Origin of the sequence: Methylomonas paludis, assembly GCF_018734325.1 — a bacterium.
Classification (GTDB): Bacteria; Pseudomonadota; Gammaproteobacteria; order Methylococcales; family Methylomonadaceae; genus Methylomonas; species Methylomonas paludis.
This window is the reverse complement of the sequence record NZ_CP073754.1, coordinates 2,766,025-2,881,367: the sequence shown is the minus strand read 5'-3', so window position 1 is coordinate 2,881,367 and position 115,343 is coordinate 2,766,025. Positions and strand designations below refer to the sequence as shown.

The 115,343-nt window shown below is 47.7% G+C and carries 107 protein-coding genes (2 of these 107 only partly in view); 56 read left to right on the top strand and 51 right to left on the bottom strand.

Annotation, left to right across the window (positions count from 1 at the left end; translation table 11 throughout):
- The 3 genes in view from hemH to dusA are tightly spaced (at most 37 nt apart) and all read right to left on the bottom strand, a layout consistent with a single transcriptional unit that may run on beyond the window.
- Nucleotides 1-919: the 5' portion of a ferrochelatase gene (gene hemH / locus KEF85_RS12915; RefSeq protein ID WP_215581199.1), read on the bottom strand. The gene continues 59 nt to the left of window position 1, outside the view; the window shows 919 of its 978 coding nt (coding positions 1-919); it begins with the start codon at nt 917-919; the stop codon falls past the left edge of the window.
- Nucleotides 920-921: 2 nt separating this feature from the next.
- On the bottom strand, nt 922-1,464 hold the full coding sequence (gene folE / locus KEF85_RS12910) for a GTP cyclohydrolase I FolE (RefSeq protein ID WP_215581197.1): 543 nt from the start codon (nt 1,462-1,464) through the stop codon (nt 922-924).
- A 37-nt stretch (nt 1,465-1,501) separates the two neighbouring features.
- Nucleotides 1,502-2,491 (bottom strand): tRNA dihydrouridine(20/20a) synthase DusA, encoded by a 990-nt coding sequence (gene dusA / locus KEF85_RS12905; RefSeq protein ID WP_215581195.1) that lies wholly within the window; start codon nt 2,489-2,491, stop codon nt 1,502-1,504.
- A 300-nt stretch (nt 2,492-2,791) separates the two neighbouring features.
- Here dusA and KEF85_RS12900 point away from each other — a divergent pair, with 300 nt between their 5' ends.
- From KEF85_RS12900 to KEF85_RS12875, 6 genes are all read left to right on the top strand, one after another.
- Nucleotides 2,792-4,123, top strand: coding sequence for a DUF5623 domain-containing protein (locus tag KEF85_RS12900; RefSeq protein WP_215581193.1), 1,332 nt, complete (start codon nt 2,792-2,794; stop codon nt 4,121-4,123).
- 175 nt (nt 4,124-4,298) lie between these two features.
- Nucleotides 4,299-4,961 carry a hypothetical protein gene (locus tag KEF85_RS12895; RefSeq protein ID WP_215581191.1) on the top strand — a complete coding sequence of 221 codons (663 nt, stop codon included), beginning with the start codon at nt 4,299-4,301 and terminating at the stop codon, nt 4,959-4,961.
- Nucleotides 4,958-5,317 carry a hypothetical protein gene (locus KEF85_RS12890; RefSeq protein WP_215581190.1) on the top strand — a complete coding sequence of 120 codons (360 nt, stop codon included), beginning with the start codon at nt 4,958-4,960 and terminating at the stop codon, nt 5,315-5,317. The genes KEF85_RS12895 and KEF85_RS12890 overlap by 4 nt, the downstream gene beginning before the upstream one ends.
- Nucleotides 5,318-5,358: 41 nt before the next feature.
- Nucleotides 5,359-6,447, top strand: coding sequence for an IS5 family transposase (locus KEF85_RS12885; protein ID WP_215581187.1), 1,089 nt, complete (start codon nt 5,359-5,361; stop codon nt 6,445-6,447).
- A gap of 932 nt (nt 6,448-7,379) precedes the next feature.
- A complete protein-coding gene (locus KEF85_RS12880) occupies nt 7,380-8,744 on the top strand; it encodes an IS1380 family transposase (RefSeq protein ID WP_215580104.1) in 1,365 nt (454 codons plus the stop codon).
- Nucleotides 8,745-9,018: 274 nt separating this feature from the next.
- Entirely contained in the window at nt 9,019-9,282 is a 264-nt protein-coding gene (locus KEF85_RS12875) for a pyocin activator PrtN family protein (protein ID WP_215581185.1), read from the top strand.
- Nucleotides 9,283-9,310: 28 nt separating this feature from the next.
- Here KEF85_RS12875 and KEF85_RS12870 read toward each other — a convergent pair whose 3' ends face one another.
- The 6 genes from KEF85_RS12870 to KEF85_RS12845 all read right to left on the bottom strand — a co-directional run bounded on the left by KEF85_RS12870 (nt 9,311) and on the right by KEF85_RS12845 (nt 13,300).
- Entirely contained in the window at nt 9,311-9,787 is a 477-nt protein-coding gene (locus tag KEF85_RS12870) for a PIN domain-containing protein (RefSeq protein WP_485020543.1), read from the bottom strand.
- Nucleotides 9,784-10,038, bottom strand: coding sequence for a UPF0175 family protein (locus tag KEF85_RS12865; protein WP_215581182.1), 255 nt, complete (start codon nt 10,036-10,038; stop codon nt 9,784-9,786). Before KEF85_RS12865 ends, KEF85_RS12870 begins: the two co-directional genes overlap by 4 nt.
- A gap of 88 nt (nt 10,039-10,126) precedes the next feature.
- A complete protein-coding gene (locus KEF85_RS12860) occupies nt 10,127-10,453 on the bottom strand; it encodes a helix-turn-helix domain-containing protein (RefSeq protein WP_215581180.1) in 327 nt (108 codons plus the stop codon).
- Nucleotides 10,454-10,785: 332 nt separating this feature from the next.
- A complete protein-coding gene (locus KEF85_RS12855; RefSeq protein ID WP_215581178.1) occupies nt 10,786-11,130 on the bottom strand; it encodes a HigA family addiction module antitoxin in 345 nt (114 codons plus the stop codon).
- A gap of 27 nt (nt 11,131-11,157) precedes the next feature.
- Complete coding sequence (locus tag KEF85_RS12850) at nt 11,158-11,424, bottom strand: type II toxin-antitoxin system RelE/ParE family toxin (RefSeq protein WP_281413640.1); 267 nt, start codon at nt 11,422-11,424, stop codon at nt 11,158-11,160.
- Between the two features lie 229 nt (nt 11,425-11,653).
- Nucleotides 11,654-13,300, bottom strand: a complete 1,647-nt coding sequence (locus KEF85_RS12845; RefSeq protein ID WP_215581176.1) for an FAD-dependent oxidoreductase — start codon at nt 13,298-13,300, stop codon at nt 11,654-11,656.
- 455 nt (nt 13,301-13,755) lie between these two features.
- On the opposite strand from KEF85_RS12845, the gene hypF reads away from it, so the two are divergent.
- A complete protein-coding gene (gene hypF / locus KEF85_RS12840; protein ID WP_246534943.1) occupies nt 13,756-16,107 on the top strand; it encodes a carbamoyltransferase HypF in 2,352 nt (783 codons plus the stop codon).
- On the opposite strand, the gene dapB is transcribed toward hypF, so the two are convergent.
- From dapB to KEF85_RS12765, 15 genes are all read right to left on the bottom strand, one after another.
- Complete coding sequence (dapB, locus tag KEF85_RS12835; protein ID WP_215581174.1) at nt 16,104-16,910, bottom strand: 4-hydroxy-tetrahydrodipicolinate reductase; 807 nt, start codon at nt 16,908-16,910, stop codon at nt 16,104-16,106. The two genes, hypF and dapB, sit on opposite strands and share 4 nt — an antisense overlap.
- 3 nt (nt 16,911-16,913) lie before the next feature.
- Entirely contained in the window at nt 16,914-18,041 is a 1,128-nt protein-coding gene (gene dnaJ / locus KEF85_RS12830; RefSeq protein WP_215581171.1) for a molecular chaperone DnaJ, read from the bottom strand.
- A gap of 115 nt (nt 18,042-18,156) precedes the next feature.
- Nucleotides 18,157-20,088, bottom strand: coding sequence for a molecular chaperone DnaK (gene dnaK, locus KEF85_RS12825; protein WP_215581169.1), 1,932 nt, complete (start codon nt 20,086-20,088; stop codon nt 18,157-18,159).
- 71 nt (nt 20,089-20,159) lie between these two features.
- The gene (gene grpE, locus KEF85_RS12820; RefSeq protein ID WP_215581167.1) at nt 20,160-20,795 is read right to left on the bottom strand and encodes a nucleotide exchange factor GrpE; all 636 of its coding nucleotides are present in this window, start codon (nt 20,793-20,795) and stop codon (nt 20,160-20,162) included.
- A gap of 50 nt (nt 20,796-20,845) precedes the next feature.
- Entirely contained in the window at nt 20,846-21,886 is a 1,041-nt protein-coding gene (hrcA, locus tag KEF85_RS12815; RefSeq protein ID WP_215581165.1) for a heat-inducible transcriptional repressor HrcA, read from the bottom strand.
- Between the two features lie 299 nt (nt 21,887-22,185).
- Complete coding sequence (locus tag KEF85_RS12810; RefSeq protein WP_215581163.1) at nt 22,186-22,767, bottom strand: hypothetical protein; 582 nt, start codon at nt 22,765-22,767, stop codon at nt 22,186-22,188.
- 251 nt (nt 22,768-23,018) lie between these two features.
- Nucleotides 23,019-24,098 (bottom strand): class II fructose-bisphosphate aldolase, encoded by a 1,080-nt coding sequence (fbaA, locus tag KEF85_RS12805; RefSeq protein ID WP_215581162.1) that lies wholly within the window; start codon nt 24,096-24,098, stop codon nt 23,019-23,021.
- A 100-nt stretch (nt 24,099-24,198) separates the two neighbouring features.
- Entirely contained in the window at nt 24,199-25,185 is a 987-nt protein-coding gene (locus KEF85_RS12800; RefSeq protein ID WP_215581160.1) for a transaldolase, read from the bottom strand.
- Nucleotides 25,186-25,567: 382 nt separating this feature from the next.
- On the bottom strand, nt 25,568-26,230 hold the full coding sequence (locus KEF85_RS12795) for a hypothetical protein (protein WP_215581158.1): 663 nt from the start codon (nt 26,228-26,230) through the stop codon (nt 25,568-25,570).
- A gap of 69 nt (nt 26,231-26,299) precedes the next feature.
- Nucleotides 26,300-28,312, bottom strand: a complete 2,013-nt coding sequence (gene tkt / locus KEF85_RS12790) for a transketolase (protein WP_215581156.1) — start codon at nt 28,310-28,312, stop codon at nt 26,300-26,302.
- 203 nt (nt 28,313-28,515) lie between these two features.
- Nucleotides 28,516-29,049: a 6-phospho-3-hexuloisomerase gene (gene hxlB, locus KEF85_RS12785; protein ID WP_215581154.1), complete on the bottom strand. Its 534-nt coding sequence runs from the start codon at nt 29,047-29,049 to the stop codon at nt 28,516-28,518.
- A gap of 3 nt (nt 29,050-29,052) precedes the next feature.
- Nucleotides 29,053-29,697, bottom strand: coding sequence for a 3-hexulose-6-phosphate synthase (hxlA, locus tag KEF85_RS12780; RefSeq protein WP_215585167.1), 645 nt, complete (start codon nt 29,695-29,697; stop codon nt 29,053-29,055).
- Nucleotides 29,698-30,023: 326 nt separating this feature from the next.
- Nucleotides 30,024-30,995: a tRNA 5-methoxyuridine(34)/uridine 5-oxyacetic acid(34) synthase CmoB gene (gene cmoB / locus KEF85_RS12775; protein WP_215581152.1), complete on the bottom strand. Its 972-nt coding sequence runs from the start codon at nt 30,993-30,995 to the stop codon at nt 30,024-30,026.
- A complete protein-coding gene (cmoA, locus tag KEF85_RS12770; RefSeq protein ID WP_215581150.1) occupies nt 30,992-31,723 on the bottom strand; it encodes a carboxy-S-adenosyl-L-methionine synthase CmoA in 732 nt (243 codons plus the stop codon). The genes cmoB and cmoA overlap by 4 nt, the downstream gene beginning before the upstream one ends.
- Before the next feature lie 94 nt (nt 31,724-31,817).
- Nucleotides 31,818-32,465 carry an MlaC/ttg2D family ABC transporter substrate-binding protein gene (locus KEF85_RS12765; RefSeq protein ID WP_246534934.1) on the bottom strand — a complete coding sequence of 216 codons (648 nt, stop codon included), beginning with the start codon at nt 32,463-32,465 and terminating at the stop codon, nt 31,818-31,820.
- 305 nt (nt 32,466-32,770) lie between these two features.
- Between KEF85_RS12765 and KEF85_RS12760 the strand changes: the two genes are divergently transcribed.
- The 6 genes from KEF85_RS12760 to ald all read left to right on the top strand — a co-directional run bounded on the left by KEF85_RS12760 (nt 32,771) and on the right by ald (nt 38,646).
- Nucleotides 32,771-33,250, top strand: coding sequence for a glutathione peroxidase (locus tag KEF85_RS12760; protein WP_215581148.1), 480 nt, complete (start codon nt 32,771-32,773; stop codon nt 33,248-33,250).
- A 357-nt stretch (nt 33,251-33,607) separates the two neighbouring features.
- Complete coding sequence (cysT, locus tag KEF85_RS12755; RefSeq protein ID WP_215581146.1) at nt 33,608-34,435, top strand: sulfate ABC transporter permease subunit CysT; 828 nt, start codon at nt 33,608-33,610, stop codon at nt 34,433-34,435.
- A gap of 15 nt (nt 34,436-34,450) precedes the next feature.
- Entirely contained in the window at nt 34,451-35,308 is an 858-nt protein-coding gene (gene cysW / locus KEF85_RS12750; RefSeq protein WP_215581144.1) for a sulfate ABC transporter permease subunit CysW, read from the top strand.
- 48 nt (nt 35,309-35,356) lie between these two features.
- A complete protein-coding gene (locus KEF85_RS12745) occupies nt 35,357-36,400 on the top strand; it encodes a sulfate/molybdate ABC transporter ATP-binding protein (RefSeq protein ID WP_215581142.1) in 1,044 nt (347 codons plus the stop codon).
- Between the two features lie 20 nt (nt 36,401-36,420).
- Nucleotides 36,421-37,323 carry a LysR substrate-binding domain-containing protein gene (locus KEF85_RS12740; RefSeq protein ID WP_215581139.1) on the top strand — a complete coding sequence of 301 codons (903 nt, stop codon included), beginning with the start codon at nt 36,421-36,423 and terminating at the stop codon, nt 37,321-37,323.
- Nucleotides 37,324-37,533: 210 nt separating this feature from the next.
- Nucleotides 37,534-38,646 carry an alanine dehydrogenase gene (gene ald / locus KEF85_RS12735; RefSeq protein WP_215581138.1) on the top strand — a complete coding sequence of 371 codons (1,113 nt, stop codon included), beginning with the start codon at nt 37,534-37,536 and terminating at the stop codon, nt 38,644-38,646.
- Nucleotides 38,647-38,685: 39 nt separating this feature from the next.
- Here ald and KEF85_RS12730 read toward each other — a convergent pair whose 3' ends face one another.
- The 3 genes from KEF85_RS12730 to KEF85_RS12720 all read right to left on the bottom strand — a co-directional run bounded on the left by KEF85_RS12730 (nt 38,686) and on the right by KEF85_RS12720 (nt 41,100).
- On the bottom strand, nt 38,686-39,108 hold the full coding sequence (locus tag KEF85_RS12730; protein ID WP_215581136.1) for a DUF6691 family protein: 423 nt from the start codon (nt 39,106-39,108) through the stop codon (nt 38,686-38,688).
- Nucleotides 39,108-39,536: a YeeE/YedE family protein gene (locus tag KEF85_RS12725; RefSeq protein ID WP_215581134.1), complete on the bottom strand. Its 429-nt coding sequence runs from the start codon at nt 39,534-39,536 to the stop codon at nt 39,108-39,110. Before KEF85_RS12725 ends, KEF85_RS12730 begins: the two co-directional genes overlap by 1 nt.
- A gap of 277 nt (nt 39,537-39,813) precedes the next feature.
- The gene (locus KEF85_RS12720; protein WP_215581131.1) at nt 39,814-41,100 is read right to left on the bottom strand and encodes an OmpP1/FadL family transporter; all 1,287 of its coding nucleotides are present in this window, start codon (nt 41,098-41,100) and stop codon (nt 39,814-39,816) included.
- A gap of 390 nt (nt 41,101-41,490) precedes the next feature.
- Between KEF85_RS12720 and cysK the strand changes: the two genes are divergently transcribed.
- From cysK to KEF85_RS12695, 5 genes are all read left to right on the top strand, one after another.
- Nucleotides 41,491-42,468, top strand: a complete 978-nt coding sequence (gene cysK, locus KEF85_RS12715) for a cysteine synthase A (protein WP_215581129.1) — start codon at nt 41,491-41,493, stop codon at nt 42,466-42,468.
- Nucleotides 42,465-43,400, top strand: a complete 936-nt coding sequence (epsC, locus tag KEF85_RS12710) for a serine O-acetyltransferase EpsC (RefSeq protein WP_215581127.1) — start codon at nt 42,465-42,467, stop codon at nt 43,398-43,400. The genes cysK and epsC overlap by 4 nt, the downstream gene beginning before the upstream one ends.
- Before the next feature lie 141 nt (nt 43,401-43,541).
- Nucleotides 43,542-44,459, top strand: a complete 918-nt coding sequence (locus KEF85_RS12705; protein ID WP_215581125.1) for a family 2A encapsulin nanocompartment shell protein — start codon at nt 43,542-43,544, stop codon at nt 44,457-44,459.
- Nucleotides 44,446-46,101, top strand: a complete 1,656-nt coding sequence (locus KEF85_RS12700; protein WP_215581123.1) for a family 2A encapsulin nanocompartment cargo protein cysteine desulfurase — start codon at nt 44,446-44,448, stop codon at nt 46,099-46,101. Before KEF85_RS12705 ends, KEF85_RS12700 begins: the two co-directional genes overlap by 14 nt.
- 399 nt (nt 46,102-46,500) lie before the next feature.
- Nucleotides 46,501-46,830: a hypothetical protein gene (locus tag KEF85_RS12695; protein WP_215581121.1), complete on the top strand. Its 330-nt coding sequence runs from the start codon at nt 46,501-46,503 to the stop codon at nt 46,828-46,830.
- Nucleotides 46,831-46,947: 117 nt separating this feature from the next.
- Here KEF85_RS12695 and KEF85_RS12690 read toward each other — a convergent pair whose 3' ends face one another.
- From KEF85_RS12690 to rplU, 5 genes are all read right to left on the bottom strand, one after another.
- Nucleotides 46,948-48,021 carry a sigma-54 interaction domain-containing protein gene (locus KEF85_RS12690; protein ID WP_215581118.1) on the bottom strand — a complete coding sequence of 358 codons (1,074 nt, stop codon included), beginning with the start codon at nt 48,019-48,021 and terminating at the stop codon, nt 46,948-46,950.
- A 648-nt stretch (nt 48,022-48,669) separates the two neighbouring features.
- Complete coding sequence (gene proB / locus KEF85_RS12685) at nt 48,670-49,791, bottom strand: glutamate 5-kinase (RefSeq protein WP_215581116.1); 1,122 nt, start codon at nt 49,789-49,791, stop codon at nt 48,670-48,672.
- The gene (cgtA, locus tag KEF85_RS12680) at nt 49,778-50,827 is read right to left on the bottom strand and encodes an Obg family GTPase CgtA (protein WP_215581114.1); all 1,050 of its coding nucleotides are present in this window, start codon (nt 50,825-50,827) and stop codon (nt 49,778-49,780) included. Before cgtA ends, proB begins: the two co-directional genes overlap by 14 nt.
- Nucleotides 50,828-51,074: 247 nt before the next feature.
- Nucleotides 51,075-51,332 (bottom strand): 50S ribosomal protein L27, encoded by a 258-nt coding sequence (gene rpmA / locus KEF85_RS12675; RefSeq protein ID WP_215581112.1) that lies wholly within the window; start codon nt 51,330-51,332, stop codon nt 51,075-51,077.
- 17 nt (nt 51,333-51,349) lie between these two features.
- Nucleotides 51,350-51,661, bottom strand: a complete 312-nt coding sequence (gene rplU / locus KEF85_RS12670; RefSeq protein WP_215585165.1) for a 50S ribosomal protein L21 — start codon at nt 51,659-51,661, stop codon at nt 51,350-51,352.
- 668 nt (nt 51,662-52,329) lie between these two features.
- Here rplU and KEF85_RS12665 point away from each other — a divergent pair.
- The 6 genes from KEF85_RS12665 (at nt 52,330) to KEF85_RS12640 (ending at nt 60,622) form a co-directional block, all read left to right on the top strand.
- Nucleotides 52,330-53,469 carry a PEP-CTERM sorting domain-containing protein gene (locus KEF85_RS12665; protein WP_215581110.1) on the top strand — a complete coding sequence of 380 codons (1,140 nt, stop codon included), beginning with the start codon at nt 52,330-52,332 and terminating at the stop codon, nt 53,467-53,469.
- 331 nt (nt 53,470-53,800) lie between these two features.
- Nucleotides 53,801-54,856, top strand: coding sequence for a VPLPA-CTERM sorting domain-containing protein (locus KEF85_RS12660; protein ID WP_215581108.1), 1,056 nt, complete (start codon nt 53,801-53,803; stop codon nt 54,854-54,856).
- A 69-nt stretch (nt 54,857-54,925) separates the two neighbouring features.
- The gene (locus KEF85_RS12655; protein ID WP_215581106.1) at nt 54,926-55,786 is read left to right on the top strand and encodes a VPLPA-CTERM sorting domain-containing protein; all 861 of its coding nucleotides are present in this window, start codon (nt 54,926-54,928) and stop codon (nt 55,784-55,786) included.
- A 218-nt stretch (nt 55,787-56,004) separates the two neighbouring features.
- On the top strand, nt 56,005-56,232 hold the full coding sequence (locus tag KEF85_RS12650; RefSeq protein WP_246534933.1) for a DUF4266 domain-containing protein: 228 nt from the start codon (nt 56,005-56,007) through the stop codon (nt 56,230-56,232).
- On the top strand, nt 56,219-59,008 hold the full coding sequence (locus tag KEF85_RS12645) for a DUF3570 domain-containing protein (protein WP_215581104.1): 2,790 nt from the start codon (nt 56,219-56,221) through the stop codon (nt 59,006-59,008). The genes KEF85_RS12650 and KEF85_RS12645 overlap by 14 nt, the downstream gene beginning before the upstream one ends.
- Nucleotides 59,009-59,056: 48 nt before the next feature.
- On the top strand, nt 59,057-60,622 hold the full coding sequence (locus tag KEF85_RS12640) for a fused MFS/spermidine synthase (RefSeq protein ID WP_215581102.1): 1,566 nt from the start codon (nt 59,057-59,059) through the stop codon (nt 60,620-60,622).
- Nucleotides 60,623-60,806: 184 nt separating this feature from the next.
- Here the strand turns inward: KEF85_RS12640 and KEF85_RS12635 are convergent, their stop codons facing one another.
- Together KEF85_RS12635 and KEF85_RS12630 are read right to left on the bottom strand one after the other, a co-directional pair.
- Nucleotides 60,807-65,042 carry an amino acid adenylation domain-containing protein gene (locus tag KEF85_RS12635; RefSeq protein WP_215581100.1) on the bottom strand — a complete coding sequence of 1,412 codons (4,236 nt, stop codon included), beginning with the start codon at nt 65,040-65,042 and terminating at the stop codon, nt 60,807-60,809.
- Nucleotides 65,043-65,756: 714 nt separating this feature from the next.
- Nucleotides 65,757-68,087, bottom strand: coding sequence for a TonB-dependent receptor (locus KEF85_RS12630; protein WP_215581098.1), 2,331 nt, complete (start codon nt 68,085-68,087; stop codon nt 65,757-65,759).
- Between the two features lie 337 nt (nt 68,088-68,424).
- On the opposite strand from KEF85_RS12630, the gene KEF85_RS12625 reads away from it, so the two are divergent.
- Genes KEF85_RS12625 through KEF85_RS12610 form a run of 4 tightly spaced genes read left to right on the top strand, consistent with a single transcriptional unit; the run spans nt 68,425 to nt 73,146 of the window.
- On the top strand, nt 68,425-70,251 hold the full coding sequence (locus KEF85_RS12625; protein WP_215581096.1) for a phospholipid carrier-dependent glycosyltransferase: 1,827 nt from the start codon (nt 68,425-68,427) through the stop codon (nt 70,249-70,251).
- A gap of 2 nt (nt 70,252-70,253) precedes the next feature.
- Entirely contained in the window at nt 70,254-71,084 is an 831-nt protein-coding gene (locus KEF85_RS12620) for a carbohydrate deacetylase (RefSeq protein ID WP_215581093.1), read from the top strand.
- A 10-nt stretch (nt 71,085-71,094) separates the two neighbouring features.
- On the top strand, nt 71,095-72,063 hold the full coding sequence (locus tag KEF85_RS12615; RefSeq protein ID WP_215581091.1) for a glycosyltransferase family 2 protein: 969 nt from the start codon (nt 71,095-71,097) through the stop codon (nt 72,061-72,063).
- 33 nt (nt 72,064-72,096) lie between these two features.
- Nucleotides 72,097-73,146, top strand: coding sequence for a PIG-L deacetylase family protein (locus tag KEF85_RS12610; protein WP_215581089.1), 1,050 nt, complete (start codon nt 72,097-72,099; stop codon nt 73,144-73,146).
- 36 nt (nt 73,147-73,182) lie between these two features.
- Here the strand turns inward: KEF85_RS12610 and KEF85_RS12605 are convergent, their stop codons facing one another.
- A complete protein-coding gene (locus KEF85_RS12605) occupies nt 73,183-73,518 on the bottom strand; it encodes a cupin domain-containing protein (RefSeq protein WP_215581087.1) in 336 nt (111 codons plus the stop codon).
- Nucleotides 73,519-73,760: 242 nt separating this feature from the next.
- Between KEF85_RS12605 and KEF85_RS12600 the strand changes: the two genes are divergently transcribed.
- Nucleotides 73,761-74,363 carry a hypothetical protein gene (locus tag KEF85_RS12600; RefSeq protein WP_215581085.1) on the top strand — a complete coding sequence of 201 codons (603 nt, stop codon included), beginning with the start codon at nt 73,761-73,763 and terminating at the stop codon, nt 74,361-74,363.
- A 296-nt stretch (nt 74,364-74,659) separates the two neighbouring features.
- Here the strand turns inward: KEF85_RS12600 and KEF85_RS12595 are convergent, their stop codons facing one another.
- Together KEF85_RS12595 and KEF85_RS12590 are read right to left on the bottom strand one after the other, a co-directional pair.
- Nucleotides 74,660-74,995 (bottom strand): c-type cytochrome, encoded by a 336-nt coding sequence (locus KEF85_RS12595; protein ID WP_215581083.1) that lies wholly within the window; start codon nt 74,993-74,995, stop codon nt 74,660-74,662.
- 184 nt (nt 74,996-75,179) lie between these two features.
- Nucleotides 75,180-75,746, bottom strand: coding sequence for a Smr/MutS family protein (locus KEF85_RS12590; RefSeq protein ID WP_215581081.1), 567 nt, complete (start codon nt 75,744-75,746; stop codon nt 75,180-75,182).
- Between the two features lie 63 nt (nt 75,747-75,809).
- On the opposite strand from KEF85_RS12590, the gene surE reads away from it, so the two are divergent.
- The 3 genes from surE (at nt 75,810) to KEF85_RS12575 (ending at nt 78,100) form a co-directional block, all read left to right on the top strand.
- Entirely contained in the window at nt 75,810-76,565 is a 756-nt protein-coding gene (gene surE / locus KEF85_RS12585; RefSeq protein ID WP_215581079.1) for a 5'/3'-nucleotidase SurE, read from the top strand.
- Nucleotides 76,562-77,224, top strand: coding sequence for a protein-L-isoaspartate(D-aspartate) O-methyltransferase (locus KEF85_RS12580; RefSeq protein ID WP_215581077.1), 663 nt, complete (start codon nt 76,562-76,564; stop codon nt 77,222-77,224). The genes surE and KEF85_RS12580 overlap by 4 nt, the downstream gene beginning before the upstream one ends.
- A 156-nt stretch (nt 77,225-77,380) precedes the next feature.
- Nucleotides 77,381-78,100 (top strand): DUF5765 domain-containing protein, encoded by a 720-nt coding sequence (locus tag KEF85_RS12575; RefSeq protein WP_215581075.1) that lies wholly within the window; start codon nt 77,381-77,383, stop codon nt 78,098-78,100.
- Between the two features lie 11 nt (nt 78,101-78,111).
- Here the strand turns inward: KEF85_RS12575 and KEF85_RS12570 are convergent, their stop codons facing one another.
- Nucleotides 78,112-79,359: an ABC transporter ATP-binding protein gene (locus KEF85_RS12570; RefSeq protein WP_215581073.1), complete on the bottom strand. Its 1,248-nt coding sequence runs from the start codon at nt 79,357-79,359 to the stop codon at nt 78,112-78,114.
- Between the two features lie 60 nt (nt 79,360-79,419).
- Here KEF85_RS12570 and tnpA point away from each other — a divergent pair, with 60 nt between their 5' ends.
- The 3 genes from tnpA (at nt 79,420) to tnpC (ending at nt 81,850) form a co-directional block, all read left to right on the top strand.
- A complete protein-coding gene (tnpA, locus tag KEF85_RS12565; protein ID WP_215579380.1) occupies nt 79,420-79,803 on the top strand; it encodes an IS66 family insertion sequence element accessory protein TnpA in 384 nt (127 codons plus the stop codon).
- A complete protein-coding gene (tnpB, locus tag KEF85_RS12560; RefSeq protein WP_215579383.1) occupies nt 79,800-80,159 on the top strand; it encodes an IS66 family insertion sequence element accessory protein TnpB in 360 nt (119 codons plus the stop codon). Before tnpA ends, tnpB begins: the two co-directional genes overlap by 4 nt.
- A 77-nt stretch (nt 80,160-80,236) precedes the next feature.
- Complete coding sequence (gene tnpC / locus KEF85_RS12555) at nt 80,237-81,850, top strand: IS66 family transposase (RefSeq protein ID WP_215579386.1); 1,614 nt, start codon at nt 80,237-80,239, stop codon at nt 81,848-81,850.
- Here the strand turns inward: tnpC and KEF85_RS12550 are convergent.
- The 4 genes from KEF85_RS12550 to KEF85_RS12535 form a co-directional block, all read right to left on the bottom strand.
- Nucleotides 81,825-82,367 (bottom strand): ABC transporter transmembrane domain-containing protein, encoded by a 543-nt coding sequence (locus tag KEF85_RS12550; RefSeq protein ID WP_215581071.1) that lies wholly within the window; start codon nt 82,365-82,367, stop codon nt 81,825-81,827. The two genes, tnpC and KEF85_RS12550, sit on opposite strands and share 26 nt — an antisense overlap.
- Nucleotides 82,368-82,904: 537 nt before the next feature.
- Entirely contained in the window at nt 82,905-84,425 is a 1,521-nt protein-coding gene (locus KEF85_RS12545) for a beta strand repeat-containing protein (RefSeq protein ID WP_215581069.1), read from the bottom strand.
- Nucleotides 84,426-84,454: 29 nt separating this feature from the next.
- On the bottom strand, nt 84,455-85,213 hold the full coding sequence (locus tag KEF85_RS12540; RefSeq protein WP_215581066.1) for a hypothetical protein: 759 nt from the start codon (nt 85,211-85,213) through the stop codon (nt 84,455-84,457).
- 783 nt (nt 85,214-85,996) lie between these two features.
- Nucleotides 85,997-86,425 carry a desulfoferrodoxin family protein gene (locus KEF85_RS12535; RefSeq protein ID WP_215581064.1) on the bottom strand — a complete coding sequence of 143 codons (429 nt, stop codon included), beginning with the start codon at nt 86,423-86,425 and terminating at the stop codon, nt 85,997-85,999.
- 192 nt (nt 86,426-86,617) lie between these two features.
- Between KEF85_RS12535 and KEF85_RS12530 the strand changes: the two genes are divergently transcribed.
- Both KEF85_RS12530 and KEF85_RS12525 read left to right on the top strand, forming a co-directional pair.
- Nucleotides 86,618-87,241: an inorganic pyrophosphatase gene (locus KEF85_RS12530; RefSeq protein WP_215581063.1), complete on the top strand. Its 624-nt coding sequence runs from the start codon at nt 86,618-86,620 to the stop codon at nt 87,239-87,241.
- Nucleotides 87,242-87,368: 127 nt separating this feature from the next.
- On the top strand, nt 87,369-88,091 hold the full coding sequence (locus KEF85_RS12525) for a hypothetical protein (RefSeq protein WP_215581061.1): 723 nt from the start codon (nt 87,369-87,371) through the stop codon (nt 88,089-88,091).
- 85 nt (nt 88,092-88,176) lie between these two features.
- Here the strand turns inward: KEF85_RS12525 and htpG are convergent, their stop codons facing one another.
- Both htpG and uvrD read right to left on the bottom strand, forming a co-directional pair.
- Entirely contained in the window at nt 88,177-90,111 is a 1,935-nt protein-coding gene (gene htpG / locus KEF85_RS12520; RefSeq protein WP_215581059.1) for a molecular chaperone HtpG, read from the bottom strand.
- Between the two features lie 188 nt (nt 90,112-90,299).
- The gene (gene uvrD / locus KEF85_RS12515) at nt 90,300-92,471 is read right to left on the bottom strand and encodes a DNA helicase II (protein ID WP_215581057.1); all 2,172 of its coding nucleotides are present in this window, start codon (nt 92,469-92,471) and stop codon (nt 90,300-90,302) included.
- Nucleotides 92,472-92,566: 95 nt separating this feature from the next.
- Between uvrD and KEF85_RS12510 the strand changes: the two genes are divergently transcribed.
- Nucleotides 92,567-92,818, top strand: a complete 252-nt coding sequence (locus KEF85_RS12510) for a YgaP family membrane protein (protein ID WP_215581055.1) — start codon at nt 92,567-92,569, stop codon at nt 92,816-92,818.
- Between the two features lie 61 nt (nt 92,819-92,879).
- Here KEF85_RS12510 and KEF85_RS12505 read toward each other — a convergent pair whose 3' ends face one another.
- On the bottom strand, nt 92,880-93,314 hold the full coding sequence (locus tag KEF85_RS12505; protein WP_215581053.1) for an FxsA family protein: 435 nt from the start codon (nt 93,312-93,314) through the stop codon (nt 92,880-92,882).
- 263 nt (nt 93,315-93,577) lie between these two features.
- On the opposite strand from KEF85_RS12505, the gene KEF85_RS12500 reads away from it, so the two are divergent.
- Nucleotides 93,578-95,806 carry a protein-disulfide reductase DsbD gene (locus tag KEF85_RS12500; RefSeq protein ID WP_215581051.1) on the top strand — a complete coding sequence of 743 codons (2,229 nt, stop codon included), beginning with the start codon at nt 93,578-93,580 and terminating at the stop codon, nt 95,804-95,806.
- A gap of 96 nt (nt 95,807-95,902) precedes the next feature.
- On the opposite strand, the gene KEF85_RS12495 is transcribed toward KEF85_RS12500, so the two are convergent.
- From KEF85_RS12495 to KEF85_RS12480, 4 genes are read right to left on the bottom strand one after another with little or no spacing between them, the layout of a single operon-like run.
- Complete coding sequence (locus tag KEF85_RS12495) at nt 95,903-96,673, bottom strand: CpsD/CapB family tyrosine-protein kinase (protein ID WP_215581049.1); 771 nt, start codon at nt 96,671-96,673, stop codon at nt 95,903-95,905.
- A gap of 21 nt (nt 96,674-96,694) precedes the next feature.
- Nucleotides 96,695-98,440, bottom strand: coding sequence for a GumC family protein (locus KEF85_RS12490; protein WP_215581047.1), 1,746 nt, complete (start codon nt 98,438-98,440; stop codon nt 96,695-96,697).
- Nucleotide 98,441: 1 nt separating this feature from the next.
- Nucleotides 98,442-99,722, bottom strand: a complete 1,281-nt coding sequence (locus KEF85_RS12485) for a porin family protein (protein WP_215581045.1) — start codon at nt 99,720-99,722, stop codon at nt 98,442-98,444.
- A 27-nt stretch (nt 99,723-99,749) separates the two neighbouring features.
- Entirely contained in the window at nt 99,750-100,454 is a 705-nt protein-coding gene (locus KEF85_RS12480) for a polysaccharide biosynthesis/export family protein (RefSeq protein WP_246534931.1), read from the bottom strand.
- A gap of 189 nt (nt 100,455-100,643) precedes the next feature.
- Between KEF85_RS12480 and KEF85_RS12475 the strand changes: the two genes are divergently transcribed.
- Nucleotides 100,644-101,000 carry a HopJ type III effector protein gene (locus tag KEF85_RS12475; protein ID WP_215581043.1) on the top strand — a complete coding sequence of 119 codons (357 nt, stop codon included), beginning with the start codon at nt 100,644-100,646 and terminating at the stop codon, nt 100,998-101,000.
- A gap of 238 nt (nt 101,001-101,238) precedes the next feature.
- Nucleotides 101,239-101,730, top strand: a complete 492-nt coding sequence (locus KEF85_RS12470; RefSeq protein WP_343222089.1) for an SRPBCC family protein — start codon at nt 101,239-101,241, stop codon at nt 101,728-101,730.
- A gap of 42 nt (nt 101,731-101,772) precedes the next feature.
- On the opposite strand, the gene KEF85_RS12465 is transcribed toward KEF85_RS12470, so the two are convergent.
- A complete protein-coding gene (locus tag KEF85_RS12465; RefSeq protein ID WP_215581041.1) occupies nt 101,773-102,420 on the bottom strand; it encodes a response regulator in 648 nt (215 codons plus the stop codon).
- A gap of 467 nt (nt 102,421-102,887) precedes the next feature.
- Here KEF85_RS12465 and KEF85_RS12460 point away from each other — a divergent pair, with 467 nt between their 5' ends.
- The 15 genes from KEF85_RS12460 to KEF85_RS12390 all read left to right on the top strand — a co-directional run bounded on the left by KEF85_RS12460 (nt 102,888) and on the right by KEF85_RS12390 (nt 115,054).
- A complete protein-coding gene (locus KEF85_RS12460) occupies nt 102,888-104,696 on the top strand; it encodes a methanol/ethanol family PQQ-dependent dehydrogenase (RefSeq protein ID WP_215581039.1) in 1,809 nt (602 codons plus the stop codon).
- 67 nt (nt 104,697-104,763) lie between these two features.
- On the top strand, nt 104,764-105,648 hold the full coding sequence (moxJ, locus tag KEF85_RS12455) for a methanol oxidation system protein MoxJ (RefSeq protein ID WP_215581037.1): 885 nt from the start codon (nt 104,764-104,766) through the stop codon (nt 105,646-105,648).
- A gap of 10 nt (nt 105,649-105,658) precedes the next feature.
- Nucleotides 105,659-106,105, top strand: a complete 447-nt coding sequence (gene moxG / locus KEF85_RS12450) for a cytochrome c(L), periplasmic (RefSeq protein WP_425515602.1) — start codon at nt 105,659-105,661, stop codon at nt 106,103-106,105.
- A 13-nt stretch (nt 106,106-106,118) separates the two neighbouring features.
- The gene (locus KEF85_RS12445) at nt 106,119-106,400 is read left to right on the top strand and encodes a methanol dehydrogenase [cytochrome c] subunit (RefSeq protein WP_215581034.1); all 282 of its coding nucleotides are present in this window, start codon (nt 106,119-106,121) and stop codon (nt 106,398-106,400) included.
- 215 nt (nt 106,401-106,615) lie between these two features.
- Nucleotides 106,616-107,638, top strand: a complete 1,023-nt coding sequence (locus KEF85_RS12440) for an AAA family ATPase (RefSeq protein ID WP_215581032.1) — start codon at nt 106,616-106,618, stop codon at nt 107,636-107,638.
- A 42-nt stretch (nt 107,639-107,680) separates the two neighbouring features.
- Complete coding sequence (locus KEF85_RS12435; RefSeq protein ID WP_215581031.1) at nt 107,681-108,307, top strand: MxaP protein; 627 nt, start codon at nt 107,681-107,683, stop codon at nt 108,305-108,307.
- Nucleotides 108,308-108,313: 6 nt separating this feature from the next.
- Nucleotides 108,314-109,168 carry a DUF58 domain-containing protein gene (locus tag KEF85_RS12430; RefSeq protein ID WP_215581030.1) on the top strand — a complete coding sequence of 285 codons (855 nt, stop codon included), beginning with the start codon at nt 108,314-108,316 and terminating at the stop codon, nt 109,166-109,168.
- Complete coding sequence (locus KEF85_RS12425) at nt 109,165-110,052, top strand: nonribosomal peptide synthetase MxaA (RefSeq protein WP_215581029.1); 888 nt, start codon at nt 109,165-109,167, stop codon at nt 110,050-110,052. The genes KEF85_RS12430 and KEF85_RS12425 overlap by 4 nt, the downstream gene beginning before the upstream one ends.
- A complete protein-coding gene (locus tag KEF85_RS12420) occupies nt 110,049-111,032 on the top strand; it encodes a vWA domain-containing protein (RefSeq protein WP_215581028.1) in 984 nt (327 codons plus the stop codon). The genes KEF85_RS12425 and KEF85_RS12420 overlap by 4 nt, the downstream gene beginning before the upstream one ends.
- Nucleotides 111,029-111,592 (top strand): MxaK protein, encoded by a 564-nt coding sequence (locus KEF85_RS12415; RefSeq protein ID WP_215581027.1) that lies wholly within the window; start codon nt 111,029-111,031, stop codon nt 111,590-111,592. Before KEF85_RS12420 ends, KEF85_RS12415 begins: the two co-directional genes overlap by 4 nt.
- A 94-nt stretch (nt 111,593-111,686) precedes the next feature.
- Nucleotides 111,687-112,544 carry a vWA domain-containing protein gene (locus KEF85_RS12410; protein WP_215581025.1) on the top strand — a complete coding sequence of 286 codons (858 nt, stop codon included), beginning with the start codon at nt 111,687-111,689 and terminating at the stop codon, nt 112,542-112,544.
- 105 nt (nt 112,545-112,649) lie between these two features.
- Nucleotides 112,650-113,705, top strand: a complete 1,056-nt coding sequence (locus KEF85_RS12405; protein ID WP_215581023.1) for an NAD(P)/FAD-dependent oxidoreductase — start codon at nt 112,650-112,652, stop codon at nt 113,703-113,705.
- Nucleotides 113,683-114,258, top strand: a complete 576-nt coding sequence (mnmM, locus tag KEF85_RS12400) for a tRNA 5-(aminomethyl)-2-thiouridylate-methyltransferase MnmM (protein WP_215581021.1) — start codon at nt 113,683-113,685, stop codon at nt 114,256-114,258. The genes KEF85_RS12405 and mnmM overlap by 23 nt, the downstream gene beginning before the upstream one ends.
- A gap of 31 nt (nt 114,259-114,289) precedes the next feature.
- Nucleotides 114,290-114,604: a pyrimidine/purine nucleoside phosphorylase gene (gene ppnP / locus KEF85_RS12395; RefSeq protein ID WP_215581019.1), complete on the top strand. Its 315-nt coding sequence runs from the start codon at nt 114,290-114,292 to the stop codon at nt 114,602-114,604.
- A gap of 144 nt (nt 114,605-114,748) precedes the next feature.
- Nucleotides 114,749-115,054 (top strand): hypothetical protein, encoded by a 306-nt coding sequence (locus KEF85_RS12390; protein ID WP_215581018.1) that lies wholly within the window; start codon nt 114,749-114,751, stop codon nt 115,052-115,054.
- Between the two features lie 232 nt (nt 115,055-115,286).
- Here KEF85_RS12390 and KEF85_RS12385 read toward each other — a convergent pair whose 3' ends face one another.
- On the bottom strand, nt 115,287-115,343 hold the 3' portion of the coding sequence (locus KEF85_RS12385) for a carbon starvation CstA family protein (protein ID WP_215581015.1). It continues 2,025 nt past the right edge of the window; only the last 57 of its 2,082 coding nucleotides appear in the window; its start codon lies off the right edge, out of view; its stop codon occupies nt 115,287-115,289.

Here is a 115,343-nt window from a genome sequence, read left to right as displayed (position 1 = left end):
GGGCCGGAATATAGCGGTAACTTTCGCCCCCGGCCTGCAGAAAAATGTCCTGATTGGTCAGGGCTATCTCTTCCAGGGTTTCCAGGCAATCCACAGCAAACCCCGGGCAAACCACATCAATGTGTTTAATGCCCTGTTTGGGTAAATTCCCCAGCACTTCCACACAATAGGGCTGTAACCATTCGGCACGGCCGAAGCGAGATTGGAACACCAGTTGCCACTGATTATCGGCCAAGCCCAGCGCCTTGGCAATGGCTAAAGCGGTGGCCTGACTGTGATAAAAATACGGATCGCCCAGCTCGGTTAATTTGGCCGGCAGACCATGAAAAGACATCAGCAACAATTCGGCCTGACCATGATTTTGCCAATGTAGGCGGATGCTGTCTGCCACAGCATTGATATAGGCGGGCTGCCGATAATAATCACTGATGAAACGCAAACTGGGGATATGCCGCCAGCTGGCCAGTTCCGCAGCGAACACATCAAAAATCGAGGCCGTGGTGGTGGACGAATATTGCGGATACAGTGGCAGCACGATAATTTCATCAACCTGCTGTTGTTTGAACGCTTGCAGTTTATCGCTGAGTTTGGGTTGGCCATAGCGCATGGCGTAATCAAAAAATAGGCCCTCATGCCCATATCTGGCCTTGAGTTTGGCGCTTAAATCGCGGGTAAACACCACCAGCGGAGACCCTTGCTCAGTCCAGATGCTTTGATAGGCATGGGCCGATTTGCGGGGCCGAAACGGCAGGATAAACAGATTCAGGATCAGCCACCAAATCAGGCGCGGAATATTCACGACTCTGGGGTCTCCCAGAAACTCGCGAAGAAACCGGCGCACATCGGCGGTTTTAGGCGAAGCCGGAGAACCTAGATTGACAATCAAGATGCCTGTTTTTTTGCCGGTGGGCTGGTTCATGGTTAGCGATTGATCAGATTTAAAAATTCGGAACGGGTGCTGATTTCTTCACGAAAAATCCCGGTCATTACCGAGGTGGTCATCACCGAGTTTTGTTTTTCCACGCCGCGCATCATCATGCATAAATGTTTGGCTTCAATCACCACGGCCACGCCGCGCGCATCAATTGCCGTTTCTACCGCAGTGGCGATCTGGCGGGTGAGCTGCTCCTGAATCTGCAGACGGCGGCCATACATATCCACAATACGCGCCAGCTTGGATAAACCCAGCACTTTGCCTTGTGGCAAATAGCCGATATGACATTTGCCAATGAACGGCAGCAAATGATGCTCACACAAGGAATACAGCTCAATGTCCTTCACAATCACCATGTCTTCAGTATCAGCCTGAAATATTGCCCCATTTAATACCTGTTCCAGGGTTTTTTCATAACCATTGGTTAAAAAGGTAAAGGCTTTGGCTGCCCGTTTAGGCGTGTCACGCAAACCATCACGTGTTAAGTCTTCGCCTATCGATTCTATAATCTTGGAAAAATATTCTTCCATCGCCGCCCCCCGGATAAAATTGGGTGAGTATACAACATCAAGCGGTAAATTCTAATGCATCCAATAATACTTGCGGATCGGCTGCGTATTTACTGGCCTGTTCGCTTAAATGCCGCCGCCAGGCCCGTGCGCCATTTTCCCCATGAAACAGCCCCAGCAAATGCCGGGTGATACTGTGCAGTCTGACCCCTTGTTGTAACTGGCTTTCCACATAAGGCAGCAGCGCCAGTATCAGTTCGCGCCGGCTCGGTACAGGGTGCGGGTCATTAAAAATTAGCTTATCCACCTCGGCCAGTACATAGGGGTTGTGATAGGCCTCGCGGCCTACCATCACCCCATCCAGTTGCTGTAGATGAACAAGCGCGGCGCTTAAATCGGTAATGCCGCCATTGATGATAATTTCCAAATCCGGAAAATCTTGCTTTAACTGTACCACCACATCGTATCTTAACGGCGGAATCTCCCGGTTTTGTTTGGGCGATAGACCAGACAGCCACGCTTTCCGGGCATGGACAATAAAAGTCCGGCAACCGCCATCCCGTACCGTGGCAATAAAATGCTGCAATTCCGGATAGGAATCTCGGTCATCAATACCAATCCGGGATTTCACCGTCACCGGAATACTCACTGCCTCGCGCATCGCCGCCACACCATCAGCCACCAGCTGCGGTTCTGCCATCAGGCAAGCCCCAAACCGACCATTTTGCACCCGATCACTGGGACAGCCGACATTAAGATTAATCTGGTTATAACCAAATTCCGCGCCGATTTTGGCGCAAGCCGCCAGATCAAGCGGATTGCTGCCACCCAATTGCAAAGCCACCGGCTGTTCAGCCGGGCTGAATTGCAAATGTTGCTGCTGATTACCATACAAAATCGCCCCGGTAGTCACCATTTCGGTATACAACAAAGCATGGCGCGTCAGCAAACGGTGAAAATAACGACAGTGCCTATCAGTCCAATCTAACATAGGCGCAACAGAAAATCGGGATGCCGCCGACGTGGCGGGTTTAGCTGTTTGTATCATTTATATAGGTTGTAGTTTTTGGGTATGGCGTGGTGTTTTAGTTATAGGATACCGTTAAATTTGCGGATTAGGTTTTTTAAGAAAGGTAAGGAATTTAAGGGTAGGCAAAACTGACTTTTCATTCAGAAATTTATTTGATATTATTTTCAATGAGGTTCTAGGCAGGAGCCTGCCACCCGTCAGAGCAAAGCTGTTGACAGCACTGCCACTTATTTTCATAACTTTCCCGCACATGTCAAATTCGGGTTCGTGAGGTTACGGTAGACGGGTGACGTTTCGCTATGAACTAGGAGAATTGTCATGTCGAATGAAATCATTTCCCCATCCTCATTGGAGGGGATTAAGCGTCTTGCCAAAACAATCAAGCATGAACAAGGCATAAAACATCATCAAGCTTTGGAAGAAGCCGCCAAGCTAGGCGGGTTCCAGAATTTCCGTCACGCTAATAATATTTTGGTTACCAACCACTCTTCCGAGAAACAGCAAGAGAGTCATACTGTTTTTATCACTGCGTATTGGAAGGATCTTAATACGGATATCCGAGGTCGCGAAACCTTGATCATCAGACTTTCCATGCCATGGGGCGAACTCATCAAGCCCGCCCAATTCCAGAATCATCGCGCATTTATCAATGTTCGCGCCGAAGGACCTGATCATTTGGCACGAATTGATATGTCGTCCTCTCAATCGGGAGCTCGTCGTCTGGTTTGTGCTACGGCGCGTACACTAAACTTCATGGACGCCACAAAGCTGCATCCGTCGAAGAGTCACAACAAGGCCTACCCAGGCGGCAGTTGGACTAATGCTGTACCTGGAAAGGATCATCATAGCGTTTGGTATGACCGAGTATCTAAACGGTATCTTTTCGTGGATGAACCCTATGAGAAGGCCGCAGAAAATCGAGCCTCTGAGCGCGCCGAGTGGGCCAAGCGCCACGGCTATATGATTCAGAAACCTGATTGGCCCGGTATGTATAACCCAGATGGAGGTTCCAGGCTTTATCTGATTGCCGATGTCAAAAAAGGTATCCCGTTAGAACCGATCATTGCAGTTCTGAACATGTTGCCAGCACCAATTACTGAAGAAAATTGGAACGGTGAATCTGCGCCGATGTCGCCATATTTCGTCAGTCCAGGCACTATTGCCAAGGCTGAGGAATCTACTAAAAAAGAGAAAGCTAAACAAGCGTCCCGAAAGTCAGTCGGAAAGAACAATACGGTCAGTTATAACGGGACGTTTGTTGGTCCACAGCGCCGTCCGAATGCTCGCATGCCTATTGAGACGCATGCTGAGGTTGGCCGTCAACTGAAGTCTGTATTGGCGGTAAGCTATCATCGCAAGGGCGTATACAACCGTGTCGATGCCGTCCGCAGTGAGTTGGATGAATGGACTCAACGCGAGTACAACCATGAGGAATTACCAAATGAACAGTTCTTTGACCTCTACTATCACGGAACTGAACATGCGAAGTATGACCGTTCTATGCCTGCCGAGGAACGGGGTCGGCATATAGAAAGTCTTACCCTGGTCAAAATTATGCTTGCCAAGTATTATCCAGACTGTACGCCGTTGCGAGCCATGCTAAAGCGGATAGATGCCGCCATCAATTCGCTTCAAAGTTGGACTTCATAAGATAACTTCCAGAGAAGGTGCCAGCAAATGGTACCTTCTTACTATTATCCTAGCTTGATTCCGTGCTAGTTACATGGACAGCATGAAAAGGAGGCTCTAAAACAGCCTTTTTTGTACAGCTAGGCCGTTCAAAAAACTCATAAGATAGGAGATTGTCAAAACCACACAGTTACCTATGTTAGACAAGATGCCGGTCGCTAGCATATTAAGGCCACCAAGTTTAGAAGCCTTTCAAGCTATCCAGGTCAATATCTTCAATGATTTTCTGCATAATACTTATGAAGAATGGCTTTCGCTATCTAATTTGGTGAAATTTTGGGACTGCTTACCAAAATATTCGCTATCTCAAGTTGAACAAAACCGAATGCGGTCAAAAGATGGACAACTGCCGGTATATCGTAAAGAATTCAGATTCATGGAAAGCGATTACTGTATGTTTATTACACCGGCGTTCTTAAGCATTGAGAATGGACGCACATATGCTTTTTATCCCAGTGCAAACGAAGAACTAGTCGAGGATGCACTTAGAAGAATTGCGACGCTACAAAATCAATGCTTTTTTGACAAAAAGGAAGCTAACTGCGGAATTACTTTCACCATCCACCAATTGCGGAATGAGCTTAAAAAACAAGGTCACTCGCGCTCATGCCAGGAGGTTGTCAAATCGCTGCTTATTTTGGCTAGGGCTGGTATCGAAATTCACGCCAAAAACGCTGGTGGCAAGGGTTTTACAATAGAAAAATATATACGCCTGGAAGGCTTTATTAGCAATACTGATTTAAACAATTCTGAATCCTGGTTTGTAGCGTATTTCATCCCCTTGTTTATAAAGCCATGAACGATATCGAATACCGGCAATTCAATTATCGGCAAATGATGCAGCTAAAAACCCATTTGGCGCGTTGGCTGTATAAGCGGCTTGCATATTATTACAGTAATGCTGGCCATACCGCGCCTATAAGATTGTCGTTTGCGCGTATGCGGGATGAAAGCGGGATGTTAGATAGGGTAAGAACCAACGATGCGATCAAGGAATTGGAAGCAGTTTTTGAGGTTTTCAAGACCATTAGGGTTTTCAACTCAGTTCAGCGTATCAAAGATATTAGCAGGCTGTCGATTTTATCTACCCCTGCAAGCCGCATAAATTCATTGAGCCAAAGAGTTTATAATATCGCAAGCAATTGTTATATATGATAAAATAGTTCCATTATTATATATTCCAACGGAATGATTTTATGCGCGGCGCTGACATCACCCAAGATGTACTCTTTAGCTATCGGACATTGGAAGAACGGATTCCCAAAGACCATCCCTTACGGAAATTCCGTGCCATCGTCGATATCCTTTTGAAAACCATGGATACTGAATTTAACGCGCTTTATGCCCGCCGGGGCCGGGATTCAATCCCACCAGAGCGCCTATTGCGCGCCAGCTTGCTGCAAGTGATTTTCACCATTCGTTCCGAAAGACAGTTGGTGGAGCAGATTGATTTCAATCTGCTGTATCGCTGGTTTGTGGGGCTGACGCTGGATGATGAGGTCTGGCATCACTCCACCTTCAGCGCCAATCGTGACCGCTTGCTGAATGAACGTATTTGCCGCTTGTTTTTTGATCGCATCTTGTTGCTTGCCGAATGGCAAGAATTGGTCTCCAGCGAGCATTTTTCCGTGGATGGCACCCTGATTAAAGGCTGGGCTTCCATGAAAAGCTTTGTCAAGAAAGACGGTTCAAGCTCACCTCCGGAAGATGATACGCGTAACCCGACTGTCAACTTCAAAGGCGAAAAGCGCAGCAATGATACACACGCCTCGACCACCGACCCGGATGTCCGGCTATACAAAAAAAGTGAAGGCGACAAATCACAGCTCTGTTACCTGGGCCATGCCCTGATGGAGAACCGGAACGGTCTGGTGGTTGATGTTGAAGTCACTCACGCCACCGGCACAGCAGAGCGGGAAGCGGCGAAGACCATGATCAAACGGACTGTGAAGAAACCGGGTACAACAGTGGGCGCAGACAAAGGCTACGATGTTGAAAGCTTCGTGACCGACATTCGCGTTCTCAAAGTCACCCCGCATGTGGCACAGAAGAACAAAGGCTCTGCCATTGACCACCGCACCACCCGCCATCCCGGATACAAGACCAGCCTCAAAATCCGTAAACGGGTTGAAGAAGTGTTTGGCTGGAGCAAGACCATAGGTGGTCTGCATCAAACCAAATTCCGTCGCTTAAAAAAAGTAGCGGCACAAACTGTCTTCACCTTCGCCGCCTATAATCTGACCCGAATGGGCAATATTTTTGGCTGGCGGTGTTCGACCGCCTAGGCAGACGTGCGCCTAACCACCGCCAAAAGGCGGAAATGAAGCCCCGAAAAGGGCCATTTAGAACAGCCAGACCTGAAGTTTTGGGCTAGAAACGGAAATTCAGGTCTGATAAGGCTTCCAGCCGAAAAATTAACCCTATATTAAGGGTTTAAACCGAAGGCATGGGAGTAAATTTCAACATCCTGTTAGAGGCGAGCGGAATAAAATCATCGACATTATTTATGAGGGAAACCCGCATAGCGATTTCATCAAAAGCGTTAAAGCCGCCAACAAAAGGCAAGCTGATGGCCGGGAAAAGCGCCTGGGTCAAGCGGTAGGTTTAACCCGCAAGTGATGGAATAATCCGCAACTATCGGTAGGTATAGCCCGCATCAACAAAACACGCGATTTTTTCTTTAAATATTTCTCCGAAGAACGGTAGGTATAACCCGCAGGTCGGCAATTAGGCAGTAGGTTTAACCCGCAACTGAATTGGCAAAGGAGGTATAGCCCGCAATACATGGTAGGTATGATCCGCATCTGGTTATTTAAGGCATTGAAAATATGCAAGAAATTCTCCTTTCCTTTTTATCCTTCCTTTAATCCTTTTATTCCGTGTCTAAATGAAATTTCTCCGGTGGCATTCCAACTAAAAAACAGGAGATCGTCAATCAATCTGGCTTGCAAAAGAGGCGGGTTTTTGCATTCTTTTGAATGGATAGTATTTTATAGATCATGCGATCATTTGGTCGTGATTTTGCCGGTTCAAAGTTAGTACGTGAGAAAGAACCGGCAATTGCTACCTAACGCCGGATGTGAAATTAGCGGTTTTTTTTCCGTTGAACGTCGCGGTATATAAATACCTGAATCCGTGTTCGTTTTTTTTATAAATAGTCATAAGTCAATGATAAAAAAGGTATAATATAGTTTTTCTATAGTCACCCGTTTTGATTATGGCACGTTTTAAGCTTAAAGAATCCAAAAAGGAACTTACCTCCTATGCCGGACTATCCTTGATCGGCCAGTGCCTGGAAGCGGTCAATGTCGAAGTGATGGTGGACGGTAGAATACCTGTTTCACAGGGTATCAAAACCTCGGATTTAGTCAAAACCACTGTTGGCCTTTTAAGTATAGGCAAAAGCGACTTCGAGGCTGTTGAGCCGTTTCGTGAAGATCGTTTTTTCAAGAAGGCATTGGATGTACGTAAGGTTCCCGGCAGCGTGTGGCTGCGGCAACGTCTTGATCGTGTCAGCGGCAGCCTGCTGGAGCCGGTGGATGATCTATCGATACGACTCATCGAACGAACAGAAGCCCCAATTACGCCGCATAAAGGCTACGTCTGTCTGGACATGGACACCTTCGTCATGGATCAGAGCGGTACCAAGAAGGAAGAGGTGAGTCGAACCTATCAGGGAGTGGATGGCTATACGCCTGTCGCGGCTTATTTGGGCAATGAAGGCTGGTGTATAGGATTGGAACTGCGTCCAGGCCGCTGGCATTCATCGCTGGAGATTGATTATTTTCTAGAAAGGCTGTTTCCTCGAGTTGAGCGCTTGGTTGCACCGGGTTTGCCGTTGTTATTACGCAAAGACTCAGGGTTTGATAGCGCCAAACTGTTATTTACGGTTGCGGCTGAGAAAGAACGCTGGGCAGCCATGAACAGGCGCTTTGAATACTTGATCAAGTGGAATCCAAGACGGCAAGATAAGACATCCTGGTTAGAAAAAGCGGAAGCGGCCGGCGCCTTTGTTGAAAAACGCCCCGGTAAACGGGAAGCGTTAATGACACTGACGGTGGAACGTGCTTGGAAAAAACAGACTCGCCCCTTCAGACTGGTCGTGCGGATCATTGAACGCACGAGCAATAAGCACGGCCAGATGCTATTACTGCCGGACATTCAACTGGAAGGCTGGTGGACGAGTCTGGAGGAACCCGAAGAAACCGTCATTGAACGCTACCGCGACCACGGCACCCATGAACAATTTCATTCGGAATTCAAAACTGACCTGGATATGGAACGCTTACCATCTGGAAAGTTTGAGACCAACGACTGTCTATTGAGAATGGGTATGTTTGCCTATAATTGCTTGCGACTGATTGGTCAACTGGGCTTGACTGGCGACTTGGCGCCAATACGTCATCCGGCAAAACGACGGCGGTTACGAACGGTGCTGCAAGAAGTCATGTATCGAGCAGCCCAGGTGATCCACAAAGCCCGGCAATGGTGGCTGGACTTAGGGTGCGCCTCACCCGTGGCAAAAGTATTCGCTTATTTACAAGAGCGATTGGTGGTGCAGCCTGGCTTTGCATCAGGATAAGCGGCGCGAAAGCTGAGATGCTGGTTACGAGCTGATTCTCCGGGTAGAGAAGAAGATTGCTTGTCTTGGCGTCAGGTTTTTCATCTGGCGATGCCGGCAATACCATGGAAACGATTGATTTTTGCGACTGAGGGCTTGATGAACGGCAGTTAAATTTCGATTGGTGGTAGATTTTTTTAAAAAACGCGTCTGAAACGCGACTGCCCTCACTTAAACCGAAAGGAACACGGATTCAGGAAATACTTTAAGAACTTACCAAATCCGGATAATATCCATGCAACATAAAGTTTCAACTTACTTTGCCCTGCTTGCAGAATTCGGTAGCGCACACATACCACTGGATTCGATTGCGCAGAAGTTTCTAGATATTGATGTGCAAACAGCTAAAAACAAAGCCGCCAAACAACAGCTACCCTTTCCATGTATACGCATAAACGGCCAAAAATCGCCCTGGTTTGTTGATGCCGGTGTGCTGGCGATATTTCTTGACCAAAAGATGGAGGAAGCCCAGAAAACTTGGAAAAAGATGAATGAATAGTTTTGTTTCTACGCGGCTATTGGGTTGTTCATGATTCGCCAATATGTATCAGCAGTTTTTTTATCAAATTAGGGTGGTGATAAATACCCTGATTTTGCATAGTCGTAACGGCTTCCTTAAAAGAAGAAATTAAACCTTGTTGCTTAGCTTTAAGTAATATTCCCAGTGTGCCGGTAACTCGTAATCCTAAATACTCTGCCATGTTTCGACCAAATTTTTCATCAATCAACACCCAGTCCGCCTGATACTTTTGTGCCATATCCAGGGTATGTTTTTCACCTTTATCCAAGGCCAATAATAAACTGGGGCAACTGATGGGAGTTGAGGTGACAATGGTTAACCATTCAAGCTTTCTAAGTTCCGGTAAGCTTATGAAGCCACCTACCTCGCATTCCTCAACAACTTCAGAAACCAAGTGGATCTGCCCAAATAATTTGGGTAACAAATCCAGTCTTTGGATACTGCCTAAGGCAATAATGGGTGTTGTATTGGAAAAAACGATCATAACAAGGCGGTTTCTCTTTGGAAGTCATCATTGCTATCTTCCAATAAGGTTGCGCCGGCATCAAAAGCCATGCGTAGAAAAGCTACGCGGTTTATTCCTAGCCATGCGGCGGCGCTACCCGATGATAGCTTGCCTTCTTTAAATAGACTAACGGCAGCTTGTTTTTTTAAGTAATCTGCAAAGTCTTCGGCATTGAGATGGATGCCCATTAATAATTCTGCCGGACAATCGATAGTTACTGTTTGTTGCATGTTGACCCTCGCAAATTGTTGGTTAATGCATTAAGCTAAACTGTACAGTCATTCCGAAAATAAAGCATCCATCACGTCAATCCATGTTTCAAAGGCATGAAACATAAATTGACGCAGGCGTTGCCTCAGTAACGCGGTGTCTTTTAAGCGTAATCTCAACATCCATATCCAGGGCCGATAGGCAGCGGTATAAGCGGTCAAAGGTGAAGCCTGAAAGTCGCCCTGTGGCAAGATTGGAAACGTCTGGTTGAGTTATGCCAAGCAATTCTGCCGCCTCACGTTGTTTTAAACCACGTTCTTCGAGCAAAAGATTGATCTGGTGCGCCAATTGGACTTTGGCGAAACGTTCTTCCCCATTAGGCAATCCTGCAAAAGGATGCAAAGTTTTTACGATGCTTTCATCGTCATTGTGCATAGTTTTTGTCACTCATGGGACGATCCGATCCAGATGACGGGTTTGTTGGGTGATGGTATCATGGGGGTGTTTATATGGTATTTCATATAAAATGTCAACGACAGAAAGAAAGCGGTATTTGCAATTCCTTTATGATTAGTGACTGTAAAATAGCAGAGATTGATTGCCATCGTATTTGCCGAAAACAAACAGCTGACCAAACGCTCGAATTTTGCTAAAAAAAATAAAATTTTTTAACTTATTGTAATTAAATAATTTTTACAGTTTGTGCGTCCAATTCAGGATAGGCGCAACAGAAAATCTGGGTGCCGCCAGCGTGGCGGGTTTAGCATTTATATAGGTTGTAGTTTTTGGGTATGGCGTGGTGTTTTAGCAATAGGATACCGTTGAAAAACACGTATCCTAGGCGCAATGGTTTCGCGCATAGTCCGGGTAGCAACACGCATGTCATACTCGCTTTGCAGATTTAGCCAGAATCGCGGATCCATACTAAAAAACAAGCCAAGCCGTAAGGCCGTATCCGCAGTGATGGGGCGATTCCCATGCACCAAATCACTGATGCGGCTGGGCGAAACATCAATGTCTGCGGCAAGCTGACGGGCGGAAATTCCCAACGGTTTCATAAAGTCTTCCAGCAGGATTTCGCCAGGGTGTATTTCATCAAGTAGTTCAACCATGTTTGCTCTTAGTGGTAGTCAATAATTTCAACCTGGTGGGCACCATCTTCGCGCCAGATAAAACAAATTCGCCATTGGCCATTGGCCATTGATGCAGATGCTATGTTGCTCACTACGGTCACCTTTTAATGGTTCGAGTCTGTTTCCTGGCGGAATCCGTAAGCTGGCTAATTCGGTAGCCGCATGTAGTTGCAAAAGCTTTCGTCGCGCCACACGTTCAATGTTTTTGAACCTCGACACATTTTGGCTATGGAAAAGTGCCTCAGTATCGAGACAAGTAAACGAATGAATCATATAGCTTATGGTATTCCGTTAAACAGAATCTGTAAAGCGGAAATTCTGGTGTCGGTGACTCGAAAATCATTGTTTTTGCGAGGAGCCAACGGATAATTCCAGCGAACTGAATTGTTGCTACATAGGATATTCAAATGCCGGTGAGGACGTAACGGTTTTAAACAACGCAGAAATGCGCAATTTTTAGTTTAATGCGGGGCGCATCACCGCGCCCCGCTTTGTACAGGATTTAGCTATCGGATTTCCCGAATGCGCCGGCTTGAATATCCGCCAGAATTTCACCCGCTACGCGTTCGCCTTCCTGAGCGCCGCCTTCCATGAAACCTTGGAAGTTGGTGGAGCAATGCTCGCCGGCAAAATGAATATTGCCCTGTCTCACCCCTTCGTAGCCGCTGAACGTAGTGTATTGCCCAACTTTCCAATAGGAATAGCTGCCCAGCAGATTAGGATCATCTTTCGGCGAATGCAGCGCGGCAAGGCCGGTGTATTCGTCGCTCAGGCCGGGGAACACCGGTTCTATTTGCTTCAGAAATTGCGCGGCGTATTTACGCACCGCGGGCGATGTGGTGGAAAACGCTTCGTCGCCTTGATCAGGCGTAATTGTTAAGCCTTTTGAGCCCAGGTAATTGACCAGAATACCGGTTTCGCCAGGTTGAGCGCGGGTGATGTCCCAAGCAGTTTGATACCCAGTGTCTGAGTATGAGGTGCCGTTTGAGTGTCCCCATTTACCTTTATCCAGCCAGACCCGCTCATTGAATTGCAGCATCACTTTAGCGTTAGTGCCATAGCCTAGTTGGGTGATAGCGGTTTGCTTTAGGTGGTCGAAGCCGGCTTTACTGTAATCAACCTTACGCAAGGTACTGAACGGCAGGGTTAGAATCACGCTATCGAAGTTGGCTTGCTTGGTACTTACTGAGCCAGTGGCGTCGGTAACGCTGAATGTCAGTTGAATTTTGCCGTTTGAGAGTTTGCTGATGGCGGTCAGTTTGTGACTGACATTAATAGCGTTAGCCGGCAAGGCGTTAGCGATGGCCGTGATGACTTGTTGATTGCCGCCGCGAATATGGTATTGTTCATCCGAATAGCCAAATAAATTCAAGTCGTTGGTAGGGCCAGGCAACAAATACACTATATTTAAGCTGCTTTGCAGTTTAGTAGAGGCGCCGTACTCAATGTCGTAAGCGCCGTCCAGTAATTGGCCCAGTTTGGAGCTATGGCCGCCCGGCACGTATTTTTCTATCCAGTCATAGACGCTGATCGAGTCCAGATATTCGCCGGTAGGTGTGGATGAGTTGTATACCGTCGGATAGGACGCGGCGGTGTTTTGGTCTTGCAGAATTTGCACCAGTGCTTGGAAATCAGCATTGGCTTGTTTTGCAGGGTAATACTTACCGCCAAAGTAATAGGTCTCGGTGGCGTTTTTAGGTTCAGCGGCCAATAAATCGTCAAGTTCCAGACCAAAACGTTGCGCCAGCGCCTGCAGGGTGGTGTGACCTGAGTCGATGAATTCGCCACACCATTCAGACACCTGGCCGTTTTGCCATGCCGTGGTGATGGATTGGATTCGGCCACCAATATGATCGTCGGATTCATACAAGATGCTGGCTATGCCAGCGTCTTGCAGAGTCAGCGCAGCGTTCAAACCGGCGATACCGGCGCCGATAATGGCAATTTTAGGTTGGCGGGAACCTGCCAACAGCGGTTTGCCGAATGGGATGATCGCTGCAGCGGTGGCTACTGCGGACAATTTTAAAAAGTCGCGTCGTTGCATTCCTGTTTGCTGGCGAATGGTTTCAACGGAAACACCTTGTTGTAGTGCGGCGTGGTGTTCGCTGACCAGATTGCGCAGCATACGCATTAATGGAGTGCGGGCCATGTTATTACTCCTTGTTGTTTAAAAAATGAGTAAAACTGGGGGCAGACCACCGTTTAACTCTTATTAAGAAATTTATTATATCCAAATAGGGACACAGGGCCGGAGGCTGGGTTGAACAATGGGATACCCAGCACATGCTTTGAAAAAACCATTTTAACTGCCTTTGGATTACAAAACTTAGTCAGCTTCAATGCCGGGTTTAATTATCACTGCTTCTAGTTCCAATTAAGCCTATCATCAATATCGGTTGATTGTAAACAATGGGCCGTTTGGAAATCATCATTGGTGGCCTGATAAGCTCAGCCATACGAAAACGGAATGTCTCTGATAACTCGTCGTGGTAGTCAACCATTTCAACCTGGTCTACTCGGTTATTGATGTTTGTCTCAACCGACAGCAATTGCCAGCAAAAAGTCAGGTTTGCTTCTATACTGGCGGTTTTATCTTCGTCCGGAATGATGTCTAGTTCTGACCTGCCCATCACCGCACTAACCATCCGCCTCCAGGGCAGTGTCCAGGGGGTAGGCATGCGGCCAGCCATCTGCCGCCTGGCCCGACAATTGGGCTTATCCGGGCAGGTCTGGAATGATGCCGCCGGCGTTACTATCCAGGCCTGGGGCATAGCCCCGGCGCTAGCCGAATTTATTCGCCAGATTCCCTTGCAGGCCCCGCCGCTGGCGCAAATCAGCCGGTTAGACAGCAACGAGCTGGATGCGCCTGTCTCCAGTCGGGAATTTGACATAGTCACCAGTCAGGCTGGGGCGGTGCAAACCAGTGTGGCTGCCGATGCGGCACTCTGTCCCGCCTGTCTGGCAGAGATCAATGATCCGGCAAACCGCCGCTATCGTTACCCTTTCACGCATTGCACCGATTGCGGCCCACGCCTGTCCATAGTCACAGCCTTGCCCTATGACCGGCATCACACCAGGATGGCAGCTTTCAAGCCTTGTCCGGCCTGTCAGGCAGAATATGAAAATCCCGCTGATCGCCGCTTTCATGCCCAGGCCAATGCCTGTCCAGTCTGCGGCCCCAGGCTGGAGCTGGTTGACCAGCAAGGCAAAGCGCTGATCGATCTTGACGCAGATGTTTTAACGGCTACAGCCGCTTTAATCCGGGGCGGCCACATAATCGCCATCAAAGGCGTGGGCGGCTTTCATCTGGCCTGCGATGCCGGTAATGAGACTGCAGTGAATCGCTTGCGCCAACGCAAACAGCGGTACGCCAAGCCGTTTGCTATTATGGCGCGCGATCTGGTCATGCTGGCTGAATATGTGGCTATTTCGGCACTGGAACAGCAATTATTACAAAGCAGCGCCGCACCGATAGTGCTGCTGCCCCAGCAGGGCAAAGCCCTGGCCGGCGCCGTGGCCCCGGCTGATGACAAATTGGGCTGTATGCTGCCCTATACACCTGCGCAGCACATCCTGTTACAGGACTTGTCCGAGCCTATCGTGTTAACTTCCGCCAATGTGCATGAAGCGCCGCCCTGCATCACAAATCAGGTCGCCCTGGAGCAATTGCAGGGCATAGCCGATTACTACTTATGGCACGACAGAGACATCAGCCGGCGTCTGGATGATTCGGTACTCAGAGTGATGGCCGGTCAGCCGCGTTTACTGCGCCGGGCGCGCGGCTATGTGCCGCAAACGCTGCCGCTGCCCGCCGGCTTTGCCGCCGCCCCGCCGGTGTTGGCGCTGGGCGGCCAATTGAAAAATACTTTCTGTCTGTTGCAACGCGGCCAAGCCATAATGTCCGCGCATATCGGCGATCTGGAAAATGCCGCCGTATTCACCGACTACCGGCAACAGTTGGATAATTATCAGCGGTTATTTGGTTTTCAGCCCGGCTTGCTGGCCGTAGATCAGCATGAAGCCTATCTTTCCACCCAGTTGGGCCGGCAAATGCAGCTGGATTTAGCCTTGCCTCTGCTCAGCGTTCAGCATCACCATGCCCATATTGCCGCCTGTTTGGCTGAACAGGGTTTTGATCTGGGTGCCGCGCCGGTACTGGCGGTGGTGCTGGATGGCCTGGGGCAGGGCGCCACCGGTGAATTATGGGGTGGGGAATTTATGCTGGCCGATTATTTTGGCTATCAACGGCTGGCCGCGTTTCAAGCCATCGCCATGCCCGGCGGAGCTCAGGCCATGCGTCAGCCCTGGCGCAATACTTATGCGTATTTACAAAACTATTTCGATTGGCGGCAGTTGCAGCGTGATTATGCCCAACTGGAGATCATGACCTTTTTAAACCAGCAGAATTTGGCGGTGCTGGATACGATGCTGGCCCAACAGCTCAATGCGCCATTAAGCAGTTCCTGCGGACGCTGGTTTGATGCCTTAGCCGCCGCTTTGGGGATTTGTCCAGCCGCCGTCAGTTATGAAGGGCAGGCGGCAGTTGGTCTGGAAATACTGGCAACGCCAGTGTTTGGCGCCCAGCGTGGTCAGGGTTATCCCTATCAGCGCATAGACACAGCCGATAAGCTGGTATTGAGCTGGCGACCGTTTTGGCTAGCAGTGCTGAATGATTTAAACTTGGGGGTGGCTAAGCCAGTGATTGCCGCGCGTATTCATCATGGTCTGGCCGTGGCGATTGCCGAAACTGTGATCAGTTTGGGCAATATCGGTGCTGATACCGTGGTACTTAGTGGCGGAGTGTTTCAGAATCGGTTATTGCTGGAAGAGCTTAGTGGCTTATTACGATCTGCCGGCAAGCAAGTGCTGTCGCCCTCCCTCTTACCCGCCAATGATGGTGGGCTGGCCTTAGGGCAGGCGGCGGTAGCCGCTGCCCAGTATCTGGCCGGTGCTTAGTTTTTCAAGCCCAGCACATCCTGCATATCAAACAGGCCGACCGGCTGATCGGTCAGCCATAAAGCGGCTCTGACTGCGCCATTGGCAAAAGTCATGCGGCTGCTGGCCTTATGGGTAATTTCCACCCGCTCACCCTCGTCGGCAAACATTACCGTGTGCTCACCGACGATATCACCGGCGCGGATAGTGGAAAAACCTATGGTTTTCCGGTCTCGCGCACCGGTGTCGCCTTCACGACCATAAACAGCACAGTCCTTCAAGTCGCGGCCTAGCGCTGCCGCTACGACTTCACCCATGCGTAAGGCTGTGCCGGACGGGGCATCGACTTTGTGCCTATGATGAGCTTCTATCACTTCAATATCGGTATAGTCACCCATCACCTTGGCGGTCATTTCCAATAACTTTAGCGACAAATTAACACCCACGCTCATATTGGGTGCAATGACGATGGCTATATCCTTGGCCGCAGCCGCTATTTCAGCTTTTTGGGTTTCAGTATAGCCGGTAGTGCCGATCACCACTTTTTTACCGGCTTGTCGGCAAATTTCAACGTATCGCAGCGAAGGTTCCGGGCGGGTGAAATCGATCAAAACATCAAAATCATCCACCACGGCACCCAGATCATTGCTGACTGTAACCCCTAGCGCGGCAATGCCGGCCAGTTCGCCGGCATCCTTGCCGATAGCCAGACTGTCCGGGCGAGAAATAGCGACACTAAGTTCCGCTGTTTTGGCTAAGGCAACCGCTTTGATCAGGCTTAAACCCATGCGGCCGGATACGCCGACTATGGCTATTCGTAACATGGTTTATCCCGTCAATTTGTCAAAAAAGTTTTTAACGCCATCCATCCAGCCGTGTTCTTGTGGGCTATGGTGTTTACCACCACCGCTTAAAGACTCAGCCAGTTGTTCGATCAGGGCTTTCTGGTCTTTGGTCAGATGTACAGGAGTTTCCAGTTGCACCCTGCACAATAAATCCCCCACTGCCCCACCGCGCACCGGTTTTACACCTTTGCCGCGTAAACGGAACAGTTTACCGGTTTGGGTTTCCGCCGGGATCTTCAGTTTTACCTTGCCATCCAGGGTTGGTACTTCTATTTCGCCGCCCAGACAGGCGGTAGGGAAACTGATAGGCACTTCACAATACAGATGAGCGCCGTCGCGGGTGAAAATATTATGGTCTTTAACCTGCACCTGCACATATAAATCGCCGGAAGGTCCGCCGTTTACCCCAGCTTCGCCTTCACCCGCCAAACGGATTCGGTCGCCGGTATCCACGCCTGCTGGTACTTTGACCGACAGCGTTTTGGTTTCCTGTACCCGGCCCTGACCATAACATTTGGGGCAAGGGTCTTTGATTTGTTTACCCGCTCCGCGACAGGTCGGACAGGTCTGCTGCACTGAGAAAAAACCTTGCTGCATTCTAACCTGACCATGACCATGACAGGTGCTGCAAGTGACCGGGCTGCTGCCTGGTTTAGCCCCGGAACCGCTACATTCTCCGCAAATAACCAGCACAGGCACCTTAATGGTGGTTTCTGTACCGCCTACGGCTTCTTCCAGCGTCAGTTCCAGGTTGTAGCGCAAATCGGCACCACGCTGCACACTGCTGCGCTGTTGCCGACCACCGCCGAAAATGTCGCCAAACACATCGCCGAAAATATCGCTAAAGCTTTCCGCTCCGCCGCGCCCGCCGCCCATGGATGGGTCCACGCCGGCATGACCAAACTGGTCATAAGCCGCCCGCTTTTTAGCATCGGATAATATCTCGTAGGCTTCCTTGATTTCCTTGAACTTTTTTTCGGCTTCTTCAGGATTGTCGTTATTTCTATCAGGATGGTATTTCATGGCCATGCGCCGATAGCTTTTCTTGATTTCGGCTTCGCTGGCGTTTTTCTCAACACCCAATAGTTTGTAAAAGTCTTCTTTTGCCATAAGTTCAGAAAACCGCCGGTTGCTACAGGCGGTTATATAGGTTTGGTTAATGATGTGAAATTATAACAGCTGACATGAAAATCCCGCCGACTCGCGGCGGGATTGGTCATGGCGCTTATTTTTTGTCGTCCTTAACTTCTTCAAATTCGGCATCAACCACGTCATGATCGGCTTCTGCTGCGTGTTCGGCATGGCTGTCATGGCCACCGGCACCCGCTTCGGCTGCACCTTTTTGGGCATAGACGCGCTCAGCCAGTTTACCGGATAACTCGGTTAAAGCGTTAGTTTTTGCCTCAATGGCATCTTTATCTTCGCCTTTCAGAACAGCATGTAAATCACTGATTGCGGATTCAATCGCACTGCGTTCTTCACTGCCGACCTGATCGCCCAAGTCTTTCAGCGACTTCTCCGTGGCATGGATGATACCTTCTGCACTATTGCGTGCCGAAACCAGTTGCGCCAATTTACGGTCTTCATCAGCATGAGCTTCGGCATCCTTAATCATGCGTTCCACTTCATCATCCGATAAACCGCTGGAAGCCTTAATCACAATAGACTGTTTCTTGCCGGTGGCTTTGTCTTTGGCCGAGACATTCAGGATACCATTGGCATCAATGTCAAACGATACCTCAATTTGCGGGATACCGCGCGGTGCAGGTGGAATATCCTGTAAATCAAAACGACCCAGCGATTTATTGCCGGCGGCAATTTCCCGCTCACCTTGCAACACATGGATAGTCACGGCTGTTTGGCTGTCTTCTGCAGTAGAGAAAACCTGAGACGCATTGGTCGGGATGGTAGTGTTTTTTTCGATCAATTTGGTCATCACGCCGCCCATGGTTTCAATACCCAAGGATAGTGGAGAGACATCCAGCAATAATACGTCTTTCACGTCACCGCCCAGTACGCCAGCTTGAACCGCAGCACCTAACGCGACCGCTTCATCCGGGTTAACGTCTTTACGCGGCTCTTTGCCAAACAGGCTTTTTACAAAAGCCTGCACTTTCGGCATCCGGGTTTGACCGCCGACCAGAATCACATCGTTAATTGAACTGGTGGATACACCGGCATCCTTAATAGCTTGCAGGCAAGGGCCTTTGGTTCTCTCGATCAGTTCGTCAACCAGTGATTCCAGTTTGGCGCGGGTCAGCTTCACATTCAAATGTTTAGGACCGGTGGCATCGGCAGTAATATACGGCAGGTTGACATCAGTTTGTTCGGCAGACGACAGCTCGATTTTGGCCTTTTCGGCAGCTTCTTTCAAACGTTGCAAGGCCAAAGGATCATTATGCAGATCTATACCCTGATCGCGTTTAAATTCACCGGCCAGAAAATCGATAATCCGCATGTCAAAGTCTTCACCACCCAGGAAAGTGTCGCCATTGGTGGCCAATACTTCAAACTGGTGTTCACCTTCAATTTCAGCAATTTCAATAATGGATATATCAAAAGTACCGCCGCCCAAGTCATAAACTGCAATCGTGGTATCGCCTTTGGGTTTGTCCATGCCGAACGCCAGCGCTGCGGCTGTCGGTTCGTTAATGATACGTTTTACGTCCAGACCGGCGATACGGCCAGCGTCTTTAGTGGCCTGACGTTGCGAGTCATTAAAATAAGCCGGTACGGTGATGACCGCTTCGGTAACTTCCTCACCCAAAAAGGCTTCGGCATCTTTTTTCAGTTTCATCAAAACCCGTGAAGACACTTCAGGTGGTGCCATTTTACGGCCATGGCATTCTACCCAGGCATCACCGTTGGTGGCTTCAATAATTTTATAAGGCACCATTTTAATGTCTTTTTGTACCGCATCTTCTTTGTAACGGCGGCCTATCAGACGCTTGATAGCGAACAAAGTATTTTCCGGGTTCGTCACGGCCTGGCGTTTGGCGGATTGGCCAACCAGGACTTCGTTGTCGCCGCTAAATGCGATAATGGAAGGCGTGGTACGTGCGCCTTCGCTATTTTCGATGACACGCGCCACTCCGTTCTCTAGCACAGCAACGCAGGAGTTGGTGGTTCCTAAGTCAATACCGATCATTTTAGCCATTTGATTATTGCTCCAGACTTGAATTTGTAAGGTTTAAAGTTGTAAGTGATATGCGGGTGATCGTGGAATTTTCAAGCCTGCTCATCATTTTTTGTCGAATTAGCCGGTTTATCTTCAGCTTTGGCAACCACCACCATGGCCGGACGCAATAAACGGCCGTGGATGGTATAGCCTTTTTGGAATACTGTGATGACGGTGCCTGGTGCCAGATCGGCACTGGGTTGCATGGCCATGGCCTGATGCAGTTCCGGATTAAAAGGTTGACCAGTCGGATCCAGAATTTCAATATTGAATTTGGCAAAAACCGTTTCAAATTGTTTAATGGTTAGTTCGCTGCCTTCTTTGAATTTAAGCACTTCCGGGCTATCGCCGCTGACAGCTTGCAGACCCAGTTCCAGGCTATCAATGACGCTGAGCATTTCTTTAGCGAATTTGGATAAACCGTATTTGCGTTCGTCATCCAGATCTTTCTGCACCCGTTTCTTCAGATTTTCCATTTCCGCCTGGGTGCGTATTGCCTTGTCAAGATTGGCGGCGGCCTGAATTTGGGCTTGTTCCAGAGCCAATTGCAAAGTGGCGATGTCGGTCAATTGGTCTGTGCCAGTTTCGTGGTCGGTTGATGCTGCGGGACTGACGGATTCTTCAAGCACTTCAGCCAGTATTTCAGTTTCTGGTTTGATTTCGTGGCTTGATTGTTGATGACTCATGGTTAACTCCATTATTCAAAATTTGGTTTGTCCTTAATGTTGGGGGCAGTTTATTTAGGATTCAAGGCTGCACCCAATAATTTTGCCGTGACATCCACAAACGGAATCACTTTTTGATAATTCATTCGGGTGGGGCCTATCACGCCCAGTACGCCAACCACTTGATCATTAACAGAATAGGGCGCCGTCACCAAGCTGCATTGATCAAAGGCCCGATATCCGGACTCTTCACCAATAAAAATCTGTACGCCATCCGAAGCCAAACATTGATCCAGCAAATGAATTACGCCGCGTTTATGGTTAAAGGCCTCAAACAACTGCTTAAGCCTGTCCATATCCGATAATTCCGAAAATCCCATTAAATTAGTTTCGCCACTTAACACATAATCGTCTTTCGGTTGTTGGGCAAAAGTCAGCTGAGCAATATTGACCGCGTCCAGCATAGCCTGATTGACAGCAACGCGGTCATTTTCCAGATCGCTGACCAATAATTGCCGAATGAGTGTCAGGCTGCGGCCGGCGTAAACCGAATTCAAATAGTTGGCAGCTTGCTGCAATTCCGCAGGACTGAACAATTTGCCGGTATGAATGATTTTATTATGCACTTCATCGCCATCGGTGACAAAAATCACCAATACTCTGGTATTGGACATCGGCAAAAATTCAATATGCTGCAAAGTCACATTTTCACGGCGCGGCAAAGTGACCACGCCCGCCATTTGCGTTACCTCAGATAATAAACGCGAGGCTTTGCCAACAACGTCGGTGATTTTTTCAGCTTCTATACATAAACCATGTTGCAATTGATCCAGTTCGGCAGAAGCTAGTGGTTTTACTGTCAGCAAGCTATCCACAAACATCCGGTAGCCACTGGCAGTGGGTATTCGTCCGGCTGAAGTATGCGGCGAATGGATCAGCCCCATATCTTCCAGGTCGGCCATCACATTGCGGATACTGGCCGGGCTTAAATGGATTTGTGGATCTTTGGACAGCGCTCTGGAGCCTACAGGCTGGCCGTCATGGATATAACGTTCCACCAGGGCTTTTAACAGATAGAGCGATCGCTCGTTTAATTCATGACTTTTTATCACACTTATACCCAACCATAGCAATTGGCACTCTAAATACTGGAGTGCTAGGCAAAGCTAACAGTTCGGCAAAATCTTGTCAATATGACAAAGCAGGGAATTGAGCATAGAAGGGTCGTGTGCCACGCGCCAAGCAAAGAGGCCGTGTGCTTGGCGCGGGTTCGGCACTATTTTTAGCAAAATCAAACAGACACGAATGTGTCGGTCATAAAAAAATACCGCTAGCATGATTTGCATCATGCCAGCAGTTAATCTTGCTGTCAGACAGTTAAATCAACTGTGTGGTGCAATATACCAAATGCTTATGCCGCAACCACTGATGATTTCACAGCAGATTTACGACCAGATGCCCAAGCAATCAAAGGTAAGCCCAACAACAGCATCGCCCATTCTTCTGCTTCTGGAACAGCTGCAGCATTGATGGCTATGTTACCTTGAAAAGGAAAGTTGGCGAAAGAAGTACCAAAAATTTCAACTGTATAGGTAGTGGAAGGTTCTAATTTTACGTCGCCAACAATAGCGCTGTAATCATAGGAGTTTGGACCAATTAAGGTTTTGGTTGCGGTAACCGTATCAATCAAAGTGCTACCTTTAAATACTTCAACAGAGCTTAATTCATAGCCCACTGTAGTATCAGAAATGATTTGACCATTAAGATTAAGGATAGTTTCGAATGTGAAAGAATAAGTCGATGTGCCGCTTAAAGTAGAGGCTAATGACGGTGAAGTAAAGATATATTTGGTATCTGAGTCTGCACTACTGATATATGTATTGCTAGGTATACCTGACAAAGTACCTAGGTTATGAGTGGTTGTAGCGTTTGCCAGCGGTGAAAAAGCAAATGCCATAATGGCTAGGGATAGAGCGATTTTCTTGGCTTTCATGATGCGTCTCCGTGTATTGAAAGGTTTTTTTGCCAACTAAGGCACTTTTAAGGTACACCGTTTTTATAAAAATATCAATATTTAAATTAAGGGGACCTTAATTGTTTTTAATCGACCAATGCCTTTGAAAATAAGCCGACCGATAATTTTTTGCAGCCCAATTATTAGGTATATATACCTAAAAAGGGGTGACATTAGTCACCCCTAGGTAATAGCATTCTTTATTCAGGCTGTGTCAACCAGTCATGGAATTACAGCGTATTAACCGCGTTCAATTCCTGAAACGCCTGTTCCAAACGAGTTACCATGCCAACCTGGCCGGCACGTTGCCAAACCCGTGGATCATAGTATTTTTTATTTGGTTTGTCAGGGCCGTCAGGATTACCGATCTGGCCTTGTAAATAACCTTCATTTTTCAGATAGAAATCTTTAATACCGGCCCAGGTTGCCCATTGGGTATCGGTGTCGATATTCATTTTTACCACACCGTAACTGATGGATTCCTTGATTTCTTCTGGCGATGAGCCTGAACCACCATGGAAAACGAAATTCAGGGTGTTGTGTGGCACGCCAAATTTTTCAGAGACATAGGCCTGTGAATTGGCCAGAATGGATGGAGTCAATTTCACATTACCTGGCGAGTAGACACCATGTACGTTACCAAAAGAAGCTGCGATAGTAAAACGATGACTGATTTTACTTAATTGCTCATAAGCATAAGCCACATCTTCGGGTTGGGTATACAGTGATGAGTGATCCACACCGCTGTTATCCACACCATCTTCTTCACCACCGGTGACGCCCAGTTCAATTTCCAGAGTCATGCCCAATTTGGACATGCGTTCCAGATAATGACCGCAGATTTCAATATTTTCTACCAGACTTTCTTCAGATAAATCCAGCATGTGTGAGCTGAACAGCGGTTTACCGGTAGCCGCAAAATGTTTTTCGCCGGCATCGAGCAGGCCGTCTATCCAGGGTAATAATTTTTTTGCAGCATGGTCGGTGTGTAAAATCACCGGTACGCCATAATATTCAGCCAGAGCGTGGACATGCTGAGCACCGGAAATGGCGCCGAGAATGGACGGCAGTTGACCTTCCAGTTTTAAACCCTTACCGGCGACAAAAGCGGCGCCGCCGTTTGAAAATTGCACAAATACCGCAGATTTTGCTTTAGCAGCGGCTTCCAGTACCGAGTTAATGGTATCAGTACTGATTACATTCACTGCCGGTAAGGCAAATTTGTTTTCTTTGCAGATAGCAAAGATTTTTTGAACATCTTCACCGGTAACAACACCGGGTTTAACTACGTCTAATATTTTTTGAGACATGCATTCACCTTAAGCTTAGGGATGGGATTGCCGAGCTAGGCAATCCCCATTTGAATAAAGCCTGTACCAGGCCGTGAAACGTTCAGTACAGGCGGAGCTGTTAAGCTTCCAAACTAGCCAGGCGATCCGACAGCAGTTTTTCCAGAGTTTCCAACGCTTTGGTAAAGCCGTCAATACCTTCAGCCAATTTTTCTTTGGCCATACGGTTGGCTTCGTGCATAGCGTCAAAAGTGGCTTTATCAACAACGATTTTTTCAATATCAGCCGCAGCCGCTTTCACTGGATCCAGTTTACGCGGTAAATCACCTTCCACAGCTTGTAATTCAGCCAGCAATGAAGGCGCAATGGTCAGCAAATCGCTGCCCGCCAGTTCGGTGATTTCGCCGATGTTTCTGAAGCTGGCACCCATTACTTCGGTTTTATAACCGAATTTTTTATAATAATTGTAAACTTCAGTTACAGACAATACGCCTGGATCTTCAGCTGCTGGGTAAGAATCACGACCGGTATCTTTTTTATACCAGTCCAGAATCCGGCCGACAAACGGCGAAATCAAAGTGATGCCGTTTTCAGCGCAGGCAATCGCTTGGTGTAAGCCAAACAACAGGGTCAAATTACAGGCAATGCCTTCTTTTTCCAGAACGGCTGCTGCTTGAATACCTTCCCAGGTTGCCGCAATTTTGATCAGAATTCTCGATTTTGAAATGCCCGCTGCTTCGTACTGAGCAATCAATTCCCGGCCTTTGGCGATGGTGGCATCAGTGTCATAAGACAAACGCGCATCAACTTCAGTAGATACCCGGCCTGGAATGATTTCCAGAATTTTCAGACCAAAGGAAACCGCCAGTCGGTCAAAAGCCAGTGATACTACATCAGCTGCAGCAGCATCTGCACCCAAAGTAGCTCTGGCCGCTTTCAGGGTATCGTCAACAATACCCTGATATTGCGGCATTTGTGCAGCAGCGGTAATCAAGGAAGGGTTGGTGGTGGCATCTTGTGGCTTGAACGTTTCAATCGCCTGGATATCGCCAGTATCAGCAACAACAACAGTGACTTCGCGGAGTTGTTCAAGTAAGTTTTTTGCCATAAATATATCCTCAAGGTAATAAAATTTAAAAATTCCTTTAAAAGCCATGCGGCCTGTCAGAAACAGGCCGCATCAACTAATAAGGCATTAGTATCAATAATCAATGTAACTATGCAGAGTTAAAGTTGCCCATAATCCACTTTGATTAGGCGCGTATTATTTTCAGCTACGTACTGATTTAAATGGCTATCAGGCAATGTTTCCCTGAATAGTTACCAATCAACTAATTCAAATTCTGCTACACGCAGAATCGCCACTCATTGCAATATCCTTTAGCAAGCCAGATAAGGATACTGCAAGTTTGTGGCGATTTGTTAAAACCGTTAATAGCGATGGTGGTGACAACTAAGCGTCAATAAGCTCGGTAGTCAACAATTAACCATCAACCTTTATCGCGCAGATATCTTTCTACACCAGTGGTTTTGGCGGCAGCAGCGCTACGATCCTTAACAATTTGTTTTGCTACATATTTGGCAACACCCGTGGCAGGATTGGCGCCTTGTTTTTCCAGATATTTAGCAACGCCTGTTTTGTTCAGGCCTTGTTTCTCCAGGTATTTTTCAACGCCGGTGGCACTTTGATCTGTACTGGAGGCAGCAGGCGCGCTGCTGGAACCGGTGCTGACTGCAGAGTTCTTTTTGTACAAGAAAAATCCTACTGCTGCCAGGGCCAATAAACCAATCAGCGTATTGTTATTAGAAGCAGTTGGCTCGGCTGCGCTGCTTTCCGCACTGGAAGCTGCTGCGCTGGATGTGGCGGCAGAGCTTGCTGCACCGCTGTTTGGAGCGGCTGCAGAGTGTTTATATTCAGCATCATTAAATAATACTTTAGGCTGATAGTTGGCGGCAGGAAAGTTGGGGTCAGCTTCAACAGGCTCAGCGGTTTTTTTAGTCGTACTAGAGCCTGCGGCAGATGTGGCGCTGCTGTCACTAAACAATACCTTAGGTTGAAAATCTGATGCCGGGTAATCGTTAGCGGCTATTGCCGACGAGCTTGCCAGCACTAATGCAGTCAATACAGCTGTTGTTAATTTATTTTTATTCACGTTTTTCACCTATCATTTCGTTGAAAACGCATTGAGGCCGGGCGATAGCCGACCTCAACTCGTTGGTTATTAAAGCACTGCTTCGACATTAGCGACAACATTTTCGACGGTAAAGCCGAATTCTTTGAACAGCAGAGGCGCAGGAGCGGATTCACCGAAGCGATCCAAACCGACAACTTTGCCGTTGCTGCCGGCATATTTCCACCAGGTGTCGGTGACACCAGCCTCGACAACAACGCGTTTGCTGATGCTAGGCGGCAATACGCTGTCCCGATAAGCTTGATCCTGCGCTTCGAAAACGTTGGTCGACGGCAGGGACACCACGCGGATGTTTTTGCCTTTGGCGGTCAGTGCTTCTGCGGCTTTGACAGCCAGTTCGACTTCGGAACCGGTCGCGATGATGATGGCATCCGGGGTGCCGGCGCTGTCTTTCAGGATGTAGCCGCCTTTGCTGATGGCTTCGATTTGCGCGGCTGTCCGCGGGATGTGCGGCAGGTTTTGGCGCGAGAAGATCAGGGTGCTAGGGCCATCTTGTCTTTCCAGCGCGGCTTTCCAACTGACGGCTGATTCAACGGCATCACAGGGCCGCCAGACTTGCATGTTGGGGATCAGTCGCAAGGTGGCGGTTTGTTCGACCGGTTGATGAGTCGGGCCGTCTTCGCCCAGACCGATGGAGTCGTGGGTGTAGACGAAGATGGTGGGGATTTTCATCAGGGCTGCCATCCGCAGGGCGTTACGGGCATATTCTGAGAACATCAGGAAGGTGGCGCCGTAAGGTTTGAAGCCGCCGTGCAATACTAGGCCGTTCATGATGGCTGACATGCCGAATTCGCGCACGCCGTAGTAGATGTAGTTGCCGTTGTAGCCGTCGACGTTGACATCTTTGCAGCCTGACCACAGGGTCAGGTTGGAGCCGGCCAGGTCAGCTGAGCCGCCGAGCAGTTCAGGCAACAGCGGGCCGAAACCGTTCAGGCTGTTTTGTGAAGCTTTACGGGTGGCGATGGTTTCGGCTTTGGCATCGACGGCGGCAATGAAGGCGTTGGCTTTTTCGGTCCAGTCGCTAGGCAGCTGACCTACGATGCGGCGTTCGAATTCGGCAGCCAGTTCTGGATAGGCGGCACGGTATTTTTCGAATTTTTCGTTCCATTCGCTTTCCAGACGGGCGCCTTTATTGTTGGCATCCCAGCCGGATTTGATGTCAGCCGGTATTTCGAAAGCAGGGTAAGGCCAGCCGATACGTTCACGGGTAGCCGCGACTTCGGCTTCGCCCAGGGCCGCACCGTGGCAGTCTTCTTTGCCTTCTTTGTTGGGTGAACCCCAGCCGATAATGGTTTGGGCGCAGATAATGCTCGGTCTGTCGGTGACTTGACGCGCTTCGGCAATGGCCGCTTGAATCGCGGCGGCATCGTGGCCATCCACTTTAGGGATGACGTGCCAGCCATAGGCTTCAAAGCGTTTTGGGGTGTTGTCCAGGAACCAGCCGCTGACGTTGCCGTGACCACGGACTTCACCGTCAATGGAAATGTTGTTGTCGTCGTAGATGGCAATCAGTTTACCCAGGCCCAGTGAGCCTGCCAAAGAGGCGGCTTCGTGAGAAATGCCTTCCATTAAGCAACCGTCGCCTAAAAACACGTAGGTGTAATGATCGACGATCTCATGGCCGGGTTTGTTAAACTGGCCGCCCAGGGTGCGTTCTGCCAGCGCAAAACCGACGGCATTGGTGATGCCTTGGCCTAAAGGGCCAGTGGTGGTTTCGACGCCCGGTGCATAGCCGTATTCAGGGTGACCGGCGGTGCGAGAGTGCAGTTGGCGGAAGTTTTTCAGTTCTTCTATCGGCAGGTCGTAGCCGCTCAGGTGCAGTAACGAGTACAGCAGCATAGAGCCGTGGCCGTTGGATAATATGAAACGGTCACGGTCTGGCCATTTCGGATTAGCCGGGTTGTGGTGCAAAAAATCGTTCCACAGCACTTCGGCAATATCAGCCATCCCCATCGGCGCTCCGGGGTGGCCTGAGTTGGCTTTTTGCACGGCATCCATACTGAGTGCGCGTATGGCGTTCGCTAAATCTCGACGCGAAGGCATTGTTGGTCTCCTTTTATTTGTTATTTTAAAGGCGATGCTTGACTTTTCAAGCCATCACTCTGGCTGAGGCTTTGTTAACTCCCGGCGACGACAAAACCAATAGGCTATTGTTAGGGTTGTGGCCTGCGTCATCACTACGACAGCAAATATTTAGAAGGCCTGCGTATCCTTGGATTAGGTGCAGGCCTCTAGTTACAGTGAGATTATTCCAGATTGGCGTGTCTGGATCTCATTTCTTCTTCAGGAATACCTTTATCGTGTATCAAATGCGATACGGTGGCTTCCAGGAAAAACAGGGTAGACAGTTCGAAAACAGTACCCATAGGCATACCTTTGACTTTACCGTACAGCTCGTCTTGGCCGATCTGCAAAGTCAGATCAGCCAAGTCGCCAATCGTTGAGTCGGCTTTGGCTGAAATCAGCAAAATTCTGGCACCGATTGATTTGGCTTTTTTGGTAAAAGCAATTAATTGCTCGGTTTCACCGGAACCAGAAATAATGACCAATAAGTCACCCTCTTTGATGCTGGGGGTGACGATTTCGCCGACTACGCTGACATCATAACCACTGTGCATCAGGCGCATGGCAAAAAACCGGCCTATCAGGCCTGAGCGACCAGCACCGGATATAAAAATCCGTTTTGCGCCATCCAGATAATCAGTTAACAGCTTATCGTAAGAGTCGCTGGTAGCTTCAAGTATGCTGGAAATTTTGTTAATAATGAGTTCTTGATGCATGATTTATACCGCCGCATCAACCAATTCACGGATTTCACGCGCAGCTTCAGCTGGTGATGGTGCGCCGTAGATAGCCGCACCAACTACGATGATGGTGGCACCAGAAGCAACTACTTGTTGTACAGTAGATTGTTTGATACCGCCGGCAACGGAAATTCTGACGTTCAGGCCCAGAGCCGCGATGTCTTGCAAGTCCGCAAATGGGGTTTGGCCGGCTGCTTGCGCATCCAGACCGGTGTGAATACCGACGATTTGTGCGCCCAGTTTCACAGATTCTTTGGCAACAAAAGCTTTGTCGTCAACATTGATCAAGTCAACCTGTACTTCCGCACCGTGTTTTTTAGCTGCTTTGATAACGCCGCCAATGGTGGCCAGGCCGGATACGCCCAGTACGGTCACGATGTCTGCGCCAGCTGCATAGAATGCACCGGCTTCGTATTCACCTGCGTCCATAGTTTTCAGGTCAACCAGCAACAGTTTGTCTGGGAAACGTTGTTTTAATTCTTTGACCAGGTTAACGCCGTTATATTTGATGCAAGGGGTACCGATTTCAAAAATATCGACGTATGGCGCTACTTGATCAGCCAGGCCAACTGTTTGGTTGAAATCTAAGGAATCCAATGCAATTTGAATTAATGGTCTTGCCATGTGAAGTGCTCCGAAAGTTTTTAATTTTAGTAATAGCCGATTTTTGCAAATAGCTACGCTTGCCACATACTTGTGATGCATCTGTAACTGTAAGATAGAAATGGGATGCATGTCAATGCCCCCGTTATCGCATTCCCGGCAAAAACGGCTTAGGATGCTTCCTGCAACAGATAAGCTAAGTATATCTGCAATAATTAACTTAAATATGTAGCTAATGTCAAGTGTTGATTCAATATAGTCCGTCAAGTCGGTTCAGCGCAGGCGGACAGTCATCTAATGATGAGGTAAATAAAAAGCTATGCCAGGTATTATATTAGTAGTGAATGCTAATCTATATTGGCGACCAACATTGCTCTAACCGGGGCCGGCAAGCCTTCGCAGGTCAGGTCTGGATTATCGGCATCCAGAAAATCAGCCAAAGAGTGAAAACGCATCCAGGTGGTGCTGCGCTGTTCAGCGCTAGTAGTTTTGCTGATGTCAAGAAGCCTGATATTACGGTAGCCGCAACGCCGCATCCAGCCCATTAAGGCTTCACAACTCGGTAAAAACCAGACATTCCGCATTTGCGCGTAACGTTGTGCCGGTACCAACACGCTATCACTACCGCCCAGGATAACCAGGGTTTCCAGAATCAGTTCGCCGCCAGGCCGCAAGCAGGCTTTCAATTCCAGTAAATGATCGATAGGGGAGCGGCGGTGATACAACACGCCCATTGAAAACACCGTATCAAATAATTTCAAATTGGCTGGCATATCTTCAACAGCCAGAGGTAGCACATGGATAGCCGCTGCACCATAGAGTTTTTTAATAGCCTGAAATTGCATGACACTCAGCAGAGTCGGGTCTATGCCGATTACCAGTTTAGCGCCGGCCCCCAGCATACGCCAGCAATGATAGCCGTTGCCGCAGCCTACATCCAGAACCAGCCGATTTTGCAAAGGACTGATATGGTCTTTGCAGCGCTCCCACTTCCAGTCGGAGCGCCATTCGCTGTCAATGTTGATACCATATACATTGAACGGGCCTTTGCGCCAGGGGTGCAGCTTGGTTAAATTGGTCAGCAATGCCCGGGCCTGCTCAGGAGTCAAGTCATTGGTGGTGCCAATGCGCACTTCATTAAGCAGATCGGTAGTGATAGTCGGTAGTTCTGGGAGTTGGTCAATCGCCGCCTGCCAGCCCGGCAAATCACCGTGTGAGTCGGAGGCAAAAGCATTTTGCAACTGTGCCGGCAAAGTCTGCAGCCATTCAGCGCCGCCAACTTTGGCTAGTTCAGCATACAAAGACTGATACCCAGTCATTTCAAGGCTATCATCGAGGCAAAATTAAAATATTGAAACCAGATTTCTGCACTGCTGAATCCAGCTTTGAGTAAACGATTTTGATGAACTTCAAAAGACTCCGGTACCAGCACATTTTCCAATGCCGAACGCTTCTGGCTGATTTCCAATGTACTATAACCCTGCGCCTGTTTGAACAAATGATGCATATCTGCTTGTAACACCTGTTGGCGCGGATCAGCGAAAGCCAGTTTTTCCGATAAAATCAGGATCCCGCCGGGCAATAAGCCCTGGTAAATTCGGCTCAATAATGCTGCCCGGTCGTCAATCGGGATAAATTGCAGCGTAAAATTCAATACCACTACCGAAGCCTGACTAATTGCTACTTCGCGAATATCCGCGCAGACCAAGTCTATTTTGTTATCCGTGCGAGTCAGTTGCAAATTATTCGCCAAGCGCTCGATCATGGCCGGTGAATTATCCACTGCAACTATCCGGAAATCTTGAGCCTGGATTTGGTGCTGCATAGCAAGGCTGGCGGCTCCCAACGAGCAACCTAGATCATAACAAGTGCTGTGTTCCTGACAAAACCGCCCGGCCAGCAAACCTATCGCCGAAATAATGGCTTGATAGCCGGGTACCGAGCGCTGGATCATGTCCGGAAATACATTGACCACCGGATCATCAAAATTAAAAGCAGCTATCTGACCTAGTGGCTGCGCATACAGTTGGTCTTTCCCGGAAGTCATATCAAAAACGCAAAGAGTCTAAAGACTCAATCCGACAACAGGGCAAAACGTACAGACGACAAAATCAAAGTGTTGAACCATTAAACAGGCTTAATCAGGTCTTGTCGGCGCGATTGTTCAGTGCCTCAGTATTTTTTTTGGCCAATTGATTAATAACTTCCTGCAGAGAGCCAGAACGTTCCATGTCATTTTTAAAGCCAGTGCGGTAATTGGTGACCAGACTTACACCTTCAATGATAATGTCATAAACTTTCCAGTCATCATTAATATGCAACATGCGGTAATTAATTGAAATGGGTTGCAGGCCGGGTTGGAGAATTTCGGTTTTCACCATCACCTTGCGTTCATCCTCTTCCTTGTTGATCGGTAAAAACCGTACTGACCAATCTTTTAATTCGAACAAGGCGCGCGAATAGGTTCTAATCAGTAGAACCTGGAATTCCTTTTTAAAGCTGTCTTTCTGATTTGGGGTGGCGTCTTTCCACATTTTTCCCAATACCAGAGACGAAATCAGGTCAAAATCTACATGTGGATAAATAACCTGATTAACAAATTCGTTGATTTTTTGGAAGTCTTTGACAAACCCAGGATCCTGCAAGCGCTGTTTCAGACGATTAGATGCATCCTCAATGGTCACTTGCGGGTCAATCAAGTCAGGCGCAGCTACCGCAGCAGCAGACCAGAAATTTACCATTAGACTAAAAACCAAAATCTGTAAAAAATACATATAACCTTTAATCATTACCGTGCTCTAAAAGATATTTTTTAGCTCAATTGCAAAATTCCACAGCTATTCAGCCGAAAACTGGCAGACCGATGTATAAAATGCGGCTATATTGCCGCTGACCCGCATATTATACATCACAATCCAGACTCTTACTAAAAACGATTTCCATATAAAATCATAATGTTATGCTGGTAAATCCAGAAACATGCCAAGCCGGTAACGACCGCTACCGCACTTGGCTTCTTAGTTATCAGCCCCATCATGTCATTAATTAGCGATAACATAGTTAACCCGCTAATGATTGCCCAGGAGATCCCGTCATGTCCAACATATATGCTTACAGTGCCAACGATATCAACGGAGAAACAGTAAATCTTGATCGCTATCGTAATCAAGTGGTATTGATCGTCAATACCGCCAGTCAGTGCGGATTCACCCCGCAATATCAGGGATTGCAAACCTTATATCAGGCTTATCAGGTGCGGGGTTTTGTGGTGCTGGGCTTCCCATGCAATCAATTTGGCGGCCAGGAGCCCGGAACTCATCAGCAAATTGGGCAGTATTGCCGCAGTAATTATGGTGTCAGTTTTCCGCTGTTTGAAAAAATAGCCGTAAACGGAACTAACACTCATCCACTCTACCAATATCTAAAAAATGCCGCCCCAGGTTGTTTTGGCAGTCGCGCCATTAAATGGAATTTCACAAAATTCCTGGTTCAGCGTAATGGCGAAGTAGCGGCCCGGTGTGGCTCGTTGATTTCCCCGCTGCAACTCTGCAGCAAAATTGAGCGCTTGTTATAATTTTGTCTTATAAATGTGCTGTAGTACATTCGTATTATTTGGTTAGGGGCAATCCCTTATCGGTGCCTGATTGCCTGAATCGGGCAATGTTTTTAGCATAGACATAAATTAATATCCTATAATGTAATATACATTTCAATATATATCATTTCACCTGGTTTTCAACATTCTCTATTATCTCTAACAGTTATATACCATTGCATTCATCCCAACTCCTATGATGTTGGTCGCCAGGCAATCAGGATGCCATTATGCAGCAAAGGCCGCTATGGATGGCGTTCCCGTCCCGTCCCCGGCCCAGCCAGCTTCAAGGTAATGCAAATAGCGCTTAATTCTTATTCAGCATAGACATATAAAATGAGTCAAAGCTTCATCATGCCCGGATTCCGGTTAACCCTGGCCTTCACATTGTTCTACCTGGGCTTAGTGGTATTGATTCCGCTAAGCACCCTGGTCTTCAAAAGTTTGCAACTCGGCTGGAGTGACTATATCAGTATTATCACTCATGAACGTGTTCTGACTGCCTTCCGGGTGAGTTTTGTAACTTCACTAATTGCCGCACTCGTAGCTGGGTTGTTTGGCTTTATCATTGCCTGGGTTATGGTGCGTTACTCATTAACCGGAAAGCGATTTTTGGATGCGCTGATCGATCTGCCTTTTGCTTTGCCAACAGCCGTTGCCGGAGTGGTGTTAGCCACCATCTATCAACCTAGCGGTATGCTCGGTAAATGGCTGATAGACAATTTCGGCATTAAAGTAGCCTATACCCCGCTCGGCATAGTCGTAGCGCTGATCTTTATCGGTATCCCGTTTGTGGTTCGTACCATAGAGCCGGTATTACAGGAATTTGACACTTCCATGGAAGAGGCTGCTTCCAGTTTAGGGGCCACCCGCTGGCAAGTGTTTGTCAAAATTATATTCCCCAATATATTTCCGGCTATGTTAACTGGAGTGTCATTAGCATTTGCTCGTGGAGTTGGAGAATATGGATCAGTGATTTTCATAGCCGGTAATCTACCCTATGTTTCAGAAATCGTACCCTTACTCATTGTCACCAAGCTAGAGCAATATCAATACGCCGGCGCCACAGCAATTGCCCTGACCATGCTGGTACTGTCTTTCATACTGCTACTGTTCATCAACCTGCTGCAACGCTGGGTGCGAACCCGTTCAGGACAACTTTAACAAAGGATTAAGCACATGCATGTTGTATCGCATCCTATTACAAATCATGGTCAAGCCTATCGTCAGGCCCTCAACGATCCCACTTGGGTAAAATGGTTACTGATAGGTATTGCCGTCAGTTTCATCGGCCTGTTTATTTGTGTGCCCTTGGGCTTGGTGTTGTATCAGGCCTTGGCAAAAGGCTGGCAGGCTTATTTTCACGCCTTATCCCAACCGGATGCCCTGGCGGCTTTGAGGTTAACGCTAATCGTAGCCATCGCCACCGTGCCGCTTAATACTGTATTTGGTGTTGCTGCGGCTTGGGCCATCGCCCGCTTTGAGTTTCGCGGCAAAAGCCTGTTGACCACCTTAATAGACTTGCCGTTTTCAGTTTCCCCGGTTATCTCCGGGATGATCTTTGTATTGATGTTTGGCAGCCAGGGTTGGTTCGGCAGCTGGTTGGCGGCGCACGATATCAAAGTCATTTTTGCCACACCCGGTATTATTCTGGCTACCCTGTTTATCACTTTTCCCTTTGTAGCGCGTGAACTCATCCCTTTGATGCAGGAAATGGGCAATGAAGAAGAAGAAGCCGCCCTATCCCTAGGGGCTAGTGGCTGGAAAACCTTTTTTCAAGTCACTCTGCCCAATATCAAATGGGCATTGTTATATGGTGTGTTGCTGTGCAACGCCCGGGCAATGGGCGAATTCGGTGCGGTGTCCGTGGTTTCCGGGCATATCCGTGGCTTAACCAACACCCTGCCGCTGCATGTAGAAGTCAGCTATAACGATTACGATGCCGTGGGAGCCTTTGCCAGCGCTTCGATTTTAGCCGGACTGGCCATAGTCACTCTGGTGTTAAAAAGCTTTCTGGAATGGAAACAAAGCCGCTAGCCATAGGCACAGCCAGAAAATGAAACAAATTTATTTAGAGAAAAAGTCATGAGCATTGTACTAGAGAATATCAGCAAAAATTTCGGCAAATTTGCCGCACTGCACAATGTCGATCTAGAAATTCCCGAAGGTGAGCTGGTGGCCTTACTCGGTCCCTCTGGTTGCGGTAAAACCACGCTGTTGCGCATCATTGCCGGTTTGGAAAGGCCCGATCAAGGTCGCATATTGCTGAATGGTGAAGACAAGACCCAATTGCATACCAGTCGCCGCGGCATTGGTTTCGTATTTCAGCATTATGCCCTGTTTCGCCATATGACCGTGTTTGATAATGTCGCCTTCGGTTTGCGGGTAAAACCGCGCCGGGACAGACCTAGCGAAGCCGAGATCGCAGAAAAAGTCCATAGCTTATTAAAATTGGTACAGCTGGAATGGTTGGCTGAGCGCTTTCCCGACCAACTTTCCGGTGGTCAGCGCCAAAGAATCGCCTTGGCTCGAGCCTTGGCTGTGGAACCCAGTGTATTACTGCTGGATGAACCATTTGGTGCGCTGGATGCCAGCGTTCGCAAAGATTTACGCCAATGGTTGCGCAATTTGCATCAAGAATTGCACATTACCAGCATTTTCGTTACCCATGACCAGGAAGAGGCCATGGAAGTAGCCAGTCAAGTCGTGGTATTAAATCATGGCCGTATCGAGCAACAAGGCGCTCCCGCCGAAATATACGAAAACCCCAGCAACGCCTTCGTATCAAAATTTATCGGCCAAACCAATATTCTCAATCTATCCCAACATGATGCCGACTGGCTAAGCGATGCCGGGATTTTAAGCGGAGCACCTCAGGGCAACATCGCTCATATCCGCCCGCATAATATTGGTATCGAAAAAGCTGAAGCCGACTCCCGTTCCCCATTGACATTAAAAGACTGGCAACATCTCGGCTCAATTATTCGCATCGAACTATACAATTCACAACTGCATGAACAGGGCACCAGTCTATATGCGGAAATGCCCACCGAGCGTTTCAAGCATTTGAATCTCAACAAAGGTGACAAGGTGGTGGTGCACATCAAGCATGCGCACTGGTTTAATTAAATAATCAATCTGCCAAAACTATGAACCTCAACCAAATCGAATTGCTGCGCATTCTGCAGGAAACAAACTTTAACCAGTCCAAGGCCGCAGAAAAACTCAATGTTGTGCAATCTGCCGCCAGTCGGCAATTACAGCTATTTGAAGAAGAACTTGGTTCCCCAATTTTTGAACGCCATGGTAAAAAACTATTGGGATTAACCCCCTTAGGTGAACGCGTGATGGAACAGGTCGAACGAATCAACCAGGCCAAAAAAAATATTCATGCCATTGCCGACGACTTTCGCGACAACCGCAACGGCTCCCTGCACATCGCCACCACCCACACCCAGGCCAAATATTTGCTGCCGACCCCAGTACAAAAGTTTCGGGAAAAATATCCAGGTATCACCATTTATATGGTGCAATCTTCGCCTGACGATCTGATTCAGCACTTGCACCATCATCGTGCCGATATCGCCATCTGCACTGAAAAACTCGATGAAGACGAAAAATTGGTAGTTAAACCCTGTTACGAATGGCAACATATTGCCGTTGTTCCGCGTCATCATCCCTTGGCTCAAGGTGACATCACCCTGGGTCGGTTGGCCTCATTTCCGATACTGACTTATTCCCCTGGATTCACTGGTCGTTCCAACATAGAAAAAGCCTTTAAAAATGCCGGTAAAGAACTGGACATCACCCTGGCTGCCGCTGACTCCGATATCATCAAAACCTATGTCCGATTGGGCTTGGGTGTGGGCATTATTGCCGGTACTTCCTATGAGCCAGGTAATGACAATGATCTGGTCGCATTAGACTTATCGCACCTGATACCGCGATCCGTCACTAAAATTGCATATCTGAAACATTTATATCTGCCGTCCTATCTGAAATATTTTATTAGTGAGTTATTATCCAGATCAGGATCAGTGCAGCAACGTTAAACCCTAGGGTAGTAGATCCCGTAACAACCGCCAGGGCTGAATCTGTAGAAACATGAGTATAATGTTCAGGTAACGCTCCAGTTAATAAGCAAGACTAAGGCTGGCGCATAATCTGCATGATACTTAGCCAGAAAATCTTCTAAGCAGGTTATATAATCTTCCTGCTGTAGAACTTTAAGCCCAGCAGCCCCACTCTCCAGGAACAACACGATGAAAATTGGTCTGATCAAAGAAATTAAAACCAAAGAAAACCGTGTCGGCTTAACGCCAAGCGGTGTCGCAAAACTCACAGCTGCTGGTCATCAAGTTGCCGTCGAACAAGATGCCGGGCTTGGTTCAGGTTTTACAGATCAGGCCTATCTGCAGGTGGGTGCAGTGATTGTCGATACCCGCACTGCCTGGGAACAGGAATTGGTCATCAAAGTCAAAGAACCGGTTGCCCAAGAATACCCTTATCTGCAACAGCAAATCGTCTTTACTTATTTCCATCTGGCCGGGGTGCCTTGGGAGCTTACCCAAGCGCTGCTGGACGGTAAAACCAGCGCCGTAGCCTACGAAACCCTAGAAGATGCCAATGGCAGACTACCCCTGCTGGCTCCCATGAGTGCCGTTGCCGGCAACATGGCCGTACAAATGGGCTGCCATTATCTGGCTGCCCATAATGGCGGCAAAGGCGTAATGCTGGGTTCGGTATTGGGTAAACGTTATGGTAAGGTTCTGATCATCGGCGATGGCGTAGTGGGCAGTCATGCCGCCAGCACCGCAATTGGATTGGGGGCCAACGTCACCGTAGCCGGTCTGTTTCCGGAAAGTGCAGCCCGCCTGAAACGGGAAATTTCCACCGATATCGACTTCATAATTTCCACGCCGGAAGCGATTGCCGCTCAATTAGTCGATACCGATTTATTAGTAGGTGCTGTGCTGGTACATGGTGCGCGTGCCACGCATGTCATCACAGAAGCCATGGTAAAAACCTTGCAGCCTGGTTCAGTACTGGTTGATGTCAGTATAGATCAGGGTGGCTGCATTGAAACCGCACATGCCACCACCCATGATCAGCCCGTGTATCGGAAACATGACGTAATCCATTACTGTGTCAGCAATATGCCGGGAGCATACCCGCGCACCTCAACCCAGGCATTAACCACCGCCACATTCCCCTATGTGCAGAAACTGGCTGATCATGGCCTGCAAGCCCTGTCCAGCGACTCAGGTTTTGCCAAAGCCCTAAATACCTACCAAGGCCATATCACCTATCGTCCAGTTGCTGAGGCTTATGCCGCCCTGGATCGCTACCAGGAACTTCCGGCCAGCTTTGGCTAAGGCTCGGAGTTGAAAGCAGTGAGGGCTTGCCCGCCACCGTTAGCGTCGGCCATGTAATAAATAAAACAGCCAAAATCCGGCAAACATGGCCGCGCCAAACACATAAAAACCAGTTAAGCCGCTACTCAGTCCAACCAGTGCCGGTCCCGGACAAATCCCGGATAAACCCCAGCCTATGCCAAAAATTGCCGCACCTATTACCAGTTTAGTATCCACAGCGGCATTAGATCCGCCACAGACAGTTTGCTCCGGCTCCAGAATGGGCTTAATCGTTGGTATCAACCAGCGTTGTGCACCGCCCAATATCAGCAAAGCACTAGCCATTACCAGTGCCAAACTCGGATCCCAGTCCCCGGCCACATCCAGAAATGCCAGCACCTTACCCGGATTCGACATCTGCGCCACAATCAAACCCAGGCCAAAAATCAGCCCAATCACAAATACAGAAAAACTTTTCAGCATCACCATACCCCACTCAATACATGCCGTACCAGATAAACCGTGATCCCGGCAGTAGTCATAAACACCAGCGTAGCAATCAGAGAGCGTAACGATAAACGGGCAATACCACATACCCCATGCCCGCTGGTACAGCCGCCGCCCAAACGACTGCCGTAACCTACCAGCAGGCCGGCTATCGCTAGCACAGGCCAGGATGCCTGTAACTCAACAGGAACCACCAAGCCGATCAAACGATACAGCGGGCCACTTATGATCAATCCTGCCAGAAACCAGAAACGCCAGATGCTTTCCTTGCCCCAGGGCGGTAAAACACCCGCAGCGATACCGGAAATCCCCGCTACCCGGCGATGACCGGCCAGCAGCAAAGCTGATGCTGCGCCAATAATTCCACCGCCTGTCAGCGCAGCCAGCACTGTTATATCTGCCATAACTATACCTAGTAAAAATAAAGCTATATTTGTTGTAACTATTCAGCGTCAAACTACCACTTTAAAAAACAAGTATTTGTAGGATGTGCTAAACGCAGTGCAGCGCATCATTTCGAGCTAACTATTTGTTTGAAAATGATAATCCAAAATTTACGCTGAATAATTACTATTTGTTAATAAAGGTTGAAAACCACCTTGTACCCTCAGCTAATTACCCGTTTATTATATAGGGTTAACAGAAGGCTGTTTCAGTCTCACGATTTTTAGGCCAAATTGATTAAAACTTATGCGACCAACCCAGGCTCAAAGAATATTGCGTCATGGTTAAACCAATATTTTGGCTGGGTAATAGTGGGTTAGATCCAGATACGGTATTTTCCGGCGAATACATAAAAGCAAAGGTCAGTTCATCCAGCGTGGTCAGTTTGTGGCTAAAACCGCCGGTCAAATGCCATTGCTGCACTGCCGGAGCCAGAATATTGAACAAGACCTGAGAACTGGGAATCGGCTGATTGCCGTAACTAAACCCGGCCCGCCAGATCCAGCTATCATTTTGCTGCCACTGACCACCGAATTTATAAACCGTCACATCTTTCCAGCCAAAACCGGAACCATTCCCGGAGCCCAGTGCTGTACTCGGCGAAAGCACCAAAGGATTGCCCACCGAATTTACTTCACTGTAAAAAATTTGCTGAACATCAAAAGCCGTGGTGATTCGTTCATTAATCGCCCAGGACAAACCGGTATCCAGGCTGGAAGGAATATCAAAACTGCCTTGTCCGGCAAACAGGCCGGCATAATCACTCAGCTGTGACATATAAGTACGGCTTTTGTAAGAAATGCCTAAGCGCACATTTTTCACCAGTTCAGCCTGAGTGCCGACTTTAAAGCCCACCCCGAACGAATAATCGCGACCATTATTGCTTAGCTTGCTTGCATCACTGGACAAGCCGCTAAAGGAAGATAGCCCCTGGCCCTCAAAATATTGAATGGCAAAAATTGGAGAAATACCCAGCGCATAACGACCGTTGGCGAAGGAGCGGGCATAAGTGGCTTCCAGAAAGCCCTGCGCCATGTCCACCCCGGTGCGGCCGGCGTAAAACACGCCGGTCGAACCATTGCCGTTCTGTACGTGGGCATAATCAGTGTTCATGCCACCGTTACCATATAGCGCCAAGCCCACACTTTGATCTTCGCTCAGCTTGTGACTCCAGCCTATGGTCGGAATCAGATAATAATTTTTCCGGCTTTCGTGGCTGCCGGCGGTCAACGGTAGCTGTCCCTGTCCTGTCGGAACGCCGGCATGATCCACCGAATATTCACGCAACGGACTGAAAAACTCCCCCTCCACATCCAGACGATTCCCCACAAACACCAAACCAGCCGGGTTCAGCGCCGCAGAAATAGCATCCTGCGAAAATGCCACATCGGCACCGGCCAGCGCTTTACTGCGGGCACCGTAAGCATTTTCAAAATAACCGCTAGTGGCAAGGGCAATCTGAGTCTGCGCCGTCAGGCCTAGCAAGGTCGCAGTTAACAAGATTCTCGAGTTTAGCCGTGTCATATTCATATCCTATGATAGTAAGTATTTTTCAAGTCCTTACATGTTATAAACCAGCCAACTATCCATCAAAACGATATTATTAGAATAACATATCGAAAATTACCATAATAAACCTAAAAATTAATTTTTATCTAAAAAAATATCAATATAAACAATATGATATATTTTTTTAGGGTATGTGGAAGGGGGGGATTTCAAACTATATATGAATTAATTAGATTTATATATCTAAAAATATCATATACAAGATGTGGTTATAATTGCCCAGCCTTGACAGTCCTTGGCAAAACCAAGTAACTTAACAACAGCAGTGATGCTGACCGGACTGCCGGAGGCCAACCAGCCCTTAGGGGCGCAATTTTTTGGCTAATCATTAAGGACTAACCCACTATGGCACATTGGTATCCAGACAACTCACAATCCATTGGCAACACGCCGCTGGTTCGATTGAATCGCATCACAGAAGGTGCGCCAGTCACCCTACTCGCAAAAGTTGAAGGCCGTAATCCGGCTTACTCGGTCAAATGCCGGATAGGCGCGGCCATGATCAACGATGCCCAGCAACGCGGCCTGCTCGGTCCCGGCAAAGAAATCATCGAACCTACCAGCGGTAATACCGGTATTGCCCTGGCTTTTGTGGCAGCGGCGCGCGGCATCCCCTTAACGCTCACCATGCCTGAAACCATGAGTGTCGAGCGGCGTAAACTTCTGGTCGCCTATGGAGCCAAACTGGTGCTGACTGAAGGTGCCAAAGGCATGAAAGGTGCAATTGCCAAAGCTGAGGAAATCGCCGCGTCCGATCCCGAACGTTACGTATTATTACAACAATTCCGTAACCCGGCCAATCCTGCCATTCACGAACAAACCACTGGCCCGGAAATCTGGAACGATAGCGAAGGTGCCATAGACATCCTGGTTTCCGGGGTCGGCACCGGCGGCACCATCACCGGTGTTTCCCGCTACATCAAACTCACCCAGGGCAAGCCCATCATCTCCATCGCTGTAGAACCTGAAACCAGTCCGGTATTGACTCAGTTTCGCGCCGGAGAGGAATTAAAGCCTGCGCCGCATAAAATTCAAGGCATAGGTGCCGGTTTCGTACCGGATGTGCTGGACTTGTCTCTGGTCGATGAAATTGTCCAGGTCAGCAATGAAGAAGCCATAGACTATGCCCGGCGTTTAGCCCGTGAAGAAGGTATTCTGTCAGGTATCTCCTGTGGTGCTGCCGTTGCGGTAGCCGTGCGCATCGCCAAGCGTCCTGAACATGCCGGTAAAACCATCGTGGTGATACTGCCCGATTCCGGCGAACGTTATTTAAGCTCTGCCTTGTTCGAAGGCTTGTTCGATACTCAGGGTGTGGCCCTATGATCCAGCTTGTCCATGGCGGACATGTCGAGTGGGGCATAGAGTCGCTGGTCACCGAATTGCACACTTTGCGTGTGCAATCTTTGGAAAACCGCCAGCGCCGCGAGCATCCACCCAAATTGCCGTCCAAAAAAATCCTCAGCCAGATCGTGGAAAACCTGGGCTCAGTATTGTTTCCCAATCGACTGGGCTTACCGGATCTGAATGAGGAAGGCATAGACTATTTTGTCGGACATACCCTGGACGGAATCTTGCGCCAGTTAAACCGCCAAATTGGTCTGGAATTGCAATTCGTTGCTCAGCAGGAAGGCCGTGATGACGACATGCATGCCCAGGCTATTGCCATTACTCGCCAATTTGCCGCCGAACTACCTAAGATCAGAACCTTGATCGAAACCGATATACAAGCGGCTTACGAAGGTGATCCGGCAGCCAGAAGTGCTGATGAAGTATTGCTGTGCTATCCAGGTATTACGGCGGTGATACACCACAGGCTAGCTCATCCCTTATATCTATTGGGGGCGCCTTTGGTGGCGCGAGTGATTAGTGAACTGGCCCATTCCGCCACCGGCATAGATATTCATCCAGGTGCCCAGATTGCAGACAGCTTTTTCATCGATCATGGTACTGGCGTAGTAATAGGCGAAACCGCTGTTATCGGCCGTTATGTCAGGCTATATCAGGCCGTGACCTTAGGGGCAAAACGTTTTGCCAAAGACGACAGCGGTATGCTGGTAAAAGGCAATGCCCGCCATCCCATCGTAGAAGACCATGTGGTTATTTATGCCGGCGCCACCATCTTGGGTCGTATCACCATAGGCAGAGGCTCTACCATCGGCGGCAACGTATGGTTGACTCACAGCGTCCCGCCCGGAAGTCATGTTAGTCAGGCTCTGGTGCGCAGCGAACTCTTTGAAAACGGAGGTGGAATTTAATTCAGGAGTGCCGGATTCCAGTGAATTCGGCCTTCCCAAACGGCACCAGGAGAATCCGCCGTCAAATAACACAAGGACACAAACCAAACCATCGTCACAGCGACAATTATTAATAACTTAAATATATAGCAGGAACCTACCATGTCAGATATTCATGATGCTCATACCGCGTTAGGCGACGTCGCCGCGCGTACCCTATCGAACGCAACCAAAACCGTGCCTATGATGAGCACGATCACACCGCGCTGGCTGGTACACCTGTTGCAATGGGTGCCAGTAGAAGCCGGTATCTATCGTGTTAACAAAGTCAAAAGCGATACCAGTATTACCGTAGATTGCTCCAGCCTGGACGAAAAAGTGCTGCCGCAAACCTTCGTTGATTACGAAGAATGGGGTCGCGAATACCGTCTGAATGCCGTCAATACCGTACTGGATGTTCATACCCGCGTTGCCGATTTATACAGCAGCCCACACAACCAAATTCACGAACAATTACGCCTGACCATCGAAACCGTTAAAGAGCGTCAAGAAAGTGAATTAATCAATAATGCTGAATACGGTTTGCTCAATAATGTAGCATCCAGCCAAAAAGTTCAAACTCGCAATGGTGCTCCTACCCCGGATGATCTGGACGAACTGATTGCCAAAGTCTGGAAAGAACCTGCATTCTTCCTGGCTCATCCGTCAGCCATTGCCGCTTTTGGCCGTGAATGTACCTGGCGTGGTACTCCACCGCCAACAGTTTCATTGTTTGGTTCACAGTTCATTACCTGGCGCGGTCTGCCTTTGATTCCTACCGACAAACTGAAAGTGGTCGATGGTAAAACCAATATTCTGTTGTTGCGCACCGGCGAAAGCCGTCAGGGCGTGGTCGGCTTGTATCAGCCTAATCTGACCGATGAACTCAGCATGGGCTTGTCCGTGCGTTTTATGGGCATTAACCATAAAGCCATCGCCTCCTATCTGGTTTCATTATACTGTTCATTAGCCGTATTAACCGACGATGCCATTGCAGTACTGGAAAACGTCGAAGTAGGCCAGTACCATGAGTATAAATAATCCGGATTTATCAGCATTGGCGCAACAAGCTCTGGGCAGTAGCCCGGAGCAGTTGCCGGGCCTGCCCGATACTGCGGAACTGAGCAGATTGGCAAGCCAGTTTTTTTCCGAACTGCCCAATCAGAGCAGCATCAGCCAGCTTGCCCCATCGGCAGTGCCGACTGCTGCCTTGAATCTGCCAGCGGCTGGCAGCTTAAGCAGTCTGCCGCTGAGCGATGACAGTGCCTTATCGGCGCTGGCGCAGCACAGTTTTGGTCTGCCTGGGGTCGCTGATCTGAGCAAGTTGAGCAGTGTCGGTGGCTTTGGCCGTAATCCGCTGGCTACGCCGGTGGCAGACACTTCATTTTACTATGTTAAAGATCTGGGTGAATTGGGTCGTAACCCGCAACTACCGGGTTTGGCTGCCGCGCATCCACCGTTTGATGTCCATGCCGTACGCCGGGATTTTCCCATCCTCAGCGAACGGGTCAATGGCCACCAGTTGGCCTGGTTGGATAATGCCGCTACCACCCAAAAACCCCAAGTAGTGATCGACCGGCTCTCGGAATTTTACAAACATGAAAATTCCAATATCCACCGGGCGGCTCACGAATTGGCGGCACGGGCGACAGATGCTTATGAAGGCGCCAGAAACATTGTGGCACGGTTTATTAACGCCCCATCTTCGGATGAAATCGTTTTTGTCCGCGGTTCCACAGAAGCCATCAATCTGGTCGCAAAAAGCTGGGGTAAACAAAACATCGGTGCAGGTGATGAAATTATCATCAGCTGGCTGGAGCACCATGCCAACATCGTGCCCTGGCAGCAGCTATGTGTTGAAACAGGCGCAGTTTTACGGGTGATTCCGGTTGATGATCATGGTCAGGTTATCCTGTCCGAATTCAGTAAACTGCTGAATGCACGTACCAAACTGGTTTCGTTTACCCATGTTTCCAACGCCTTGGGTACCGTTACCCCGGCCCAGGAAATAATAGCCATGGCCCACCAGGCCGGTGCTAAAGTATTACTGGACGGCGCCCAGTCAGTCTCACATTTACGGGTCGATGTTCAGGCCCTGGATTGCGACTGGCTGGTGTTTTCCGGACACAAAATCTTTGGCCCTACCGGTATTGGTGTGCTGTACGGCAAACCGGAAATATTGGCGGCTACTCAGCCTTGGCAGGGCGGCGGCAATATGATAGAAGATGTTACTTTCGAGAAAACCGTCTATCAACCGGCTCCCGCCAAATTTGAGGCCGGTACCGGGAATATTGCCGATGCGGTCGGTTTGGGTGCGGCTCTGGAGTATTTGAGCCGTATCGGCCTGGAAAATGTTGCCCGTTACGAGCACGAATTGCTGGTATACGGCATGCACGCCCTGCAAGCTGTACCTGGGGTACGTCTGATCGGTACTGCGCCCGATAAAGCCAGTGTCATGTCATTCGTATTGGCCGGTCACAGTACCCAGGATGTCGGCAAAGCTCTGAATAAAGTTGGGGTAGCCGTCCGTGCCGGACATCATTGTGCCCAGCCTATCCTGCGTCGTTTTGGTCTGGAAACCACTGTTCGGCCATCTCTGGCATTTTATAATACCTATGAAGAAATTGATCGTGTCGTCGCAGTATTAAAACAACTGCAATGCAGTAAACGCAGCTTCGTGTGATCACCGCTCCAGCCTTTCCCGGCTAGCCGGGAAAGGCTTTTTCTCCAGCCGTCTGGCAAAACAGTCCTTACCTATCCTACCCGAACTGCCATTTTGACAAAAATGACTTGTCAAAAATGGCATTTGCACCACAGTTTGTCATCGTGCACCGGTTTTTAACAATAAACTAGTCAGATTTATCAAGCAGTAAATTTAATAACTGTCTAGATTACAGCAATAACTGGCTGAAACATGTTGAAATAACAACATAATTTGTTTGCTAAGCCTCTTGTAAGCCCTGATAGCTCAGTAAAATAAAGTTGGCATATAAAGTGCTTTATAAAAGATAGAAGTTGGGGCGGTTAATCTTAAAAATTGCTTCCGGCTTGACGATTGTTTAATTAAGGCATGGAGAATATTATGAAAGCAATGCAAGTTTTACTGAAGCAAGCAATAGGCGTGGCGTTTTTGTTTGCCATCGCTAGTATGGCAAGCGCAACGGTTAGCCTGGATCAAACCGGCAATCGGCATGAAATTTCAGTCAGTGCGGCTATCAATTCCCCTTTGCAGCTGGCATCTGTGTTGCATGCACCGGATTTGACGACTTTTAAGCAGCTAAGTCCTGAAGTTCTGCGTCAGGCTGAGCAATTAAGCTCTCAGCTTGCCCCCAATTTACCGGTTGCTGCGTGGGTTGGTTTGACTGGGTTATTGGGTTTCCTGCGCTTCAAAAAAGCTAAAACCATTGATTAAATCAGACTATTAAATCAGACTAATTTAGTTAAAAATTATTGAGCTAACCGCCAAAATTTGGCGGTTAAAGCTGCGCAAATGCCCCAAATTGGGCCAATCTTAGGGTAAATGCCCCAATTAGGCCAGTAACTCAGTGTCATCACTGAGTTTTTTATGTCCATTGGGTAGCATGCCATACATTCCCAGCTTATGCCGTAACACATTACGGCTAATATCCAGCAATTTTGCTGTTTGCACCTGATTCTCTTCGCAAAACTCAAAAGCTGTGCGTATTACAGTCTCTTCAATAATTTCAAATAATTTTGGCGGAGCCTGTTCACACAGTCTTTGCAAAGCGCTTTCCAAAGAACTGGTTGAGACCACCGGTCCGCTTTCAGAAATCCTTACCCCGGATAATTTAAAATCTTCCGGACGCAAGCGATTGCCTGGGCATACTAACAAAGCCCGGTGAATGGCATTCTCCAGTTCCCGAATATTGCCCGGCCAGTCATAGTTCAGCAAAGTAAGTTCGGTCGCTGGAGACAATTTCACTTCACCATATCCCAGGCGGTCGCCATAGGTTTTCAAGAAATGCCGGGTCAAAGGTAAAATATCGCCCGGTCGTTCCCGTAACGGCGATAATTGGATGGCGGCCACATTAAAACGATAATACAAATCGGCGCGAAAATGCGAGGCAGCAACAGCCTCTTCCAGATTAACATTGGTGGCGGCAATAATTCGCACATCCACCGGTACCGGTTGCCGAGAGCCCACCTTGACCACTTCACGCTCTTGCAGCACCCGTAATAATTTGGCTTGTAAGCCCAGCGGCAAGTCACCGACTTCATCCAAAAACAGGCTGCCCTTATTCGCCGTTTCAAACCAACCGGTTTTAGTGGCCACTGCACCGGTAAAAGCGCCTTTTTCGTGACCAAATAATTCGCTTTCGATCAGGTTTTCGCTCAGCGCCGCACAGTTTAATGCGCCAAAAGTGCCCTGGCTGCGTTTGCTCAATGCATGAATATGCCGGGCTACCAGCTCCTTGCCGGTACCGGTCTCGCCTATAATCAAAACCGTAGCGTCACTAGGCGCAATACGTTCAATCTGTTCCAGTAAGCGTTTTGAAACCGGATCTTCAAACACCAGCGCCGTTGCTCGGACTGAGTGCGAGAGAGAGCGTGATTGCGACTCATCAAAAGCCAGTAATGTCATGCTTAGACCCCTGTGTTAGTCAGCTAAATGCTGTCTGAAAAATATCAAAAAAGTATGGCTGGAGAGCAGCGTACTTGTCCATTTTTATAATGATGTACTCTAAATCCTGGAAATAAGTTTATGTCACGTAGTGACAGAATACTTTATTAAGAACCAAAGCATAGAATCTGCAGAGCAATAGTAATGCGCAGTTTTTCGATGCTTTAAGATGTGTAAATACTGGTTAGCCTTAATTCATGCAGGTGCAGCATCTTTACAAAAGACACCCTGCTAGCAGGTGTGCTGTGTATGCCTGTGCTGAATATCTAAGTCGGTATCCTGATCTTCCTGCGCTCATGTCTGCAAAGCAAAAAAAAAGCCAGTGGTCATGGTAAAGACGCACTGGCTTCCGGTGATCCGGTCAGCATGGACAAAGATAAAGCGAAGTCGCACATCGCAGCCATTATATCGGCTCGATAAGTTAAAAGCATTAATCGTGCCACGATAAAAATGCAGTAGTTACGGCATTTGCAGCCGGTATCTGTTATGCGGGTGTTGTTAAATCAGCAGTTATTGCTGGTTGTATGTTTGTATATCAACAGTTATTGCTTGACTGCAATCACCCTGAACGGTATTGCTGCATTACAGTGCGGCAAGGTCGAAGCTAATTTACACCAAAACCAGGTTATCCCGATGTATCAATTCATCTTCATCGGCATAACCCAGTAATGCTTCAAAATCACTGCTCGGTTTACCGGCAATTGTCCCGGCGTCTTCTGCTCCGTAATTGATCAGGCCGCGGGCAATCTCGCAACCTTGGGTATCCAGGCAAGATACCAGGTCGCCTCGCTTGAAAGCGCCTTTTACCGATGTTACTCCAACGGCCAACAGGCTTTTACCAGCGGATTGCAGAATTTTTACCGCACCTTCATCCAGGCTGACGCTGCCTTTAATTTGTAACTGGCCGGCCAGCCATTGCTTTCTGGCGGCTAATGGGGCAATATTCGGAATTAAATAAGTACCCAGTTCCTCGCCCTGAAATACCGAATTAATCACATTAGGGATTTTTCCAGAGACTATGACTGTTGCAGCGCCGGAGCGCGCCGCTAGGCGCGCGGCGCGTACCTTGGTAAACATGCCGCCCCGCCCCAGGCCGCTAATACTGTCGCCGGCTACCTCATCCAGCAGTTCAGCGTTAACGCTGATATCGGTAATCAATTTCGCATCAGGGTGCAAGCTTGGGTTGGCGTCAAACAAACCGGTCTGGTCGGTCAAAAGAATCAATAAGTCCGCTTCAACCAGATTTGCTACCAAAGCGCCCAGGGTATCGTTATCACCAAAGCGGATTTCCTCGGTTGCTACCGCATCATTCTCATTAATCACCGGTACCACGCCAAAATCCAGCAGAGTCAGCAAGGTACTGCGGGCATTCAAATAGCGTTGCCGATCAGACAAGTCATCATGGGTCAGCAGCACCTGAGCCGCCAGTAAGCCATGCACCTGAAACTCATCTTCGAAGCGCCGTATCAGACCCATTTGGCCAACCGAAGCCGCCGCCTGCAATTCATGCAAGGTTTTTGGTCGCGACTTCAGTTTTAAGCGCGACATGCCTTCCGCCACTGAGCCTGAGGCCACCAGCACCACATCCAGGCCTTGGCGCTTCAAAGCAGCCATTTGCGCTACCCAGCTGCCTATCGCTTCAGTATTCAGGCCTCTGCCGCCGTCGGTCAGCATAGAGCTGCCGATTTTTATCACTATGCGGCTGGCTTGACAAAACTCAGAGCGGCTCATGACTAGGCTCCTGCTCAGACGGCAATTTTTGTTGATCCAGAAAATCCATGATCGCAAACATCAAAGCTTGAGTGCCTTGGTTTTTCAGAGCTGAAATCAGAAACACCGGTCCGGTCCAGCCCAATTCGTCGACAATGGCCTGACAGTGCTGTTCAAGTTCTTCTCCAGCCAAATGATCAATTTTATTCAACACCAACCAGCGGGGTTTTTGAGCCAGATCCTCGCTCCATTTGCCCACTTCGTGGATGATCTTGCGGGCAGCCGAAACCGGAGTTTCCTCGCTCTCATAAGGGGCGATATCCACCACATGCAATAATAATCGGGTTCTGGATAAATGTTTCAAAAACACCAGGCCCAGACCGGCGCCATCGGCGGCGCCTTCAATTACCCCCGGAATATCGGCAATCACAAAGCTGCGCAAATTGTCTACACTCACCACGCCCAAATTAGGATGTAAAGTGGTAAACGGATAATCTGCCACCTTGGGTCTGGCGGATGATACCGCACGAATCAGGCTGGATTTGCCGGCATTCGGCATGCCCAGCAGTCCCACATCGGCAATCACCATCAATTCCAGGCGCAACATCCGGTGTTCTCCAGGTGAGCCTTTGCTGAATTGCTGAGGTGCTCGGTTGACACTGCTTTTAAAGCGGGTGTTGCCCAAGCCGTGAAAACCGCCTTTTGCCACCAGTAATTGTTGACCAGGCTGAGTCAGGTCGCCGATTTTTTCCCCGGTTTCGGCTTCATAGACTATCGTTCCCGGTGGTACGGCGACAAAACAGTCATCGCCTTTTTTGCCGGTGCAGTCCTTGCTTCCGCCGTTTTCACCACGTTGTGCTCTGTGGGTAGAGTGATAGCGAAAATCCACCAGGGTGTTGATGTTTTCGACTGCTACCAGATAAACACTGCCGCCATCGCCGCCATCGCCGCCGTTCGGTCCGCCCAGGGGGATGTATTTTTCCCGCCGGAATGACACCTTACCGCTACCGCCATCTCCAGCTTCAACCCGGATTTCCGCTTCGTCAACAAATCTCATAATGATTTAGATATCTACTTAAATTGCACAGCAAAATACAAAGCTATGTATGCGTTAATAGTTGTCTGACTTCTGAGATCCAATTTTTTAATAAAGGGCAGGGCTTGTAACAGCTGAGCTGCTTTTGTCAAATCACTATTAATGCGTATAAAGCCAAACACAATAGGCCGCAAGGCCTATAAACAAAAAAGCCCCGCTAAAAAACGAGGCTTTTTCAGGTGGATGCGCTCACCGGCGCAAGCCAAAATTACGCAGCGGCAATGCTGACGAATTTACGGTTTTTCGGGCCTTTGATTTCAAAAACCACTTTGCCGTCACTGGTGGCAAACAAAGTGTGATCTTTGCCGATGCCAACATTGTCGCCGGCATGAAATACTGTGCCGCGTTGGCGAACCAGAATATTGCCTGCTTTAACCACTTGACCGCCAAAGCGTTTGACGCCCAGGCGTTGGGCATTAGAGTCGCGGCCGTTACGGGTGCTGCCGCCTGCCTTCTTATGAGCCATTTTCCAACCTCGTTAAATTAAGCAGAAATGCCAGTGATCTGGACTTCTGTATAGTATTGACGATGACCAGCACGCTTCATATGGTGCTTACGTCTTCTAAATTTTATGATATTAACTTTTTTGTGTCTGCCCTGGGAAACCACAGTAGCCGTGACTTTGCCGCCTTCCAGAAAAGGCTGGCCGATTTTGACATCGTCACCGGACTGCACCAGCAGCACATGATTGAACTCAACGCTGTCGCCGGCGCCTAATTCGAGTTTTTCGATTTTTAAGGTAGTACCTTCTGCGACCTTATATTGTTTACCACCCGTTTGAATTACCGCATACATCAGCGTCAGCTCCATTAAGCATAATCTGTTAATAGTGAACAGTCGATTATACTGCCTGGTTTAAAGTCGGTCAAGTTCAAATTAAAACACACCGGCTTATTATAAAGCATGGCTATAAAAACACTACTTTCACCATTTAGCAAAGAGCCTGCGTGAGTTGGTTTGATAGAACGGCCAAATCTAAAGCCGCTTTAGTCCTCAGCATGCTCCGGTAACGACCCGGCCTGAATGCGATAGCACTCACTCTGCAGTGCCTGGTAGTCAATCGATCTTATTTTGATGGATACGGCGCCTTCAGAGTCGGCACATCCTCTGGTGCTGCCGTCATAAAGTAATGTTGGTCAACCGCTAGCCTTGCTTGCCCCTAAAACCCAAAAACTCAGCTCAGATGAGTCGCAACAAAAACCAGTGATATGCCGTATTCAAAATATGTCAAATAACACAGTTTAGTTTAAAAAAAGCCTTATATTTGGTAGGTTTTTAAGCAAATTATTCGTTAACATATTGACTTAAAATAATATAAATAATTTGGCACGGCTGCTGCTTAATAAGTCTTGGCTTAGTATCGCAACATGGTTTGCTGCAAAGATCAACTCTAGCAGAAGTAGTTGTGATTAGAGTAGTCAGGCAAACACTTAGTGATCAAATTCAAATAAATGGAGAACGGTATGTTACATAAACAACAGCCGGCGCTTTTTGGCAATCCTAAAATCGGAATGCTGAAAACCGCCACGATAAGCACGCTGCTGATGCTGGGCTATAGCCAGCAGGCTGCTGCGCATGTCGAATATTATGACTTAAACCAGGGCGCGCAAATCAGCGATTTGACCGCTGCCGGTAAAACGGCATCCACCAGTCAATATGGTGCTAATCCAACTGTCAGTGGTTTGTCGGGTTTAAATACAACTTCAGACCGGGCCCTAAACAACACGGCACTCTGGAACGCCGGTAACCAAGTTTACACCGGCGTAGGCACTTTCAGCAATGCGGCGGCCAATACCACTAGCCAAACCTATACAGGCAATCAGTTCTATAACTCAAACACCGTAAGCGTGAATGATGTAACCGATTGGGGCTGGGGTGGTGGTACCTGGGGTACTGCTTCTCATACCTCAGGTACTGGTACTGGTTTGCTGGAAGATACCCATAAAGTCGATTTCTTCAATTTTCGAGTCACTCAGGACTCTACGGTGACCATTACCTGGAACGTGGATGACGGTGCAGGCGATTATATCGACAACGGCTTTAGTCTTTACAAAGGCCTTGCCAGTTATCAGGCGCATGATGCCGCCACCGATCCATTGAATCCAACTTCGGGTTTGTCGCATAAAATCCAGGATCCGTTGGACGGTTCTGCGCCAAATAACCCTGGTATAGCTGATGCTCAGGGTATTGCTTCCGACTATCGTAACACCCTGACCAATACCAGCGCATATTTAGGCCAGTTCAATGCCTTGGGCAATTGGGGTGACGGTAATGCAGCGGGTAACTGGAGTAATTTACAGTTCATCACCTCGGAACATAGTGCTTTGGCTAATACCAATGGTACCGGCACTTCTACCACTGCGACCGATACCCTGGAAACTTTAACCATTCAGTTGGCTGCCGGCAATTACACCATCGCTGCTGCAGGTGCTTTGGGTTCCGCTTTTGGTAATGCCGGAACCTATAACCTGTCCAATCTGCATGGGGTATTGACTTACAACTCAGTACCAGCAGCTGCCGCTGTGCCCGTGCCTGGTAGCGTCTGGTTGTTTGGTAGCGCTATAGTTGGTTTGTTAGGCATGCGACGCCGTCAGGGCCAGTAATCAGGATTTTTAAGTCGATCGGTTTGCCGCCAAGCTTGATCACAACAGCCAGGGATGGCTGGAAGCAGGGACGCTTCAACTCTTTAAATTCATGTTCAGGCCCATGCTGCGGTCTGCATGGCAAAAGCTTAACCCGGTCAGAATAAATCTGTCCGGTAACCGCAAAAATCAGTCGGGGTTAATGATTAACCAGGCAAACCAGGGGCAATCTGCATGGATAGACAGATTACAGGTTAACTCGACCGATTATTTAGCGGGTTCAGGGAAGAAATTTGGGGGTATATCAGCTGTCACGCTTTATCAAAATAATTAACAAACAATGGAAACTAAAATGATGAAAAAAATAGCACTCTCAGCCGCGGTAGCCGGGCTACTGGCAGCGGGTCAGGTATCTGCCCATCAAACTTATAACATTACTGGTGCTGGTCTAGGGATTGGCGCCAGTGTCAACAATACTGACGGTATTTCCAACTTCGGTGGTTACAGCCAGGGTGGCGGTACCGCTGCGGCTAACCACTGGATTCCAGGTACTGGTGGTCTGCCGGCTGATTATGTCGGTGCTTTGCCGTTCAACTGGTATTCCGGTCATCATGATACTACCCTGGCTGCGACCACCACTCGCCACCAGTTTACCGGTGCAACAGCAACGGATGCCAACAGTTTGTGGAAAGCAGCGCTGACCGATACCGCCAATACCTGGGCGCCTTACGCACCAGCTACCACCAGTTCCACTACTGATCCCAATGCTCATCCATATCTGGCGGTGGGCGGAAACTCCTGGCAAGTTGGCAGTACCTCTGGTGGTCTGGATTACGGCTTGATTCATGCGGATTGCGGTGCCAATACCTCCACTTTTAACTGCACTACTCCGTCGACTTCATTGACCCCGGACGGCTATTATAATATCGATATCACTATAAAACGTGATACCACTTATAACAACCTTAACGATCCCAATGCATTGTTAAGCGTTGCCTTGTATCGTGGCGCAGATACTTCCACAACAGCCAGCCGTACTGCAGCATTTGATCCTAGCGCCAACGGTGTACAGGGTTCCAGTCTGGGAACCGGTGGTGCCAATGGTTTTGCCGAATTGTGGACAGCCACCCAAACCACCACCAGCGATGTATTGCATTACGATCTGAAAATCACCGCTGCTGAATGGGCTCTGACTGATGCCCTGAATGGTACCGGCACTAATGATGGTGTTGCCGGCTACTACACCCTGGTTATCGGTGCCAGTGGCGGTGCTGCCGGTTCTGCAGTTGCTTATGATGTGACCTCTATCTCCACCAGTGTGGTGCCGGTACCAGGCGCATTCTGGCTGTTCATGTCAGCTATCGGCGGCTTGGGCGTATTTGGTCGTAAAAAAGCAGTTAAAGCTTAATTTTAGGCCATAGGAGCAGGGTAAAATGGATTTTTACCCTGTCCGCATTTTTTCTTACAGGAATTCCTTATGAATTATTTCAAGCGATTGTTGATGATAGGGGTATTGGCGCTAGCAGCCGGCCCGGTTGTTGCTCATGTGGCCTATTTCGATTTAAGCGCCAATCTGTTTGTCAATGGCGCCGGGCAGTCCTACGATGATGAAACTTTCTACAATTATGGTTGGTATAACGGCACCCAGCCTACCCTGGGCGACAGTCACGAATTGGCTGGTGGGGTATTCTTCAAGTTTCATTTGACAGAAGCCTCCTATGTCAACATCAATTTCAGCGACACTGAAAACACCGGTCAATTAAATCCTGCTTTCAGCGTCTATTCAGGTCTGCTGCCTGAAGATGCTCATGATGATACCAAGACCGATCCATTAAACCCGGCTCATCTCAATCTAGCGACTCACACCACAGTAAAAGACGCCTCTTTGACCGATAACGGTGTGGCTACCGATGCCAACGGCAATATCTCACCGCTCAGAGATACCCAGAATATTACCTATCATGGCCAATTCAATGCCCTGGGTGACTGGAGTATGGCCAATGCCAATGCCGATACCTTTTGCGTATCCCAGCCTGGCGGAGTCTGTAACGCTACTTCCTTAGCCGAAGCCATCGCTGCTGGTGACTGGAGTGTCATTAAATATATCACCCATGTCGACCCAACAAACGGCAATTCTGTCAGCTTGTCACATTATCTGCTGCCGGCCGGTGATTACACCATAGCCGCTGGCGGCGGCACTGCCGGCGGTACAACCTCCGATATATTAGGCACCGTTGCTTTCAGCAGTGTTGTTGCCGCAGTGCCTTTACCTTCCGCCACCTGGCTTTTCCTCAGCGGCTTGGTAGGGATGCTCGGTTTGAATCGCCGCAAAATCTGAACAAATCGACAAATGAAAATAATTGTTTTGTTCGGTAGGGTGGGCTTACTTTATGTGTTCACCCAACCCAGCGGGATTTTGGTCAAATCAAACGGTTAATCCAGTCATAAAAATATAGATCAAACCTTAAATGGCCGGTGTTTTTAGCAATCCAGGTATAGCCTGGATTTTGCATTTCCGGTTGGTGGCATGATGCACAAGCGATAGAGGAACAAATCTTGCGAGTTTACCCCTGCCTGATAAAGGCTTTAATACTGATCAGTATCACCTGCATCTTACCGGGTTGCAGTGAAGTTGCGCCTTGGCAACGGGGCAATTTGGCCAAACCGAACATGGCCCTGGATCCCAATCCCAATTTAACCCATATTCGCGACCATATCTTTACCAGCCGTGAGGCGGCACAAGGCAGCCGGGTCAGCAGTGGGGGTGGCTGTGGCTGTAACTAAGCAGGATAAAAGTCGTACCTTGTATGCGCTAACCTCAGCAGCACTATGCCTGCCGGGTATGGATGTGCGGGCCGCTACTCCCAGTCTGCTTGCCACCGGCAGTACTGCCTATGGTTATTATCAGGAAAGCGATCAGCGTATGCAGGTGCAGATCTATCATGCCGATGGACTGGTACCGCTGACCGAAAGGTTGGAATTTGCTTTCAGCCTGGATAGGGATACCTATTCCGGTGCCTCTCCGGCCTGGAATGTCCCGCAAACCATGACTAACCAAACCTTGGCCAATGGTGGCGGTGTGGCCGATTTAATCTCGGCGGCTTCTGCTGTATCCGCCCAGTCGATTACCGGTGAAGGCCTGGAAAAATTTCAGACTTATCAGGATGCTCTGAACGCCAGCGGTGGTGATAAAGTCAAAGCTTATACCACCTTGCTGGATAGTATGGTACCCGCCGGCACTGCTACAGTGCAGCGCTTCCAGACTCAACCACTGGAAACCCGTACTCAGCCGGTGTTATCCATGAAATATTATATGGATAATTCCACACTAGGCATCTCCGGTGGTTTGTCTGATGAGCCGGATTATTTATCCAATTTTGGGGCGATTAATTTCAGCCACGAATTCAATAATAAACAAACCACACTTAGTGCCGGGTATAACATTACCCGCAATGCTATTTTTCGCAATCAGGGTCATAACCACAGTCCGGCGGATGTCGGTCTCGGCCATATTCATCCGGCGGATTGCACTATCAGCGATTGCACCAATTATGCTCTGCTTAATGCCAATAGCGTGTTTAACGGCTTAAACCTTGGCGTGAGTCAGGTATTGGGTAAAAACACCTTATACAACCTTAGTACCAACTATACCAATCAATCCGGATTTTTGAGTAATCCCTATAAAACCGTATATGTCAGAGGCGAGATTACCCCGACCGAATATGCTTATATCAGTGATAACCAGAACAATCTCGGCTCGATAAACTGGAACGCCATCACTCCGCTGGAGATTGTTGGTCCGGAACTGTTCAGAGAAAATCGCCCCGATCAGCGTAACCAGTTTTCGGTGGTGAATGGCCTCAACCATTACCTGCCGAACTTGGATGCCTCATTACATTTTGATTACCGGTTTTATCACGACGACTGGAATATCAATGCCCACACCTTTGAATTCAAATGGTATCAAGGGCTGCCATTTGGTATTACCGCCATTCCCAGCATTCGCTATTACTCACAATCTCAGGCCGATTTTTTTGCCCCGTATTTCCTGGCGCCGCGTGCCGACCATCATTATTCCAGTGATTACCGTCTGTCAGCCTTTGGTGCCATCAACGGCGGCATCAGCTTTGCCAAACAAATCAGCAAAGGTGTCAAACTGGATGCCGGCATTGAATATTACAGCCATCAGGGTGATCTGAAACTGGGTGGCGGCGGCAGCGGCAACTATGCCGATTACAGCTATTATCTGGCGCATGCCGGGGTTAATATCGATCTGTCTGCGCCCGGTAGCTTACTGGAAGGTGAGGGCAATGTGCTGGATAGCCTGTTTGGCGACAATCCGCACCAGCATCACCACCAGCATCAGCATCAGCACACTCCGCTACCGGCAGGAGTGATGTTCGGTCACATGCTCGAACAAACCGGCCAGATTATGCTGGGCTACCGTTATATGTATAGTGGTCAGGAAGGCACTATGCTGCACGGCAGCGATGCAGTCAGCGATGCCCAACTCGCCCACCAGTATATTATCCGCTTACCCAAAGGCGCTACGGCACCAACGGCCCAACAAGTGTTGGGCGATGCCTGTCCCGGTTACGGTCACATCACCGGCCCACACAAATTCACCGAATCCGGTTGTCTGGTCAAACCCACCAATATGTTTATGGGCATGCACATGCTGGATATCATGTATGCGCCTACCGACTGGCTGAATCTGATGGTCATGCCGCAATTGGTGGATATGCAAATGAATATGAGTACTGATTTGCGCACCCCGTATTACACCATGAACGGTGACTATACAGAAAAACACAATGCGACAGACACCGCCTCTATCTATTCGCAAATGCACCACAGCGTGTTTGATCTGGGTGATACCTTTATGACTGCACTGATTAAACTTTATGATGATCCTAATCATCACCTGCATATTGGTCTGGGCGGCAGTGCGCCCACCGGCAGTGTTTCTGAAGTGCATAATCGTATTACTACAGCGGTCGTTGGCAGCGGTGGTCAGGTCTATAACGTCAACCTGAATATTCTCCAGGATATCGGCATGATGCCCGGCAGCGGCACCTGGGATTTCAAGCCCAGCCTCACCTATACCGGCCGGTTCGATCAGGCTTTCTGGGGTCTGCAGCTTAGTTCGGTGAATCGATTGCAAAACCGCAACAGCTCTGGCTATGCCTTGGGTGACCAATACCAATCCACTGCCTGGGGTGGCTATAAGCTGTTTGACTGGTTATCCACCAGTGTGCGCGGTGTTTACACCCAGCAAAACAAAATACGCGGCGACTTATACCAGATTATCGCCAGCGAAATACCCACCGGCAACATCAACCAGAATGGTCACATGAACGTCTCCACCGTCGATTATGCCCAAAATTACGGTGGACATTACTGGGATATCGGTATCGGCATGAATATCATGGTGCCTCGCGGCAACTTTGCCGGCCATAGTTTAAATATTGAATGGTTACAACCGGTCAAAGATTATGTCAACGGTTACCAGCTTGAACGCACTGGTGCCTTCTCTGCTACCTGGAATTATATGTTTTAAGTTCCGGTCTATGCAGACCGGTATTTCCGCCTTAACAAAATATAGATTATGAAAAAATCCCCGGTTAATCCGCTTGTGCTTTCCCGTCCCGTGGCCTACCAAACCCTCTTATTATTTGTTACCGTCAGCATCAGCGGCGGTGCAGTGATGATCCTGGAATTGCTGGGTACCCGCATCATTGCCCCGTATTACGGTGTCAGTCTTTATGTGTGGACCGCATTGATTTCCGTGACCATGATTGCCCTGGCCATAGGCTATTATTTTGGAGGATTCAGTGCCGATCGTTATCCGCAATTACGCTTGGTACATATCATCTTAATCGCGGCGCTAAGTACCGCTGGTCTGCCCTTTATCAGCAGCCCGATCCTGGAACTCACCAATCCGCTGGGAATGCGGCTGGGTGCTTTTGTCAGTGCGCTACTGATATTCAGCTTGCCGCTTACGGCCTTGGCCATGGTCGGGCCGTTTGCCATCAAATTGGCTGCCGGCGACTTGCGGGGTATAGGCCGGGCCGTAGGCTCCGTGTACGCAGTCAGCACTGCCGGCAGTGTGGCCGCTACCTTATTACTGGCTTTTTATTTACTGCCCCAGTTCGGCACCCGTGCCATCATCTTTTACCTAAGCCTGTTGTTATTGTTGTTGGCTGTATTCTTGTTGCTCAATGATAAAGCCGGCTTTGCCAAACCCTGGTCTACCTTGCCGGTTTGTATTGCCGTTGTGTTGACCAGCATTCTTGCCGCTAACGGTTATGCCGCACCGGTTCGTCCGGCCAATGGTTTCAAAGTTTTGCTGCAGCAGGAAAGTATCTACGGTTGGGTGCGGGTAGTCGATGATCAACGCAAAGGTTTCCGGCTGCTGCTATCCGACTCATCCGTGCTTAGCGCCATGGAAATTGCTCACGGCTATAGTTTGTTGGGGTACCAGGCCATTCTGGGTATGGTGCCGGCCTTGTTTCGTCCCGCCGCCAAGCAGGCATTATTGATAGGTTTGGGTGGCGGTCATGTGGCGCGCGATCTAAAAGCCAAAGGTCTGGCTACCGATACCATAGAGATCGACCCGGTGGTGGCCGATGCTGCCGTCCGTTATTTTAATTTCCAGCCCACCGGTGATTTCATGGTTGGCGATGCCCGTTACGAAATTAAAAAAATCCACAAACACTACGACTTCATCATTCATGACTGCTTTACCGGCGGCACTGAACCGGTACACATGTTAACCGTGGAAATGCTCAGGGATTTAAGTAATATGCTCAGCGACGATGGCATTCTGGCCTTAAATTATGTCGGTTTTACTCAAGGCGAAGGGGCAAACGCCGTTACCTCCGTCTATAAAACCCTGGCTAGCCTGTTGCCGAATATCCGGGTGTTTGTCACCGAAAAAAGTGAATTTACCGATTTCATCTTCCTGGCCTCCCGTCAGCCCTTGACCTTGGATAAAGATCGCCCCGACAAACGCATAACCTGGTTGTTGGACCACGAATACGCTATGACCGACACCAACGGCATCATCATTACCGACGATTACAACCCGCTGGAAAGCCTGCAGGTCCGCAAAGCCGAAGCCTACCGAAAAATATTCATGCAACGCATCCCCCCAGAACTAGTCGTGCTATAAAATGGGGGCAGGTTACATTTTTGCGTTCCAATCCGGGTAGGATGGGTTAGCTCGGTAGCGTGTAACCCATCAATCTAAGTCTATAGCTGCTTGAATAAGCAGAATATTTTGATATTCAGCTACTTAAGGCCCCAATTCAGGATTGTTACATCCAGGCCATAATGGATAAATTCCCGCTGCTAAGTTAAGCCATCTCGTCATCATCCATCACAGGGATGAGCTGAGATAATGGTTTTTTTTGACCAAGTTTTAATGTTTTCGAAATCACCTTGGCCAGCAATTGGCTGCCATCCTCCAGAATAGAATAGTGATTGCCTTGAATCTCATATAAATCAACAGATGGGCATATTTTTCGCCATCCGTTTTCAAAAGGCTGTATAGGTCGGGTCAGACTATCACTGATCAATGCCTTGACAAACGTAATCCGGCCTGGATACTCCTTGATAACATAGGCTTTAATTAAAGGGTTTATTAATTCAGGCGAAAAATGATAGGGATCGTAAACCGGATGAATAAAAAAATACTTCAAACGCTTCACCAATGTCAGCAGCCATTGGCTTGACTGTTTGCACTGCTGATTAAAAGGAGCTTTGCGTAGATTAGCCAACTTGGTTTTAAAGCTGACGTGCAGCGATGCCAGATTGTTTGGTTTGGTATCGATCATGCATAGCCATGCCACAGTTTCGCCGCGCCTTATCAATTGTTGGGCAATTTCAAATCCGACCAGCCCGCCGAAAGAATGTCCCACCAAATGATATGGGCCAATTGGTTGAACCAGCAATATCTGCTCAAGATAATGAGCCGCCAAAGCCTCGACAGAGGTGGGTAGGCTTAGGTTGTTGCTTTGAGCTGCCCCTATCCCGTAACGTAAACCGAAAACCGGTAATTTCAAATCCAGATCTCTGATGACTTTATAGCAGCCCTTGAAATATTCGATCCAGAAAATAACCGGGTCAGAATCGGCTTTTTGAACCGGTACAATCGAAAAAAAACTGCTTGGTTGCTGTTGACCATTTAGCACTTCCGCCATTTCAGCAAGAGTGGGGGAATGAAATACCGTCGCTACCGGAAGCTTGAATTGGAAAACTCTTTCAATTTTGCTTAGCATACTAATAGCCATCAATGAATGGCCGCCCAGTTCAAAAAAGTTGTCATGCCTGCTTACCTTGTCCACTTTCAACAACTTGCACCAGATTTGTTCAAGCAGAATTTCAGTTTCGCCGGCCGGCATTTGGTAATGATCAACAGCATGGCTCGTGCTGCTTGGTGCAGGCAAAGCGTTGCGGTCAAGCTTGCCGTTGGGCGTAGACGGCATTGTTGCCAGTTCTACATAAACAGCCGGCACCATGTATTCCGGCAGCATAGAGGACAGATGCTGGCGTAATATTTCGGTGGTGATGTTTTTGCTGCTACAAAAATAAGCGATAAGCTGCGTGCCGGCCTCATCTGTTCGTGTCATCACCAAAGCTTCCCTCACATCAGGATGTTGCAATAAGGCGCTTTCAACTTCGCCCAATTCAATGCGGAAGCCCCGAATTTTCACCTGATGATCGTTGCGGCCCAGAAATTCGATATTACCGTCGGCTTGCCAACGGCCCAAGTCACCTGATTTATAAAGGCGAGCATCCGCTGTTTCGCTAAAGGGGTCTGGTAAAAATTGCTGTGCAGTCAGATCTGGTCGGTTCAGATAACCCCGTGCAACTCCAATGCCGGCTATATAAAGCTCACCAGTCATACCTGTAGGTACCGGTTGCTGATGCTCATCAAGGATATAGATACGCATATTTGCCGTGGGGCGGCCTATCATATAAGCGCTGTTGGTGTTGATTTCGGGTTCGAAAATCGCTGTATTGATACAGGTTTCTGTTGGCCCATAACAACTGATCAAGCGTGGCCTGGCATCCTGTTTGAACCAGTTTTGCAGGGCGTCAGGGGTAATGGCTTCGCCGCCGATGATGATGCAGCGCAAGGGTGCAGGAAACTGCCTGTCAATTTCACTGACTAATTTCCGCCAGTACAGGGTAGGTAAAACCGCCACCGTAATTTGATACTCCTGGCACAAATTCCAAAATTCATCGGCGCCGGGCAGCCAGTAGGGCGGTAGTAGCACTAATGCTGAGCCGGACAATAATGCAGCAAAGATTTCCTGTGCCGAGACATCGAAATTGATAGAAGTAAACTGTAATATCCGGTTTTCGGCTATCGGCAGGTATTCGTAATAGGGTCGCATGTAATGAATATGATTACAAAGGCTGCGGTGTTCAATCATTACGCCTTTGGGTCTGCCGGTGGACCCGGAGGTATAGATGATATAAGCCAGATTTTCCGGCTTAAGGCCTGTTTCAGACCTAGGCAGATTAGCGTCATCCAGATCATCCCAGGCTGAGGCCGCAGCACCAATGTCGACCAGCGGCAGCGTACCACTTAGTCCGGAAATGACGGCATTGTTAGCGGTTTCGCTGAGCAATACCAGAGGCTGACTATCCCGTAACATGAACTCAATCCGATCATGCGGATAATTTGGATCTAGCGGTACATAGGCACCACCCGCTTTAAGTATAGCCAAAATGCCAACAATCAAGTTCAAGCCGCGTTCTGCGCAAATGGCAACACGGGTATCAGGGCAGACGCCCATTGTCCTCAGGTAGCGGGCAATGCGATTGGCTCGCGTATTCAAATCCCGATAGCTTAGCTGTTGATGGCCTGAAATCACGGCGATGCTATCCGGTGTGGCGGCTACTTGGGCTTCAAAACACTCATGAATACAAAGATGTGCAGGGTAGGGCTGATCAGTGGTGTTCCATTGCTTGAGGATTTTCTGGCGTTCCTGCTCGGTTTGTAAGGGCAGTTCGGCAACAGATAATTGCGGTGCAATGGCCAAATTAGTCAAAAACGCCTGTAAACGCCCAACAATATTCTCAGCTTCCGGCTCAGCAATTCTGGCCGGATCAAAGTACACCGCGGCAAATGTCGAGTTCGGCTGATACTGTTCCAGAGGCACGACTAACGCCAGTCCATTATCCTGAATAGCTGTCGGATTGCTTTCAATTATAGCGGCAAATGATTTGAAATCATCCTGGCCGGCTTGCTGGGCCAAATCGGGATGCCGGCCAACTAAATCCAGGGGATATGTCAGACTATGGTTTAGCTTTTGTCGGACCATAGCCAAATCTTGGTAAACATCAGCAAACATTGCTTCAGGCCGGCAGTTGATGCGCCAAGGCAATTGTTGTGAAAAAAAGTTGCCCATCCCGGTTGTCATTTCCGTCAATCCGGCAGGGACATAGGCCAAATCGAAACAGGGTTTGCCGGTTATTCGCCAAAGGTAAATCACAAACGCGCTCTCTAATACCAGCCGGAGGCTATATCCTTGGGTTTTGACGTATTCCAGTACGGTAGCAGGAATTGCCAACGGTATGCTGGCTAAGGGGCTGGCAATAAACTGGGTGCTAGATAGCGCCGGGAAGTACAAAGGCTGATGCCTGTGCAAACGCGCCAGCCAAAATTTTTCGTATCTGGCTGTTTTTGTCTGCAATGCATTGAGTAATGCCATGGTTTCAGGCTGGAGGCCGGCCAGACGCAGGCCGCTGTCCAGATGATGTTGGGCGACGAGCTCATTGATGACCAAAGGCTGCCCTTGCAAGGTTTTCAGTTTGCCTATGTACACCTCGGCGTCCAGACAGCTTATTCTTAATTTATCCTCAGCAATCTCAAGCAGTGTTCCTGGTTTGGCTGTCGTGTCTATTTGGCTAATCTTTAAACTATGTACTGTGTACAAAGTATTGCCGATACTTAGTTTAGGCATACCAATAGGATTTGGATAAACACCAAAATCCAGTCCTCGCACCAAGGCATCTATTTCTTGTGCAGGCCGACTCCAGTCTATGATTGCCCCATACTCGGGTTTTTGTTCTGCTGTATAAAACCGGCGCCTGCCTAAGTCTTGCTCAATTGCTTGGAGTTGACCATTCAGTAATTCATTGATTAAGGAGGAGAAAGCGGTTATGCCCTCGCCATAGCATTTCCCGTTTAGAGAAAAGGCCGTTTCGTCGGCCTCTACAGCAAAGCGGGTTTGTTTGAGAATTGCTCCGGCGTTGATCCGAGCTTCCAACACATGCCAGCAAATACTCCAGGTTTTCTCGCCATTAAGAATGCCCCACGATGTCGTGTTGACACCGGCATATTCGGGCAGTGGCGCATCATGAAAGTTAATTGCCAGGCATCCAGTCATCCTAAGTTGATCCACTGAAATCGTGTCGGCGTTATTAATACTAAACAAATAGTCGAAAGGCTGCTGAGCCAGGATTGAATTCAGACCGTCCTTGATATCGAATAGTGGAATATGATGCCGGTTTGCCCAGACACACACAGCGTTGTCACTAGAAATAATACCCAAAATCTGCATGTTATTGTTTAACAAGCTTTCAGCACATTGAATCAAAAATGACCCATTGCCAATGATATAGCAAAGTGGGGGGCTATCTGCAGAAATGTACATGGCGGCTATGTATTAAAAGTAGCTCCATCGAGCAAAAATAGGTGATTATGTTGTTATTTCATTGTTAAATCATATGGCTAAGCCGTTTCAAGCCTTGTTTTGAGCATGAGCCAAATTATGCGTATGCCTGCTTAGTTCCTAACATAAAAACAGATTCATTTGCTATTTTATGTCAATAAAAACCATAAAGCCCATCAGGATAAGCGTTGAATTATTTATTGCTTATGTTAATCTAAATGATTATGAATATCAATTAGATTTAATAGAGTTTTCTATCGACTAAAGTTAAAAAAGGCCAATTTGTTGCGTTAGTCAAATTTGCCGAGCTTGTAGAACTTAGGTTCATGCTCGGCTCAGTAACTGAGTGGAGTAAGCATGGCAAACTAGTTTAAAAGATCGGTTGCCAAAATTTGAAGGGTGAGTTGGCTCGATAGCGCGTAACCCACCAATTTAAGCGATAGTCACTTGTCTAGCTAGGGTATTGAAATTACAGCCAGCCTAAAAAAGGACAGAGTAAGTTTTTGCGCCCAAGAGTCTAGCGCTAAAACTCAGCAAGCAATCAGCGCACAACACTTTTAGGAGGATGAACGCTAGCGAAAAGCCTAAATCGCGAAACCATGAGCTTCCTGTTCAGTTTTAATCCCAGTGCACACGAATCCCGGCGTACCCGGTCGCCACAGCCCCGGGCCCGACAAACTGGCTATTCTGACCATTAAAGAAGTTCTGCCCCATTTGCCCAAACGACAAATAATGGTTGTCCAGCACGTTACGCCCCATCGCAAACAATTCAAGGTAGCGATTGAACACATAACGGCCATTCAGATTCACCACCGTATAATCAGGCAACGCCTGATAAACATTCTGATCATCACCGCGGGCATATTGACCACCGGTATACTGCACATCACTGCCCAGAAACAGGTTTTTAAAAAACTCATACTCGGCGCCGAACTTCAAGGTATTTTGCGGAATACTGGGGATTTTATTACCTGCAATCACGTTCTCCTGATTGAGGCCATTAAACAGCAGAGCACTGGACTGATAAGTAGCGTCCACGAAGCCATAACTCAAATACCAGTTCAGGCTGTCCAGCGCCAGACCGCTTAAACCAAACTCCACACCCTGGCGGCGAGTTTTGCCGACATTGGCAAAATAGCCCTGAGTGCCGGTGAAGTTGGTACTTTCAAACAAAATATCGTTGGTATTGATGGTCTGGTATACCGCCGCATTCCATTTCAGCGCTTTACTGAACTTGCCACGCAAACCAGCTTCCAGCGTATGCGAAACCACTGGTTTTAGCGTAGGCGGATCAGAAATCATGCTGTTGGGCAAATTGCACGGTACTAGCGGATTACTGCAGCCCATCTCCACCGCTGTCGGGGCGCGAAAACCCTCGTTATAGTTAAAATAAGTGGTGAACTCCTGCAACGGTGTCTGTAAAGCCAGCGCATCCAAAGGATTAAGCGTAACGCCCGCCGACGGATTCAGGCGTTGATAATGTGTATTGGAACTCAATGAATTCTGCGAATTGGTCGGATTCATTTGATCGACATTACGCACCTCAGCCTGAATCCAATTAAGCGCCGAATTGATATGCATCCAGTCAAATACTGAAAAAGTGTCCGTGACAAACAGATTTGAGTAAGCGTTCTGCGCGTGTAACTGGGCTTGTGGCGCAAACGGTGTGGTGCCTGTTTCAAAATAACTGGCATTAATCACAGCATCCTGAGTGGCCTCGTAAAAATGGGTGTTACCATAATTAAAGCCGCCGCCGGTGACAAACTGATTGTCGTGATTTTTGATCTTGTAATCCGAGGTCAGCTGCAAATTGGCGCCGGCGCCGTTGGTGCGGGTTTGGGTGGCCTGAAATGAGCCGGGGGCTGCCCCATTCTGGCAGGACAAAGTTGCCTGCACCCAAACATCGCAGTTATTCCCGGTATTGCTGTTCAAGCTGCTGGTGTTATTATTACGAAAATAGGTGTTACCGCTTAACTGCAATTCATCGGTAAAGCGGTGACTGCCTTTTAAGTTAACAAAATACATGGTATTTTTGGTTATATCCGGCGCGGTAAAAATCGCCGCCCAGTTCTGCTGCAACATGGATTGTGGAGTAGGTCCCACCCCTTGCATATTATTATCGGCAAAGGTAAAGCTCAAATCCAGGTCGGTTTTTTCGTTCTCCCAGCCGATTTTGCCAAAGCCTTGGTTGACTGATGTCGGCGAAAATGGCCGCCAGCCATCGTCGCCAAATATGTTTCCGGCAAAATACCAGTCCAAATTGTCTTTCGAGCCGCCCAGCTCGGCCTGATAAGCCTGCCGGCCATATGAGCCGCCGTAGGATTGGGCATGAAAGCCCGGATGACTGAAACCGCTCTTGGTGCGCACCGACAAAGCCCCGCCTAAGGTGTTCAAACCAAACAAAGGATTGGAACCCGGCATCATCTCCATATTGGCAATTGCTATCTGTGGAATCAAATCCCAGTTCACTGTATCGCCAAAGGCTTCATTTACCCTTACTCCATCCTGATACACCGAAATGCCGATCGGCGTACCCAGCAGCGGTGAAGCGGTAAAACCGCGATAGCTGATATCAGGTTGATAGGGGTTGTTCTGAGTGTCGTTAACATTCACACTTTCCATGCGCCGGTTCAGAAAATCCGGTATCGCCAACGCCTCATGGCGCTGAATGTCTTCGTCTTCTGCTGATTGCACATTGCCGGAAACTTTCTTCAAGGCCAGACCTGTGGAACCGAGAGGTGTGGTGCTGACCACCGCTACTTCCGGCAGCTCAAACGCGTCGACCGGATGTTCGGCAGATTTAGCCTCGATATCTGTTTTGGCTGGGGCTGGGGTGTCGTCCTGACTCTGCGGTTTGAGTATTTCCTGCCACCACGAGCCAGCGGCAGCTTCATTGGCAGTGACCATTAGCGCCAACACCAGCCAAGTCCGAAAATATAAAGATTGCATGATTAATACCATTAAATTAGACCTAAGGGCTATTTTCCCAACAAACCCGCCAGACTGACTATAGGAAAAATTCCCGAAACCGCAGTCGGCGAGTATTGCATCAATGTCTGCTCTGGCTGTAAGTCGATTGCTCGCCAGCCCAGTAATTAAGCCAAAACCAGCAAATTGTGTCGCAAGCCCATAGCAATACACTATAAATTTTGCGAAAATAAAGCCTATTCAATGGATAGCGCCCAAATTTAGCCCATGCCGGTTTTCTGTGCAGCAAAATATTACCCAGCCCGCTTTCAACCAGCTCGGGGTTGCCGGATCAAGCAATTGAGCATTTGTGAATCGTGTGGGAACTAAGTTCATCTATTTTGCCTTGGTTGGCAGTATCGGCACGCTGGCCCACTATGCCGTCCTCTATAGTCTGGTAACTTGGGCCGGCTCCAGTCCGGTAGCCGCTTCCGGTTACGGTTCAATTGCCGGTCTGCTGATAAACTACAGCTTAAATTTTAAATTCACCTATAAATCAAACCAGTCGCACACCCGGACTTTTCCGAAATTTGCCACGATAGCCGGACTAGGTATGATGCTTAACCTGGCTTTGATGGCATTATTTACCCCCAGACTGTTTTATCTTTATGCCCAATTATTAAGTACCTTACTGGTATTGATCTGGAATTTTTTAGCGAATACTTTTTGGACTTTTAAAATGCATAAACCAGCCGCCGCTGCCAAAACCGACTGGGCAAAGCTCATCAACACACCGTGGCCCGCCTCCGTCTTGCTGATCACCATCTTACTGATCCGCACCTTTAGTTCCGGCCTGTATCCGCTCTATGACCCTTCCGAATCCCGCTATGCGGAAATGGCCAGAAAAATGCTGGAAACCGCTAACTGGGTAACGCCGATGATAGAATACGGCGTACCATTTTGGGGTAAGCCGCCGCTGACCATCTGGTTAACCGCTACCAGCATGGGCGTGGTGGGTGTCAATGACTTTGGTGCGCGGTTGCCGTCTTTGCTGCTCGGTATTGGTATCGTCTTAATTCTGTACCGCTTGGTGAAGACGCGTAACGAAATTGCCGACCCTTGGTCAGCCAGCTTGATTCTGGCTTCCAGCGTCCTGTTTTTTGTCATGTCCGGCACCGTAGCCATGGATCAATGCATGAGCTTTGGCGTGACTCTGGCCCTGGCGGCATTCTGGCTGGCCTTGCGTGAAGATCAATCGCGCTGGTGGGGCTATGTGTTTTTCCTTGGCCTTAGTATCGGCTTAATGGCTAAAGGCCCCATTACCGTGGTATTAACTGGCGTCAGCCTGTTTTTCTGGACCTTGCTGACCGGTAACTGGCTGCTGATCTGGCGGCGTATCCCCTGGCTGAGTGGTACTCTGCTGATGTTGTGTTTGTGTGTCCCCTGGTATATCCTGGCCGAACAGCGCACCCCCGGTTTTTTGGAATATTTTTTTATCGGCGAACATTGGAAACGCTTTACTGAAAGCGGTTGGAAAGGTGATTTATACGGTGTAGGCCGCGCACATCCGCGCGGTATGATCTGGGTCTACTGGCTGCTGGCCGGCTTTCCCTGGAGCTTGATCTTGCTACACAAACTTGGCCGCGCCTTATGGCACCGGCAGGCTGCAGGGTTGCTCCGGGATCAGGACAACTGGCAGCTCTACTGCTTATTATGGATGTTGGCGCCTTTGCTATTCTTCAGTTTCTCTGCCAACATTATTTGGACTTATGTACTGCCTGGCTTGCCGGGACTGGCCTTATTGCTCAGCAGTTGGCAAGCTCCCTTAAAAAAATCGCTCAACGCCCTGATTTTAAGTGTGCCGTTAATATTTTTTAGTCTGGTGATTTATTACCAACTGGCTGATGCTGATTTTCTCAGATCCCAAAAACGCTTGGTCAGTGATTACCGGCAGCTGGCAAGTCCAGATGAGCGGCTGATTTATCTCAAGGAAAAAGTTTATTCAGCCCAATTCTACCTACAGGGTAAAGTCGTGGAATTGCCGGACATCCCTGCTCTGGAAAACCATTTAAGCACGGGGGCACACGATTATTACGTGTTGCGTAACGTCATTTATCAGGATTTGCCGGATACATTAAAAGCCCAGTTACAGCCAGTCACGGCTTATGGCCAATATCAGATGTATCATGCCCACACGGGAAATTAATCATGTCAGACCAGCCCAGTATTCGCCTGATCGTTAATGCTGATGACTATGGCTATTTTCCTCATGTCAGCCGAGGCATAATGGCTGCAGCCCAATCCGGCAGCATCACTGCCACCGGCATCATGGCCAACGCCGCCGATCTGCCCAGCCAACTGGCCGAGTTGACGGCTGTACCCGAACTGGATTTGGGCGTACACCTTAATTTAACCAGCGGTTGCCCACTCACGGCGGCACTGAGGGCAAAACTGGCGCCTTGGCATGGCCAGTTTCCGGGGGCTTATCGAATGAGTCTGTTGATTATGAGCGGTAAAATCAGCCTTGATCTGGTGCGCGATGAATGGCATGCCCAAATTCAAGCCTGTCAGTCGCACCGGCTACGCTTCCTGAATTCTCACGAACACATCCACATGCTGCCGGTGCTGTTTCCTCTAGTGCTGGAATTGGCCACTGCATACCGGATTACTCACGTCCGCCTGACCAGTGCCGACTGGCTTTGGCCAACTAGCCTGGCCGGTTTGATTCGCAATAGTTTGATGCAGTTTATGTATTTGCTCAACCGGCACCGGTTGAGGGTATCCGCACCGTTGTTTTTGGGTTTAAGCCAAAGCGGGAAGCTCGATATCGCTTATTTGGCCAAAATAATGTCCAGTTTACACCCTGGTCAAACCTACGAACTCATGTGTCATCCCGGTTATCAGCCGGAGCCTGAATGCATCCAGCCACGTTTGCTGGCTTATCACGCCTGGGCTACAGAACTGGCCGTCTTGCAAAGTCGAGACTTGGCGCAGCTATACCAAAACCACAGAATTATCCTCAGCTCTTATCCAGACTAAACCAAAAAACATGACCGCCATCAGCAATACCAACCCACTCATCAGTGTTGTGGTTCCCGCCTATAACGAAAGCCAGGGCATCAGCCATGCCTTAAGCCAAATCAGCGGCATACTTAGCGCTACAGGTTTGGACTGGGAAATTATTGCCGTTGATGACGGCAGCAGCGATACCACTTTTCAAAAACTCAGTGAATTATCCAGCAGCGAACCACGTATCAAAGCCCTGGCTTTGAGTCGCAATTTCGGCAAAGAAAGTGCCATGTTGGCAGGTCTGGAATACGCGGAAGGCGATGCCGTCATCATTATTGATGCCGATCTGCAACACCCGCCCAAGTTAATCCCAGCCATGCTGGATCAATGGCGGCAGGGGGCGCAAATTGTTCACGCAGTCAAACGCAGTCGCAATCAGGACTCCCTGGCCAAAAAAGCCACTGCTCATGCCATTAATAAGATGATCTCTAAACTCGGCGGTATTAATACCAACAACTCCTCCGATTTCAAATTACTGGACAGAGAAATTGTGGATATTATTGTGTATCAATTACCTGAGCGCCAACGTTTCTTTCGCGGTTTGACCAGTTGGCTGGGCTTTAACGAGGTCAGTCTTTATTTTGATGTCGATAATCGTCTGGACGGTGCCAGCAAATGGTCATTCTGGTCGTTACTGGAATTATCCATCACCGCCTTGACCTCATTCACTTCTTTACCGCTGCGCATCGTCACTTTTCTGGGCATAGCCACCTTAATTCTCGGTTTCGGTGTCGCCACCGATGCTGTGATTTCCCTGAGTAACGGCAAAGCCGTCTCCGGCTTTGCCACCACCATCATCAGCCTGTTAATGATAGGCAGCTTCATCATGATCAGTTTGGGCATTATCGGCGAATACATTGCTAAAATTTACGAAGAAGTCAAAGCTAGACCCCACTATTTGATTAAAGCCAGCGCCGGTATACGCAAAAAAAACCGTCCCCCCTTATAACTTTAAGTCCAAGCCGCACATTGCGCCATCTTTATGACCCGAGTCCTATGTCTGTTTCGTAAGCCACTATTATGGGCAGTCTGGCTAAGTTTAACGCTTTACACCACCAGCGTCTCGGCCCAGCAAGTGCCGCAAACTTTGACAATAAGCCGCGGTGAGCGCCTGCTGATACTCGCCCCGCATCCCGATGACGAAACCCTTAGTGCTGCCGGCCTGCAGCAAATCGTCCAGGCCCAGGGCGGGAGTGTCAGAAGTGTAGTAGTCACCGCTGGTGACGCCTATGTTGAAGCTATTCAGCGTTATCTGCATAAAAGCCGGCTCAGCCCGGCTGATTTTCTGCAATATGGCGAAAAACGATTACAAGAATCCCGGGATGCGGCCCAACTCCTTGGCAAAGGGTTTATTCACCTGGATTTACTCGGCTTTTCCGATGGTTCCATCTATACCATGCTGGTTAAACATTGGCAGCGTAGCAACCCTGATCGCTCTGATTTTACCGGTCGCAACCATGTTCCCTATCAGGAGGCCGAAGATAGAGGGATGGCTCAGGATGGCGAAGATCTGCGCCGTGAACTGCTGGCCATCTTCAGTGAAACCCGACCCACTATAATCGTGTTTCCGGATGTCATGGAAAACGATTCCGATCATGCCGGACTTGGCATGTTTGCCTTGCTGGCTGTGCACGATTGGCTGGAAACCTACGCCGGCCATTCTGCTCAGCCCAAATTACTGGCCTATGTGATTCATTGGCAAAACGGCTGGCCGCCCGGTTCCAGCGCTGATACGGCATTTGATTTTAGTGACCAGCCGCTCTATCTGCCTGATGATTTACCGTTACGTAATCACACCCGTAGTTGTGTCTATCTGAGCCCGGCGCAAATTGCAGTCAAGCGTCAGGCTTTGGCGCTATATACCACCCAGCAACAGGCTATGGCACCCTTCCTGGCAGCTTTTGTGCATAGCAATGAATGTTATAGCCAGCTCAAGGCCGCCGACAGTCATGGTATTGAAAACGTAGTCAAGCAATGGCAACATGTCAGAAAAACCTTCGACCTGCATCCCTTGACCCGGCGTAAAATTTAATCCGTCAAGAAGCGTACGATTATTCGCGAATAATTACTAGGTCTCAACAATATGCAATGCCAGCCATATGGTGGTCTGTTCTGGAGTAGTCCACGCCACCCGATGCCGGCAATACGCCGGAATTAACATATAATCCCCCTCGTTCAGTTCAATATCAGCTTCATCCGCAAATGCCAATCGTGCTTGGCCTTGCACCACCAGAACCCATTCATCCTGAGGCTGATCGTACCAGAACCCCGCCGGACTGGCGTGTCCCTGCGATACTATCCGTTCAATACGCAAATGTGGTTGCGTCCCGATAGTCTGGCATAGTTCATCCACCAAATTGGTGGGAATGTCTGCAAAAATTGAAGTACTCTGAATAGGTGTCATGGCTAAGCTCGAGAAAATATGTTTACCCATTTAAGATGGCTCGGCACATAGGCATCAGCCACTAACAGTTTGTACGGTCAAAAAACTTGTCAAAAAACCTGATTGAGATTATGGTGAACAGTTACAATTTAGCTTGTATAATATTAAGCTCAGCTGGGGTATCCGCATGACATTCGCTCCTGGGTTTTGGATGTCTTGACGTTTAGTCTTGATCGGTAACAATTAAAACAATAATTAAATATATGGCGGAGTTTAATCCGGATGATATAGCACCACGTCAAGGCGAAGTAGTCATCCTGCAAACCATTCAACCCCATCATGCCCTGGTAAAAGCTAACCGGATGTTGGTTAGGCTGGTATTCGTCTTGTTGAGCCTGATTTTTGTTTTAGGGTTTTTATTATTGCCCCGGCAAAATATACTTGAGCAACTTGGCCGAAATCGTAGCCAAAATCTGGCCGAGGCTACCCAGAATCCCGCGCTCTCTGCAGAAATCGATAATCTTAAAAGTCAGATGTTCAGTTTGGTCAGTGGATCCATTGATGCCAAACTTAAAAGTATAGAAGATAATATTCGCAGTGGTAGTATCAATCAATCCCTGGAAACCTTACAGTCCCTGAAAAAAGACGTCAAAGTCCTGGCCGACTATAATCCACAAGTCTCAGCTGCCGCCAAACAAGTTGTTGTCGAGCAACAAGTATTCAAAGAACTGTCCGAACTAAAGGGGCTGATCTACCTGACTATCGTCTCGGGTGGTCTAATGATAGCCGCTCTGGCAGGCGTCTGGCTTCGCCATCGTTACCGCATCAATTATCAGGCCAAAGCCTATCTAGGTCGTCAAAAGTGAGTGCTATTGCTGAGTAACGGGCCAAGCATTACAACTTGGTCTGCAGTTCAGGATAAGCTGAGCACCATTACGAATATTTTGAAGTAGAAGCTCCGCAGGGTAAACAATCAATTTAACCCAAGTCAGGGGCCAGCTCTCCGATAAATAACCTTATGTCCGTATTTAGATAGCTGGGCAAAAAATCACTTTTTATTAGCCAGTAATATGAAAAAGGATTGGGGGGGCCACTCCGAAACACTAAAAAGCCGCCGCGCATCACTGCGGGCGGCTTTCTATCCTGCTTAGCTGATGAACGCTTATTTTTTCAAATATTCGTAAACAGCATCAATCGCTTGGTCTTCGGTATAACCAGCTTTTTTGACCGGGCCAACTTCCAGAATCGCTGCAGTTGCTTTCGGCATACCGCCTCTGCCTTCTTTCAGAACTTTAGCAAATTGATCTTTTGGCAGTTTTCCGGCTTTGATCAAAGCGGCTAATTGTGGGTTAGATGCAATATCATGGCAAGCGCCGCAACCACGGCCAAAAGCGCGTTCATAAATTTTTGCGCCGATTTCTTCTGCTTCGTTAGCTGCAACTTGACCGCTCAATGCCAGCAATGCAGCACCGGCTAACAAACCGAATGATTTTTTCATTATTATGTTCTCTTGTTGTGATTAAAAAAAGAGCCGTCCATTACCATTTGGTGTGCACAGCCAGGTTGGAAATTAAACTGTTAAAGGATATGGAAATTGTAGAAAAAATTCAATCCTTTTGCTACAAATAAATTGTATTAAATACCGAACAGCCATTTTTGAGCTGCGTTAAGCCAAACGGCAGCTAAAGTTGCTCATCAATATCATGATATTTATGCGACAAGCGCAGTAAGACCAACACAGCGCCGGCTCCACCACTACGTTGTGGTGCAGAACAAAACGCCAGTACATCCTGGTGTTGACGCAGCCATAGGTTCAAGTCGTTTTTTAAAACCGGTCGGTTGTCAGGGGAGTGGTATCCTTTACCGTGGACTATCAGTACGCTGCGCTTGCCGTTTTCCACGCTATGCTGCAAAAAGTCTAGTAATAGCTGCAAAGCTGCTCGGCTGGATAGGCCGTGCAAGTCTATATCAGCATCCAGGCCGTAATAGCCCTTACGCAGTTTTTTAAGCACATTTTTTTGTAATCCGGCAGCCAGAAAGGCCATTTTGTCTTCCTGATACAAGTTTTCCAGGCTGTTATCGACTGGGTTTTGTAAAGGATCCAGTTGTTCCATGGCCTTGGCTAAAGGTATAGGCCGTGGCTTGGTATCCGGCTTTAATATCACCGTATTGGCCTTTATTGCCTTGACTTTGCCGACGCTGGCTCTAAACAATTGTTCGTCGTCTGTAAATGATGGTTTTTTTGTCACGTAAGCTGCTGGTTTAGCGGATTTTTGCTACTATGCGGCAATTCTATAGCGTTTTAAAACAGTATGCACATTCTGATTAGCAATGATGACGGATATTTGTCACAGGGCATTACCACTTTGGCGCAAGCCTTGAGCTTATATGCAGAGGTCTCTGTGGTGGCACCGGATAAAAATCGTAGCGCCGCCAGCAATTCTCTAACTTTGGACCTGCCTTTACGTGCCACACGTTGCGATAATGGCTTTATCAGGGTTGACGGCACCCCAACCGATTGCGTACATTTGGCCTTGACCGGGATGCTTGCTCAGGAACCCGATATGGTGTTTGCCGGCATCAATCACGGTGCTAATCTGGGTGACGATGTGTTGTACTCAGGGACTGTGGCTGCTGCCACCGAAGGCCGCTTTCTGGGCTTGCCGGCGGTTGCCATCTCACTGGTCGGCAGCGACCCGCGCCATTTTGAAACAGCCGGGCATGTTGCCGTGCATTTATTACATAAAATCCGCCTTCAGCCCTTGGCTAATGATACCTTGTTGAATGTCAATGTGCCTGATGTGCCGTTAGCCGAATTGAAAGGTTATCAGGCTACCCGCTTGGGCCAACGTCATAAAGCTGAAGCAGTGATAGCATCACAAGACCCCCGTGGTCAAACTATTTACTGGGTGGGCCCGCCGGGTGCCGAGCAAGATGCTGGGCCAGGTACCGATTTTGATGCCATCAGAAATGGTTATGTATCAATAACACCTTTACAATTGGACTTAACCCGCTATGAACAAATGGCAAAGCTTAATGCTTGGCTGAATTTGGAGGCCCCTGTATGAGTTTACGCTTCCAAGGTATAGGCATGACATCCCGGCGTACCAGAGAACGTATGATCGCGCGTTTGCGCGAACAAGGCATCACCGATAAGCAGGTGCTAACGGTAATGACCGAGATTCCGCGCCATATATTTGTCGACAATGCTCTGGAAAGCCGAGCTTACGAGGATAGCGCACTACCGATCGGCCATAATCAAACCATTTCTCAGCCCTATATCGTGGCTAAAATGACCGAATTGCTGTTGGAAAATGGCGCGCTCGACAAAGTACTGGAAATCGGTACCGGCTGTGGTTATCAAACCGCCGTGCTGGCCAAGCTGGTAGGGCAGGTCTATACCGTAGAGCGTATTGCGCCCTTAATAAAAAAAGCCCGAGATTTACTTTGGGAGCTGGATCTGAAAACTGTCGGTTTTCGACACGCCGATGGTGGCTGGGGTTGGCCGGAGCAAGCACCTTTTGACGGCATCTTGGTGACAGCAGCACCGGAGGAAATTCCTGGCACCCTGCTGGAGCAATTGGCGGTTGGCGGGGTCATGGTGATTCCGATTGGCCGGGAAGGCATGCAGGTGCTGCACCGTATAACCCGCACTGCCGACAGCTATGTATACGAAGCCATTGAGTCAGTGAGTTTTGTCCCGTTTAAGCCCGGCGTTAGTAGCTAAAATTAGTTGCTTTTGCTGGGAGACTTTTCGACGTGATGTTTAGTCTGTCGCCAGTCCTGAAAAATTTGTAGTTCACCGCTCTGATCTCTAAAATAATGCCAAAAGCTCAGATTGGTTTTCGTCCATTCTCCAACTTACCGTCAAGTGATTTAATTTATGTGTTTTAGTGCAAATATGTCTTTAAGCCTGGGTTTGGTCGGCTTGGCCGCCGCTTCGGTTACCTTTCTGGATAAAAACGAGACTTTTTGGGTAAAAACAGCGCGAGCTTACGCTATTTTTCATTTCTCCCTAATGGAGTTTATCCAATACTTTGCCTATCCGGTTGCTGATCAATGTGGCTATGGAACCAATTTATTGCTCAGTGAACTATCAACTTATCACATTAGCCTTCAGGCTTTGGCCATCATGCCGGCCCTAGCCACTTATTCATCAGACCCGCAGGCTTTGAAGAATGCCACAATAACCGGGGTCATTCTCAGTAGTTTATTTCTGCTTTGTACTTTCTTGCCCAATGACTGGCAATTATTCGGGTTAGAGCCTAATTTCATCGGTAAGATGGTTTCCTGCCTGTATATGGGGGTTTATCATATTGGCTATGCCATCTCCAGCGCCTTTGGTACTTTCGTCACCCACGGCTCTTTATTTGCCTTGGCCTTGAGCGGATTTGTCTGGAAAGATAACTGGCGCATTGCTTCTTATCATTTTTTTATGTCCATCATGACTTTGTTTGTGCCGCAATGGTTTTTTGGAGTATCTACCGGAGAAGCAGCTGCGATGTACTGTTTTTATTCCATTCCCATTACGGCCAGTTTCATGCCGTATTTCAAAGCTATTTTCGGCAGGCAGGCCTATTGGCAACAAGGCGTGCAAAATTAGTGTTAAGCCAGCTATTCAGTTTTCGAGTTGGATGGTAAGGCTTGTTCCGGTAAAAAGCCGCCGACTTGCATAGTCCATAAGCGATAATAAAAGCCTTGCTGCTGCAAAAGCTGGTCGTGACTGCCATCTTCGACAATTCGGCCGCCATCGAATACCAGAATTCGATCAAGATGAACTATCGTCGATAAACGGTGGGCAATAGCAATCACGGTTTTACGCCCCATAGCCTGATCCAGATTATCCTGGATGGTTTTTTCTGTAATAGAGTCAAGGCTGGATGTGGCTTCATCCAGTATCAGCAGCGGCGCATCTTTCAACATCACTCGGGCTATAGCAATCCGTTGGCGTTGTCCTCCGGATAATTTCACCCCTCGTTCACCCACTTGTGCTGCATAACCTTCGGCGATACCCTCAATAAACTCGGCAGCATTTGCCATCCCGGCGGCTTTGTGGACATCGCTATCACTGGCTTCTAATTTGCCGTAGCGTATATTATCCATCAGGCTGCGGTGAAACAGGCTGGGGTCTTGCGGAATCAGACTGACTTGGGTATGTAACGAATCCAGACTGACCTTGGCGATATCATAGCCATCAATCAAAATTTCACCGCTTTGCGGTGCAAAATTACGCAATATCAGCCCGACAAATGTAGATTTTCCGGAACCGGAAAAGCCGACTAGTCCGACTCTTTGACCCGGTTCTATCACAATATTCAAATTGTTGAATACCTGGTGGTCGGCTGTATAGCCGAATGTCACATTTTTGAATTCGATGCGGCCTTGGCTGATGTGCAAAGCGGGAGCATCAGGCACGTCGATAATTTCATGAGGACGCACAATAGTATCAATTCCGTTACTGATATTACCGATGTATTCAAAAAACTCCAGAAAGCGCCGGGTCAGGTTCCGGGCATCATTGATAATCAATAGTGATAGGCCAACACTCATGGTGAAATCGCCCACGCCAATCAAGTTAGCCTCCCATAAGGTTAAGGCGTAATACACCGTGCCGATTTTTAGTGTTCCGGCCGCCAGAAATTGAAACCAGCGGACTCGTTCCATATACCAGAAGGTGCGCCGGGCATCTGTTAATTCGGTTTCCAGAAAGCCGCCCAGATAGTGTCTTTCGAAATCAAGACGGGCAAACAATTTGGCATTGAGTATATTGGTCACGGCATCGACTATTTTGCCGTTGACCATGCTTCTGGTGGCGGCAAAATGTTGGGCATAGTTTTGGCGTAAGCGCTTAACAAACCCCATCTACCCATAATTAATTGAATTTGGGAAAGTATCGTCACCGTCAATTGATGAGGATACCCGATGAACCAGCCCCTTTCAGAAAATACCCAGCCAACGGATGCTGTAAGTCTAACCGATACGCAGCGCTTTTGGTTTGCCCATGTCGAGCAATGCCTGGCGTCAGGTTTGAGTATTGCCGTGTATGCCCGGCAACACCAATTGGCCGATAAATCTTTATATCACTGGATCAAGCGTAAGCGTGAGTGGCCAAGCCGTGCTGTGCAGACCGGCGCTGGCACAGCGACTTTTCATCCTGTGCAGATGGTACAGCCGGTGACGAGTGGCTCACTTGAACGGCCAACGCTGTGGCTGCGCCTACCCAATGGCATTGAATGTCAATTTCAAGCCATTGATACCGAGCATTGCCTGGCGGTGCTGACCGGGTTGTCGAGGTTGCCAGCATGATGCGGCCCCTTTCCGTCGATTGGGCAGTTTATTTATGCGAACAACCGGTTGATTTCAGGAAGGGCGCTGCCAGTTTGGCGGTCCTGGTGGAAGCGCAGTTGAGTTTAAATCCGTTTGCTGATTGTTTGTATGTGTTTAGAAATCGGTCAGCCACGGCTATCAAGTTGCTGTATTGGGAGCGTAATGGTTTTTGTCTATGGCAGAAGCGTTTGGAGAAAGCACGGTTTTTCTGGCCAAAACCCAGCGAGTCTGGCACGGTGACGTTAAGCGTACAGCAACTGAACTGGTTGTTGGAAGGTTATGATATTAATCGCATGAAGCCGCATCCGGTGCTGGATTATCAGTCGGTTTTATAATCTTTTGCCGGCTTTGAAGCGTCTATTTTCTGAATTTTCAATGGCTTATTATGGCGTAAGTTGCTATAATAAGCCTTATGGAACAAGAGCTTGAATTGCCTTCAGATGTCGACAGCCTGCAGAAAATGCTACGTACGCTGACGCGTGATTATCGGCAATTACAATCAAAACACGATATTCTGCAAGAGCAAATCAATCTCTTGCTACATAAACGCTTTGGCGCCAATAGCGAGAAATACCGGGCAGAGCAAGCGGATATGTTCAATGAGGCGGAAGCCTATGCCGAAGAGTCGGATGAAACGACCGCTGAAACGGCGACGGCCACCTCTGAAGTGGTGGCCGCCACCGAAAATGCATCAGCGCCTATCGCTTCCGCAGCCCAGCCCGGCCAAACTGTACCGGTCAAGCCTGGCCGTAAAGCCCTGCCTGCTGCACTCCCCCGCGTTGAGATCATCCACGACCTACCGGAAGCGCAACGCCGTTGCTCAGCCGGCCATGCGCTAAAAGAAATCGGTACTGAAGTGTCCGAACAACTGGACATCATTCCAGCCAAGGTGCAGGTGTTACGCCATATCCGCATCAAGTATGCCTGCCCTTGCTGTCAGGCCGAGGTGAAAACCGCGCCACTGCCGCCGCAACCGCTGCCTAAAAGCAATGCTTCGCCCGGTTTACTGGCTTATCTGATCACCAGCAAATTCCTGGATGCCTTGCCGTTTTACCGGCAAAGTAAACAGTTTCAGCGTATCGGCGTTGAGCTATCACGCGGCACCCTGTCTTTATGGGCGATTCGTTGCGGCGAGCTGATTCAAGCTTTGTGCAATTTGATGCAGGAACACCTGCATCAGTACCCCATTCTGCAAATGGATGAAACCACGCTACAAGTCTTGAAAGAAGAGGGCAAAGCCGCTAGCAGTCAGTCTTATCTGTGGGTACAGCGCGGTGGCCCACCTGATCAACCAGTCGTGCTGTTTCACTATGCACCCACCCGCAGCCAGGCCGTGGCAGACCAACTGCTACAAGGTTACAGCGGTACGCTGCAAACCGACGGCTACGCCGCTTACCCGACCGTGTGCGCTAAAAACGGCTTGCGCCATGCCGGGTGTTGGGCACACGCCAGACGTAAATTCGATGAAGCCTTAAAAGCCCAAGGCAAAGCTCAGCCTAAAGCCGGCAAAGTCAGTAAGGCCTTAATCATGATCCAGAAACTGTACCGGATTGAGACGCAAATCAAATATCTGTCGGTCGATGAAAAATACCGGATTCGCCAACAGCAGGCCGTGCCGATCCTGCATGAAATCAAAGCTTGGTTGGATATCTCCTTAACCCAAGTGGCCCCCACCAGCTTAACCGGCAAAGCCTTGGGCTATCTGGCTAACCAGTGGTCAACACTCACCGTCTATTGCCAAGATGGGCGGTTAGACATTGATAACAATGCCGTGGAACGCGCCATCCGGCCCTTTGTCATTGGTCGTAATAACTGGCTATTCGCCGATACCATAAAAGGCGCCAAAGCCAGTGCCAATCTCTATAGCCTGATTGAAACCGCCAAACTCAATGGACTGGAGCCGTATCGCTATCTGCATCATATTTTTAAAGAACTGCCCAAGGCTCAGACTCTGGAAGATATTGAATCACTGCTGCCCTGGCAAGTGGATAGGGAGCATATTAACAGCGGATGGAAAAATGGCTAGATGGGGTTTGATAACCGCTTACGTTTTGGCAGCGTGTCGCCAGCCAATAGGAACAAAGTACATATATCAATACCCAGCCGGCTACGAATATTCCCAGATCCGGATGAACACCGAACAATAGAGCTATCGATACGCCAAAAGTGATGCTGATCGGCCAAAAGTCACCCAGTATCGACCAGATTGTATGATTGACACTCGTGGCTGTTTCGCTGATACGGTGCGCCAGTGCTCCGGCAAAGTGATTGGCAAAATAGCGTATCGAGTGATATTGCAAATAAGCGAAAAGGCTTTCCGTGGTGTGTTTTCTTAAACGGGGCGCAATGGTGATTAGTACAGCGCCACTTATCCTGCTGAATAAGATTTCTGCCAGTACCAGTCCGGCCAATAGTGCCAGGGGTTGTTGTAGCGACGCTAGTGCAGGCTGGCCATTACTTATGACAACGCCATCCATAATAGCTTTGATAGCATAGGGCACCAAGATGTTGCAAACTGCCTGGCCTGCCTCCATTAACAGCATGAACAGTATTAAGTTGCGGAAGCTCTTTATACAGTGTAGCAGAAAGCGTATGGTTCCGGTGGGCAAATCAGGCGCTTGAGCAGCACGCTGAGAAACGTGAGAAGTCGTCATATAACAAGCGGAAGTTGAAAAAGTGATGGGAGTGCCCCCAGACTTTTAATTGTACAGCCTTTATATGATGAAGAAATTTGATTAAGCGTGTTGTTTCTTGGAAAATTGGTTTTTAGAGCTCTGCTAGGGATATCAAGCGATTTTAGCAGCCTTCAAACTAATGGTTGACCAATCTTATTTTGACAGAAGAGCCAGAGGATGTGCCGATTCTGGAGGCGCATCGTGCGCGATTGATGCGCATCACTGCGTTCAGCACATCCTACTAGGTATCTGTCAAAATAAGAATTGGTCGACTACTAACACAGTATGCCTAAATGATAAGCGCAGCTGGATCAGCCAGAGAGGCGGTCAACATTGGAGCAATAAAAAAGCCGTTAAAGCCAAATAGCTTAACGGCCTTGATAAAAAAACTCGATAAACAGTAGATTAACTAATAATAGTTAAATGTGAGCCGTGTAAGCTGATCTCGCTAATTGAAGTAACACCAACCAGTTGAATGACATTATCATGGCTACTGGGCGAGGCTTCTTTAGCGCTGGCAATATACAGATATTCAGGGCCTGTACCATTAAGCTGAAAAAAAGCAAAAGTGCCATTGCCTTGATGATGGGAATTGAAGGCTGTAGCAAGTTCTGTTACCGCTGTGTTCAAATCGGTAGGATTTGATGTAAATGAGACAACGCCTGTTTTGCTGTCAATACTCACACCATTAGCCGCATCGAACCCGCCAATTTTCAGGGTAGACGAGTATTGAAGGACATCACCAGTTCCCACTGCACCTTTGCTGTAATCAGTAACAGTATTTAAGGTAGTATCGGTAATGCCGCCAAATATTTTTTCTACGCCTTTAACAGTGCTGCCTTTGGCAAAGCTGAAGGTGTCACTACCGGCACCGCCGGTCAGAGAATCGTGTATGCCGGCTTTAATCAAGTCGTTGCCATTGCTGCCGATAATGTTGTCACTGCCATTGCTACCGTCAATGGTTAAACCTTTGCTGACTACCGCGTTGCTTAGGTCAACTGAAACGCCGGAATTGAGATTCAAAGTAACCGCACCATCATCGGTAGTGGTATTCCCAGCTGTCCAATTCGCTGAAACGGTTGCGCTAACTTTGGTTTTTGCAGAAGCCACTAATACATCGTTACCACTTAAGTCGGTGATAGTTGAGCTGCCTTTAGTGATATAAAAACTATCGGTGCCGCCGCCGCCAGTCAAAACATCTTTGCTGCCACTGGCAAGAAAGGTATCGTTATAGCTGCTGCCGGTTAACGAAGTTGAGCCGGTCGCGGTAACATTCCAGCCACTCGTGCCGCCAGCACCGCTCAGATTAATTGCAACAGTTTTAGTGGTTAAATAAACTGTGCCATCGTTGATGGTTTGATTGTCAGGAGTCCAGGCTTTGGTTATGGCTAATACGTTAGCCGTTGCTCCACTGAAAACATCCAGCGCATCTTTAGCATTACTGAAGCTTTTAATATTGGCTGTTCCGCCTGAAACACTAACCCAGTTGCTGCCTTTGCCCAGACTAATGCTGGCGATATCGCTACTATTTCCGCTTATTGAAATACTGTTATTGCCGCTACCGACCGAAACTGTGCTGCTTACTGGCGATGTACCAGTAGTTGAGCCAACTAAAATGGTATTACTACCATTGCCCGCGCTGATGGTGTCATTGCCACCGCCGCCGACTATGTAATTATTGCCATTGCCGGCTTTAATAGTGTCATCACCAGTACCACCAAACAGATTATTGTCCGTGGTATTTTTGCTGAAATTGATGGTATCGCCACCGTTGTCACCGGTTACGGTGTATTGAACATTATTGGCAATGACAATTTTGTGTTTTGCGGTTCCACCAATAACAGTTTTGCCTGAAATCGCAGTTGTGCTATCAATCGTATATAGGCCGCTTGGGTCGTTTGGGTTGTTGTTGATTGTAATAGTCATCTCAATATCCTATAAATCTGTATTTAATATCATTTAGAATTATTTCTACGTTGATGTCTTAATCCAATCAATGCAGTTAATCCGCTGCCGAACAGAACTACTGGTGAAGGTAGTGGTATGACGGCAAAAGATTCAACATTTGAGTAGGTGATGTTGCTTATGGCGCTCAAATCGCCGCTGGCAAAAGCGTCAACAAGTTGTGTTAATCGGCCAATACCGCCATTAGCTAAAGCAAGTTGGTCAAATAGATACACAGACTCATTTTGTGAACCGCCTGTAAACGGAGTTTGGTTAGACCAGGAAGGGTTAAATGCTGTTGTGAAGCCTAGGTCTCCCTGCTCTGTGCCTACTTTAAAGCCGGTTAATTGTGCATCGTACAATAAATTATGTACAGGGGCATTCAGGGCAACTCCGCCTATTGCGGTTGGCCGTAAACCAAGTGTACTGCTTATAGTTAATTCGCCATGGTTTAGCGAAATAATGTGATCGGCTTGAGTGAAATTGGCGGTAAGAGTATAACTGGTACTGGTGCCGGCATAAGTCGTCGTGTTTCCTGGGCTATAATAGGTGAGGTTGCCGGTGCCATGAGCCGTTAATGTGTAACTGCTGCCGCTGCCACTAACTGAGACGGTTAATCCGCGCGAGTCAAAAGCAAAGTCAGCGCTGGATGGTGCATTTGCCTTGCCGGTAAATAAGTTATTTAGGCTAGGAGGATACGAACTTGCTTGCGCTGATTCGTTCACTGTCAATAGCAAAAAAGGCACTACAATAAATTTTTTATATGTCATATCCCAAAAACCTTTCCATAAAGTTATTAAATCAACGTCTCAGTCAGAACACATGCCATTTCGATGTGTTAAAAAGCCACATCTCAAACGCAATCCGTTTTTAGAATGCATGGGTTGTTCATGGTTATGCTCGTGCCCTTTCGTCCCATCCCTGTCGATGTATTAAAAATCCCAGCTGAAGGTACTTGAATAAAATGTACCATTATTTTATGACTGGGTCAAGAAATACAGTATTTTGTTTTTGTTTGGGTTTGTAGAAGTTTTGGTATTCAGCGGGTCGGTATTTTTAATTTAAAAATATTATTTAGTTTATTGAAAAATAAGGAAAAAATTTTATGTCTTTGTGGGTGGTTGGTTTTTGGTCGTAGTTTTTAAATTAGTATTGTCTTGGCGGCAGCTTAAGCTTTAGTCTTAGTATAATTTAATAAATTTTAGGTATTTCTGGTGGAAATAGATAGTATGTAATATTACTGTAATATATTTAATTACTTTAGTTGATATAGATATGACGATAGGTAATATGGTTGATTTTTGGCCGATTTTTGCGTTTGCTGGTCAATCAGCCTTTCGGTGTTATGACAAAGCTTGAACTGCGGTTACACTAGTGTGCCAAGTCCCGACAGGATAGATGTTGCTGGTTTAACAGCTTGCCTTTGTAAGCTACTAGGCTTAGCGTAATTTTTGGCTTGCTTGGAAAACCAGTGATTAAGTTGAGTTGTGATTTTAGCGAAACATAGTACTGACCTGTCCAGCCAAAGGCAGGTATATATGAGGTGGTGAAGTTTATATTTCGGCTTCGGCTAACCAAAGGTCGTGTTTATTGCAAAAACTTAGGGCGTATATGCTGCCACTGTAGTTTTTTAGCGTAAATGAGGATATGGCAATGCTGTCTTTACTAGGGTCAAACATGTGTTCATTGATGAACTTGTGATCTTTATCAAGTAATATATGTTTAACAATATAATGCTCATACCCCTTCATTTCATGAGGTGTGGTGATTTTGACAGTTGCCTCGGCCGCAGTTTTGCTGATTTCGATGACCGGTAGATGAGTAGCGGCTTTGCCGGCCCAACGACCGGTGTCTTCTTTGGTATAGAAAATGTCCGCACCGGTTGGTAACGGTTTGCGGTTTTCTGCGAGGCTAATGGCTGGTAGGCTTAGTGCCGCACCTGCAGTCGTGAGGCTCAGGCGGATAAAATTTCTACGTTCCATAATGGTACCTTAATCGGTTGGTTAAATGGTATTGTTGCGTGCCGCTATTTTAAATAGCTCAACGCATCATGCTGTGATGCATGATAATGCATAAACCTAACCCGGAAAACCCGTTTTTTTTCGGGCTTTTTATTGAAAAACCGGTTGGATTGATTTCAGGATTGAAAAACAGGTTAATAGACTTTTTCCCATATGAATATTGTACATAAAGCACATCCCTGGCATGGGATTCATCCAGGTAATGATGCACCCTCTATAGTCACGGCATTTATTGAAATTGTGCCGTCCGATACCGTGAAATACGAAATCGATAAAGCCAGCGGTTATTTAAAAATTGATCGGCCCCAAAAATTTTCCAATATGATACCCACGCTCTACGGATTCATTCCACGAACCTATTGTGCTGAAAGAGTTGCCGAATACGCCGGTTTAAAATCAGGTAAAGCTGTGCTGAAAGGGGATGGCGACCCCATCGATATTTGTGTGTTAAGCGAACGCACGGTCACGCATGGCGATATCCTTTTGCAGGCCATTCCTATTGGTGGTTTTCGTTTGTTGGATGGTGGGGAAGCCGACGATAAAATTATTGCTGTGATGAAAGGTGATGAATTTTATCGGCAATGGCGGGATGTTTCTGATTGCCCGGCCTCCTATATTAATCGTCTCAAGCATTATTTTTTAACCTATAAACACCTTCCCGACGAAGAAAATGGTTGTGAAATAACCGATGTCTATGGCAGAGAAGAAGCCCATGAAGTGATAAACCGGGCATTAGCAGATTATCAATATCATTTTGGTTGTCAGGACGCTCTATAACATTGTCTCCGTGAGTGTGGTCGGCTTCTGTCAGTTTAGCCGACTTGCAGCGGCAGGGAAAATGATTTCGGTAATTGGATATGGCTCTAGTAGTTCAGATTAGCTACTACTGGTTTGTCAGGTGTTTTTGGCAAAAAATATCGTGATGAAAGCGCTGCAATTAGCATTCCTTTTGCTATTTATTTCGGGTTATGCTCATCCCAAAGATAGTGGTAAAGCTCATCCGGTCAGAAAAATTGATACTACTCCCAACACCGATGATAGTGATGTCTGGTCATTTACCCTAGAATCCAATACCTACGCGGCCACTGATTATCTTAGTCCAACCCTGGATTTTTCTTCAGTTGATGGCTGGGATGTGCAAATAGCCTCATATAACATCCCAGTTTATGGCGGTGGTGCTCAGAATTACGAATGGGATAGTTATATCAATGTATCAAAATCCTTTGATGTGACTAAGCAATTGAAAGCGGTACTCGGTACTCAAAATGGTACGACAGCTCTTTCAACTCAGCATCAATGGCATAACATTGATTATGCTGTCATTTCCTATCAAGCGCTGCCCTTAATCAGTTTGCGGGCCGGGCCTTTTTGGGCCGACAAGGCCCTGACTACAACAACTGATGTGTTGGCTTATACCGTCGGTTTTAATTTGAATTTTACGGCGGATTTTTATCTGCAGGGCGATTATTTCAGCGGTCACAGTAATGTGTCCGGAGCTGTCATCAATCTTTGGTATCAATCGATTTATGCCGGTGTAGGTGTGCCGGAAACTGATTCCGGTAATGAGTTTTATGGAATCGTCGGCTTAAAACTGAATTTGGCACAATTCAAATTTTGGCAATTATAAGTCTGGTACAGAATTGCCGGTCAAACAAAGCAGTGCAGGCTTAACTTTATCGGTTAAGCCTGCTATTTTTGGCTTATGCAGTGATTTAAGCTAAAAGGCTTTGCAGTAAGCCATTCAGCTTGTGGACAAATACTGATGGATCGTCGAGTTGGCCGCCTTCGCTAAGTACCGTCTGGTCGAAAAGAATATGGGTAATATCTGCAAATCGTGCATCGTCCTGTTCGTTTTTCAGTACATTAACCAAAGCATGTTCAGGATTAACTTCGAGTATCGGTTTGCTGCCGCCCATGCCCAGCATATTTGCGGCCTGTCCCGCCTCTTTCATAATTCGTTCCATGTTCAGGCTCATGTCATAGGCACCGGTCACCAGACAGGCCGGCGAATCGGTCAGTCGGTGGCTGATTCTGACCTCGCTGACTTTATCGGCCAGCACTTCCTGCATTTGTTTTAACACGGATTCAAAATCTTTGCTGATTTCAGCCTGTTGCTGTTTTTCAGCTTCAGTGTCAAATTTGTCCAGATCAAGCTCACCTTTGCTAATGGATTGCAAGTGCTTGTCGTTATATTCGCTTAAGCTGGAGACCAGCCATTCGTCGATTCGATCCGTCAGCAACAATACTTCGATATTTTTTTTGCGGAAAACTTCCAGATGCGGACTGTTTTTGGCCGCAGCAAAGTTGTCTGCCGTGACAAAATATATTTTATCCTGACCTTCTTTCATCCGGCTGATGTAGTCATCCAGCGACACATTCTGGACTTTGCTGTCAGTATGTGAGGAAGAAAATCTTAACAGTTTGGCGATACGCTCTTTGTTTTTGAAATCTTCAACTGAACCTTCCTTGATAACATTGCCGAATTGTTCCCAGAATTGCTGGTATTTTTCACCATCGGTTTCGGCTAGGTTTTCCAGCAGCCCTAGTACTTTTTTGACCGCACCGGCTTTAATCGTGCTGATTTGTTTGCTTTGTTGCAAAATTTCCCGGGAAACATTCAATGGCAATGAATCTGCATCGATAATGCCACGGATAAAGCGCAGATAACGCGGCATCAGTTGCTCTGCGTCATCGGTGATGAATACTTTGCGGATGTAAAGCTTCACCCCATGTTTGGCATCACGGTCCCATAAGTCAAACGGAGCGCGGCTAGGGACATAAAGCAGCAGGGTATATTCATTGATGCCTTCCACTTTGCTGTGAACATAGGTTAGCGGTTCCTGAAAATCATGCGCGACATGTTTGTAGAATTCGCTATAGGCTTCGTCGCTAATTTCGTCTTTTGATTTTGCCCATAGAGCCGAAGCGCTATTGACGGTCTCATCCTCAATGTTGGCTGGCGTTATTTCGTTGTTTTCCTCGTCCTGCTCGGCAACAACTTCTTTACTCATCACAATTGGTAAGGAAATGTGATCCGAGAATTTTTTAATAATGGAACGCAGGCGCCAATCGTTTAAAAATTCTGTTTCGCCTTCCTTCAGATGCAGCACAATTTCAGTGCCTCTGCTGGGTTTTTCTACCGTTTCAATGCTGTAGTCACCTTCGCCGGCCGATTCCCAACGTACCCCTTCGCTAACAGCGGTTCCAGCTTTACGGGTGGTCAAGCTAACTTTATCGGCAACGATAAAGGCTGAATAGAAGCCAACCCCAAATTGACCAATTAATTCACTGTCTTTGGCTTGGTCGCCGGTTAAGCGCTCAAAAAACTGTTTGGTTCCCGATTTAGCGATAGTACCGATATGATCCTGAACTTCTTCGCGGGTCATACCAATACCATTGTCAATAATGGTGATAGTTTTTTGGGGTTCATTAAATTCGATACGGATTTTCAGATCGCTATCGCCTTCATAAAGACTGTCATTTCCCAATGCTTCGAAACGCAGCTTATCGGCGGCATCAGAGGCGTTGGAAATTAATTCGCGCAAGAATATTTCCTTGTTGCTGTACAAGGAATGAATCATTAAATGCAGTAAATGTTTGACCTCAGTTTGAAAACCTAGTGTTTCTTTTTTTGCTTCAACAGTCATGTTTATACTCTTCTCGGGTTAAGACTAAGTTAAAATTCTTTAGTCAGCAACTTGGGGATGATCGGGCTGGTTTTCAAGAGTCAGGCCGGGGATTTTTCTCGATTTGCTTGGAGATCTAGATAGTCTGGTTGCGAAAATGTCGGTGCCGCCCAGAGATTTCGTCAGTTTTGGGATTGATGTAGCGAATGTCAGGCTTTCTCAAGTTTGGCATAGGCCAGCATCAGCCATTTGATTCCTTCATTACGAAAATTAATTTGCACTTTTTCTTCGGCGCCTTCGCCTTCGGTTTGAAGTACTACACCTTCGCCAAATTTGGCGTGTCTGACGGTTTGGCCCAGTCTATAAGCCGAGTTATTACTTATTTTTTGTGATTGGTTGGGTGAAGTGCTGAGCGGTCTGCTGATATTGGCACGCATACGAATTTCTTGCAGTAAGTCCTCTGGAATTTCACGGATGAAGCGGGAAGGGCGCGGATAGCTGTCTTTACCGTACAGGCGTCTTGATTCTGCGTGGCTTAAATATAGTTGCTGCATGGCGCGGGTGATGCCCACATAACATAAACGCCGTTCTTCTTGTAAGCGTCCGACATCATCCAGGGCCTGCTGAGAGGGAAATAAGCCATCTTCCATGCCGACCATAAATACCAGTTTAAACTCCAGCCCCTTGGCGGAGTGGATGGTCATCAGCTGTACGCAGTCTTCTTCGGCCTCTCCCTGATTCTCGCCGGCCTCCAGGGTGGCATGAGCCAAAAACATGTCTAATTCACTTAAATTTTCTTCATCATCATTATTGTTTTGATAATCGAACAAGCGGGCGGCATTGACCAATTCCTCCAGGTTTTCCACTCGGGTTTCGCCTTTATCCTGTTTTTCCTTTTTATACAAATCCAGCAGTGCGCTGGCTTCGATGACGAATTTTACTTTTTCGTGCAGCGGCAGATCGGTACTATCCTGACCTAGTTTTTGGATTAGGCTTAAGAAGCTCTGCAGGGCACTAGCGGCCCGCGCCGATAATTGTTTTTGTTCCAGCATAAACTGAGAGGCTCGCCATAGCGACAGTTGTTGTTCTCGGGCGAGCGAGCGCATATTGTCCAGGGTTTTGGCGCCTATGCCCCGAGTGGGTGTATTGACTATGCGTTCAAAAGAAGCGTCATCGTGCTGATTATTCATCAGGCGCAGATAGGCCAAGGCGTTTTTAATTTCCATGCGCTCAAAAAAGCGTAGACCGCCATAAACCCGGTAAGGGGTGGCAGTAGTCATTAGGCGTTCTTCAAATTGCCTGGATTGAGCGTTGGAACGATAGAGAATGGCCGTGTCGCTGCGTAGTCCGCCTTCCCTGGCCCAGAGGCGAATTTTTTCCACCACAAAATGGGCTTCGTCCTGTTCGTTAAACGCGGTGTAAAGTGATAATGGTTGACCTTCGCCGGCATCCGTCCACAACTCCTTGCCCATTCTGCCCTCGTTGTTGGCAATCAGGGTGTTGGCCGCTCTGAGAATGTGGCCGGTAGAACGGTAATTCTGCTCCAGGCGAATCACTTGATGACCGGGGTAGTGTTTTTGAAAATTAAAAATATTTTCGATTTTGGCGCCGCGCCAGCCGTAAATGCATTGATCGTCATCTCCCACCACAAACAGGTTGTCCTTACCTTCAGTTAACAGGCGCAACCAGGCATACTGAATGGTGTTGGTGTCCTGGAATTCATCGACATGTACTTGCTGGAATCTTGAGCGGTAAAAATTCAGCAATTCTTCATTATCACGTAATGTTTCATGGGCTCTGAGTAACAGCTCGGCAAAGTCCACCAGACCAGAGCGATTACACAGTTCTTCGTAAGCCTGATAAACCGCCAGCATTTGTCGGTAGTAAATGTCCCCGTTGCTTTCCATATGCCGGGCCCGGCGGCCCTCTTCTTTCTGGCTGTTGATAAACCATTGCAGCTGTTTGGGTGGCCATTTAGTGTCATCAATATTCAGGTTTTTTAAAAGTCTTTTGATGATGCGTAACTGGTCGTCACTATCCATTACCTGAAAGGTTTCGGGTAATTTGGCCAATTTGCTATGTTGTCTTAACAACCGGTGGGCTAAGCCGTGGAAGGTTCCTATCCACATGCTGCGTGTAGAAATATTCAGCAAACTTTCTATCCGGTTGCGCATTTCAGTGGCAGCTTTGTTGGTAAATGTCACCGCCAGAATATTGTGAGGTTGGATGTGATTTATCAGTATATGCCAGACAATCCTGTGCACCAGTACCCGGGTTTTACCGCTGCCGGCCCCGGCTAACACTAATGTGGCTCGATCTGGTGCCGATACGGCCAGTCGTTGAGCATCGTTTAAAGAACTAATAATTGCGGAAGCATCCATTTTTTATTGGCAGATTTTGTCTAGCTGTGTATATTGGCGATCTGTTAAGGGACAAGATCAATTCAGGATATAAACACTATAAATGAGGATAGGATATGAGTTTTGATTATAAACGTTTAGTAAAATTTGAACATAACATCGGCCTAAAAGATAAAAAAGTCCGCATGGTCTCCGGTTTAGTGCTGTTGTTTTTCTCACTGTTTCCAGGAAGCGTACTGCTATTGGTGGCAGGGGCTCTGTTAGTGGCAACCAGTTATTTCGGCTGGTGTCCAGCTTATTCCGGGTTTAACCACAACAGTCTGGGTCAGGATCAGGTTGTTGAAGACAAGGTAGATGCACAATCGTAAAGGCTTAAATATCTTAGCCCAGAATCCGTAGCAGCCAAGTTACGGACTCGGGCAGGGGGTGTTATTCTTCTTTTTTGAATTCACCCTCAATAATCCGGTCATTAGTGGCCGAATGCTTGCTGAATCCAGACTCAGTTATCAGAAAATTTTCAATGACTTGCTCAGCGATTTTTTTGCGTAGAGCCGGAATCAGACAGGCAAATCCCAACAGATCGCTGAAAAATCCTGGTGTCAGCAAAAGCGCCCCGCCAACTAGTAAAATGGGGCCTTCAATAATTTCGTAAGTCGGCATAATGCCTTGTTGTAAATTATTCTGGAAACGCTGCCAGGTACTAAAGCCTTGTCTTTTCAGCAGCCAAGCCCCCAATACCGCAGTAAATACCACTAAAAAAATTGTCGGAAAGGCGCCGATTAAACTACCTACTTCCAGTAGAACGTAGATTTCCACAAAAGGTACAATCAAAAAAAACAAAAACAGGGCTTGCATGATTTTCATTTTGAGACCCAAATCAAAAAAACAGTGGATAGTAAAGCATACCGCCAGAAATTACTGGATAATTATTAAGTGGCATTTGTTATTTTGACATGGTTCTGCTTGAAAAATGCTGAATTAGCGATAGAACTGGTACGGGATGCGCAGAAAGCCGATAAACCCAGTTATACAGGGTCTTTTAGAAAATAATAAATATTATCAATTTCTTATATGTTTGCTGTCACAATTGATTGCGGTTTGCCGAAATATTTTTCCTGGATGGATATATGCTTGTGTATAGACTGATTGTTTTGATTTTTTTCGGGATGGTTTCGCAAACCTTACCGGCCTTGGATAGCAAGGATATTCTTCCCGTTGACCAGGCTTTTCAGCTGTCTGTGCGAGCGATTTCTCCAGAAAAATTGGAGATTAGCTGGCAGATTGCTGAAGGTTATCATCTTTATCAGGACAAAATTAAGTTTCAGTCGCAAATCCAGTCTATTCAGCTTGGTGAGTATTCCTTACCTACTGGTGTTGTCGAACAGGACGCAGTATTTGGTGAGGTCGTGGTCTATCGTGGCCTGACTAAGGTTGAATTGCCGCTATTGTATAGCACTGCTGAAGATAAACTTAGTTTGCTTGTTAAATACCAAGGCTGCGCGGATATTGGCGTATGTTATCCGCCGCAAAAAGTCATTTTGGATGTGGTGCTACCGGCAAAGCCAGCCAGTAATAGCGATAGTGGCTTGAGCCACTTGGTACAAAATTTTAAGAATCTGGCTCCGGGGGCTTTTAATAGTGATTTACTACCGGCAGAGCAAGCGTTTAAGTTTAATGCGGAAGTCAAGGATGATCACACGCTGCATGTCACTTGGATACCTGCCCCTGGCTATTATCTTTACAAGGATAAACTGCTCTTGAGCCTGGAGGGAGTTGCTAGCCAGGTGCATTTGGCAAAACTGCAGTTACCGCCTGGTGAAGCCTATCATGATGCCGAGTTTGGCCAGGTAGAAATTTATCGTCAGGAAGTGGCTGCTGATGTGAGTGTCGTGCGCGACCAGCCCGATGCCGAAACCATAGTCCTGCTGGCCAAATATCAGGGCTGTGCTGAACGCGGTGTTTGTTACCCGCCAATGCAGACCAGGGTCAGCTTGAGTTTACCCGCCGTCATTTTACCAGCAGCACTGAATAAGACATCCTCTGTAGCAGCGAATTCGGAACAGGATAATATTGTCAACTCATTAAAACGGGATGGTTTGGCACTGACCTTGTTGAGTTTTTTTGGTTTTGGCGTGCTGCTGGCTTTCACGCCCTGTGTTTTTCCTATGATACCTATTCTGTCAGGTATTATTGTCGGGCAAGGCAGCGATATCACTACCCGAAAAGCCTTTCTACTTTCCTTAAGTTATGTGCTGGCCTCAGCCTTAATGTATACCCTGTTTGGCATTCTGGCAGCCTTGTTCGGCAGTAATTTACAGGCAGCCTTTCAAAATCCTTGGGTAATTACTGCATTCAGTAGCGTGTTCGTAGTGTTATCGTTATCAATGTTTGGTTTTTACAATCTGGAGTTGCCGCAATCATTGCAAAATCGGGTGCTGAACTCCAGCGACAAACATCGCGATGGCTCCTATTGGGGGGCTGGAATAATGGGGGCGCTATCTGCCTTGATTGTCGGCCCTTGTGTTGCGGCACCGCTGGCCGCCGCCTTGATCTATATTGGTCAGACAGGTGATGTGGTGCTGGGCGGTTTCGCCTTGTTCGCTATGGGTTTGGGGATGGGCTTACCCTTATTGGCCTTGGGCGCTTCGGCAGGCAAGCTGTTGCCGAAATCAGGCGCATGGTTAAACAGTACCAAAACGGTATTCGGGGTAATCATGTTGGGTGTCGCCGTCTGGATGCTGTCCAGAATTTTACCGATTAACCTAGTCATATTCTTCACCGCTTTGCTGCTGATTATTCCGGGTATTTATCTAAGTGCTATTGATCCATTACCCAACTCTGCTTCCGGTTGGCGGAAATTATGGAAAGGCCTCGGGTTTGTCATGTTGGTATGGGGTGTTTTGGAATTGATCGGATTGAGTGCCGGCAGTAAAAATTTATTACAGCCACTCCAGGGCTTGGCAGCTAATACACCGCAACAAGCTAAGATAGGTCTGGTTTTTCAAAAAGTTCATACATTAGCTGAGTTGGACAGCAAAGTTAAACAGGCTACCGCTAATCATAAACCGGTGATGCTGGATTTTTATGCTGAGTGGTGTGTGTCTTGCAAGGAAATGGAAGAATACACTTTTACTGATGCCGAAGTGCAGCACTTGTTGGCGGATTATGTGCTTTTACAAGCTGATGTAACTGAAAATAATCAGGAAGATATGGTTTTGTTAAAACATTTCGGATTAATTGGTCCCCCTGGCATTATTTTCTTTACCAGTGCCGGAACAGAAAATTCGGCCAGTCGTATTATCGGTTATCAAGATGCCAAGACCTTTTCTGATAGCTTGCAAGTCCTAAATCATTGAGGATATGGGTTTCGTTCCTGACAAACAACATAGCTCATCACATTTTTATCTTACCCGGCAACAGACAGCCTAAGGGCCGTCTGTTGCCGTCGGCCATTAATCTTGATAACGAATCTTATGGTCGGTTGATTTGTTGAAGACAGTACCTAGCACATTGATACCTTTTAGTAATGACGCAGTTTTCTTAAGCTCTTCGGTTCGGGTTTGGCCCTCATCAATCACCAATAACAAAGCGTCAACGTAAGGTGCAAAACCTAAAGCATCATCTTGCGCCAAGATCGGCGGTAAGTCGAAAATAATAATGCGTGAGGGATAACGGTTTTTTAATTCGCTGACCAAACTCAGCATTTTTGGGGCATGCAACATCTCAGTGGAATTAAGCATAGGTTTGCCTGCCGGTAAGATCACCAGCCGTTCTATGCCGGGATTGATCAGCACACTGCTAAGCTCAACATCGTGGAGCAGAAAATCACTCAAGCCGCTTTTTACCTGTAAGCCAAATAATTGGTCTATGGCCGGATTCAGGAAATTGGTGTCCACCAATAATACGGTACGGTTTAGTTCCAGAGCAATGCTGATGGCTAGATTGGCGGCGGTAAGACTATTGCCGGTTTTGGCACTGGTACTGGTGATAGCCAAGGTTTGCCAACCCATATTGTCCATAGTTTGCAGGCAGCGGGTGCGCAACATCCGATAAGATTCCAGCCATTTGCCGGCCTGTAAGGGCGAGATGATTCTGTTTTTCTTTAATAGCGCATTATTGACTGGTTGCACAGCAGTTTGGGTGTAGGCAATATTGATAATGCTGTTATCGGTACTAATGCCAGCCTGTCTGCCGTTGCTCGCAATATTCTGAATTGAATTCATGGGTTTTATCTCATTAAAAAATTAGAGTGTGCTGAGAACTCGCAGCAATTTGAACCAAAAAACGTCAAGCGGCATGATGATAAAGTTAAAGGCAATAACAGCCACAATACTGGATATCAGGATGGAAATCAGCAATGATAGCCGGCGCTTTTTCCGGTCGATACTTTCTTTGGCATTTTCCAAATAAGGGATCGTGGCCAGCGGGGCAGAACCTAGAATAGCTGCAATTGATTTTTCACTATGGATAGTTGAATCAAGCAGTTCCACTAGAGCAACAGTACCGAATCCACCAGCAATCGCTACAACCATGCCCAGAAATAAAATTACAATGCGGTTGGGGCTGAAGGCTTGCAGTGGTTCCTGTGGCGGGTCAATCAAGGTAAAACGCTCGCCTTTTTTCTGAATCTCCAGTTGTTGGGCAATTTCGGCTTCCATTTCTCGAGCGCTTACTTCCCGATAACGCTGATTGGTGTTATCCAGTTCTTGCAGCATGTCTAAATATTCTTTTTCCACTAATGGGGATTGACGCAGTTTTTCACGTAAATCAGCAATTCTGGAATTCATTTGGCTGCGAGTTTGGGCCAGCGATCTAATTTCACTGTCGACAGATTCAAGCTGAGTCTTCAGGGTAATGTAGGCCGGATTATCAGGCATGATAGTGACATTAGCATATTCATGTTCTTTGGCATTAACCAATTCTTGCTGCAATGCCGATATTTGTTTTTGTAGTTTAACAACATCAGGATGTTTGTCAGAATATTGTTTTAGTATCAATGCCAGTTCCGATTTCTTGGCAGTTAATTCCCCATGAATGTCATTGACATCGGTATTGGAGCCGATTTCTTTTTGCAGTGAATCGATTTCACGTTTGGTTTTGACGACATCAGGATGAGTGTCTGAATAATGTGCTGATAAGGAAGGATATTCCGACTGCAATTGTTTAAGGCGGTCTTTCATGTCAAACACCCGGTTACCTACCGCATTGGTTGCCGAAGTATTCGGATCAACCTGAGCTAATTGGCCTTCCATATAAAAGCGGCGTTCCTGGGCAGCGCGATCCTGATTGTCCAGAGCCTGTAACTGATTAGTTAAGGCTGTCACTTCCTGCTGATTCATCTGGCTGATTTCTGGCAGCAGATTCAGGTTTTTCTCTTTAAATCCGGCTAATCTGGTTTGAATTTCCTGAATCTTATCCTTCAGGCGTTTAGATTCCTCTTGTAAAAACAATGCGGCATTATCGGCTGATTCGGTGCGGGTTTTAATGTTTTCTTTCAAAAACAAAGAGACTAATTCATTGGCGACTTTTTGGCATAGGGCAGGCGAGTTGTCGTCAAAGCTTAAAACAAAGGCTATGGTCGCTTTTGTAGGCACACCATTACGTGGATCAATAACATCCGCACTGATGGTTTCGACTTTGATACTTTTACGCATTTTGTCCAAAACTTTTTCTTCGGTTTTGGATTTCAGATCTTCAGTATAGAGATTGAATTTTTTAACAATTTCCATCAGATTGACGCGCGACATGATGCGTTGGCTGATAATCTGGATACGCTGATCAGCAAAAGTGGTAACAGTAGAGCGTACCAATTCTGATGGTATCTCCTGTTCTTCAATCAGAATGGTGGCGCTGGAACGGAATACCGACGGTAATACTACGGCAAGAACGATGCTGAGCAGCGAAATAGCGACGAAGGGAATGATGACGAATTTACTGCGTCTTTTGATTATTTTTAAATAATCTTTAATATCGGGCGCTTGATTTTCCACGCTATTTCACCTGACGATTGATTAGAGGTTGATAATTGAATTGGAGTTGAATACTATCGGATTTTGCTGATACATTCGATGATGGGAAATATTGGTCAGTATAGGTATAACTTAATAGTAGCGACACTTCATGTGTCCATTTCCACTGTACATTTGGTGATATGGTAGTAAGGTGACGATTAAAGTTGAATAATGCCGGACTTCTACTGGGGGTAATGACATCAACAATTTGGTACATCCCCGATATCCCCATACTCCAACGATCAGAAATTTCATAATTGCCTGAGGCATTTAACACAGTGCTTTGTTGTTGACTTCCAGTACTAGCTGGATTCAATTGTTGGTTGGCAGACAGATTGATGTTGCCGCGTTCAAAGCTGCGTTTTAACGCTGCTGAAAATATTTTACCGTTGGTGGTGCTGGAATATTGGGTTGACACAGACGGACAGCCAGGCACCAGAAACCCGCCTGAACATTGGTAAGCAGTGTGCGAATTGGTGTCTCTTAAACCCGCTGTCGCTGAAAAGGTGGTTTGCTCGTCAAACAGGTATTGGGAGCCGACCTGGATAGTGGTAGTTGCTGAATTTTGCTTATAGTTTTCCTGATAAGGTAATAGCGGATTATTATTGTATAGAAAGGTAACACCGCCGTTAGTACCGGTATCATAAAGGGAATAAGAACCGGTCAAATTAAATGACAATTGTTCTGTATAAGTGTGATTCAGGGTGCTAAACAACTGCGAATTGGTGTAATTGGTAAAAGCCAGGTTCGGATGTTTGTCGAAAGAGACATCCAGGTAAGAGGCTCCAAACTGCAAGGAGTTTTTCTCTGTTAACTGGTAAGTGATATCGGGGGCAATATTTTCGGTGGTTCTTGGCAACTGAGCCACAACGAAACCACCACTGTTGACATCGGTTTGGGTGGTTATGGTGGACTCAATGGCATATCTTCCCGTTACATTGGTGCGCCAGCGGTCAGCCGTAAAAGCGTGATTGAGATTAACAATTTTTTCACTGAAATCCAGAGTAGACTCACCATGATAGAGGTATTGGTTCCATAAAAAACTACCTTTCAGTTCGTTGTTATCCGCTAAATAGCCAAAATGCATGCTCGGTGTCAAAGTGGTGATCAAATTGTCACGGGTTGGTTTTACCAGTAAGCGCAGATTATCTGTATAACGTTCAGTAACAGTAAAGTGAGGATCCACAAACCAGTCGAAAGCATGACTGGTGCTGGTGAGTGATAACAGCGTGGTGATTAAAAATTCCTTTTTAAACTTCATAGATAGTTGTCCCTATCTAAAATACGCTTAAGGCACTGTTACCGTATCACCGGGTTCCAGCAGAATATTTTGTTCAAGGTCATTACCTTTTATCACATCACTGTAATCAAACGGGAAAACTTTTACTTCATTGCCTACCCGGCGCAGAATGCTGATTGAGTTGTCATCTGCAAAAACTGTTAAGCCCCCCGCTAGACTCAAGGCTTGTAACACATCGATCTTGCGTGCTGTATAAAATTGACCAGGTCTTGTGACTTTGCCTATCACAAAGATGGAGTTGCCCTGAAACCCTAACAGCTTAACTGTAATGGATGGTTCGGATATGTAATCAGCAAGCTTGCTGCTGATATTATCTTTTAATTCGGTAATGGTTTTGCCGGCAGCCAGTACCGTGCCTATCAATGGATAGATAATAGTGCCATCTGGTGAAATCAAATATTGCTGTTGCTGTAAGCCTTCCTCTTTCCATACTGTGATTTCCAGCGTGTCGCCTGGGGAAAGTAAATAATTGGCGAGATTGTTTACTTCCAGAGCAGGAATCGGAGCTGTCGGCAATTTGGCGGCAGGCGGCTGTGGAGCCGAGTTCGGTGTTTCAAACGCTGGTGGCGTCGCGACTACCGGGCTGGCCTGGATTTGAGCGTCAACTTGTCCGCTGTCTATGCTATCAGCGGCATGAGGCGTCATGGCAGAAAACAGCAGACAAAAAGATAAAAAAGCCGGTAACTGTTTCAAAATATATCCCTTTTTTTACTAAGTTTATCGTTGCGATCCATGCAGCATAGCAATCCTGCCAAATCAAATCTAAATTGTAAAGACAAAATATAACAAAAGTAAGACAATAGCAAGTTTACGCATGGGCTGTTCGCTTAGCGTATCCTATGAAGTTTAATTGTATAACAAAATCAGGGTGAGAGTAAATCAATGGCAATTTCAGATTTATTGCAGCGGGTGAAAAATGGGGAATCCGTTGATTTTCAGGAAAGTATTGCTGTAATTGATCAGGCTTACCGATATCAGCCGACTGAATTTAGTAACGGTTTGGTTGAGCCTCTACTGAATCAAGCGGGACAAAACGAAGGGTCTTGTAAAATTTTTGCTTTTGCGAAATTACACGGTTTGAACCAGACACAAACCTTGGCCTTGTTTGGTGATTACTATCGGCAGGATGTGTTGGGCAACCCTAACGGCAGTAATCACTTGAATATTCGCCGCTTTATGCGCGATGGTTGGGATGGTATGGTTTTTAGCGGTGTTGCGTTACAAGCTCGAGCAGAATAATTTATTCATGGTTTGGTGGATGTGTCGATTTGATAAAGTATTGGTGTTTAGCTGGTAAAGGCAAGACAAAAAGGGGCGGCGTAACAATCCATCATATTGAGTAAAAAGGAAAATATACTCATATTATTCAAGAATAATTCCCAAGATTGTTGGTTCTACTGCATGGATAATGTCCGTTTTTATTCACGGTATTGATATGCGTCACATTCTTATATTTCTCGGCCTCCTGCAGTTTAGCTTGCCTAGTTTCGGCCATGGACCTACGCCGCAAAAGGCCAAAGAAGCCATTACTATTCAGGCTCCACTTAGCAAAGTCTGGGCTGTATTACATCAGTTTGATGCCATAGGGTTCTGGCATCCTGATCTGAAAAAAAGTGAGGGAGACGGCAAAAACGCCTCAGGTGGCACCAGAACACTGACTTTTGCCAATAACGAAACCTTGGTCGAAGAACTGGATTACTATAATGCTGAAGGGCATGAATATAGCTACCGGCTAAAAACTGAAAATACCAGGGCATTTCCGACCAGCTCTTATACTGTGGAGATTAAAGTAAGTCCTGCCGATACCCTCGATAGCAGCATTGTCAGTTTGAAAAGTCGGTTCTATCGGGGGGATACCGGAAATAATCCGCCCGAACATCTTACCGATGCCGCCGCGGTTGCCGCCGTGACCCAGTTTTTCAAACAGGGCTTACAGGGTTTGAAAAACCATATTGAAAAACCATATTGAAGTTGTGGTAAAGCAGACCGCAGCAAGGACAATCTGCTGCGGCTAGGTTTTAACGATGCCCTGTCGGCTGGCCAACAGGGCTAATTCAGACATGGTCTTAATATCCAGCTTTTCTTTTATGGCGGTGCTGTGATTACTCACCGTTTTATAACTTAGGCATAATTTCTCTGCAGCCTCTTTACAGGATAGGCCGCTTGCCAGCAAACAAAAAATATCGAACTCACGCGGCGACAGATCTTTAATTCTAGTGTATTCGTCAAAATCCAGAGCATTATGCACAGCCATTTTTTGGGCAAGTTCGGCTTCAATATAGGTTTGACCTTCGGCCAGAGCGCAAACCGCCGATATCAAAGTTTCTGGGGCATTGTTTTTAGTAATATAGCCCTTGGCACCGGCTTTGATGGCGCGCGTGACGTAGACTAATTCATGATGAATACTGAACACCAGAATTTTGCATAGACTATGGCGACCAAGCAAACGGCGGATGCATTCAAATCCACCCAGGCCCGGCATGGATAAATCCATTACCACCACATCAGGGTTATGCCGGTCATAGATTTGGCAGGCACTTTCACCTCGATCAGCTTCGTAAATTTCGCCAATGCGTTCGGAAATGGATAAATAAGTTTTATAACCAGTACGCACTACTGCGTGGTCATCAACCAGCAATACACTAATTTTGCTATACAAATCGCCTCCTTACTAGCTTGTGTCATGAATTAAGGCGCTGCAGAGCCGGACTCGGCCGCGCTTTTATATCTCACTATTTCAGCATGTAACTCAGAGGATGTTTTCCTGATTAATGGCTAGTTATCAGGCCGATCAATGTTTCTGCAGGATATTTCGGCTGATTCGGTCTGCGAACTTATTGCAATAAATCAGGTAATTGTTTGCCATGAATCAGTGTGAACAGCTTGTCTCATGGCTTTGTCGATTACCGGGAAAAATGCGGTGATTTTTTTGGCTTAATTCTCGGTGATTTCAAGGATTATTCCGTAACGCTGCGCACCTGGGTTTCTTTAAGATGCCGGGCAGTGCGTAGGGTTGTAAACCGCTTAATTGTTGTAATGCTGATTTGGTAAAGAAAGCCGGCATGACAAAAACGACTGGTATACAGCTTTACGCCTACCTAAAAAGCGATAAAAACTGGAGGAATCATGCAACAACATAATTTGCGCCGTTCATGGAGGACAGCGATATTGGCAGCCGGCGGTATGTTGGCGGCGTCCCAGGCTGCCCATGCCAACAAGGAACTGGAGCAATTGTCCAAACAAAATACTAACTGGGTGATGCAAACCAAGGATTATGGTTCAACTCACTACAGTGAAATGATCGATATTAATGCTAACAACGTCAAAAATTTGAAGGTAGCGTGGTCGTTTTCCACTGGCGTACTGAACGGTCACGAAGGTGGCCCGCTGGTAGTGGACGGCATCATGTATGTGCATACCCCGTATCCGAATAATGTATTTGCGTTGGATCTGAATCAGCCTGATCGGATTTTGTGGCAGTTCAAACCCAAGCAAAACCCGGCGGCACGGGCGGTGGCCTGTTGCGATGTGGTCAATCGCGGTCTGGCCTATGCGCCGGCCGGCAAGAATTACCCTGCCACCATATTTTTGAACCAGTTGGACGGACACGTAGTGGCGCTGAACGCCAAGACCGGCGAGTTGTTGTGGAAAATGGAAAACTCCGACATTGCCATGGGTTCAACGCTGACCGGTGCGCCTTTCGTTGTTAAGGACAAAGTCATTATTGGTAGCGCCGGCGCCGAGCTTGGGGTGCGTGGTTATGCTACAGCGTATGATATTAAGGACGGCAAACAGGCTTGGCGAGTTTACGCAACAGGCCCGGACGAAGATTTGAAGCTCTCTAAAGATTTCAATAGCGCCAATCCGCATTACGGTCAATTCGGTCTGGGCCAGAAAACCTGGGAAGGTGATGCCTGGAAAATCGGTGGCGGCACCAACTGGGGCTGGTATGCCTATGATAGCGATTTGGAGATGTTGTACTACGGTTCTGGCAATCCTGCGCCGTGGAATGAAACCATGCGTCCGGGAGATAATAAATGGACGATGACCATCTGGGGTCGTGACGTCAATACTGGTGAAGCTAAATTCGGCTATCAAAAAACCCCGCACGACGAGTGGGACTATGCTGGTGTCAACTACATGGGGCTGTCCGAGCAAGTGGTGAATGGCAAGTTGACTAAATTGCTGACCCATCCTGATCGTAACGGTCTGGTCTACACTCTGAACCGCGAAGACGGAACTCTGGTCAATGCGTTCAAGATTGATGACACTGTCAACTGGGTGAAAAAAGTGGATTTGCGCACCGGTCTGCCGATTCGCGATCCAGAGTATTCAACTCATATGGATCATCAGGCTACCGGTATTTGTCCATCGGCGATGGGTTATCACAATCAGGGTATCGAATCCTACGATCCGGACAAAAAACTGTTCTTCATGGGTACCAACCATATCTGCATGGACTGGGAACCTTTCATGCTGCCATATCGAGCCGGCCAGTTTTTTGTGGGCGCAACTTTGAACATGTATCCGGGTCCGAAAGGCACTTTGGGTCAGGTTAAAGCCATGAACTCGGTAACCGGTAAGATCGAGTGGGAAGTTCAGGAGAAGTTCGCGGTTTGGGGCGGTACAACCGCTACTGCTGGTGACCTAGTGTTCTATGGCACTCTTGATGGTTATATCAAGGCCCGCAACACCCGCACCGGTGAAGAGCTTTGGAAGTTTAAACTGCCTTCCGGTGTTATCGGTCATCCAATTACATATAAACACAATAATAAACAGTATGTGGCTATTTATTACGGTGTCGGCGGCTGGCCGGGCGTGGGTCTGGTGTTCGATCTGGCCGATCCAACCGCAGGTCTAGGTGCCGTGGGTGCTTTCAAAGAGCTGGCGCACTATACCCAAATGGGCGGTGGCGTGATGGTGTTCTCGCTGTAACCCTGCTTTTCCCTGGTAATACAGAGTGGGTAAATATTTTACCCACTCTTGATCGGAACCTAAAATCATGAAAAAGATATTGATGATATACCCGCTGCTGTGGGTGACGCTGTTCGGTAGCCGTTGCGGCCATGCCGAACAGCAAACCTTGAAAGTCTGCAGCGCCGAAAACGAAATGCCGTATTCCAGCAAGGACGGAACCGGTTTTGAAAATAAACTGGCCCAGTTCTTAGCTGAACAGATGGGTCGCCGACTGGAAAATGTGTACTGGAGTGATCCGCGTTATTTTGTGCGTGATTTTGTCGATAAAGGTCTGTGTGATGTGGTGATCGGTGTTGATCAGGGCGATCCACGTCTATTGACTACCCAGCCGTATTACCGTTCGGCTTATGTGTTTATTAGCCGCACTCAGGATGATCTGGCTTTGCAAAACTGGGACAACGAAGTGTTGTACCAAGCCAAACGTATAGCTTTTGTGCCTGGCACCCCTGCGGAAACCATGATGCGGGCCATAGGTCGTTATAACGATATGTTCAATTACCAGCAGGAACTGGTGGGCTTTAAGTCACGGCGTAATCAGTATGTCAAATATGAAACCGACAAACTGGTGAATGAAGTGGTCAGCGGCAAAGCCGAACTGGCAGTACTGTGGGGGCCGGCGGCAGCACGTTATGTCAAGGCGGCTGGTACGCCCTTGACCATGACGATTATTCCGGACAATAACCAGCGGGCGGACGGCGAAAAAGTGGGTTTTCATTACAGCACCTCTATTGGTGTGCGCAAGGGCGAGACTGCTTTACTGACCCAGTTGAACCAGATCATTACCGACAAGCAGGATGAAATAAATCAGCTGTTGACTGCGGAAGGCATACCCTTGCTGGATGCAGACGAAATGGCTGTGTCAATGAACCAACAGGAAACATTCAATCATGAAATTAAGCACCATTTTTAGCGTGGCGTTAATGACGGTGGGGCTGGGCGGTCTAACTCAGGCCCAAGCCGACATTACCCTGCGCAATGCCTTGACTGGCGAAGTTCTGGATTTGAGTTTTGCTAAGAAAGGCGGCAATACCGAGATTTTCAAACAGTTTATGCAAACCGGTAAAAATCCTTACAACACGGATGCGGAAGCGGTAAAAAAAGGCGAAAGTCTGTATATGACAGGCTGTTCGGGGTGTCACGGCCATGAGGCTGAAGGCAAGCTTGGGCCGGGATTGGCCGACGATTATTGGACTTACCCGCGTGCGGCCAGCGATCAGGGCTTGTTCGAAATTCTGTTTGGTGGGGCAAACGGCATGATGGGGCCGCAATACGTCAATTTCAGTAGTGACGAATTACTGCACATCATGGCTTTTATCCGCCATATCTATAAAGGCGATCCCAAGAAAGCCGAATGGTTAAAACATTAATGAGGAGCACAAGATGAAAAAACAATTGATGTTAAGTCTGGCCTTACTGGTCGGCAGCTTGACGATGACGGCACAAGCCTACGATGGCACCAAATGCAAGGAAGCCGGCAACTGTTGGGAACCAAAACCCGGTTATCCGGAAAAAGTCGCCGGTAGCAAGTACGATCCCAAGCATGATCCTAACGAGTTGAGCAAACAGGCACTATCCATTAAGGATATGGAGGCTCGTAACCAGAAACGCTGGGAAACACTGAGCAAAACCGGCAAGTTTGTTTATGACATCGAAGCAAATTAATCAGGCTGTCGCAATTGTCATTTTGGATTTCTGAGCCGGATCGCGGAAATCGAAAGATAAGTCGTACCCCTTCGGCTTATTCAGCTGTCGTCAAGACAGTATTCCGGCGGCTACCGCAATGGATTTTGCAATAGCCGCTATTTTGTTAAGACTAGTAAACCTCACAGCTCCGATAAAGCTGCACTAGGGCTGCATCGGAGTTTTTTAAAGAATTTATGAACAATACAGATAACCAGCTAGGCACCTGGCGCGATCAGGCCTTACAATTTGAAAATCAAATCAACCGTGCGGTGATTGGTCAGCAACAAGCTGTGCGCCATCTGCTGCTGGCGGTATTCGCACGTGGTCACGTTTTGCTGGAAGGTCAGGTCGGCGTAGGTAAAACCACCTTGTTGCGCGCCATGGCCCAAGGCCTGGGGGGACATTACCAGCGTATTGAGGGCGCCATTGATCTAATGCCTGCAGATCTGCTTTATTACACCTATTTGAATCAGGATGGCAGACCTTGCGTCGAACCGGGGCCTTTGCTAAAACAGGGTGAACAATTATCCATCTTCTTTTTTAACGAAATCAATCGGGCCCGCCCGCAAGTTCATGCCTTGCTGTTACGGGTCATGGCGGAACGCAGCATTAGTGCTTTCAATCGGGAATACCGATTACCGCACGTCCAGGTATTTGCCGATCGCAACCGGGTGGAAAAAGAGGAAACCTTCGAATTGCCCGCCGCAGCGCGGGATCGCTTTATGATGGAAATTACCATTAACCGGCCTATAGATGACGCCGTGCTCGACGAATTGATGTTTAACCAGCGTTATCATGATGTCGATGCTTTGGTGGCCGAGCTGGAGCCAGATGTTTTGGTCTACGACAAACTAAACCAATTGTCTCAGACCATACAAAACACTATTCAAACCAGCGTCACTCTGCGCCGTTATGCCCTGGACTTATGGAAAGCCAGTAATGAGCCACAGCATTATGGTATCCGAATAAGTGATGTTGATATGGGCCAATTGATACTGGCTGGAGCCAGTCCGCGCGGGATGAGTTACTTTATTCGCGCCGCCAAGGTCAGAGCCTGGTTAGAACAAAGAACCATGCTATTACCAGAAGATATGCAAGCAGTGTATCAGGTAATAATGACTCATCGCATCTTTCTAAATCCCGGATATGGCTATCGCAGGGAGCACATCATGCCGGAGCTGGTTAAGGGCATTTTGAATACCATCGCGGCGCCTTAGTTGCTTTGAGGCACACCACAAATCCATTGGCTTTTGAACACCATGCAAATCGGTATATTAATTAAACTCAGTATTCCCAAATCCGGTCTGAGTCAGGGGCTGGAAACTTTTCTGACCTGGTCCGGAGTCGGTCTGACGGGCGCTTTAGTCGCCAATTTTCTTGATCAACAAGCAGATCTGGCCTACGCAGCTTATTACACCAATGCAGTTAACGACGCAGTGGGTTATAACTTTTGGATTTTGCTGGCCGTGATTGGGCTGTTACTGTTCAGTTTAAGTATACCACTGCTTTATTTTAGCCCAAAAGCACCACGCATTCAGGTAATAGACCGATTGTTGCGTCGGCTCAGTTACACTTTTTTTCTGGTTGCCTTTGATGAAGGCAGCTTGATGATAGGCATTCTGCTGGCCAACTTATTACACACCAGTGAGAAAATGACACTGTTGGCTACCAAATCTTTCCTGTTCAGCAATGTTGGCCTGTTTGCGATATTGGGCTTGATGTTTATCAATGCCTTCCTCTGGCTGTTAGGAGAATCGATTTATAACCGTGATGATCAATATTGTTCAGGATTGGTCAACCTGTTACTGAAAGTGCCGCTCAAATATTTAGCACCCCTGTATTTAAGCTTCACCGGGATTGGCTTGTATTTGCTGGTTTATCAATAAACAGCCATGACTAAACCCATAAACTGTTTTGATTACCGTATAGCCCGGTTGGGATCAAGTGCCTATCCAGGTGCTCATCCAGGCCAGATGTTGGGTGGCGGTCAATTATTTATGCGCCATGAACCATTATTGGCTTATCCCGATCCGCGCCGCATTGATCTGAGAGCCAGTGTATTGGATGTGTTTCAGCACTATCGGGTGCGGGTATTTCAGCAACCTAGCAAATTGAATGTCTATGTTATTGCCGATTTATCGGCATCGATGGCTTATCGGGGTGTTCACACCAAACTTTCGGTGCTGGCGGATTTTGTCCTGTCAGCAGCACAGTCTGCGCTCCAGTGTGGCGATCATTTTGGTTTTATCGGTTGCGGACAACATCTGGATCGGCGTTGGTTATTACCGGCAGGCACCGATCTGCATCAAGTACGCAAGCTGACAGAACACTTGCTTGATTGGCAATGCCAAGGTACAGCCGAAAGCTTGGTTCAGTTAGCACCTGTATTGCCTAGTAGGCCTGCATTGTTATTTCTGGTGTCAGACTACCACTTTGATTTAACACGCTTGCGCCATATTCTGCAAATCTTGTCAGCGCATCGTGTGGTGCCGTTGGTGTTATGGGATCAGGGCGAATATGCCGAATTACCCAAATGGGGTTTGGTCAATTTTAAAGACCTGGAAACCGGGCGATCCCGAACTTTATGGATGCGGCCCGCCTTACAACAACGCATCAACCAGGCATTTGCTCAGCGTCGGCAATTAGTGCTGCGTACCTGCCGGGAGTTTGGCAGAGAAGCATTATTCATGGATGGTGAATATCGATCGGAAGTATTAACGCACTATTTTCAACAGCAAGCCCTATGAAATATTTTAGCCCAGCGCTGATATTAAGTGGGCTACTCAGTGCTTGCTCAAATCTGCCCCCACCAGCACTCAGCCACTTTACCTGGCAGACCCCGCGACCGTTCGGTTATCTGATTGGCGACGAAATTCACCATCGTATCAGCGTGCAAAGTCGGGCTGACCTGCAGTTAAATCCTCACAGCGTACCCGCTGAAGGCGCAGTGAATCGCTGGTTGCAACTCAATCGAGTCGAGATTAGGGGGCAACCGGACACACACACCACTGTGATTGATTTGAGTTATCAAATATTTTATGCAGCCCCTGAAGTGAAAACTCTGACAATCCCCGGTTTTAATCTGGAATTTAATCAGTACGGTAATGCCGTGACCCAAGTGGTACCGGCCTGGCAGTTTAGTGTATCGCCTTTACAGGAACTGGCTGTCAGAACAGATCAACAGGGTAATCGGTATATGCGGCCAGATCTAGCGCCAGAGCCGCTGGCTACGGCTAGTCTGGCATTGAGCCTGTATTTAAGTTTAGCTTTGGGTTGTGCCGGCTATCTGGCCTTTCAATACGGGTATTTTCCAGCCATGGGTCAACGGCGAATTTTTAAACAGGCAATCCGCCAATTGGAACAGTTACCCAAAACCGAACTGGGCCGAGGGCTCGCAGTCATGCATCACGCCTTCAACAGCTTATATGGTCAGGCCTTGTTTAAACATAAGTTGGCAGAGTTTTACCGCGTGTATCCCGAATATCAAAGCATTGCGCCTCAGCTCGACTGGTTTTTCAATTTTTCCAACCAGTTTCTATACAGTAACAACTCCAGCCTAGAGATCGAAACATGGGGCAAACTGGAAGATTTATCACGCCTATGTCGGGAAATCGAACGGGGGAGCCGATGAATAATCTGGGTTTTGAAACACCCTGGGCTTTGACCGGCTTACTGCTGACGTTACTGCCCTGGTTCAGAAACAGCATGCCATTCCGACCTTATCCCTGGCTGGTGCTGATACCCGCCGATTCATTATCGCAAATCCTGACGATTTTAATCCGGCTGCTGGCTACGGTAACCATCGCTGTTGCCGTTTTGGGTTTGTCAGGAATATATCTGCAGGCCCAAAAAATCGAACGTATTGGTAATGGAGCACATATAGTGCTGTTGCTGGATCGTAGCAATAGTATGGACCAAAGTTTTGCCGGCAAGACCCCAATTGGCCAGGAACAATCCAAAGCTGCTGCAGCACGCCGACTGCTCAAGGAATTTATCGATCATAGGCCGCATGATCGCATTGGTATCGCTGCTTACAGTACGGCACCGCTAATGGTGATGCCTCTCACTGAAAATAAAGTGGCCTTACATGCCGCCATAGATGCAACCGCTGCGCCGGCTTTGGCCTATACCAATATCAGTAAAGGTTTGGGGCTAGCATTGACCTATTTCGATCAGCAGCCCATGCTTGGATCAAGACTGGTTTTACTGGTGTCGGACGGTGCGGCGGTAATTGATCCCGATAGCGAAGCAGCTTTAAGAACCTTGTTCAAACAACAGCAGGTGCGCTTGTACTGGCTATTTCTGCGCACAGATAACAATCCAGGCATTTTTTCAGAGCCGGAACAGCCGGGCGATGATAATGCCCAGGCCATGCCGGAGCGTTATTTGCACCTGTTTTTTAACAGCTTGGCTATCCCCTATCAGGCCTATGAGGCCGAAAATCCGGCGGCTATGCAAAAAGCTATCGCCGATATTAATCAACTGGAACAATTGCCCTTACATTATCAGGAATTGCAGCCCAAACAAGATTTAAGCACTGAATGTTATCGTTTTTTGGCAGGCTTAATTGGGATATGGCTAATCGTGAAATATTGCGAGGTGCGTAAATGATGAGGGCAGTCAAACATCAATTAATCTGGCTGGTGTTACTGAGCAGCATAGGGTTTGCAGTAGGCGAATGTTGGAAAATATATCAGCTGCAACGCCAAAATCTATGCTTGGCAACACTGGCGGCCGGGCATGATATAGCGCTTGAACAACTGCAAGGCTCGGCACCTGAACTACGCTTGGCGCGCGCCATTTATCTGCATCAACACCAGCGGTTTCAGGAAGCTCTGGCGACATTGAGTCTGATTGTTGGTCAAGGTGACCAGCATTTTCAGGCTATGAGCCGGTACAATCTGGGCAATGTCTATCTGTCAGCAGCACAGGCAGAAATTGCAGGCGCCCATATCAATCAGGCCTTGCCGCTGCTAAGTCTTGCTAAACAGGCGTATCGGCAGGCCTTGCGACTGGACAGCGGCTTCTGGGATGCCAAATATAATCTGGAAGTGGCGTTACGACTGTTGCCGGAGTTTGATCGTATCAGCAACGACCAGCCCGACTCGCAACAAACGCCACCAACGCAATTATGGACAACCTTACCCGGATTTCCCAGAGGCTTGCCATGATGCTTAATCCTTTACCGAGTACCAGGTTTTGAAATCGATTATTAAAGATTTTCGCATCTATTGCCTGGCCTTGTGTTTGCCGGTGCTATTCCTCATGACTTTATATCCCAGCCAGCGCCAAACTCAGTCAGTGCCCAAGTTAATGTTAATTGTCGACATAACCCGCAGCATGAACTCAGAGGATTACCAGTTAGCGGACAAGCCGGTCAGTCGGCTGGAGTTTGTCAAACACAGTCTGCGTAAAGTATTAAGCCGCTTGCCCTGTCAATCTCAAGTCGGATTGGGCGTGTTTACCGAGCGCCGGGTGAACATATTGTTTCAACCGATAGAAGTATGTCAGGCCTATGCCGAACTGGATCACAGTATCGCCGCCCTGGATTGGCGTATGGCCTGGGCTGCGGATAGTCGGATCTGCAGTGGCCTGTTGAACAGTATGCAACAATTGCTTGGCACAAACACCGCACTGGTATTTATCAGCGACGGTCAGGAAGCGCCGCCGCTAAACTTACGTTACCGCAGCGACTTTAGTGAACTGAAAGGAAAAGTCAAAGGTATCATCATTGGCAGTGGTGGTTTGCGGGCAGTGGCGATACCGAAATTCAATAATTCCGGGCAGCGTACCGGTAACTATGGCCCAGATGATGTTCCCCAGCGCTCCACCTTTGGCGAATCCGATCTGAATCCAGAAAAAATTGACGGCTATGATGCCCGAAACGCACCTTTTGGCCGAGCAGCAGTGCAGGGTAACGAACATCTTAGTGCGTTGCAGGAACCCTATTTGCAATCACTTGCCGCTGAAACCGGCTTAGCGTATCAGCGTTTAACAAACAGTGCAGACTTGCAACGAGTCCTGCAAGCACCCGAGTTGGGCATACTGACTGAAGTTGAGGCCGATATTCGCTGGTATTATGTTTTGACGGTATTGATTTTGGTATTATTGCTGTTTATTTAGTCCATCCCGGCATAGCCTTTATGACTTCAGCATTGAAGAATGGATGTGCTATACCAAACCATTTCGGCTTAATAACCAATACCCAACTTATGGCACGCTTAAGCTATGCAGATTGATGTTTTGATTGTCGGGCAAGGACTGGCCGGCAGCCTGCTGGCCTGGGAATTAATCCGGCAGCAATGCCGTGTGTTAGTGCTGGATAATGCTCAGCTCAATTCCTCCCAGGTCGCGGCGGGATTGATCAATCCGGTGACCGGCAAACGCTTGTTGAAAGCGGCTGATATGGAAATTTTATTGCCGGCGGCAAAACTCTGTTATCAGCAATTAAGTCAGGCTTTTGCCCAGGCCTTTTTGATAGAAATGCCGATGTTGCGGATTTTGCAAAACCCGAACCAGCAAACTTATGCCTTGCAACGTTTGCAGCAGCAAGAATACCAACCTTATCTACAGGCATGGCAACCAGCTGTAGATGGAATAGTTGCCGAATTTGGTGTGTTGCCGCAGACTCAGACTGGGTATTTACGAACTCAGGCCTTATTAACAGCATTACGCACATTTTTTATTGCCCAGGGTTGTTATCGGCAAGTGCAACTGGATTATCAGGATATTAGCCTGCAACCTTATTTACAATGGCAAGATATACAGTCACGCCATATTGTGTTTTGTGAAGGCCATCAAGCGCTGGCCAATCCCTGGTTTGGAGGTTTGCCGTTTCAATTGGCCAAAGGCGAAATACTCAGTTGTCATACGCCGGACCAATATGCCCGGCTGATTCTTAATTATGGACACTGGTTTTTACCTTTGCCGGACGGGCATTTTAAAACCGGGGCAACTTTCAGTTATGGCAATACCGACACCTTACCCAGCCAAGCCGCACAGGATAAATTGCTGAGTGACTTGCAACAGGTATGTCCCCAGCTTAAGCCAGTCAGCATCACCTCACATCAGGCCGGTATTCGGCCCACCACCCTGGATAAACAGGCTTTTGTCGGCAGCCATCCCTATTATAAAAACTTGCACATTTTCAATGGCTTTGGTGCCAAAGGCAGTTTGTCGATTCCTTGGCATGCCTTGCAGCTGATTGCTGCACTAACAAACCAGCAGCCATTACCTAAAACCAGCGATATTCAACGATATTATGCAACCAGTTTCACTGCTTGAAATAGCCCATCATCGTTTAGAGCAAATTTTGTGTCCCGGTGATGTGGCGATAGACGCTACCTTGGGGAATGGACACGACGCGCTGTTTTTAGCCCAACGGGTAGGAGAGCAGGGTAGTGTCTACGGATTTGACATTCAGGTTCAAGCCATAGCGGCTACCCAGGCACGCTTGGCGCAATATCCACAGCACAAAGTCACGCTGTTTAATGTTTGTCATGCACAAATGCTCCGCCTATTGCCGGAAAGCCTCAAAGGTCAGATTAAAGCAGTGATGTTCAATTTAGGCTATCTGCCAGGTGGTGATAAGACTCTGATCACGCAAAGCCACACCACACTAGCTGCCCTGAATGCTGCTGGCAAATTTTTGGCTGAGCGGGGCATGATGACAGTACTGGCCTATCCCGGGCACCAAGGCGGTGATCAAGAAGTGCAGGCCTTGTCCGATTGGCTGGAACGACAACCTGACTATCAGGTTGAACTGATCCACAGTCAGCATCCGCGTCCCTATGCGCCCCGGCTTTTTGTTATCCGTAAGCAATCGCATCTGCTATGATTGGAATTCCTTTATATAAAACGAAACAAATATGTCAGAATTTAACAATGTAACCGTCATCAAACAAGCCAATGTCTATTTTGACGGTAAGGTCAATAGTCGATCTATTCAATTTGCCGATGGATCCGTAAAAACCCTGGGTTTCATGCAGCCTGGCGAATATACTTTTAATACAGGCGCACCTGAACTGATGGAAATACTGGCCGGAGAAATGGCCGTTGCTTTACCCGGTAACGACCAATGGCTAACTATCAAAGGCGGTGAATCTTTTGAAGTGCCGGGCAACGCTCAGTTCACTGTTCAGGTAAAAGTGGCCAGCGACTATTGCTGTTCATTTCTAAAATAAGTCCTTCAAGCTAAAATTAAAAGTCATGCGTCTGGACTCACCCTTTGCTGACAAATCATTACAAAATTCGTCGGCTCAAGATTATTCCAGGCGCAGCTTAGGCAGTATGGAGATGTGATCCATTTCTTACATTTAAGGATAAGTATGAATATTAAAATCCTGCCATTGATACTATTGAGTATTGTCGTTAGTTTTTTGCAAGCGCCTATGGCTAATGCTGAAAATGATTACGAAATATCCAGAGAGCATAAATGGGAGCATCTTACGGAAGAGTTACAGTTAAGTGCCGATCAAAAAGCCAAGCTTGAAGCGATTTACAATGAAAAGCATGAAAAGCTGCGGGCAATCCGCGAAGAGTCGCAAAACCGCATTAAAGAATTATTAACTGAAGAACAACTAGGCAAATGGAATGCTTTGAAAAGACAGCGTTACGAAAATTCAATTAAATAGCCAATAACTAGCTTAATTCTGGTAACTATTCAGCGTCGAATTATCACTTTAAAAAAACAGGCAGTTGTAGGATGTGCTAAACGCAGTGCAGCGCATCATTCGGAGACAACTACTTGTTTGAAATGGATCATCCGAAATTTACGCTGAATAATTACTAATTCTGTAGATTAATCTTCCGTCTAGGTCGGAAAAGACCTTTTAAATGAGTCGCTAGTTTGGTCTGAGCTGATAATTAATCCCGCATCCAGTTTTCAACCAGGCGGCTGGGAATATGGGAAGATTCGCTGGT

What these genes read in the sequence shown, in the direction of transcription:
- folE (WP_215581197.1), bottom strand. Translation starts at nt 1,464, where the DNA reads ATGGAAGAATATTTTTCCAAGATTATAGAATCGATAGGCGAAGACTTA.
- dusA (WP_215581195.1), bottom strand. Translation starts at nt 2,491, where the DNA reads ATGATACAAACAGCTAAACCCGCCACGTCGGCGGCATCCCGATTTTCT.
- KEF85_RS12900 (WP_215581193.1), top strand. Translation starts at nt 2,792, where the DNA reads ATGTCGAATGAAATCATTTCCCCATCCTCATTGGAGGGGATTAAGCGT.
- KEF85_RS12895 (WP_215581191.1), top strand. Translation starts at nt 4,299, where the DNA reads ATGTTAGACAAGATGCCGGTCGCTAGCATATTAAGGCCACCAAGTTTA.
- KEF85_RS12890 (WP_215581190.1), top strand. Translation starts at nt 4,958, where the DNA reads ATGAACGATATCGAATACCGGCAATTCAATTATCGGCAAATGATGCAG.
- KEF85_RS12885 (WP_215581187.1), top strand. Translation starts at nt 5,359, where the DNA reads ATGCGCGGCGCTGACATCACCCAAGATGTACTCTTTAGCTATCGGACA.
- KEF85_RS12880 (WP_215580104.1), top strand. Translation starts at nt 7,380, where the DNA reads ATGGCACGTTTTAAGCTTAAAGAATCCAAAAAGGAACTTACCTCCTAT.
- KEF85_RS12875 (WP_215581185.1), top strand. Translation starts at nt 9,019, where the DNA reads ATGCAACATAAAGTTTCAACTTACTTTGCCCTGCTTGCAGAATTCGGT.
- KEF85_RS12870 (WP_485020543.1), bottom strand. Translation starts at nt 9,787, where the DNA reads ATGATCGTTTTTTCCAATACAACACCCATTATTGCCTTAGGCAGTATC.
- KEF85_RS12865 (WP_215581182.1), bottom strand. Translation starts at nt 10,038, where the DNA reads ATGCAACAAACAGTAACTATCGATTGTCCGGCAGAATTATTAATGGGC.
- KEF85_RS12860 (WP_215581180.1), bottom strand. Translation starts at nt 10,453, where the DNA reads ATGCACAATGACGATGAAAGCATCGTAAAAACTTTGCATCCTTTTGCA.
- KEF85_RS12855 (WP_215581178.1), bottom strand. Translation starts at nt 11,130, where the DNA reads ATGGTTGAACTACTTGATGAAATACACCCTGGCGAAATCCTGCTGGAA.
- KEF85_RS12850 (WP_281413640.1), bottom strand. Translation starts at nt 11,424, where the DNA reads ATGATTCATTCGTTTACTTGTCTCGATACTGAGGCACTTTTCCATAGC.
- KEF85_RS12845 (WP_215581176.1), bottom strand. Translation starts at nt 13,300, where the DNA reads ATGGCCCGCACTCCATTAATGCGTATGCTGCGCAATCTGGTCAGCGAA.
- hypF (WP_246534943.1), top strand. Translation starts at nt 13,756, where the DNA reads ATGATGTCTAGTTCTGACCTGCCCATCACCGCACTAACCATCCGCCTC.
- dapB (WP_215581174.1), bottom strand. Translation starts at nt 16,910, where the DNA reads ATGTTACGAATAGCCATAGTCGGCGTATCCGGCCGCATGGGTTTAAGC.
- dnaJ (WP_215581171.1), bottom strand. Translation starts at nt 18,041, where the DNA reads ATGGCAAAAGAAGACTTTTACAAACTATTGGGTGTTGAGAAAAACGCC.
- dnaK (WP_215581169.1), bottom strand. Translation starts at nt 20,088, where the DNA reads ATGGCTAAAATGATCGGTATTGACTTAGGAACCACCAACTCCTGCGTT.
- grpE (WP_215581167.1), bottom strand. Translation starts at nt 20,795, where the DNA reads ATGAGTCATCAACAATCAAGCCACGAAATCAAACCAGAAACTGAAATA.
- KEF85_RS12810 (WP_215581163.1), bottom strand. Translation starts at nt 22,767, where the DNA reads ATGAAAGCCAAGAAAATCGCTCTATCCCTAGCCATTATGGCATTTGCT.
- fbaA (WP_215581162.1), bottom strand. Translation starts at nt 24,098, where the DNA reads ATGTCTCAAAAAATATTAGACGTAGTTAAACCCGGTGTTGTTACCGGT.
- KEF85_RS12800 (WP_215581160.1), bottom strand. Translation starts at nt 25,185, where the DNA reads ATGGCAAAAAACTTACTTGAACAACTCCGCGAAGTCACTGTTGTTGTT.
- tkt (WP_215581156.1), bottom strand. Translation starts at nt 28,312, where the DNA reads ATGCCTTCGCGTCGAGATTTAGCGAACGCCATACGCGCACTCAGTATG.
- hxlB (WP_215581154.1), bottom strand. Translation starts at nt 29,049, where the DNA reads ATGCATCAAGAACTCATTATTAACAAAATTTCCAGCATACTTGAAGCT.
- hxlA (WP_215585167.1), bottom strand. Translation starts at nt 29,697, where the DNA reads ATGGCAAGACCATTAATTCAAATTGCATTGGATTCCTTAGATTTCAAC.
- cmoB (WP_215581152.1), bottom strand. Translation starts at nt 30,995, where the DNA reads ATGACTGGGTATCAGTCTTTGTATGCTGAACTAGCCAAAGTTGGCGGC.
- cmoA (WP_215581150.1), bottom strand. Translation starts at nt 31,723, where the DNA reads ATGACTTCCGGGAAAGACCAACTGTATGCGCAGCCACTAGGTCAGATA.
- KEF85_RS12765 (WP_246534934.1), bottom strand. Translation starts at nt 32,465, where the DNA reads ATGATTAAAGGTTATATGTATTTTTTACAGATTTTGGTTTTTAGTCTA.
- KEF85_RS12760 (WP_215581148.1), top strand. Translation starts at nt 32,771, where the DNA reads ATGTCCAACATATATGCTTACAGTGCCAACGATATCAACGGAGAAACA.
- cysT (WP_215581146.1), top strand. Translation starts at nt 33,608, where the DNA reads ATGAGTCAAAGCTTCATCATGCCCGGATTCCGGTTAACCCTGGCCTTC.
- cysW (WP_215581144.1), top strand. Translation starts at nt 34,451, where the DNA reads ATGCATGTTGTATCGCATCCTATTACAAATCATGGTCAAGCCTATCGT.
- KEF85_RS12745 (WP_215581142.1), top strand. Translation starts at nt 35,357, where the DNA reads ATGAGCATTGTACTAGAGAATATCAGCAAAAATTTCGGCAAATTTGCC.
- KEF85_RS12740 (WP_215581139.1), top strand. Translation starts at nt 36,421, where the DNA reads ATGAACCTCAACCAAATCGAATTGCTGCGCATTCTGCAGGAAACAAAC.
- ald (WP_215581138.1), top strand. Translation starts at nt 37,534, where the DNA reads ATGAAAATTGGTCTGATCAAAGAAATTAAAACCAAAGAAAACCGTGTC.
- KEF85_RS12730 (WP_215581136.1), bottom strand. Translation starts at nt 39,108, where the DNA reads ATGCTGAAAAGTTTTTCTGTATTTGTGATTGGGCTGATTTTTGGCCTG.
- KEF85_RS12725 (WP_215581134.1), bottom strand. Translation starts at nt 39,536, where the DNA reads ATGGCAGATATAACAGTGCTGGCTGCGCTGACAGGCGGTGGAATTATT.
- KEF85_RS12720 (WP_215581131.1), bottom strand. Translation starts at nt 41,100, where the DNA reads ATGACACGGCTAAACTCGAGAATCTTGTTAACTGCGACCTTGCTAGGC.
- cysK (WP_215581129.1), top strand. Translation starts at nt 41,491, where the DNA reads ATGGCACATTGGTATCCAGACAACTCACAATCCATTGGCAACACGCCG.
- epsC (WP_215581127.1), top strand. Translation starts at nt 42,465, where the DNA reads ATGATCCAGCTTGTCCATGGCGGACATGTCGAGTGGGGCATAGAGTCG.
- KEF85_RS12705 (WP_215581125.1), top strand. Translation starts at nt 43,542, where the DNA reads ATGTCAGATATTCATGATGCTCATACCGCGTTAGGCGACGTCGCCGCG.
- KEF85_RS12700 (WP_215581123.1), top strand. Translation starts at nt 44,446, where the DNA reads ATGAGTATAAATAATCCGGATTTATCAGCATTGGCGCAACAAGCTCTG.
- KEF85_RS12695 (WP_215581121.1), top strand. Translation starts at nt 46,501, where the DNA reads ATGAAAGCAATGCAAGTTTTACTGAAGCAAGCAATAGGCGTGGCGTTT.
- KEF85_RS12690 (WP_215581118.1), bottom strand. Translation starts at nt 48,021, where the DNA reads ATGACATTACTGGCTTTTGATGAGTCGCAATCACGCTCTCTCTCGCAC.
- proB (WP_215581116.1), bottom strand. Translation starts at nt 49,791, where the DNA reads ATGAGCCGCTCTGAGTTTTGTCAAGCCAGCCGCATAGTGATAAAAATC.
- cgtA (WP_215581114.1), bottom strand. Translation starts at nt 50,827, where the DNA reads ATGAGATTTGTTGACGAAGCGGAAATCCGGGTTGAAGCTGGAGATGGC.
- rpmA (WP_215581112.1), bottom strand. Translation starts at nt 51,332, where the DNA reads ATGGCTCATAAGAAGGCAGGCGGCAGCACCCGTAACGGCCGCGACTCT.
- rplU (WP_215585165.1), bottom strand. Translation starts at nt 51,661, where the DNA reads ATGTATGCGGTAATTCAAACGGGTGGTAAACAATATAAGGTCGCAGAA.
- KEF85_RS12665 (WP_215581110.1), top strand. Translation starts at nt 52,330, where the DNA reads ATGTTACATAAACAACAGCCGGCGCTTTTTGGCAATCCTAAAATCGGA.
- KEF85_RS12660 (WP_215581108.1), top strand. Translation starts at nt 53,801, where the DNA reads ATGATGAAAAAAATAGCACTCTCAGCCGCGGTAGCCGGGCTACTGGCA.
- KEF85_RS12655 (WP_215581106.1), top strand. Translation starts at nt 54,926, where the DNA reads ATGAATTATTTCAAGCGATTGTTGATGATAGGGGTATTGGCGCTAGCA.
- KEF85_RS12640 (WP_215581102.1), top strand. Translation starts at nt 59,057, where the DNA reads ATGAAAAAATCCCCGGTTAATCCGCTTGTGCTTTCCCGTCCCGTGGCC.
- KEF85_RS12630 (WP_215581098.1), bottom strand. Translation starts at nt 68,087, where the DNA reads ATGCAATCTTTATATTTTCGGACTTGGCTGGTGTTGGCGCTAATGGTC.
- KEF85_RS12620 (WP_215581093.1), top strand. Translation starts at nt 70,254, where the DNA reads ATGTCAGACCAGCCCAGTATTCGCCTGATCGTTAATGCTGATGACTAT.
- KEF85_RS12615 (WP_215581091.1), top strand. Translation starts at nt 71,095, where the DNA reads ATGACCGCCATCAGCAATACCAACCCACTCATCAGTGTTGTGGTTCCC.
- KEF85_RS12610 (WP_215581089.1), top strand. Translation starts at nt 72,097, where the DNA reads ATGACCCGAGTCCTATGTCTGTTTCGTAAGCCACTATTATGGGCAGTC.
- KEF85_RS12605 (WP_215581087.1), bottom strand. Translation starts at nt 73,518, where the DNA reads ATGACACCTATTCAGAGTACTTCAATTTTTGCAGACATTCCCACCAAT.
- KEF85_RS12600 (WP_215581085.1), top strand. Translation starts at nt 73,761, where the DNA reads ATGGCGGAGTTTAATCCGGATGATATAGCACCACGTCAAGGCGAAGTA.
- KEF85_RS12595 (WP_215581083.1), bottom strand. Translation starts at nt 74,995, where the DNA reads ATGAAAAAATCATTCGGTTTGTTAGCCGGTGCTGCATTGCTGGCATTG.
- surE (WP_215581079.1), top strand. Translation starts at nt 75,810, where the DNA reads ATGCACATTCTGATTAGCAATGATGACGGATATTTGTCACAGGGCATT.
- KEF85_RS12580 (WP_215581077.1), top strand. Translation starts at nt 76,562, where the DNA reads ATGAGTTTACGCTTCCAAGGTATAGGCATGACATCCCGGCGTACCAGA.
- KEF85_RS12575 (WP_215581075.1), top strand. Translation starts at nt 77,381, where the DNA reads ATGTGTTTTAGTGCAAATATGTCTTTAAGCCTGGGTTTGGTCGGCTTG.
- KEF85_RS12570 (WP_215581073.1), bottom strand. Translation starts at nt 79,359, where the DNA reads ATGGGGTTTGTTAAGCGCTTACGCCAAAACTATGCCCAACATTTTGCC.
- tnpA (WP_215579380.1), top strand. Translation starts at nt 79,420, where the DNA reads ATGAACCAGCCCCTTTCAGAAAATACCCAGCCAACGGATGCTGTAAGT.
- tnpB (WP_215579383.1), top strand. Translation starts at nt 79,800, where the DNA reads ATGATGCGGCCCCTTTCCGTCGATTGGGCAGTTTATTTATGCGAACAA.
- tnpC (WP_215579386.1), top strand. Translation starts at nt 80,237, where the DNA reads ATGGAACAAGAGCTTGAATTGCCTTCAGATGTCGACAGCCTGCAGAAA.
- KEF85_RS12550 (WP_215581071.1), bottom strand. Translation starts at nt 82,367, where the DNA reads ATGCTGTTAATGGAGGCAGGCCAGGCAGTTTGCAACATCTTGGTGCCC.
- KEF85_RS12545 (WP_215581069.1), bottom strand. Translation starts at nt 84,425, where the DNA reads ATGACTATTACAATCAACAACAACCCAAACGACCCAAGCGGCCTATAT.
- KEF85_RS12540 (WP_215581066.1), bottom strand. Translation starts at nt 85,213, where the DNA reads ATGACATATAAAAAATTTATTGTAGTGCCTTTTTTGCTATTGACAGTG.
- KEF85_RS12535 (WP_215581064.1), bottom strand. Translation starts at nt 86,425, where the DNA reads ATGGAACGTAGAAATTTTATCCGCCTGAGCCTCACGACTGCAGGTGCG.
- KEF85_RS12530 (WP_215581063.1), top strand. Translation starts at nt 86,618, where the DNA reads ATGAATATTGTACATAAAGCACATCCCTGGCATGGGATTCATCCAGGT.
- htpG (WP_215581059.1), bottom strand. Translation starts at nt 90,111, where the DNA reads ATGACTGTTGAAGCAAAAAAAGAAACACTAGGTTTTCAAACTGAGGTC.
- uvrD (WP_215581057.1), bottom strand. Translation starts at nt 92,471, where the DNA reads ATGGATGCTTCCGCAATTATTAGTTCTTTAAACGATGCTCAACGACTG.
- KEF85_RS12510 (WP_215581055.1), top strand. Translation starts at nt 92,567, where the DNA reads ATGAGTTTTGATTATAAACGTTTAGTAAAATTTGAACATAACATCGGC.
- KEF85_RS12505 (WP_215581053.1), bottom strand. Translation starts at nt 93,314, where the DNA reads ATGAAAATCATGCAAGCCCTGTTTTTGTTTTTTTTGATTGTACCTTTT.
- KEF85_RS12500 (WP_215581051.1), top strand. Translation starts at nt 93,578, where the DNA reads ATGCTTGTGTATAGACTGATTGTTTTGATTTTTTTCGGGATGGTTTCG.
- KEF85_RS12495 (WP_215581049.1), bottom strand. Translation starts at nt 96,673, where the DNA reads ATGAATTCAATTCAGAATATTGCGAGCAACGGCAGACAGGCTGGCATT.
- KEF85_RS12485 (WP_215581045.1), bottom strand. Translation starts at nt 99,722, where the DNA reads ATGAAGTTTAAAAAGGAATTTTTAATCACCACGCTGTTATCACTCACC.
- KEF85_RS12475 (WP_215581043.1), top strand. Translation starts at nt 100,644, where the DNA reads ATGGCAATTTCAGATTTATTGCAGCGGGTGAAAAATGGGGAATCCGTT.
- KEF85_RS12460 (WP_215581039.1), top strand. Translation starts at nt 102,888, where the DNA reads ATGCAACAACATAATTTGCGCCGTTCATGGAGGACAGCGATATTGGCA.
- moxJ (WP_215581037.1), top strand. Translation starts at nt 104,764, where the DNA reads ATGAAAAAGATATTGATGATATACCCGCTGCTGTGGGTGACGCTGTTC.
- moxG (WP_425515602.1), top strand. Translation starts at nt 105,659, where the DNA reads ATGACGGTGGGGCTGGGCGGTCTAACTCAGGCCCAAGCCGACATTACC.
- KEF85_RS12445 (WP_215581034.1), top strand. Translation starts at nt 106,119, where the DNA reads ATGAAAAAACAATTGATGTTAAGTCTGGCCTTACTGGTCGGCAGCTTG.
- KEF85_RS12440 (WP_215581032.1), top strand. Translation starts at nt 106,616, where the DNA reads ATGAACAATACAGATAACCAGCTAGGCACCTGGCGCGATCAGGCCTTA.
- KEF85_RS12435 (WP_215581031.1), top strand. Translation starts at nt 107,681, where the DNA reads ATGCAAATCGGTATATTAATTAAACTCAGTATTCCCAAATCCGGTCTG.
- KEF85_RS12430 (WP_215581030.1), top strand. Translation starts at nt 108,314, where the DNA reads ATGACTAAACCCATAAACTGTTTTGATTACCGTATAGCCCGGTTGGGA.
- KEF85_RS12425 (WP_215581029.1), top strand. Translation starts at nt 109,165, where the DNA reads ATGAAATATTTTAGCCCAGCGCTGATATTAAGTGGGCTACTCAGTGCT.
- KEF85_RS12420 (WP_215581028.1), top strand. Translation starts at nt 110,049, where the DNA reads ATGAATAATCTGGGTTTTGAAACACCCTGGGCTTTGACCGGCTTACTG.
- KEF85_RS12415 (WP_215581027.1), top strand. Translation starts at nt 111,029, where the DNA reads ATGATGAGGGCAGTCAAACATCAATTAATCTGGCTGGTGTTACTGAGC.
- KEF85_RS12410 (WP_215581025.1), top strand. Translation starts at nt 111,687, where the DNA reads ATGACTTTATATCCCAGCCAGCGCCAAACTCAGTCAGTGCCCAAGTTA.
- KEF85_RS12405 (WP_215581023.1), top strand. Translation starts at nt 112,650, where the DNA reads ATGCAGATTGATGTTTTGATTGTCGGGCAAGGACTGGCCGGCAGCCTG.
- mnmM (WP_215581021.1), top strand. Translation starts at nt 113,683, where the DNA reads ATGCAACCAGTTTCACTGCTTGAAATAGCCCATCATCGTTTAGAGCAA.
- ppnP (WP_215581019.1), top strand. Translation starts at nt 114,290, where the DNA reads ATGTCAGAATTTAACAATGTAACCGTCATCAAACAAGCCAATGTCTAT.
- KEF85_RS12390 (WP_215581018.1), top strand. Translation starts at nt 114,749, where the DNA reads ATGAATATTAAAATCCTGCCATTGATACTATTGAGTATTGTCGTTAGT.